A 95449-nucleotide genomic window follows, 5' to 3' on the forward strand; every position below is an offset into this window, starting at 1 on the left:
TAAGTACGACTTGTTTGATCATCTAATCAGGACGGCCGCACAGTATACCTCGGACATAAAATGGAGGGACTATGAGAAGGCTATCAATAGTCTTAACGTTTATTAGTACAGACATCACCACACAGAAAAAACATTTCACAAAAGACCTTCCTCTGAACCTCACATTCTAGAGAAGAGAGATAGCAATAAGAGGGCTCTTTTCGTCAAAAAACGACACGGCAGGTGTGAAAAAAGAGGTTTTTCACTATCAAAACAGTGGTTTTACATGGTCAGAAAGGTAGTTTTACACGGTCATCTCGGTTGTTTTACCTTGTCAAAGTCCTTTTCTGAGCAAAAATTCTCTAGAGAATTTTTGCTCAGAAAAGGACTTTTGTTATTCGCCCCTTGGCTTTGTCTGTTACCCAAAAGCAAATAATCTCATAACAGTCTTATTACCAGAGAATTACAAAAGCACGCCGATTTTTCGCGAAATTGAGAGCAAAGTGACCACTCGTGCAGAAAATCGCCAAAATAAGGGCTGTTTTTTGTCAGTTTTTCAAACAAGCACAAACGTTATAGCATAGCCAACTCTTCTGCTACAATTGTTTTTTTGACGATTCAGCCATCGGCTGGCAAAATGATGTGGCGATAATAGTCAGAATATAGAGAAGCAATACTATTCGTGCCGAAAACGTGATAATTGGCACTGAAACTCGTGCCAAAAATGTGAAGGAAAGCGGAAAACCCGTACCGAAAATGTGATGAACTACACTGAAACTCGTGCCGAAAATGTGATAAATATGATTAAAACTCGTGCCGGAAGCTTGAAAGTCTATTGCGAGAAATACCGTCCCAGACTGGCTCTGCGCACAAGTCTTTTACCCTACGAGCGCAACGAAGAGGCACACATCGTCAACATTCCGCTCTATATGCTCTTCGCTCTTTCTGCCGAGCTGGACGGCGAGTGACTTACGGCTCTTTATTGCCTTTTCAGTTGGAAGCCGACGGCTTCTTGCTTCATAGCCCGCTGCACGTCGACGGCATCGAAGGGCAGAGGACCACGACCAAGCTCGGGCACGTTGAAGCTCTTGAGGTTCATATCGTAGAACTGCGGGTCTTGTTGTGGCAGCACAAAAGGTTTGTGGGCATGACCCAGACGGTCGACATAGCAGAAATAGGGCTTGCCATAGAGACCGTCGTCACGCTTGCTGGCAAAGACAAACCACCGGCTGTTGCTCGACCAGGAGTGATAGGTGTCGCTCTTGGCGCTGTTGACCACCGCCAGCGTGTCGATGTGCCCCGTGCGCAAGTCCATCATCTGCAGGTCAGCCTCAGGATGCCAGATGGGGAAGGTACCATAGTAGGCCACAGTATACAGCAAATAGCGGCCATCGGGCGAGACGCGCGGATGGCAGACCGAAAGCTTTTGCGAACCATCATTGTGTGAGGCGTTGACGAGCGTGTCGACATGGTTTCCGATACGTCCCGTCTTCTCGTCAAACCCTATCCTCACCAGACTGTATTGCAGGCGATGGAGATTCTTGGAAGCGAGCCCGCTGCTGTTGGCCACACAATAGTAGATAGAGCGGCCGTCGGGCGAGAACGTCGGGAACGTCTCGAGCTTCGTGGTGTCGGCAAGCAGCGGTGAGAGGAAGATCCGGTGAGTCTTCAGGTCAGCCACATACACGTCGCTCTGCTTATCGTAGACCTCCAGGCGCTTATTGGCCTGTGCATGGAAGGCAGGAATGATGACGTTGGTAGAAAAAAACAACGTAGCGGCCCGAAGGTGAGAAACCATAATAAACACTGCTCGACACCATCGAGTCGGACGGTGTAGCGGCTTTAATGTCGAGCTTGCTCAGCCGTCCGTGGTCGTTGAGAATGGCTCCCCCACCCTTTCCACGCACATAGACCATGCTCAGCTGCGGGTCGCGGTTGCTGAACTCATGGCAGTTCATGCACCGGTTCTCAACGAGTTGATGGTCGACAAGCTGGTTGGTCTCGAAGTTGGTGAGGTTGCGCTGCTGTATCTGCAGGTGGTTCCACACCTCGTAGTCCGGCTCTATCAGCCGGTAGGTCAGACAAGGATCGATAGTGTCGTTGGCGATGATCCAGTGAAACGTACGGTAGCCGAACCATTCGCCGTGGTGTTTGGCATAGACCTTCACCTTGACTTGATGCCCCGCATGGGCGCGCAGGAAGTCGTGCCAGTCGTCGAGATCAAACAGCACCTTATTGCCGTCACGTGTCACAGTCGTGTTGCCGTCGAGCGTCACCGCCACTTCCTCCGCACTGTCGCGCAGCAGGAAGTTGAGCGGGGCAATGTTCTTGGGGATCGTCACCTCGGTGTAATCAGGATAGACAGGTGCCGGACGGTTGAGCTCCGTGGCGTTTTCCACACGGTCGGCACAGGCTAAGAACAGCAACAGGCTGCTCAGGAAAGAGAATATCTTTAGGACTTTCATGGCTTATTGTTGTGATGCGTATCAAACCAATACCAATAGGTATCGGCAAAGGCGGCACTGCCGCGCTGCTGGTTATAGGCTTGGAAGCGTTGCAGTTCGTCGGGCAACGTGATATAGCGTCGCCATTCGTCGGGCTTGGCGTTTGTTCCGGCAAGCCAGACCATCAAAGCCTGCTGATAGAGGCGGCACGTCGTCCGGGGTGCGTGAGCCTGAACGACATACATGTCGTAGTCGCGCTTGAAGGTGCTGATCTCCTTCAACAGCAAGTCGCTGCAAAGCAGATAGTCGAGAGCGACCAGGTTCTTGGGATTGCTTCTGAGCAGTTCGGTCATGATGACGTAAGCGTTGTCGCTGGTGCGCAGCGTGTCGCAGCTGTTGGTCATCCTGGCTTTTTCACGATAGAAAGCAGCGTTGGCACGTGCCTGCGCAGCCCAGCGGCGGTAGGCCACAGTATGGTCGAGCAAGCCGAGAAACTTGTTGGCGGCGGCATGGTTGCCGGTGACCAGGTTGATTTCGGCCAGACGGCGGATCATCCTCACGTTGCGGTTGTCGGGTGAAAAGGCGAGAGCCTGCATGGCAGCGCGCTCGGCAAAGGTCATGTCGCCCAAAGCCCAATAGAGGTCATTCATGCGGTTGATGATGAGCAACGGCGTCGCGGCCCCGATCTTCTCAAAGGTTCCCAAATAGTTGTTGGGGAAGCGCAGCAGCACATCGGGCAACGCGCCCTGCTGTGCCTTGACGAGATTGTAGAAGAAGAGCTGTCCCTCAGTGGGATTTTTCTCACGCTCCACCATGTCGGTGACACGTCGCCAGTTGCCGAAATAGTATTCGTCGTCGGCCGCCCAGTCCTTTTCCAATGTCCATTCGGGAGCGGCCAGTTTGCCCAGTCCGGGCGCGGAGAGGATGTCGCCGACGTTCATCATGTAGCAACTCTTTGTCAGCGGCATGAGCAACAACGGCAAGGCCGCGGCCACAACAGACAGGCTCGCCCGCTGACGGTGGCGGACGACACTATATATAATAAGGAGCAGCAGGAAGAGGAAACCACCATTGCCAAACAGCCAGAAGGTGAGAGTGGAAGCAAACAGCAGCACGACGGCCGTGAGCATCCTGCCGCCTCGGACAGACGGCAACTGAGGCAGCAGCAACATCACCAGCCAAGCCAACGCACAGCCACCGTCGGCGGCGATGACAGAGGCCAGCCGGTAGCTGTGCTGCAAGGAGAAAAGGGCGAAGAGCGTCATCAGTACGATGGCAATGGCAAAGGTTCCGTGTCGCAATCCGATCCGTTGCAGACTGCGTCGCGTGAGGTCGCCCAGGACGAGCAAAGACGCTGTGAGAATGGCCGCTCCGGCGTAGCGATAGTAATAGAACTGTGTCAGGAAGTCGCCAACGAGACTGGCCAGCCATGCAGGGCGGCGGAGATAGTCGGCACAATAAGTCCAAGAGAGCAGAAACAACTGGTTTTGCTCCTGATAGAAGAAGTGATAGGCGTAGGTCGTCTGAAAAAAGACATAGCAGGCAATGGCCCAAAGAAAAACACAGAGGTAAGGTAAAAGGTGCATGATCGAAAGGTGAGGCAAGGCGAGATTCATGGTTGGTTAAGTAAATGATACCGGGTATTCTTGACGAGCGGCGTGCTGAGGTATCCGCGTACGGTATAGTATTCCGGTTGGCCGTTCTGGTTGTGAGTGAGCATGAGATAGATGTCGTCGGGTGCCCCGTTGTCGTGTTTGATGATGGTGTCGACGACGAGTCCTACCTGCTGCGCTTTCTGTTGCTCATCGGTCTGTCCGGTTTTCACGTTGAAGGCGACATTGAAGAATCCCCCACCCTCCCATGTGCTCTCTACGGTGATAGCGTCGGTAGAGAGCGTGGCGGCCTTTTGTTTGCTCACCGGCTGCGTCACCAGCACGGAAGTGGCAGAGAACATTTGACGGGTGATGACATCGTAATAGACCAGCGCGCGGTACAGCGAGTCAGCCTTAGAAGCCCAATTGAGTTTCACCGGTGTGGCTATTCTCACAGTGTCACCGCCGTCAATAAGCAGATAGTCAATGGCTCCCTTGTCCGACGTGTGCATCATGCAGAAGTCGGCACGAAGATAGGAATAGCGGCTGTCGCCCGACTCATAGGAGTCGTTTTTGCACGATAGCAGGAGCAGGACTCCCGCTATCAGCAATAGGACCGCTGCCGGTTTTGGGATTCTCATTGACATGCTGATGGTCTTAGAACTTAAACGTGAGTTTGCTCATCAGCGACTTCAGCCGGCTGGACTCGGCGTCGCGTGCGTTGTAGTAGTTCTTCACGGGGTTGGCATACTGGTTGAGCAGGCACTCGCGGAGGAACTTCTCATCCTTGTTCTCGATATCGATCTTTGCCAACTGGCCGTTGATATACTGCTCGAAGATCGAGCGCTGCTTGGGCGAGTACATGTCGTCGTGCTCCTTGTTGCCCTGAAGCATGTCGAGAGCGACGTAGTTGCCGGGGTACAGACGGTAGTTGTAGTGGATCTGTGTGTCGATATACTTGGCGATGCTGTCGAAGAGTTGGTTCTTGGGCGTGCTGGCGTTTAGTTTGCGCAACCAGTCGTTGATGCAGGGAGCGCAGTGGTACTGGATATGACCCTTGAAGCCTTTGATGCCCACGCTCATGCTTTCGATGTCGTCGCCCGGTGTCTTTTTCCAGAATGGGACGTCACGCTTGAGTTGGAACTCGCGTGCCTTGAGATAGTCGCAGGGGTCGTACTCATAAGAGATTGTCAGTGGCACGATGTGCAGAGCAGCCAAGCGATCGATGATGCTACCTTCGCCGCCCATGACCATCATCTTCAGAATGGCAGCCTGAGTGTTGTCGGTAGAGTCCTTGGAACGGCCCTCGCGCTGGGCAATCCACACGTTTTCGTTCTTCTCGCTGATGACAAAGTGCATGTATTCCGACATGCGCTTGCTGGCCTTGTACATCTCCACAGCATGCAGGGCACGCTCCACGGTAAACGACTTGTTGATGCGCACGAGGTCCTTCACCCATGGAATGGTGAGCAGGTTGTCGCCAATGGCGATCTCGCACGTCGTGCTGAAACCAACGTCGAGCAGCAATTTGTCGAGCAGGGCTGAGTCGAGGACGATATCGCGGTGGTTGCTCACAAAGGTGTAGCGGTGGTTGATGTTTACGCTCGAAGCGTCCATGCTGCAACCGAAACTGGCCTTGTGGATGAGGTCTTGCAGTACCGGATAGCAAAAAGCTTTCTGAAACTCCAGGTTGGTCTTGCAGCTTTTCATCTTCTTGCCCAGGTCTTCCAGCGATACGCCGGGGAAGAGACTGGTGATGACTTGCTGAAACTGTGGGTCGGCCAACAGCCGGTCGTATACTGCGGGAAGCTCCTCAGGGGTGAAGGGGCGGATGGGATCAAATTCTGATGGAATGTTCATATTGCTTATTTTTTAGAGGTGTCTATGGATGCAGATTCATTGATATCATTCAGGTATCACTCTTTCATCTCTGCGATAATGAGCTCGATGCCCATCTCTTCGATGCGGCTTCTGTCAGAAGGGCGGATATTTGAGTCGGTGATGATCGTGTCGACAGTGTCCATGTCGCAGATCTTGGCAAAGCCGCGACGGCCGAACTTCGTGGAGTCAGCCAGCACGATGACGTGCTGGGCGGCCTTGATCATCTTCTGATTGAGATGGGCCTCACGCATGTCGGTCGTGGAAATGCCGAAGTCGAAGTCAATGCCGTCAACGCCAATGAAGAGTTTGCTGAACGAGCAGTCTTCGAGGATTTTCTCACTGTATTGCCCTACGACCGAGAGGCTGCTGTGGCGCAGCATGCCGCCGAGCTGAATGATGTCGACATTCTCGTTTTTGGCCAGCGAGATAGAAGCCTGCAGTGACGCCGAGACGACGGTGAGCCGATGGTTGGTCGTGATGCAGTTGGCAAACGCGTGGATGGTCGTTCCCGAAGCAATGATGATGGAGTCGTTGTCCTCAATGAGCTTGGCGGCCTGCATGCCAATGCGGTGCTTCTCTTCGGGACAGATATGCTCTTTTTCATTCACCGAGCGGTTGTTGGCAAAAGGATTGATGGCTATGGCCTTGCCATGGCTGCGATAGAGCTTACCTTCCTTTTCCAGTTCGGTGAGATCCTTGCGTATCGTGACCGACGAGACACCGAGTTTGTCGGCCAAATCAGACACGAGCACAACATTCTGCTTGAAGAACTGATCCATGATAGCCTCGTGCCGCTCTTCCTTGGTCATATTGCTTGTCACCATAACGTTACTTTCGACGATTGTTTTACAAATATACGACTTTTTCCTATTCCACGTTTTCCTGTAAAGAGGTTTAACTATAAATTAACACAAAACGACATGGAAGCAACTACATAGCATATCCTTTCTCCTAACTATACGTTGACATGCTAATATCAGTTCTCCAATAAATGAAAAGCGAAAACGACAATCATCTACTCACATACCACGATGAAGCAGATGACTGATCGGAATAGCAGGCCTCGCGCCTTGCTGCTAAGTCCCTTCTACGCACGGACGTAGAACCTTTAACCTAGCACGCGTCCGGCCAGCACATCGCTTGCCAAGACATGCTTAATGTTGCCTTGTGAATCAGAATAGACAACAGACTCGCCCCGTGAAGCCTTGTCACGAAGCATTTCCTGCTCGGCGATAGCCAGACCCTCGTCCAACTTCTTAATAAAAGCTTCAGCTTCCTGATTTGACATAATCACTAATTATTTTAAATTTGTTACTATCATCTTCCGGCTTCATTACTATCTGCTATAATATACTGATGCTTCACAATAATTGATCCTATCTGTTTCCTCCTTTATAAGAAAAGCTTGTCGTTGCAAAAATAGTCAATATTTCCTAAACCTACAAACTTCTCAATACATTTTTCCAGTCTAATTTGCACAGCCAAAACTCAACCAACAAGCAAGTAACTTAGAAATCATTACCCAAACGTTACATACAGAATGTAATCAAATCGTTGCATGTATTACACCCATATTGATACCGTTGTCATAACGATGAAACAAGTAATATCTACCTTTGTCGCAGAAAAAGAACTTAATGTTATAAAGTTATGTTTAGCAAGAATTCTATTTGGAAAAGCTTATGCATAGTTGCTTTAGCGGCAACTTTCAGTGCATGTAACAGCAGTGACGCCCCTCTCTCACCAGAGTTCACAACCATCTCATCTTCCGTCCAAGCCGACAGTATTTCCTCAACAAGTTCCTCTCTTCTTTTTACAAATGGGAGCCCAGACATCAATGGAAAGGAGATTGGAAATGGCAGTAAGGAAATGACCTTCCGTGGCACCCAAACTATTAATAGTGGTGTGTACGAGCTTAAAGGCATTATACGTATTGCCAAAGGGGCTAAAGTAAAGATCGAGGCAGGGGCTACTATTAAATGCGACACCGAGAGCCCATCCGGCCTTATCGTTGAGAATGGTGGAACACTAGTAGCAGAAGGAAACGCACAGGCTCCAATCGTATTCACATCTTCTAAAGAAACAAAAGATCGTCAACCAGGAGATTGGATAGGCCTCATTATATGTGGAAATGCAAGGAACAACCTTAAGTCGGCAGCCACAGATAAAGTCAATTTATCATATGGGGGTGACGACGATCTGTCTGGCACGGGATTGCTTAGATATATTAGAATCGAATATGCTGGTCGAAAACTTTACGACGATCTGACACCAAGCGGACTGCTATTCGCCTCAACGGGAAAGGGCTTACAAGTTGACCATGTAGAAGTCTCAAATTCAGGAGGCGATTCTTTTAATTGGATAGGAGGTGATACAGATTGCAAATACATCGTATCAGACCAATGTGAGCAGAATGACTTCAACGTTAGCAACGGTTATAGAGGCAACGTACAATTTGGAATATCAATCAGAGATTTGTCGACTTGCAAAGCTAATGGAAACGGTATTGAAAGTATGAATGCCGAAAGCGGGTTGCTTACAGACCCGACAACACAAGCAACATTCTCTAATATGACATTTATCAATACATCGAATGAGACTGTAAATCTTAGCAAACAATCATTTCATTCAGCAATCTATGTAAGTAGAAGCGCATGTGTCAACTGTTACAATTCGATCTTCATTGGATGGCCTGTCGGAGTAACTATAGATAACTATCAAAGCCTATCTAGAATGTTAGCAAAGGAAGGAAAGATGAATATCAGTAACAACACCTTCGTTAACGTTAACACGTTGGGGTCAGATGCACAAGGTGTCATAGAAGATGTCAGAGTGGATAAGTTCACAAATGAGAATTCTCTCAAGACTAAAGGGCAGAGAAGTTTCACGAGCTGCTGGCTCAGAGACAAAGGGGAAAACAAGCAATATCTAAGTGAAGAAGAACTTAAGTTTCAAGTCCGCATAGAACCTACACTTCAAAGTCCAACAAACGAAGCAGCATCCTTTGAAGAACTCGACAATTGGTTTACAAGAGTTACCTATATCGGTGCTTTAAACACCAATGCACAATGGATAAATTTCTGGACGCATTTTAGTTACTAAGCACAAAAAAACAGGAAACTAGTGTAAATGTAGCAACGAATACTAATAAGCCACAAAAGGGGATATGCTGCGGCATATCCCCTTCCTTTCATTAAAAAACCATACAAAACAACCGTAATGATTCTAACTATTATACACTTTTCGCTATGAATAAAAAAGTTGCTTAACAATCAAACATTAGAAGAAGAATTGAATACGACCAGTAATGTAATTAAGACTCTTCATGTTGCGTAAATGAGAGTTGTCGTAATCCAACTTGAAACGCAAGAATGGCTTATAGTAGTAATTCAGACCTACAGTAAACTGATTAGTCATTCTGCCAACCATCAACGTTTCACCCTTATTCGTTGTGAAAGAGTGTACACCAAGACCTGCCTCGGGATCTTCAAGATCAACATGAGCAAATCTTGCAACAAGCTCTAACGAACCGGGCTTGGGCAAAGCCATACGAGCCCACGAAGAAGAGTATTCATAAGGCTTTCCCAAGAGCAGGAATGCTACTTGACCATAAGCACCCCACGATTTGAAGTCACCTAAAGTAGTTTTGTCTGTGCGCTTAGTATTACTATAGATATACTCTCCTTGAAGGGCCATCCTGTCAACGGCCGCAATCAACTCTGTACCCACACGGAAATTATGCTTTGCATGATCCACATCAGCAGTATTTAGCTTTGTGCTGATGATAGGCGTTCCCGTAGTGATACCATAAGAATCAGTCCGGTCATTGGTCGTATACTTGCCGCCTTCTACCGTAGAATATGTCCCCGCAGTAGGCACGCGGTAAGAACCTGCCACACCCACATGGAAGATCTTGCCTGGCTCATGAATTGGTGCATAAGCTACACGAGCAGTGATTGAATAGCCATCACTTGCCTGATCAGCTGTTCTTTGCTTTGCGAAATTAGCATCTGCAAAAGCACCGGCACCAACCCAAAGTCCCTTATTCCATCCAATATACTCGATACCAAGTCTACGTCCTGGAGCGAAAGCCTGCTGAACAATACCAGCATCTATAAACTTGATATTGCCAGAAGACTCCATATAATCAATTCCTAAAGGCTCGGCATAATGGCCAATGCGAGCATAAGAGTTCTTCTGAAAATTGTACTGCAAGTATACATCCTTAAATGATACAGACTTTTTGGCATAACCGATATCGATCTTTGCGCTCCACTTTTCCCAGCTACCACTCACGCCAATACGTAAGTCACTGATACTTGCACCACTCGGCATGTGCTCTTGATCGTTTTGAACTACGGCCGTTCCATCAATATATCCACGACCACTCACTTTCAAAGAAAGCTTTTCACTCTGAGCAAAGGTAGTTGAAGCCATCATGGCTACCATTGTCAACAGTAATCCCCTCTTCATAGCAATCTAAATTTAAAGAATTAGGTTAAAAGATTAGAGAAGAAGGGCTGCCACACTGGAAAGACAGCCCTCTTAATTTTTCTTTATTCTTTATTAATAAGTGACAACAGCTGGATCAGAAACATTGGTAGTTGCATTGACTTTCACACCAAGCTTCTTGCAAGTCCAGTCAACCTTACCCTCTGGTACATCGCGCGTATACTCGATGATACAGTTAGGATCCTGCTCCCAATATTTCTTCGCAGTCATATTCTTCATATCCTTGTTAGGTTTGGTATCATCAGGATTAAGCATAAGTTTCAAACCAACAGAGGTATTCATCATCTCCATATCACCACGACTATTACCAGCAGCAAAGAGAGGACGAGTCTTTACGAATGTATAGACACACTCTGCCTTACCATTGTCCTGAGGAGAAGGGAAGGTAATTTGGTCGGTGATCTTACCATCGCTGCTGACAGGAGACTTCACACCAATTACATGATCCTCTTGGAATCCTAATTCCTGCACACAGAAACGCTGATAAAGAAGTTCTGGGGAAGCAGAGATCACCCATGTCTCAAATCCAAAGTTACGAAGGTTTGCTAACAAAGCCTTCATCTGAGGGTAGAACTTGTTCTGATACTTCTCATGGAAGCAATCATCACCAATACGCTGAGCCTCCTCCGGCGTCAGCCCCGAAAGGAACTTCACACGATCACGCTCACGGCTAATGGCATCCTCGTTGATCATCTTCTTCACCAAGGCATACTTCTCCTGAGAGACCTTGTCGGTCTTTCCCTTATAGTTCTTCTCTGCATAATCGTAGAGAGACTCCTCTGCCAAGTAGTAAGGAACCTGACCAAGAAGCGTACCGTCGCAGTCAAAGACTGCTACCTTACGAATGTTCATCGGGATCGTAGAGATCATGAAGTTCTCAAGCTTTGCATTCGTGGCATCGCTCCATCCCTGAATCTTCTGATACTTGTAGGTCTGAGCCATTGTGGCCAAAACACCTACGAAAAGCAGCATACACAATGCTGACGCAATTCGCTTAACAGAATTAATCATAATAAAGATGTTTAAAGTTAATAATGTGTTGTTTAGTTATGAATATCAAATACCCAAAAATATCAATATGCCAACATCAGAATGATGTAATCCAGACTCCCAGTAAGCCTGCTAAAGCACCACCTGCCAATGGACCGAGGATTGGAACCCAACTATAGCTCCAACCACTGTCTCTTTTACCCTTTATAGGTAACAAGGCATGCGCAATACGCGGTCCGAGATCACGTGCAGGATTCATTGCATAACCAGTAACGCCACCAAGAGACATACCTATAGAAACAATAACCATAGTAATTGGCCACGCACTGTTTCCACCCAAACCGACTACACCTGTGTAAGAGCTAATGCAAACGATAAGCAACAAAAGGATGAATGCACAGATAAACTCCTGCAAGAAGTTCAATGGCTTGTTCTCTATCGCAGGCATTGTACAGAAGATAGTCAGTTTTCCTTCAGGATCATCTGTAGCATCAAAATGATCCTTATACATTAACCATACAAGAACGGCTCCCAAAAAGGCACCAAGCATTTGGGCTATAATATATGGTATTACATTCGACCATGGGAACATACCAGCACAAGCTAAGCCTACACTAACGGCGGGGTTGAGATGCGCACCCGAATTATGTGCAATAAACACACCTGCCATCACAGCAAGTCCCCATCCCAAGGTAATGACGACCCAACCACCGCCTTTACCTTTACTCTTGTTCAAACCCATACAGGCACATACTCCATCTCCTAGGAGAATCATTACTAATGTTCCAAGAAACTCCAGGATACAATTGTGAAACAAGACAGCATCCATAACTCTGATATAATATTTATTCTTAGATAATATAATCTTATTTCTTAGTTAAGGTCCGACTGACTGCATCCTCCCAGCCTGCCTTAGCCGCCTTAATAGTATCATTCTCCGGCTCTGGTTCAAAAGTTCGCTCTACGCGCCACTGACTCTTAACTTCATCAATGTCTTTCCAATAGCCCACAGCTAAACCTGCTAGATAGGCTGCACCCAGAGCCGTCGTCTCTGTGATCTTCGGACGCACGACGTTAATGCCCAGCAAGTTGGCCTGGAACTGCATCAGCAGGTTGTTGCGTGAGGCACCGCCATCGACCTTCAACTCTGTCAACGGAGCATTCATGTCCTTGGCCATTGCCTGTGCGATGTCATAAGTTTGGAAGGCAATGCCATCAAGGGCTGCACGGGCAATATGAGCGCGCGTCGTTCCACGGGTAATACCGCAGATAAGGCCACGGGCGTATGGATCCCAGTAAGGAGCGGCAAGGCCTGTAAGGGCAGGCACAAAGTAGACACCGCCACTGTCGGGCACGGTAGATGCCAATTCCTCAATCTCACTGCTGCTCTTGATAAAGCCGAGGCCGTCGCGTATCCACTGCACCACGCTTCCGCCAACGTAGATAGAGCCCTCAAGGGCGTAGTTGACCTTATCACCAATCTTCCACGCTACCGTGGTAAGCAGATTGTTCTTGGAAAGCACAGGCTTCTCGCCGACATTCAGCATGACAAAACAACCAGTGCCGTAAGTGTTCTTGATGGAACCAGGCTCGGTACACATCTGACCGAAAAGAGCGGCTTGCTGGTCACCGGCAACGCCGGCGATAGGCACCTCGTGGGCAAAGATGGTGGTCTTGGTATGTGCCATGACCTCTGAACTGCTCTTTACCTCAGGCATCATAGAACGTGGAATGTCGAGGAGTTTCAACAGATCGTCGTCCCACTGAAGGGTGTTGATGTTGAAGAGCATGGTACGGGATGCATTAGTGACATCGGTCACATGAGCCGTGCCGCGGGTCAGACGCCAGATGAGCCAAGAGTCTACATTACCAAAGCGCAGCTTTCCCATCTCCGCACGCTTGCGTGCTCCCGGTACGTTGTCAAGGATCCACTTGATCTTGGTACCGCTGAAGTAAGCATCAATGATCAGTCCGGTCTTCTGACGGATTTTGTCGACAAGCCCTTGAGCTTTCAACTTGTCGCAGTACTCTGCCGTACGGCGGTCCTGCCAGACAATCGCATTGTAGATGGGCTCCTCGGTATCAATATCCCACACGATGGTGGTCTCGCGCTGATTGGTGATACCAATGGCGGCAATGTCCAAACCATTGATGTCTATAGCTGAGATAGCTTCTGCTATAACGGATGCCTCTGATGACCAAATCTCGTTAGGGTTATGCTCCACCCATCCCGGTTTGGGGAAGTACTGTGTAAACTCTTTCTGTGCCACGCTACATATTTGACCATCGTGGTCAAATACTATAGCACGAGAACTAGTAGTTCCTTGGTCAAGTGCAAGAATATACTTCTTCATGATTAATTATAAGATTTATAGTTTTTAGTTTCAATCAAATCATTTATTTTCACTTCGCTTGTAACACGAATGTAATTCATATTTCAAAAATAAGATAAATAATTAGAATAAGCAAATATCTTTCATATATTTAACAAAAATATTTCGTTTCGAAGCATTAAACTTACGTTTTAAACTTCTAACTGCTTTTTAACAGAACAAAAAATCTTGCTAACTATAAAAAGCTCTTGCTATCTCCAATATGTAACCTTTAATATGAATTTACCGCTTTTGTCGCTTCCACATCAAGTGCCTCGGCAAGGATGGAGATTGGATTCATGACGGGATAGCCTGTCGACATCTCTATCTGCCACTTGCAAGTCTCGCAATCTGTAGAGACATAATCGGGATTGACCTCTTTGATCTGCTGGAAGAGTGGGGCACCAATCTTTTGTGAGCGCTCGTAATTCTCTTTCTTGAAGCCGTAAGTACCGGCGATGCCGCAACAGTGACTGTCAAGCATCATGAAGTCAAGACCGGGAATCATCTTCAGCAGCTGGGTGCTGTAGAGCGTCCAGCCCATCCGCTCCATGTGGCAGGCGGTGTGATAAGCCACCTTCTTATGATAGTCTTTGCGGAAAACCAGCTTGATCTTACCCTCATCAATCTTCTGACAGAGGAAGCGGGTAGCGAGCATCAGACTGTCGCGAACGCCCTGGTTGTCGACCTTAAGCAGGTCGGGATACTCGTCACGCATGGTGAAGGTGCAAGTGGAACTCGTGGTCAGCACGGCTTCATTGCCTTCTGACAGCGAGCGGCGCATGGCTTGCATATTGTTTTCACCCTGTCGCTTGGCCTGACCGGAAAGCCCGTTGGCTATCAGTGCCACGCCACAGCACTTCTCTTTCTCCAAGAGATGAACACCATAACCGCAGGCATTCATGATCTTGACAAAGTCCTGACCCAGCTTAGGATAGTTGTAGTTGACATAGCAACCATGGAAATAACCGACGAAATGCTTATAATTCTGCTGCTCAGCCTCAGCATGACGATGGAACCAAGTCTCGAATTTTGTACCACTGTAAGCCGGGAACTGACGATGATGATCGATCTTCATCACCTTGTCCAACACTGTCTTTGCGGGAGAAAGGCCAAGGAAGAAGTTGGTAAGAGGTGCCACCAGTGTAGCCATCGAGCCGACGAAATCGGTATTTGCCAACATGCGGTCACGCAGACTGGGGCTATGCTGACTGTACTGGATGCGGGCTTCTTGGATGATGTCGCCGACTTTGACACCATGCGGACAAGCTACTTCACAACGCTTACAGTTGAGGCAGAGCTTCAAGGTCTCGTTGAAGAAGTCGGGATCCTTCATTCGGTAGCGCATCAGATCCGGACCGGCATGCTTAGGTCCGGGGTAATTGGGCTCCACGGCAGAGACGGGACAGTAGACCGTACAGATGCTGCACTTCAGACATTGTTCGAAGTCGTGGGCACTGAGATTATGGAGTTGAATCTTTTCAGACATAATAGATAGCGTTTAAAGAGAATGTGTTGCAATTACAAAACAGCCAAAGCTGTCAGCAAGTCAACGCCCGTGGCATCAGCCAGATGCTGTGGGTCATTGCCACTGAGAACAGAACCAATAGCATAGAGGTTGTCTATCGTCGTGCCATCTTTGCTGACTCGGAACTGGTTATCGGCTTTCACACCGAAGCTCTCGTAGGGTTGCTTGTCAAAGAGCTTGTCTGTTGTCCAGTCTACACGACTGGCAGCTCCGTTCAATTCTACGTCCAAGCCAAAGACAGACTCGCGTACGCTGTAGTAATCCGAGGAAAGACCACCACCAAGGAAAGATCCTGTTGCCAGCACAAAATCATTGGCTTCCAGACGGGTGTCGGCAAGATGCTCGGTACAAACATACTTCAGACGGTTGTTCTCAAAGCCTCCTCCCTTGACCGTGTCGTTGGGAAGCAGTGTGCCACCTAACTGCTGGAAGCGGCGTCGCAACAGACTCTGAATACGTGTGCCGGGCACCGAGGGAGGGATCGTAGCCACAAAGCGTAGCGGTGTCTTCACGCTTTCTTTCAACAACTTCACCGCACGGTTGTTGGCAATGCCAAGGATAGCAGGCAAGAGCAACAGTTCGCAATAGCGGGGAGTGATAGAGTTCAGCCGGTCAGCGACCTCTTTCACATGGTTGTCATCATCGAGATATTTGGCAATGTTCGTTGCTCTCATCTCCGAAGGACTGCGGCGTGCGTTCTCCAACAGCGGTGTCGTGAACGAACGGACTGTCACCTCGGCACCCATATCACGCAAAGCGTCGGCAAGATAAGGGACTGCAAAATCAAGGAATCCCACGATATTGACCAGCCCTATCTTCTTTCCTTTGAGTTCCTCCGCACTGTCGACGGAAAACATGTCTTCCATTGTCAACCAGGTGGGAACCAACTTTCCTATCGGTGAGAGGCGGAAATGGTTGTGATGAGCATCGCCCTGCGTGCGCACACCGGCGTCGGCAAGCAACTGACAGGCTTGGGCAGCCAACTGCTCTACATCGCCAAGACGATGATAAGGATGGCTTTCGGGAAGCGCGGCGATAGCAGCCACGGGATCACTGACCGGTTGTCCCTGCTGGTAACCCAATAAGTCGAACGAGCCGGAATGGAAGTGGAGATTGCTTTCTCCAGCCGTGACGACTGCCACTCGCTTGCCTTTCTGAGCCTGAGCGATGGCACAAGTCATGCCACTCAGACCGCCACCTATTATAATAGTATCGAATTTCATAATCTACAAGAATTAGGTGTTAGTTCATTCCAAACAGTTCTTGATAAATCTTCAGCGTCAGCTGATTCTCTTTCAAAGCATCGCCCCAGGCAATCGGTCTGTCACCTTTCCAGCGTTCCTGAACGAAGGTGCTCAGATCCTCAAGTGCTTTCTTGGCTTCGCTATGACCGAGCTGGCACAGCACACTCGACGCACGGCAAGCACAAAGCTCACCTTGGCAGGTGCCCATGCCTATGCGGGTACGACGACGAAGATTGGTCAGTCCATGAACATGAAGCTTGTCAATGGCGAACTTCACCTCGCCGACACTCACCTCTTCGCACTCACAGACAAGCGCGTGGTCCTCTATCTCGCTGTAAGGAATATCCTTCGTGAAGGTGCCATGACGCCCGATCTCTGCCATCCGGCTTGTGGAGGCTGTGAGATTTCGGAAGTCGCTTTGCAACTCATTCTTAATTTCTCGCGCACTTTCCTCAGAACCTGGCAACGGCGTGGTGGCGGTCTTACAAGGTTTGTCTACACCTAATTTCTTGCAGGCCAAATTGGTAGCTTGCTCAGCCATCAGGCGATAGGTCATCATCTTTCCGCCCGTGACGGTGATGAAACCCTTGAGTCCATCGCGCTGCTCGTGGTCGAGAACGATGATGCCACGGCTGATGCTGCGGCCAGAAGGATCGTCATCAGAGGCTACCAGCGGTCTCACGCCTGCGTAAGCGCGGAGGATGCGTGAGGTGGAAAGACTGGGAGCCAACTGCATGCCTTCCCTGATGAGCAGATCCACTTCCTCCGGTGTTGCCCTCATGTCATCGATCTGATCAAAAGGAACCCGGTCGCTGGTCGTGCCAATCACGCAGACGGCATCGTCCGGAACCAATATATCGCCATTGGCTGGCTTGCGGCAACGATTGATCACCATGTGGTTGACACGATGCCCGAAAATCAGCAGCGTACCCTTAGCCGGGAACATGTTGATCTTGATATCAGCGAGCTGAGCCACCAAATGTCCCCAGATACCTGCTGCATTGATGACTAATTTGCAATGAATATCGGTTTTCTCTCCCGTATGGTTATTGCGCAGATGCACGCCTTTCATCACTCCGTTCTCTATGATGAAGCCTACAACCTCTTCGTAGGTCATCACTTCCGCACCATGCCGCTTGGCATCCAAGATGTTGGCAGTGGTCAGACGGAAGGGATCGACAGAGGCGTCGGGCACACGAACTGCACCTTTCAATGCTGGGTTCACGGCAGGTTCCAACCGACGCGCTTCTTCCGGAGAAAGCACATCCGCGCGGATTCCGGCCTTCTGGCAAGCTTCTACAAACTTCTGCTGATACGCCAAGTCATCCTCAGGTAAGGTGATAAAGAGACCGTCGGTCTCTTCCACGCAGTGCCGGGCAATGCGACGGAGAATCTGATTCTCCTGTATACACTCCTTGGCAGACTCCTGATCAGTGACAGCATAACGGGCTCCGCTATGCAGAAGACCATGGTTGCGTCCCGTAGCTCCATTGGTGAAATCGCGTTTCTCCACCAACAGCACCTTCAAACCACGCATGGCACAATCCCTTGCAGTACCTGCTCCTGTGATTCCTCCGCCTATGATGACGACATCATATAGATTGTTTTCGCTCATGTCAAAAGACCTTTTAGGTTGATATTCGATGGTTTTGATACTCAGACTTTCGTTTTGTTACATTTACGAAATCATTATATCTTCAAACCGAAACAAAATTAGGATAAAATCTCGAAAGTTGTTTCTTTTGTTAATACTAATTAACATAAAAGTGCTTTTTATGTATTTTACCCTATCCCGACGTTTCATTTCTCAACCAAAAACGAAACAGAGAAAGTATAAAAACGCTGCAAGCGCATTTTCGTCAAGCAGTATTTACTGACATGAAAAAAGGCGGAGCAATATGCCCCGCCTTTTTGAGATAGCCTGATTTGAATAAGTTGATTGCTTGTTCTCACAAAGCTAAAAGTCTCTTTTCAGAAAGTTATTTGTCTGTCTTCTCTGTAGTCTTACCCGTTACTTTAGCGTCTGACTGGCAGCAGTTACTCTTTGCTTGCTGGCAATGCTCACCATCTTTCTGCTGCACATGACTGTCACAGTGCTGCTGATCAGCGTCGCAATGTTGCTGATTGCCAGCACACTGTTGCTGTGCACTGTTGTCTCCATGATGACGGCCTCGCATACCGTGTTGCGGACGCATTTGTTGGTAAGTCTTATACTGGTCTTCCGAAAGGATGTCTTTCAGCTCCTTTTCATAAGCCGCACGCTGTTCGAAACGCTGTTTCATCTGAGCTTTCTGCTCATCAGTGAGTTCTGGACGCTGTCCGCTTTCTTTGTTCTGACCAGCACTTTGGTTCATCTGAGGGCGCGGACCACCTTTTCCTGGTCTCAGGACACTTTCGTACTTTTTGTTCAACGCTTCCACCTTCTTCTGCTGGTCGGCATTCAATCCAAGCTTCTGCGTCATCATGGTTGTCACTGTGGCCGCATCCATCTTACGGGACTGACGGCCGTTTGCATTCTGAGCCATGGCCATTGTCATAGACAACAGTGCCACAAGCATCAACATCATCTTTTTCATATTCATGCGTTTTTTGTTTCAAAGCACATAAAAAGATTCGCAAGCGCCCTCCATCGGAGATATACTGTCTACAGACGCCTTGTGCGCGCCAGACAGTCTCACTCTCTCGACTGAGCAGAATACAGATTTTTTATTGCTTCTTATTGCCTTTGACGCACGCAGCCTTCAAGTGTTTAATAGCTAAAGCGTGAAAATAAGCAAACGAAGATTAACTATTGTCGGCTAATGACACTCACAACCACATCAGTCGCCCATCATATCCACGATAGCACCCAAGTCTTCGGGGTTGATATTTCCTTTGACCAACACACCCACACAATTGCTTTCGCTATATACACAAGTAATGATTTCGCTAATCAACTCATCGTCTTTCTTGATCATCACCAGCAGGTCGCTGTCACCCTGCTTGGTGCGCGCATACTCTTCATAGCCCTCTTTACTCAAGGCAGCCACTTGTTGTGCAAACTTCTTGCGTGTGCGCTTCTTGCAATTGCCCAAACGGAGGACACGTGCAGACTTCACCTCTTTCAACACGGCCGCCACATTGTCATCCTTCACCTTGTCACCAGCCAATGCCATCAACACGCCGGGCACGCTAGTGTACTCTGCTTTCTTCTCACTGCGAAAGGCATCAAAGACCTTCTGAGCCTGTTGGGCACATGCAAACTGCGTGGCAAATGCCACCAGCAGCATCAATAACATCTTCTTCATCATCATCTGATTTCTACCTTCTAAAACTTGTATTCCATTTATAAGTAAACGATCTCCCCCCTACTTTATTGTCATTCAAACGGATGAAGAACTACTCTGCTTCATAATAGCCGACAGTTCTGCCATGCACAACATCACAGTATTCCCAGCTGATGCAGGAATACGGCAAGGATGCACACGGGCGAGACGAAGCGGATGATAAAGAGCCAGACAGCATAGAAGCGGCCCCGCACCGTGCCCCAATTGGTAAACTCGTCACGCACAATGCGCTTCGGCACCACCCAGCCAATGAGGATACAGGTGAAGAAAGAACCTAAAGGCAAAAGAATATTGGAGGTCAGATAATCGCAGCACTCCAAGAAGGTCTTTCCGAAAAGACTGATGTCTGCCGCACCACAAGACAGAGAGCAGAGCACTCCGATGGTCACACACACCAACGTCTCCATGATGGCTCCCTTCTTGCGCGAGATATGCAACTCCTCATAAAACATTGCTGTGCCGATCTCGTGCATGGAAATGGTCGAAGTCAGTGCCGCCAAGGCCAGAAGCGCATAGAACAGCACGCTGATGATATAACCGAGCGCGGGGCTGAACGCTTGCTGAAAGACATTGGGCAAGGTGATGAAGATGAGTGAGGGACCGCTGTCGGGACGCACACCCACCGAGAAAGCTGCAGGGAAGATCATCAGTCCGGCCAACACAGCGATGAATGTGTCGATACCGGCAATCTGCAAGGCAGACTGTGACAGATTGGTTTGCCGGCTGAAATAAGAGGCGTAGGTACACAGACAAGCTGTACCGAGCGACAACGAGAAAAAGCTCTGTCCCAAGGCATCAAGGAGGACATTGCTGTCGATCTTACTGAAGTCGGGCTTGAACAAGAAAGCGATACCCTTACCGGCACCGGGCAACAGACAGGAGGCCACCACAATGATAAGCAACAATATAAATAAGGTGGGCATGAGCATATTACTAAACTTCTCAATACCCTTCCTCACGCCGCGGATGACAACCAAATGGGTCAGCACGATGAAAGCGACGGTCCACAGCAATGGCTTCACGGGGTCGGAAGAGAAGTTTTTGAAATAGGCTGCCACATAAGCGGGGTCGCCATGGATGCCACCCAGCAAGGAGACCACAAGATATTGCAGACACCATCCTGCCACCACGGCATAGAAACCTAAGATGATCATAGACGTGACGGCTCCCATATAACCGATCAGCGACCACCATCGCCCTCCCAACTGGTAATAAGCACGGGCTGCGTTGGAGGCTCCATGCCGCCCAACGATAAACTCAGCGACCATTCCGGGGATGCCGAGAATAAGTATACTCACCAGATAGACAAGCAAGAAGGCGGCACCGCCGTCTTGTCCTGTCAGATAAGGGAAGCGCCAGATGTTGCCAAGTCCCACGGCTGATCCAGCCGTAGCAAGAATGACGCCTATCTTAGTTCCAAAGCTACCACGTTCAGACATAAGCAATGAAGAATGATGAATGATCAATTATAAGTGATGAATTGCAAAGGAGGACGGTACACAGCACCGTCGTACAGAACCAAGCTAACCACAAAGGGTGCTCATTCCCTCTCTCCTCACTCTTGAAGCATGCTACGCACCTCTCCTTGGGAAAGAGGACAGGGGGGAGGCCATCGGGGAGCAGGGGCATTGCCATAGGGGAACAGGAGCAAGGCCATCGGAGAGCAAGCCCTTCTATATCACATTGAACTGATGCAGGAAAATGCCCAAGATAGCCAGCGGACAGACGAAACGCACCAAGAAAAGGAAGACACCGAAGAAGCGACCCCGCAACGTGCCCCAGTTGGTAAACTCATCCTTGACAACCGTCTTAGGAATAAACCATCCCAGGAAGATGCAGGTCAGGAAGCCACCGACCGGCAGGAAGATCTGTCCCGTGACGAAGTCAAACACATCAAACAGTGTCTTGTCGCCCACATACAGCCAGTTGACAGCCCCCAATGACAAAGAACAGAAAGCACCGATGATGGTAGTGGCGACTGTCACAATCGTTGCTCCCGTCTTGCGCGACAGGTGCAGCTCTTCACTGAAAAACGACGTGCTCACTTCGTGCAAAGAGATCAGAGAGGTCAACGCTGCCAGACTGAGCAGAGAATAGAACATCAGTGACACGATCCAACCGATGACGGGCATACCCGAGAAAGCCTCATTGAAGACATTGGGCAAGGTGATGAACACCAGCGAAGGACCACTGCCTGGGTTTACGCCCACCGAGAACGCAGCAGGAAAGATCACCAGTCCGGCAAGGATAGCCACGAAGGTATCGACCAATGCCACCTGAATGGCAGAGTTGGCGAGATTGGTCTGTCGGGTGTAATAGGAGGCATAGGTACAGATACAGCCCATGGCGATGCTCAGCGAATAGAAGCTTTGTCCCAGCGCATTGAGGAAAGTCTGATGCGTCACCTTAGAGAAGTCGGGCTTCAGCAGGAAGCTGATGCCTTTCTCTGCGCCGGGGAGCAGACAAGCGGCCACCACGATGACAAGCAGCAAAACGAAGAGTGTGGGCATCAACAGCTTCGAAGCTTTCTCTATTCCTCCGCGGATGCCGTGGATAATCACGAAGTGGGTGACCCACAGGATGACGACCGTCCAGAAGATCGGCCGCACCGGGCTTGTGGCAAACGTGTCGAAATAGGTTTTCACCGCCGTGGGATCGCCATGCAGTTCACCCATGACCGACGCATAGATATATTGCAGGCACCATCCCGAGACGACGGCATAGTAGCCCGTGATCAGGAATCCCGTGAGCACACCCAGCAGTCCCACATACTTCCACGCCTTTCCTCCGGACATCTTGGAATAGGCGCGAAAGGTGTTTGACGCACCGTGGCGGCCAATGATAAATTCCGATATCATACACGGAATACCCAACAGCAACACACATCCTATATATATAAGGATAAAGGCAGCACCACCGTTCTGCCCTGTCATATAGGGGAAACGCCACACATTTCCCAAGCCTACGGCACCACCGGCCGTGGCCAATATCATGCCTAACTTACTTCCGAAGCTTGCTCTTTCTTCTGCCATAACATACAATTCATTTCTATTTGAATGCAAAATTATAAAATAATATTGTAATTTTGCAGAAAAAAGCAATAAAAGATAACAGATATGTACAACATCCTAAAGTCGTACCCCTTGTCAGTGCTCAGTGTTGTGGTAATATGGGTGCTCTGTTTGATTCCTATTCCAGAGACGCCCTTGAGCGACATCCGCATGATCGACAAATGGACACACTTCGTTCTTTACGGTGGTCTGTGCGTCGTCGAATGGGCAGAATACGGCCGTCAGCATGCCCGTCCGCTCAACAGACGAGCATGGATCTACACGCTTTTGCTACCCGTGATCATGGGCGGCTTGATAGAAATCGTTCAAGCCACATGCACAGGCGGCAACCGTAGCGGCGACATCATGGACTGGGCTGCCGACAACATCGGCGTGGTACTTGGCCAGCTTATCGGTATTCCTCTGGCACTAACTCTTTCCAAGTGGAGAAGGGGTGGGCAAGCATGTGAGAATTGTAGAAGTGAGGATCCCCAGTGACCTCCGGTCCGATGAAGTCGGGCTTCACAAAGTTTTCCGTCTCACTGCCGAGTTCCACCTCTGCCATGACCAGTCCGTCGTTGTCGCCATGAAACTCATCCACCTCGAAGGTATGGCTTCCGCTCTTGACCAGATAGCGGTGCTTGTCGATAACGCCGCCCTGACAGAGCTGCATCAGATGGGCCGCCTCGTCGAGCGTAATCTCTTTTTCAAACTCATAGCGTGTCATCCCACCGTCACGGCTCTTGCCCTTGATGGTGAGGTATGCTTTGTCGTCACGCACACGGACACGCACCGTGGCCCCCTCAGCAGGGATATATCCTTGCTGGATATGGGAAGAAGAAAAGGCGGCACGCTTGTACGCATCGCCTTTCTTCACGAGGAATTTTCGTTCTATCTCCAGTCCACTCATCGCACAAAATGATTTTATTGGGTTTACATCCTTCCGCAGGCCGCGCCCCACAGCTTACTGCACGATGAAGAAGGACCAGATGATGTAGATGACAGCGAGCACAATCAGCGCGCCAAAGATGATCTTCACGATCTTGTCGCCCTGGTCTTTCTGCTTGGCCTCGTGATTCACTCTTTTCACTTGCGGTGCCACATTGTTCACAGCCTCAGCCGGAATGTGACTGTTGTTTTTCTTCTTGTTACTCATAATTTTTAATTTTTTAGGTAAGGTAAGTATTGATATGAGCATGCTGCCCCACCCTTTTTACAGGTGAGCCTGCTCCTCTTCGGGGAACTCCATCAGGTAGGCTTTGATGAATCCGTCGATTTTTCCGTCCATCACACCGTCTACGTCAGAGGTCTGATAGCCTGTACGGTGATCCTTCACACGGCGGTCATCAAAGACATAACTTCTGATCTGACTTCCCCACTCTATCTTTTTCTTTCCTGCTTCGATCTTTGCCTGAGCCTCCATGCGCTTCTTCATGGCCCGGTCATAGAGCTGACTTTTCAACAGCAACATGGCCTTGGCACGGTTCTTTGGCTGGTCGCGCGTCTCTGTGTTTTCGATGAGGATCTCCTCTTTCTCGCCCGTGTCGGGGTCTTCATACTGGTAGCGCAGGCGCACACCCGACTCCACCTTGTTGACATTCTGACCGCCGGCGCCACTGGAGCGGAACGTATCCCAGCTCACACGTGCCGGATCTACATACACCTCGATGGTGTCGTCAACGAGAGGCGTGACAAAGACGCTGGCAAAACTCGTCATGCGCTTACCCTGAGCGTTGTAGGGCGAGACACGCACCAGGCGGTGTACGCCATTCTCGCTCTTGAGGAAGCCATAGGCATACTCGCCGCCCTCGATGGTCATCGTCACGCTCTTGATGCCGACCTCCTCGCCTTCCTGCATATTGGTGATCGTCACCTTATAGCCGTGAGCATCGCACCACCGCATATACATACGCATGAGCATCGAGGCCCAGTCCTGACTCTCGGTACCGCCGGCACCGGAGTTGATCTTCATCACAGCGTCCATCGAGTCCTCTTCCTGACGTAGCATGTTACGCAACTCCAGATCTTCGATAGACTTGATAACCTTGGCATAGTCGTCATCGACTTCCTGTTCGGTCACCATCTCCTCCTTGTAGAAGTCGAAGGCAAGCTGCAGCTCATCGGCCTGCTGCTTGACGGTCTTATAGCCGTCGAGCCATTTCTGTATGCCCTTTACTTTTTTCATCTGTGCCTCGGCACGTTTCGGGTCATCCCAAAAATCGGGAGCCTGCGTGCGAAGCTGCTCTTCTTCAAACTCTACTTTCTTTTGGTCGATATTGAGATAATGATGGAGTTTCTCTGTGCGGTCCATCACATCTTTCAATTGATCTGCTGTGATCATTGTACTTAATTTACAATCAAAAGCCTCACCCCCAGCCCCTCTGCCAAAGAGAGGGGAGTAAAATGCTGCAAGGGAAGACGTTATTTCCTATATATATGACTTATTGTTGATAACTGAATGCAAACTTACATCTAACATTCATACATTTTGTCGATGACTGCCGCATAGTTTTTGTAGATGACAGGGCGGCGCATCTTCAGCGTATTGGTCAATTCTCCCGATTCCATCGAGAAATGGTGAGGCAGGAGCGTGAAGCGCTTGATCTTCTCATAGTTGGCCAAGCCTTGTTGCAAGGTCTCTATGCGCTCCATCATCATGTCGTGGATTTCCTTATTTTCGCAGAGGTCTTCGCGACGTTCATACTTGATGTTGTGCGCACGCGCATAGTCCTCCAACATGCGGAACTCCGGCACGATCAGCGCGGAAACGAACTTTCGCTGGTCGGCGATGACTGCTACCTGGTCGATGAACTTATCCACGAGCAGCAGAGACTCGACCATCTGCGGTGCGATATACTTACCATTGCTGGTCTTGAAGAGATCCTTGATGCGCTCCTTGAGGAAGAGCTCTCCGTCTTTGAGATAGCCGGCGTCACCGGTATGGAAGAAGCCCTGCTCATCGAAAGCCTGCTTGTTGAGCTCGTCGCGATGGTAGTATCCCTTGGTGATTGTCGGGCCTTTGAGCAGAATCTCACTGTTCTCGCCGATTTTCACCTCTATGCCCTGTATGGGCCGGCCCACAGAGCCAATGGTGATCTTCTCACCGATATGGTCGCAAGAAACAGTGGCCAAGCTTTCCGTCAAACCGTAGCCCACGATCATATTGATGCCGATGGAATGGATGAAATTCTCCACTTCGGGCGACACGTACGCGCCTGCCGTTGGGAAGATATTGGGATGTTCCAGTCCCATCACCTTGCGCACGAGGCTGAGCACCGACTTGTCGAGCACCTTATATTCCAAAGCCAGATGCAAGGGCGGACGCTTGCCGTTGCAGATATAGTCCACATTATATTTCTTACCGACGCTCAGGGCATGATAGAAAAGTTTCTTCTGCCATGCGCTCGAGCGGTCCATCTTGTCCTTGACTGCCTGATAGACCTTTTCCCAAAAGCGCGGCACACTCGACATAGACGTAGGATGGGTCTCGCGCATGCTTTCCTGAATCTCCTTGGGATAGGTGTTGACGATGAGCTGTGCACCCTCGGTCAAGGCCAGATAAGCCCATCCGCGCTCAAAGATATGGGTGAAGGGCAGGAAATCGATGACGCGATCGTTCTCCGTGACCGGCACACAGGCGTCGTTGGCTTTCAAGGCTGCCGCATACTGCCCGTAGCTGAGCATCACACCTTTGCTGTCGCCCGTGGTGCCACTGGTGTAGAGAATATTGCAGAGATCATCGTCGTTGGCCTGCTTGTAGAGTGCTTCCACTTCGGTCTGGCGGGGCAGATCCTCGCCGAGCTTCAGGAAGTCTTCGAAGTAAAGGGCGTTGGGGTCATGCGAACTGATACGGACACTGTCGTCGTAGATGATGATACGCTCCAGCGAAGGACACAGGGCAAACACGCGGTGTGCCTTGTTGTATTGCTCCTGCTCACCGACGAAGAGAAAACGCACCTGAGCATCGTTGATGATAAACTGTATCTGCTGTTCCGAGCTGGTGGCATAGATAGGGATAGAGCATGCCCGGATGCCGTACGCGCCAAAGTCGGTGTAGAGATACTGCACACAGTTTTGCGAGAACACAGCAATATTTTCCTGGGGCTTGATGCTCAAGTTCAGCATGGCATTGCTCACTTGCTTGACACGCAAAGAGAACTGTTTCCAGGAAACAGTCTTCCATTTCAAGCTTCCAAACGTACGGAACGTCAGGGCACCCCGCGACCCGTACTTCTTTGCCTGCTCATGTATCAGCACAGACAGATGACTTCTATTCTGCATAGTACTACGTATTTTTTGTTGTTGCAAAGATAAAGAATTCCTATTAAAAAGTGAAATGTTTAGGCAGTTTTTATTAATTTTGCCTACATAACCATTTCTATTTCCGCAACATGAGACACCAAGACTATATCAACGACGCCGTGGAGCTGCTCTCCCGCCTCATCGCCACGCCGTCGGTCAGCCGCAACGAGAAAGAGGCCGCAGACGTGATGCAACATCAGATGAGCACCTACGGGCTCGCCACGCACCGCGAGGCCAACAACGTCTGGGCGATATGCCCGGACTATGACAGTGCCAAGCCTACGATTCTGCTCAACGCACATACCGATACGGTGAAACCGGCCATTTCGTGGGTTCGCGACCCTTTCAAGCCTACACACGAGGGCGATCTTCTCTACGGCTTAGGAAGCAATGACTGTGGCGGCGGTTTGGTCACGCTATTGCAGGTGTTCAGATATATGACGCTGCGCACGCAGCCTTACAACCTCGTCTACTTGGCTTCCGCCGAGGAAGAGGTGTCGGGAAAAGACGGTATCAGCCGTGTCTTGCCGCTGCTGCCCCATATCGACGTGGCCATCGTGGGTGAGCCGACGGGCATGCAACCCGCCATCGCGGAGAAAGGACTGATGGTGCTCGATGTCGTCAGCCACGGCAAGAGTGGTCATGCGGCACGCAACGAGGGCATCAACGCGATCTATGAGGCACTCGACGACATGCGATGGATTCGGGATTTTCGGTTCGAGAAGGTGAGCCCTTTCCTCGGTCCCACAAAGATGACGCTCACGGTGGTCCATGCGGGCACGCAGCACAACGTCATCCCCGACGAATGCCGGATGCTCGTCGACGTGCGCACCAACGAATACTACACCAATGAGGAGGTTTACGACATCGTGCGCTCGCATGTCAAGAGTGATGTCCACGCACATTCGTTCCGCTTGCATTCTTCGCACATCGACCCGGAACATCCGCTCGTCAAGCGTTGTGTGTCACTTGGCCTGCAGCCTTTCGGCTCGCCGACACTCAGTGATCAGGCACTGATGCCCTTCCCCTCGCTGAAACTCGGCCCCGGCGAGTCGTCGCGCTCCCACAGTGCCGATGAATTCATCAAGATCAGCGAAGTCGACCATGCCTTCACGACCTACCTGCAAGTGTTGGAAGGACTGAAGGAGAGGATACCGAGGTGGGAGGGTAAATAAAGCGTGCGCGGTCAATCATCTCCGCATCGTTTCACAACAATCAACACATAGAGAAGTCTATGAGTTACACACAACTGATGTACCACATCGTCATCGGTACAAGAAGTCACAGACCTGTTATTGACCAAAACTACGAACGGGAGCTATACAGTTATATACTTTCGTTCACAAAAAACAAGAACGGCCACCTATATAGAGTAGGTGGCATGCCTAATCACGTCCATCTCTTAGTGGGTCTACCTTCCACTTTGACAGTTGCAGATTTCGTTCGCATGCTGAAGATCTCTACGAATAACTTCATGAAGGAACATCAACCTGAGTTCCCGATGTTCGAAGGATGGCGCAGCGAATACTTTGCTGCCACATGTTCACTTCGTGAGAAAGATAAGATCATCGAATATATCAAGAACCAGAAAACGCATCATGCGAAGGTCTGCTTCAAGGATGAGCTAAAGCAGCTACTGGAAGAGTACGGCATCTCGTACAACGAAGATTACCTATAACTTCCACGCGAGACATTTTCAAGGTCATGGCCCTGCGACTCATCTCTACACCGAGTCGCTCACTCGTAAGGATTTCCGCTACGCTCCAGTCCTTACTCGTTCGACGACTCGGTTCTTTTCATCGTGTGACCTTTTCAAGATCATTATACACACAACAACCAAGTATGTTGCTACCAAGTTCCTTGCGGGAGTACTAAAAGAGCACTGGGCAACTATCAAACCAAAAGCAAAGTGCTTTGATGTGACTCATGTCCCTGAAAGGGACACACTCTTAATGACCCCAAGTCGTCGAGCAAGTAAGGGCCGAAGCGAAGCGGAGGTCCTTACTTGCTCGACGACTTGGGGTAGAGTCGGTGGCAATGCAATGACCTCGGAGAGGTCTCACGTGGACGTATTACAAAGCCTTGATAACAAGTTACTTCACCCGTCCACGTGAGTCCTCTTCGAGGACATCTTCCCGCACACGAACTACCCCAGGTCGCTCACTTTTGTGATGCTTCGCCATCACAAAAGCTCGACGACCTGGGGTCAATCATAGTGTGTCCCTTTCAGGGACATTATACGCTGAGAGCTTAATCACCCACTCTTATGAATACACCGAGTCGCTCACTCGTAAGGATTTCCACTACGCTCCAGTCTTTACTCGTTCGACGACTCGGTGCTTTTCATCGTGTGACCTTTTCAAGATCATTATACACACAACAACCAAGTATGTTGCTACCAAATTACTTGCGGGACTACTAAAAGAGCACTGGGCAACTATCAAACCAAAAGCAAAGTGCTTTGATGTGACTCATGTCCCTGAAAGGGACACACTCTTAATGACCCCAAGTCGCCGAGCAAGTAAGGGCCGAAGCGAAGCGGAGGTCCTTACTTGCTCGACGACTTGGGGTAGAGTCGGTGGCAATGCAATGACCTCGGAGAGGTCTCACGTGGACGTATTACAAAGCCTTGATAACAAGTTACTTCACCCGTCCACGTGAGTCCTCTTCGAGGACATCTTCCCGCACACGAACTACCCCAGGTCGCTCACTTTTGTGATGCTTCGCCATCACAAAAGCTCGACGACCTGGGGTCAATCATAGTGTGTCCCTTTCAGGGACATTATACGCTGAGGGTTTAATCACCCTCTCTTATGAATACACCGAGTCGCTCACTCGTAAGGATTTCCGCTACGCTCCAGTCCTTGCTCGTTCGACGACTCGGTTCTTTTCATCGTGTGACCTTTTCAAGATCATTATACACACAACAACCAAGTATGTTGCTACCAAGTTCCTTGCGGGACTACTAAAAGAGCACTGGGCAACTATCAAACCAAAAGCAAAGTGCTTTGATGTGACTCATGTCCCTGAAAGGGACACACTCTTAATGACCCCAAGTCGTCGAGCAAGTAAGGGCCGAAGCGAAGCGGAGGTCCTTACTTGCAAGCGACTTGGGGTAGAGTCGGTGGCGAAGCAATGACCTCGGAGAGGTCTCACGTGGACGTATTACAAAGCCTTGATAACAAATCACTTCACGCGTCCACGTGAGTCCTCTTCGAGGACATCTTCCCGCACACGAACTACCCCAGGTCGCCCGCTTTTGTGATGCTTCGCCATCACAAAAGCTCGACGACCTGGGGTCAATCATAGTGTGTCCCTTTCAGGGACATTATACGCTGAGAGCTTAATCACCCACTCTTATGAAGTAACAACCATTTTTTCCGACAAAAACACGTCCGCAAGAAGTTGCAATCTAGAGAAGCGGAAAACGGAGGAAGAAGGATAAAACTACTATTTCATCGATTTTTCTCGGTCAAAAGCCTAAGATGATGCTAAGAAAACGGTACTTTGATGGAAAATTCTCTAGAGAATTTTCCATCAAAGTACCGTTTTCACACGGTCAAAGTACCTTTTTGATCACTAAAAACGGGCGTTTTGGCGAAGTAAACAGCTAATTTTGACAAGTAAAAAAGTGGATTATCGAAGTAAAATCACATAAATCGCTAATATACAAGCAATTATGAAAAAATCTCCATTTTGGGCTTCTTTTCGGCCAACACCCATGTTGCTTCTGAAAATCGTCGAAAAATTGGCCGAAAAATGTCAGTTTACACGACAAAATAAAACAAGGGGGACAAGAATACAAAAATAGGCAGATGCAGTAACGAACGCTCCTTAAAGGATGCTCCATTACCACATCTGCCTATTCTGCGACAATATGTGTTTACTATGTTACTCTGTCTTATGACAAGGCGTCGCTCTGTATGCCTACTATGCAATCTGTCTTATAACGAGCCGAGACATTGACTTTTTACTCTGTCATCTTCCGAGCCATGCCTCGGGATTGAGCTTTGTTCTCTCCTTGCGCAGTTGGAACTGCAGGATATGATCAGGGCCGACAGTGCCGAGGATCTGCCGTGTGCGTACCTTCTGTCCACGGCTGACGCTCACCGATCTGAGGTTGCAGTAGACCGAGATATAGGCACCGTGGCGCACCATCACCACCATACTGCCACCATAACCGATGACAGCGCTGACCTCACCATCGTAAACACAACGTGCCTGCGCGCCGGGGCCGCCCATGATATTGATGCCCTTGTTGTCGAGCGTCACGCCTTTCAATCCGTCAACATTGTACTGTCCGAAGTGGCTCACGATGCGATAGTTGCCCGTGATCGGCATTGGCAGTCGTCCGCGGTTGGCTTCGAAGCCATTGTTCATCATGCGGTCGACGGTAGAGAATTGCTGCGCCTCCTGGTTCTGCTGTTGCACGTGCTTGATCTCCTGCTGAGCGCGTTGTGCATCGACCCGCTGTTTCAGCTCAGCAGCCCGTCGCATAGACTCCGCCTCACGGGCAGCCTGCTCCGCAGCCGCCTTCCGAGCCTCAGCCTCACGCTCCGCTGCCTCGCGTGCTGCCAACTCCCGTGCCGCAGCCTGCTGAGCCGCACGCTCACTGGCCAACGCCTTTGCGGCGGCTTCCTGACGGGCCTTGGCCGCGGCCGCCTCACGGGCACGCTGGGCAGCAGCCTCTGCCAAGGCAGCCTGACGGGCTTGTTCCTTGAGCTGAGCCTCACGCTGGCGTGCCTCAGCAATACGGCGAGCGTTCTCGCGGGCAGCGGCCTCCGCGGCCGCCTTCTTCTGTGCTAGAAGAGCAGCACGCTGTTTGGCGGCGGCCTCCGCGGCGGCTTTGCGTTTCGCCTCGGCGGCAGCACGGGCGCGCACCTTCTGCACTTCTATCTCCACGAGCTGGTCGATCTTGGCATTGAGTGCGGCGTCTTTCTTATGCTGTTCAGCGATGATGGTCTGTATCGTCTTTTGCTGTTGCTGCAAGCTCGCCACCACCTGCTGCTGCTCAGCCTTGTTGCCTTCGAGTTTATGCTTCTCCTGCTGTCCCTTATATAATAAGGTGTTTTTCTGTCCTTTGACGTGCTGTAGCTGACGATGCTTGTCATTGACCTGTCCCTGCTTGGCTCTGACAGCCTCGCCTTGCGCCCTCTGGTACTGAGCATACTCACGTACGAAGCGCAGGCGTCGGTACATCTGATAGAAGTTCTTCGCTGAGAAAATAAACATCAGCCGGTCCTGCACCGAGCGGTGGCGCGCCATATAGCGCATCGATTTGATGTATTTCTGCTGCCGGTCGCGCAATTGCTGCTGCAAGGTCTTCAGCTGCGAGTTGAGGATGCCAATGTTTCCCTCGATATGATGGATGTCTTTTTGTATACCTTCGATATTGTGCTGTCGCTGATCGATTTCGCCATTGATAACCATCAGGTGCTGCAGCCGCTCAGCGACATCAGCCTTGTTTTTCTTCAAAGCGGCTTCCTGCTCCCTTATCTTCTTCTGTATGGCCGCCCGCTGGTTTTGCAGTCCACGGATAGAAGCATTGGTGTAGACCTTGGCATTGCTGGATTTTGTCGCAGACCGAGCGTTTTTTCGTCCATTTCTCCGGCTGTTGCTGCTCTTTGCCTTTGTGTGTGTAGAAGCAGTTGTCGCCGTCTTCCGACGCGACATCTGCTCTGTGCGGCTGTTTTTCCGCTCCGTTGCAGTCTTGCGTCGGTTTTGCGCGTTCAGAGTGAGCACGAGGCTCACGGTAATCATTAAAGTGACTATTCGTCTCATTTACATGCTGAGTATTTTACCAAAAACATCCTTTACGTCCATCTGCTTATAGCGGTCCGACACCGTTGACTGTTCCTCCCAGTCGCTGTCGGTCTTGAACTTTCCCAACTCCAGTCTGACGGTGCACTTCTGCGTTTTCTTCGTTGCTGTCGTGGTGAAAGAGAAAGACTGCGTGGCAGGGAACATCTTATTGCCAAGTGCCTTGAAGTCGGAGTAGAGCCACACCAGCGAAGAATTGCCGTGTACCGCACTCTTATAGTTGACGTCAGTCTGCAAGATACGTGCACTGGCCGTGTCGGCTTTCCACGTAAAGGTCATGTTGCCGTTTTGCAGCGTGATGGGTCTGAGAGTGCCCATTTCATCGGTTTTCACCGTATATCTCGACAGATCGCCCTCACCCACCTTCTGTGTTCCCGGGAGGAAGAGCTGATTCCAGAACAGTGCCTGAAGGGAATAGAAGTTCAGACCATTGTCGCGGAGGAAGTCCAACTGGTTGTAGTCGCCCTTGAGATACTCTTTGTGCATCCGGTCGATGACCAGCACGTAGTTGGGCGTAAACTCCAGACGTCCCACCTCACTGCCCAAGAGCGGGATGAAGAGCTGCAAGCGGATCACCTTGTCGCGGCGCATGTGCAAGGACCCGGGCACGGTGATCTCCTTATCACCCATGGTTGCAGTGAACGTCATGGAGCTGACAATGTTCTGGGCATACACCTTTTGGTCGCTGACGCGCTGCACAAAAGCCAGACTCTGAAGATGGTCGGCTTTAGCAGTTTTGGGAGTTGCCTTGGAGGCAGAGGACAAGGTCACCGTGTCCTTGACGGCAGCCTTTTGTGCGCCACAAGACGTAAACGCCATCAGTCCGGCGAAGAGCGTGAGAAAGATATGAGTTTTCTTCATGATTTTATCTTCTGTTTTTTCGTTTACTGGTTTGTTTTCCTGCCATTCCACCGGCAATCTTTTGTCGCAGTACGGCGGCATTGCCGCTACCAGCCTTCACAGCCTGCATCCAATATTTCTGTGCTTGCTCACGCAGTCCGGCTGCCCAATAGATGTCTCCGGCATGCTCCAACAGGTCAGCGCGCATGTCAGAGTCAGAGAGATTGGCCAAAGCCTGGTCGATATAAAGTTTGGCTTCAGTATAGCGGTCTTCCTTATATAATATCCAGGCATAGGTGTCGAGATAGGTCGAATTTTTCGGTTCGGCCTTGATGGTCTTGGCACTCATCTCCTCGGCCTTTTTGAGATCTTTGCCATCAACACTCAAGAAGTAGGCATAGTTGTTGAGCGTCATCACCTGGTCGGGCTTCCACTGCAGGCAACTGTCAAACGCGGCGTAAGCTTTGTCGTTCTGTCCTTTGTTGTGATAGATCTCTCCCATGATGGCATAGAAGTCGCTTACGATGTCGGGATTGCTCTTGGAGTTGATCACGGAAGTACCGCGTTGGAAGGCATCCAAGGCACCGTCATCGTCCTTCTGATAGTAGCGCGCGAGCCCCGTGAAGTAATAAAACGCCATCTCATCGGGATTATAGAGCATACCCGGCTCGCTGAGCGCGGCAATCTCCTTCCAGTTTTGCTTTGACCAATTGTTTTGGATGAGCTGGAAACGGGCACTGCCGTTGTCGGGTGCAAGCTTCAGGAGGTAGACGAGCGCGCTGTCGAGCATCGCCGTCGGCATCTTCTTGACCGTGTAGTAAGCTACGCGCATCTCTGCCACGTCAGTGTCGCGGGGCATCGCCTCCTGCATGCGGTCGAGCAGTCTCACCACGCTGAGGGAGTCACCCTTGGCGTCGCACTCCTGCACGGCCTGCTTGAGAAACATGGCGCGCGTCTGTGCCGGTGTGTTCTTGCCCAAGAGTACTTCGGTCATCATCCGGCGGGCAAGAGAATCCTGACCCGTGGCACGGTAATAGTCATACATGGAACTCTGGGCATAGACATTGGTGGGATCGGCTTTCAACACCTGTGTGAGAAGTTTATAAGCCTCGCCGCCGCGTTTGTTCTGCATGAGCCAGTTGCCCAACATCACGGTGAAACTGGGATCATTGGGATGGCTGTCGGCAAGTCCTCTCAGTGTTTTATATGCCATCTTCTTATCTCCCATCATCTCGTAGACACTCATCTTGCCCAGCGTGAAAGAGTCGTTGGGTCCCTCGATCTGTTCGAGTCGTCCGATGGTATTGAGCATCATCGGATAGTTCTGCTGCTGTTTGTAGAGTTGGACGAGGATGTTCAGCACATCGCTGCGGTCGCGGTTGGCGGCAAAGAATCGCTCGTAGGACTGGATAGCCTGGGCGTAGTTGCCGGTGCCAATATAGAACTGGGCGAGCCGCTCTTGGTAGGTGTCGTTCTCCGGACTGAGCATTGTGGCCTTTTCGAGACATTTCATCGCCAGTGTGTCTTGCTTGAGTTGGGAGAGATACATGGCTTTGAAATACCACGCGTCAGCCGCGTTGGGATTGATGTCAAGACAATGGTTGAGCAAGTCAAAGGCTGCATCATAGTGTCCTGCCTCTTGCTGGCGGATCGCCTCCAGGAAGAAGAAGTCATACCGGCGGCTGTCGTTATAGCTCAACGGCGGCAGGGTGACAGTCGTCCTGACCGTTGCTTTCTTGGCTGCGGGCCGCTTGCGGTCCTTGGCGGCAAGCAAGCCCGGCACGAGCAACAGAATGAAAAGACTGAAAAGAAAGATGCGAAGTTGCTTCATGTTATCTTTGTTATTTTACACCGGTATGTCCATATCCTCCCTCGCCGCGCTCGGTTTCATCGAGCACTTCCACGCTTTCAAACGTAGCTTTGGCATATTGGGCGATGACCATCTGGGCAATACGCTCCCCGTCTTTCACCACGAAGTCCTCGTTGGAGAAATTGACGAGCAGCACCATGATCTCGCCGCGATAGTCAGCGTCTACGGTGCCAGGAGTGTTGAGCACGGTGATGCCATGCTTCAACGCCAGACCGCTGCGCGGACGAACCTGTGCCTCGTAGCCGTCAGGCAAGGCAATGTGAAGGCCCGTAGGCACTAAGCGACGCTCCAAAGGATGCAGCGTGATCGGCGCCTCGATGTTGGCGCGCAAGTCCAGACCGGCGCTCTGAGGGGTAGCGTAGGCTGGTAAGGGCTGATGACCCGTGTTGACTACTTTGATTTTAACCATATTAGATGCAAAATTAAGCAATTATCCCCACATTGCTTTATTTTTTTGATTAAAAAGACGAAAATCGTTGGATAGAAGACGAAGAAAGAGTAACTTTGCGAGAAAACACTCAGCAACAACGACATGAACTGGCAACAACTGATCTCTAACAAGCGTCTCGGGCAGGAACTGCGCCATCCGCTCAGACACGACGCGCGCTCGGAGTTTAAGCGCGACGGCGACCGCCTGATCTACTCCGCGCCTTTCCGAAGACTACAAAACAAGACGCAGGTGTTCCCGCTTCCGGGCAGTATCTTTGTGCACAACCGTCTCACCCACTCTCTGGAGGTGAGCTCGCTCGGAAAATCCTTAGGCGATGACGTGGCGCGACAACTCATTGAGAAGCATCCTGAACTCAGAGGTACGCTCTTTGAGGAAATCGGCACCATCGTGCAAACGGCCGGGCTGGCTCACGACATGGGCAATCCGCCCTTCGGACACTCAGGCGAGAAGGCTATACAGACTTACTTCTCCGAGGGTGAGGGAAGCTATTTGAAGGAGAAGGTAAGCCCCGGTTTCTGGGACGATCTGACACACTTCGAGGGCAACGCCAACGCTTTCCGACTGCTGACTCACCGCTTTGTGGGACGACGACCGGGAGGATACGCGATGACCTACTCCACGCTGGCCTCGATCGTGAAGTATCCTTTTGCCAGCAGCATGGCGGGAGAGCATGGCAAGTTTGGATTTTTCCAAAGCGAGGCAGAGGTGTTTCGCCGGATAGCCACTGAGCTCGGCATGATATGCAACAATGAAAACAGGTCGCAACTAAGCTACTGCCGCTACCCACTCGTCTACTTGATGGAGGCGGCCGACGACATCTGCTATGAGATCATGGACATTGAGGACTCGCACAAACTGAAGATTCTGACCTTTGCGGAAACCTCTGACCTGTTGCTCGGATTCTTTGACGAGGACGGGCGAAACCACATCCTGCAGCGGCTGAAAGACGAGGATGTGACAGATCGCAACGAGCAGATCGTGTATATGCGCGCCTGCGTGGTGGGACTGTTGGAGCACGAATGCGTGAGGACTTTTGTGGAGCATGAGGAGCAGATACTCAACGGCGAGTTCAAGGGCAGCCTCATCAGCAACATGAGCGAGCCGCTGCGACTGGCCTATCAACGTTGTGTCAAGACGTCCTATGCCAAGATCTATCAGAGCAAACCGGTGCTCGACGTGGAGCTGAGCGGTTACAAGATCATGGAAACGCTGATGCAGACGCTTGTCAACGCGGCTGTTCATCCCGAAAAATTCCACAGTCAGCAACTCATCAAGCGCTTCAGCAGCCAGTACGACATCCATAGCGATGACCTCGAAACGCGCCTGATGGCTGTCGTGGACTATATCAGCGGCATGACGGATGTCTACGCCCTCGACGTCTATCAAAAGATCAATGGCATCGCGCTGCCGATAGTCTGATATACTCATACAAAAAGAGGAGTCCGTCATGGGCTCCTCTTGATGATGCTTTTATACAGTTTCTTTCTTACTTGAGCAAAGGCAGAAACCATCAGGTTTTCTTTATTCCTCCCTTCAATCCTTCTTTGGCATCGGCATCTTCAGTGCTTCGGGGTGCTCCTTGACAAAGCTGTTGATGTGGCGGATGCGCTTTTCCTCGAAGATCTCATCCACGGCGATGAGGATGCCGCTCTCCTCGACATCGCCAAACTCATAGTTGACGGCAGTGCCAAAAAACTTCATCGTGGGGCTCAGGTTCATGTAGGCATTGACCAAGGGCGGGATGTTATAGCCCAGCTCACGCACTTGATGGTTGAGAATACGATAGTCGGCCCTGAAGTCATCTTCGCAGAAGATCTGGCGCAACTCATCCTCCGGTGTGTCGATTATCACCGGTTTCATCGGTACGACAAGTTTGTCGGCATCACCGAAATGCTTGTGCAGGAAGTAGAGAATCATGTCGCGGCCGCGACGCACAAACGACGGGTACATCGTCATCTTGCCCAGGAAGTATTTGCATCGCGGGTTGATGACCGTCAGCGCACCCAGTCCATCCCACAGATTATCCAAAGCGAAGATGCTCTTGGTGTTCTTCCTGACATTCTGATACTCCAAAGAGACAAACGAGCGGCCGAGTTCCACAGTATATGGAGCATAGTCACGCATGAACTCGTCAGAGAAGTGAAACATGTGGCTCATGGCCAGATTGGGCTGTCCTTCGGCGTTGATCTGCCAGTCCTCGCCAAAGAGATAGCGGTAGCCGCCGATGATCTCCTCGGCTTCGGGATTCCAGACGATCAGCTGCTTGCAGCCGTTTGGCATCGTGTCGAACTCATCGATATCGACCGACTTGCCCGTGCCGCCACCTGACGTGCGGAAGGCGATCTCACGCAGACGGCCTATCTCCTGCATCACGTGCGGTGCTTCCGTGGCACGGATGACATAAATTTCGTTGTGGCTCTTGTTGGTTGTACGCAGACAGCGCTCAGGAGTCAATTCACTTTTCAGCAGTTCCTTGCTGATGGGTTGGATAATCTCTTCTTCCATTTCTGCTAATATTGGTTGCGTTCACTCCCCGCGTAGGCTTGCGGGGCCTGCCTGTTCGTAAACCTTGTTCTCTACAAAAAGTGCCCATTCCTTCGGTGTTTTGCTCTTGTCGAACGTCTGCCATGGAATCGGCTTGCCGATGACGATACGGAACTTCTTATGGACGTTGCGGTACATCTCGTCGACAAGAAACAGCATCGCAATGTTCACCTTCAGCCCCAAACGCTTCTGCCAACGGGCGATACGATAGAAGCGGTTGGAATTGCGACCGCTGAAGTAGATGGGGACTACGTCGCGATGATACTCCACACTCTTGGAAATGAATGTCTTCTTCCACGGCAGGTCATGGATACGACCATTGATCATACGGGAGTTGAGACCCGCGGGGAACATGAGCATGTGGTTGTCGCTCTGGAAGCCGGCCTCCACCATAGCGGGGAAATTACGGCTTTGCTTACCCGTCTTGTTGATGCCGATACACACCGGACGAAGGCCGGGAAGGAACAGCAACAGGTCGTTGACGAGATAACGGAAACGTCCGTCGTAATGGTCACCGATGATCGCACCGAGACAAACACCGTCCTCGCCACCCAAAGGATGGTTGCTCACAAAGGTGTAGAGCTTGCCGTCGCTTTTGTCGGGCAGGTTTTCCTTGCCTTCAATCGTCACCTGCATGTCGAGGTACTTCACGCATTCCTTGAGCCACTCGGTACCAAACTGATGACGATGCTTCCACAAAAAGTCGTTGACTTCATCCTCATGAACGATACGACGAAGCCATGACACAAGGAAAGCCGGCACGTATTTTGCGCGCCGTCCCAGCTTGCTTTCGAGAACCTTCTTCACGTCTATTGTCTTCTGAAAAGACTCTTCAACGCTTTCTCCTTGGGAATTGTTTGTACTAACGTCCATGTTATTCCATAAGATACTAATCAAATGCAAAAATAACACTTCTTTTTCATATTTCTTCATTTTTGCCACTAAAATTATAAGAAAAGCACAAAAAAGGGTAAACAACAAAGTTCAGACAACTACATCTCTGAAAAGACATCATACGACAAAGCCTCTTACAGGAAAGAAGAGAATCGAAAAAATATAGCTATAAAATGGAGATAAGTGGGGATTTTTATGTAACTTTGAACCCAAATACGCTATATAAAGATGTGTAGCCACGATAAAAGCATGGCTCAAGGCAACGTAAAGATGGAAAAGACAGAAGAATATCACATTCCTGTGCTGCTGAAGCAGAGTGTCAACGGACTGAATATTCAGCCCGGAGGCATCTATGTCGATGTCACTTTCGGCGGTGGCGGACATTCGAGAGAGATTCTCTCACGGATGGACAGCACGGCTCATCTCTACAGCTTTGACCAGGACGCCGACGCCGAGCAAAACATCCTCACCACCGAAGGCGAGGGAAAGCGATTTGTCGACGACCCACGGTTTACCTTTGTACGCTCCAACTTCAGATACCTGAAAAACTGGATGCGCTACTATGGCGTGGAACATATCGACGGACTGCTTGGTGACCTCGGCGTGTCAAGTCACCATTTCGACGACGAGAGCCGTGGCTTCTCGTTCCGCTTTGACGCTCCGCTAGACATGCGTATGAACAAGCGGGCGGGAACCACAGCGGCCGACATTGTCAACACGGCCACAGAGTCGCAACTGGCTGACATCTTCTATCTCTATGGTGAACTGAGGTCGGCACGGCGCATCGCCGCCACGATCGTCAAGACCCGGACCGACAAGCCCATCCTCACCACAAGCGATTTCCTCAACACTGTGGAGCCGCTCTTTCGACGAGAAAGGGAGAAAAAAGACATGGCAAAAGTGTTCCAGGCTCTGCGCATTGAGGTGAATCACGAGATGAGCGCACTCAAAGAGATGCTTGCCGCGGCCACCGAGCTGCTCCGACCGGGCGGACGGCTGAGCGTCATCACCTACCACTCGCTCGAAGACCGCATCGTCAAGAACATGATGAAAACGGGAAATGCAGAGGGCAAGACCGTGCAGGACTTCTACGGAAGAATAGAAAGTCCCTTCGCTCTGGTCAACAATAAGGTTATCACGCCTGACAATGAGGAGCAGGCACGCAACCCGAGAAGCCGTAGCGCTAAACTGAGAATCGCTGAGAAAAAATGAAGAAACAAGAGCAAATAAGCAATAACATAACCGACAACAAGGATGGCACCAGATCCCTAAAGGACATTCTGGGGACTCCGGCGGACGACAAGGCGAATAATACAACTGCCACTACTGACGAGGAAAAGCCAAACGGCCAGACCACCGAAAACGCCGACAAAAACGAGAAAAAACAGGAAGAAAGCCTCCCCTCGCTGAAAGAGGTCATCGAAGAGCAGGCAACAGAGGACGAGGCACCGCAATCGCGCCTCTTCTCCCTGAAGAAGATCTTGGGTGGAGACATCCTCTACACCTCGTTCGTCAGAAAGCAGATATGGCTCTTCATGCTCATCGGCGCGTTTCTGATCGTGTATATCGGCAGCAGATACAGTTGTCAGCAAGACCTCATACAGATCGACAAGCTGCAGGTGAAACTAAAGGACGCCAAATACAAGGCTCTTTCCAGTACCAGCCAGCTCACGGAGATCAGCCGCGAAAGCAACGTCATCGAACTGTTGAAAAACAATAAGGATAGTGTGCTGAAGATTCCCAGTGCTCCTCCTTATAAAATAGAAGTACCCGAGGAGGGCAAATAACGACATGAGCAAATTCAACAACCAGAAAATCATGCCACGCTACAGTGTCATCTGTATGCTGATGACCATCATCTCCCTCGGCGTGCTTATCAAGGCAGGATATATCATGACTGCCAAACGGGACTACTGGATGAAGGTGGCAGACCGCGTAAAACGGGACAACGTAGTCATCCAGCCCGTCAGAGGAAACATCCTCAGCTGCGATGGACAACTGCTGGCCTCGTCGCTGCCGGAGTTCAAGATCTTCATGGACTTTCAGCAGCTTCACGATGCGGGCAACGACTCCTTATGGGACGCGAAGGAAAAGCTGATCTGCAAAGGTCTGCACGAGATCTTCCCGGAACAAAGTCCGGCTGAGTTCAAGGCCAACCTCGACAAGGGACGAAAAAAGATGAGCCGCCATTGGCCAGTGTGGCCCTATCGCATCAACTACAACACTTACTCAGAGGTGCTGAAGTTGCCGGTATTCAACCTCACGAAGTTCCAAAGCGGTTTCCACTGCGAGGAACTCAACGCACGCGAGAATCCTTTCGGCACGCTCGCTGAGCGCACGGTAGGTGATATGTATGCACTGAAAGACGGCGGACGTATGCCACGCTGTGGCCTGGAGCTGTCGTTCGACAAACTGCTCCGTGGTACCAATGGCGTCGGACACCGACGCAAGGTGCTCAACAAGTATCTCGACATCATCGACAAAGAGCCTGTCAACGGTTGCGACATCATCACGACCATCGACGTAGGCATTCAGGACTTGGCCGAAAGAGCCGTCATCGAAGAACTCAAACAGCCGGAAGTCAACGGCGACGTGGGCGTGGCGATCGTCATGGAGGTAAAGACGGGCGACATCAAAGCCATCGTCAACATCGACAAATGCTACGGGCCCAACGGACAGATTATCTATAAGGAGATCAAGAACCACGCCGTCAGCGACCTCATGGAGCCGGGATCGGTCTTCAAGCCCGTCAGTGTCATGACAGCTTTGCAGGACGGCATGTGCGACACAAGCAAGATCGTGGACACAGGCAACGGCGTCTGGCCAATGTATGGACGGGAGATGAAAGACCACAACTGGCGGCGCGGTGGATATGGTGTCATGAACATGGCCACCACACTGCGCGTGAGCTCTAACATCGGCGTGAGCCGAATCATCGACGAGTACTACCACAATGATCCGGAAAAATTCGTGCGCGGTGTCTATCGCTCCGGCATTGCCTCGGATCTGCACATCCCTATTGTGGGTGCCAGTCCGGCTAAGATTCGTATGCCAAAGAAGAACAAACGCGGCGAGTGGCTCAACTGGAGCAACACTGCCCTGCCGTGGATGAGCATAGGATATGAGTCGCAGGTGCCGCCGATCTCCACGCTGGCATTTTACAACGCCATCGCCAACAATGGGTGTATGATGCAACCGCGATTTGTCAAGGCATCCATTCAAAACGGCGAAGTCACTGAATATCCGCCGCAAGTGGTCAAAGGACATACACAAATTGCGTCACCCGCTGTCATCAAAAAGATGCAGGTGATGCTGGAACATGTGGTCAGCGAGGGACTCGGGAAAAAAGCCGGATCGACATCTTTTAAGGTTGCCGGTAAGACCGGTACCGCTCAGATCTCAAAAGGATCAGTAGGCTACAAGAGCGGAATGACACACTACTTGCTGTCGTTTGCCGGTTATTTCCCCGCCGACAACCCGAAATACAGCTGTATCGTCTGCATACAGAAAGGTGGACTGCCTGCTTCGGGTGGCGGCATGAGCGGTGTGGTCTTCCATCATATCGCCGAGGGCATCATGGCACAGAGCGAGGGACGCGATGTCAGACAGGCACGCGACTCGGCTTCTGTCTTCGTCCCGCAGGTGAAAAACGGCAATATTCTCTCTGCCGACTTCGTGCTCTCGCAGTTGGGAATCAAGACCAAACGCAACTATATCGCCAACATCGCCAACACCAGCGCACTGTGGGGACAGGCCAGGAGCGGCACCCACTACGTGGATCTTGTCCATCAGGGTGTGCCAAGTACCAAACATGTACCCAACGTCATGGGCATGGGAGCACGCGACGCTGTCTATCTCATGGAGCAACGGGGCGTGAAATGCCGCATCATCGGGCGTGGAAAGGTCGTCAAGCAAAGCCTCCCGCCAGGAAAATATATCCACCGGGGCGAGACGTGTACGCTGACCTTGGAGTAGAAAAGAGCAAGGTACAACACAGTCTTCGGCACGTTTAACTCTGATTTGACCGGCTACTTATCTCTGATTTGACCGGAAAAATATATAGACAAGAACAAAACTGATAGAAATAAAATATAAAAAACAATATAGAAAGAAATGAAACTACAAGAGCTTCTCAAGGGCATCAAGCCCACCTCTGTCATTGGGGGCGTGGATGCCGACATCACCGGCGTGGACATAGACTCGCGCCAAGTCAAGGATGGTCATCTGTTCGTTGCCATGAAAGGCACTCAGGTAGACGGCCACCGTTTCATCCCAAAGGCCATTGAGCAAGGTGCCAGTGCCGTGCTCTGCGAAGACCTGCCGGAAGAGAAAGCCGAAGGCGTCACCTACATTCAGGTGCCTTCTACCGAAGATGCTGTCGGTCATGTGGCTACGCTCTTCTATGGAGACCCGTCGAAGAAGCTCAAACTTGTCGGCGTGACCGGTACTAACGGAAAGACAACGATCGCCACCTTATTATATAATATGTTCCGCAAGATGGGATATAAGTGCGGTCTGCTCTCTACTGTCGTCAACTATATCGACGGCGAAGCCATTCCCGCTGACCACACCACACCGGATCCCATCGAACTGAACATGCTCTTGGGCAAGATGGTAGAGGCAGGATGCGAGTATGCGTTCATGGAGTGCTCCAGCCACGCCATCGCTCAGAAACGTATCGGCGGACTGAAATTCACAGGCGGTATCTTCACCAACCTCACTCGCGACCACCTCGATTATCACAAGACCTTTGAGAACTACCGCAATGCTAAAAAGGCTTTCTTCGACGGACTGCCCAAGTCTGCTTTCGCCATTACCAATGCCGATGACAAAAACGGCATGATCATGGTGCAGAACACAAAGGCTACGGTGAAGACCTACTCCATCCGACAGATGGCTGACTTCCGCGCCCGCATCATCGAGATGCACTTCGCTGGAATGTATCTCGATATTGACGGACACGAGGTCGGCGTGCAGTTCATTGGTAAATTCAACGTCAGCAATCTGTTGGCTGTATATGCCGCCGCACGCATGCTGGGCAAAGATCCAGAGGAGATTCTCGTGATCTTGAGCACGCTACACAGCGTCAGCGGACGTTTGGAGCCCATTCAGTCGCCCAAAGGCTTCACGGCCATCGTCGACTATGCCCACACGCCTGATGCTTTGCAAAACGTATTGGCTGCCATCCACGAGGTGCTCAACGGCAAAGGACACGTCATCACCGTATGCGGCGCAGGCGGCAACCGTGACCACGGCAAACGCCCGCTCATGGCCCAGGAAGCCGTCAAACAAAGCGACAAAGTGATTATCACCAGCGACAATCCACGTTTCGAGGATCCACAAGCTATCATCGACGACATGCTCGCCGGACTGAATGCTCAGCAGATGCAAAAGGTCATCAGCATCGTAGACCGTAAGGAGGCTATCAAAACGGCATGCATGATGGCACAGAAAGGCGACGTGATCCTCGTGGCAGGTAAGGGACACGAGAACTACCAGGAGATTAAAGGTGTGAAACATCACTTCGACGACCATGAGGTCTTGCGTGAGATCTTCGGTATCAACACCCCGTCGCAAGACGCTGCCGCTGGTGCCTGTGATAAATAACAAGGTTCTGAGGCTGTCAATAAAGAGCTAAGTATCAATAACAAAAGCCAAGGCTAAGAAACAACATAGGCTAAGGCTATCCATAACAAAAGCTAAGACATGCTATATTATCTCTTTCGTTTCCTGGAGCAGTACGGAATTTCCGGGGCACGCATCTGGGGTTACATCTCCTTCCGTGCGTTGCTGGCTCTGATTCTCTCGCTGATCATCTCGGCATGGTTTGGTGAGAAGTTCATCAAATACCTGAAGAGTAAGCAGATCACCGAGACGCAGCGTGATGCCAAGATCGATCCCTTTGGCGTAAACAAAATAGGAGTACCCTCCATGGGTGGCGTGATCATCATCGTCAGCATACTGATTCCAGCACTGCTGTTAGGCCGTCTGCGCAACATCTATCTGATCTTGATGCTTATCACCACTGTGTGGCTGGGCTTCCTCGGTGGCATGGACGACTACATCAAGATCTTCCATCGCAACAAGGAAGGACTGAAAGGCAAGTACAAGATTGTCGGACAGATAGGTATCGGACTGATCGTCGGACTCGTACTTTGGGCTTCACCCGATGTGAAGTCCAATGAAAACATCGTGCTTCAGCGCCAAGGACAGGAAGTGGTCGTCAAGCACCGTACCGAAGCACGCAAGACGCTGAAAACAACAATACCGTTTGTCAAAGGCCACAACCTCGACTACTCATCTGTGATGTCCTTCTGTGGCAAGTATAAAACAGCCGCTGGTTGGATTCTCTTCGTCGTTATGACAATCTTGGTCGTCACCGCTGTGAGCAACGGTGCCAACCTTAATGACGGTATGGACGGCATGTGCGCCGGCAACTCAGCCATCATAGGCGTGGCGTTAGGCATCTTGGCTTATGTAAGCTCGCATATCCAATTTGCCGCATACCTTAATATTATGTATATCCCAGGCTCGCAAGAGCTGGTGGTCTTCATGTGTGCTTTTGTCGGAGCTCTCATCGGTTTCCTTTGGTACAACGCCTACCCTGCCCAGGTATTCATGGGCGACACGGGCTCACTGACCATTGGTGGCATCATCGGCGTGTGCGCTGTCATCATCCACAAAGAACTGTTGCTGCCGATTCTCTGCGGCATCTTCTTCGTGGAAAGCCTCAGCGTCATCTGTCAGGTATGGTACTACAAACTCGGAAAACGACATGGTGTGAAGCAGCGTATCTTCAAACGTACACCTATCCACGACAACTTCCGTGTGACAGACGAGCAACTCGATCCCGACTGCAAATACTTGATCAAGAGTCCCCACTCACCCAAGCATGAGTCAAAGATCACCATCCGCTTCTGGATTATCACCATCATCTTAGCGGCTCTGACTATCATCACACTCAAGATAAGATAAGAAAGACTGCTCAAAGAAGGCAACACGAAGCTACTATATAAGCAACGCGAAACTAATATATAAGCGACTCTAAGCTATTATATAAGTGACTCTAAGCTACTATATATATAATAAGGTGTTGCCAGAAAGAGAGCAGTGCGACTGCCAAGAAGCAAAAAAACAGCTGCCAGCCATAGGCGGTTGTGCTATAAACAAAAAGATAAAAACCTCGAAAGAGTAAAAACGTAGTTCAGTAATGAAAAGAATCGTTATATTAGGAGCCGGCGAGAGCGGTGCAGGTGCTGCCGTGCTGGCAAAGAAAGAAGGTTTCGACGTTTTCGTATCTGACACTTCTTCCATCAAGGACAAGTACAAGAAACTGCTTGACGACCATCAGATAGAATGGGAAGAAGGCCATCACACTGAGGAGAAAATCCTGAATGCCGACGAAGTCATCAAAAGTCCGGGTATCCCGAAAGAGGCTCCTATGGTGCAGAAACTGATGGCTCAACACACACATATCATCAGTGAGATAGAGTTTGCCGGACGGTACACTGACGCCAAGATGATCTGTATCACGGGCAGCAATGGCAAGACGACAACCACCTCACTTATCTATCATATCTTCAAGAGTGCCGGATACGATGCGGGGCTGGCCGGAAATATCGGCAAGAGCCTTGCCTTGCAGGTAGCAGAGGAACCGCATGAGTACTATATCATCGAGCTGAGTTCTTTCCAGCTCGACAATATGTACGACTTCCGTGCCAACATCGCCATTCTGCTCAACATCACGCCCGATCACCTCGACCGCTACGACTTCAAGTTCCAAAACTATGTCGATGCCAAGATGCGCATCATCCAGAACCAGACAGCAGATGACCACTTCATTTACTGGAACGACGATCCTGTCATCAAGCAACAACTCGACAAATACGACATCAAAGCCGTGCAGTGTCCGTTCTCAGAGCTGAAGGAGAAGGGAAGCATCGCCTATATCGAGGAAGGACAATACAAACTTGAGTACCCCACTCCATTTAATATGGAGCAGGAAGAACTCTCTCTGACCGGCAAACACAACATCTATAACTCTCTCGCCGCCGGTTTGGCTTCCAACATCAGCGGCATCAGAAAAGATATCATCCGCAAGAGTCTGAGTGACTTCCCAGGTGTGGAGCACCGTCTGGAAAAGGTCTGCGACGTAGCTGGCGTGCACTATGTCAACGACTCAAAGGCCACCAATGTCGATGCTTGCTGGTATGCCTTGGAGAGCATGCGCACGCCTGTCATCCTCATCCTTGGCGGTAAGGACAAAGGCAACGACTACAACGCCATCAAAGAATTGGTTCAGAAAAAGTGCGTAGGACTTGTCTATCTCGGTGCCGACAACACCAAGCTCCACAACTTCTTCGACAAGTTGGGCATTCCTGTGCGCGATACGCACAACATGAAGGACTGTGTAAAGGCATGTTACGACATGGCCCGTCCCGGCGACACCGTTTTGCTTTCGCCCTGTTGCGCCAGTTTCGACCTCTTCCACAATATGGAGGACCGCGGCGAACAGTTCAAGCAACAAGTCAGAAGCCTGTAAAGCATATAGAGCCGACGGAGCGTTCCCTCGGCTCTTCAACAATGACAACAAGTGGACAACAAAAAAATTGGAAACATATTCAAGGGTGACAAAGTCATCTGGATGGTGTTTTTCTTCCTTTGTCTCATCAGCATCGTAGAGGTTTTCTCAGCCTCTTCCGAGCTGACCTACAAAGGAGGAAGCTATGTCGCGCCTATCATCAAACATATAGGCCTGCTTGGGCTCGGTGTGTTCTTAGCCCTCGTCACCCTTAACATCAAGTGCAAGTACTTCAAGATCGCCACGCCGTTCCTGCTGCTTCTTTCACTTGCGACGCTCATTTGGGTAGACTTTGCCGGTCACTCCACCAACGATGCCCAGCGATGGCTCTCAATCTTCGGTTTGCAGTTCCAACCCTCAGAGATAGCCAAGGGCACGCTGGTGCTCGCAACGGCTCAGGTGTTGAGTGCCATGCAGACCGAGCGTGGCGCTGATCGCCATGCCATGCCCTACATCTTGGTGGTTTGTGCCTTTATCATTCCATTCATCATGGTGGAGAATCTCTCCACCGCAGCCCTATTGTGTTCCGTCATCTTCTTCATGATGATCATTGGCCGTGTACCTGCCCCACAACTTGGTAAGCTCATCGGAAGTGTTGTACTAGCTATCGTTTTAGTATTTTCAATGGTCATGATCTTTGGACACGACAACGAAGACACCTCCCCAGAAGGGCAACTCACGGAACAAGTAGATGGTAAAAAGCCGGTAAAAACCAAAAACGGAGGCATGCTTCACCGATTTGACACATGGAAATCGCGTATCGACAAGTTCAGCGACCATGAAGAAATACCGCCAGAGAAAGTCGATCTCGACAAAGACGCTCAGACTGCCCACGCCAATATCGCCATAGCATCCAGCAACATCATCGGTAAGGGACCGGGCAACTCTGTAGAGCGCGACTTCCTTTCTCAGGCCTTCTCTGACTTCATCTATGCCATCATCATCGAAGAGTTGGGCATCGAGGGCGCGGCATTTGTGGCAATGCTCTATATCATCCTGCTCTTCCGAACGGGTCGTATTGCCAGCCGATGCGAGAACAACTTCCCGGCATTCCTTGCCATGGGACTCGCCCTGCTACTGGTCACGCAGGCACTGTTCAACATGTGCGTAGCCGTGGGACTGGTTCCTGTGACAGGACAGCCACTGCCGCTCATCAGCAAGGGCGGTACGTCCACGATCATCAACTGCATCTATATAGGTGCCATCCTTAGCGTCAGCCGTTCAGCAAAAAAAACGTCTGAGCCTCAGCCGATGAAGGTCGCAACCGACAACGCGGCAGCAGATGATAAGGAAACAAATGTATAATAAATAGTCATTTGGTATAGAAGAAACAAAATAAAGTAGAACAAAAATGATCAAAAGACATTTTTTTTGATTACTTTTGCGGAAAATAAGAAATAGGCGACATGGAGAAAGAATTAAGAGTCATCATCAGCGGCGGAGGCACAGGAGGCCATATCTTCCCTGCAGTCTCTATCGCCAATGCCATCAAAGCCAAATATCCCAGTGCCAAAATCCAATTCGTGGGTGCTCTGGGACGCATGGAGATGCAACGGGTTCCCGCGGCAGGCTACGACATCAAAGGCTTGCCCATCTGCGGTTTCGACCGTAAGCATCTTCTGAAAAACATCGCAGTGCTCTTCAAGATTTGGAAGAGCGAGCGGATGGCAAAGAAAATTGTCAAAGACTTCAAGCCGATGGTGGCTGTCGGAGTGGGTGGTTACGCCAGCGGACCGACGCTGAACGTATGCGCCAGCATGGGTATCCCATGTCTCATTCAGGAGCAGAACAGCTATGCCGGCGTCACTAACAAGCTGCTGGCAAAGAAGGCCAGCAAGATCTGCGTGGCTTACGAAGGCATGGAGCGCTTCTTCCCCGCCGACAAAATCATCATGACCGGAAACCCTGTCCGACAGAATGTCGTGGACGCAACCATTTCCAAAGAGGACGCAAGAGTCAAGTTTGGACTTGATCCCAACAAAAAGACGATACTGCTCGTGGGCGGCAGCTTAGGAGCGCGAACGATCAATGAGAGCATGCGACAGCATCTCGACAAGGTGAAAAGCGCCGATGTGCAGTTCATCTGGCAGACCGGCAAGTACTACAATGCCGAGATGACCCAAGCCGTAAAGGACTTTGGCGACATTCCCAACCTGAAAGTACTCGACTTCATCAGCGACATGGGAGCCGCCTATCAGGCTGCCGACCTGGTCATCAGCCGTGCCGGTGCCAGCTCTATCAGTGAGTTCTGCCTTATCGGCAAGGCTGTCATACTCGTTCCCAGCCCCAACGTAGCCGAAGATCATCAGACCAAGAATGCCATGGCACTCGTTGATAAAGACGCTGCCATCTATGTCAAGGACGCTGATGCTCCCGACATGTTGCTCGACAAAGCCTTGGAAATCGTGCACGACGACGCCAAGCTGGCCTCACTGACAGAAAATATCAAGAAACTCGGACTGAAAGACTCCGCCGACGTCATTGCCAACGAAGTCGTCAAACTCGCCTGGGGAAAACAATAAAAAGCCTCGGAAGAGACAGTGTCCCATCCAAAAGAGAACTGCCATCCTTCCAAGATATGCAAATAACTCTTTAAACATCATGGAACTCAAAGATATAAAAGCCGTATATTTCATTGGTGCCGGTGGCATCGGTATGAGTGCGCTGGCCCGCTACTTCATCCATAAAGGTCTCGTTGTGGCCGGTTATGACAAGACACCTTCTACGTTGACACAACAGCTCGAAAAGGAAGGCATGGTCATCCACTACAGAGAGAACGTAGATGAGATTCCCCACGCTTGCCGCGACAACAAGTCATGTTTGGTCGTCTATACCCCTGCCATTCCCGCCGAGCATCAGGAATTGCAATACTTCCGCAACAATGGATTCGAAGTGCAGAAACGCGCTCAAGTGCTCGGCATGCTGACACGTTCTCACAAAGGACTCTGTGTTGCAGGCACACACGGCAAGACGACAACGTCGACCATGTGCGCCCACATCATGCATCAGAGCCACGTCGACTGCAACGCCTTTCTGGGTGGCATCTCGAAGAACTACGGTACCAACTATATCCTCTCCAAGACCAGTGACTATGTCGTCATCGAGGCCGATGAGTTCGACCGTTCTTTCCACTGGCTGCGTCCATGGATGAGTGTCATCACCGCCACAGATCCCGACCACCTCGACATCTACGGTACCAAGGAAGCATATCTTGAGAGTTTCCGTCACTATACCGAGCTCATTCAGCCCGGCGGCGCACTCATCATCCACAAAAACCTGGAGATGAAACCCAACGTGCAGGAAGGCGTAAAGACCTATACCTATAGTCGCGACGAGGGAGACTTCCATGCAGAGAATGTCAAAATAGAGAACGGCACCATCACTTTCGACTTCATCTCACCCGTGGAGAACGTCTCGAATGTGAAGCTCGGGCAGCCTGTACCTATTAATATAGAGAATGGTGTAGCTGCCATGGCACTGGCCCAACTCAATGGTTGCACGGCCGAGGAGCTGCGCTACGGCATGAGCACATACCACGGCGTGGAGCGTCGTTTCGACTTTAAGATCAACAACGACCAGCACGTGCTGCTTTCCGACTATGCCCATCATCCCAAAGAGATCCTGCAAAGTGCCAAGAGCCTACGCGAGCTCTACCAGGGCCGCAAGCTGACCGCCATCTTCCAGCCGCATCTCTACACCCGCACCCGCGATTTCTACAAGGACTTCGCTGATGCGCTGAGCCATTTCGACGAGGTCATCCTCACCGAGATCTATCCTGCCCGCGAGGCGCCGATTCCCGGTGTCACGTCGCAATTGATCTACGACAACCTCAAGCCCGGTGTGGAGAAAAGCATGATCCAGAAAGCCGATGTCCTCAATCTGGTCAAGAGCCGCGACTTCGATGTGCTGATCATCTTAGGTGCCGGCGATCTCGACAACATGGTTCCTCAGATCACACGTATTCTGGAAGAGAAAAAGAAATAAGGCATCCGGTGCGGAAATCTCCGCCCGAGTGTCATCCTATACAGTTATCTGAACCATGCGGATGAACCGAGGAAAAATCATTGTGGGCACTATCGACTTCATGCTGGCGGCCTATCTTGTCATTGCCTTCTTCGTTTTTGACAAGCCCGACCAGGAGAAACAGATTTGCACGCAGGTGAATATCAACATTGCCGACGAGGCCACTAACGGCTTCATCACCGCGAAGGAGATCAAGAGCCGCATGAAAGACAGCGGGCTCTACCCTTTGAGCAAACCTCTGTATACCGTCGATACGCGCACCATCGAGGACATGCTGATGAGAAGTCCTTTTGTGCAGTCGGCACAATGCTATAAGACACAGGACGGCCATGTATGCATTACGCTCACACAACGTATGCCCACACTGCGCATCAAGTCTGTCAACGGCGACGATTATTATTTGGACGACAACAACAGCATCATGCCCAACTCGCACTACACGAGCGACCTGATCATCGCCACAGGCTATATCAGCAAGTGGTTTGCCCGCAACTATGTGGCATATGTGGGTGAGGCTCTGATGGCCAACGACTTTTGGAAAAACCAGATCGAGCAAATCAATATACTGCCTGACAAAGGCATTGAGCTCGTGCCGCGCGTGGGAGACCAGATCATCTACATCGGTCAGTTGCCCGAAACCAACAGACCCGACAAGCGCAAGCAACTGGTGACTGAATATATCAACCGCAAAATGGACCGGTTGGAGAAATTCTACAAATACGGGCTCTCGCAAGCCGGATGGAACAAATATTCCTACATCAACGTGGAGTTTGACAACCAAATCATTTGCAAAAAGAGACAATACGAAAAAACGGAAGAACTGAATTGATAATTACTATTTACGTATGGCAGATTTTATAGTAGCAATAGAGCTGGGATCCTCAAAAATCACCGGCATTGCGGGGAAGAAGAACCTCGACGGCAGCATTAAGGTCCTGGCTGTCGTAAAGGAAGACGCTACTTCATGCATTCGCAAAGGCGTGGTCAACAATATCGACAAGACAGTGCAAGCCTTGGGCAATGTGATCAAGAAACTCGAGAACATTCTCAAGACCAAGATAGCACGTGTCTATGTCGGTGTCAACGGACAGTCGATACGCAGTGAGAAAAACATCATTGTCAAACAACTGCCCGCAGACACCAAGGTAACGGTCGATATGGTCAACGGCCTGATGGATGCCAACCGCAGCATGCAATATCCCGACCAGGAGATCCTCGACGCTGTCACACAAGAATACAAGGTCGACAATCAGCTTCAAGTCGACCCGACAGGCTTTATCTGCTCCAGACTGGAAGGCAACTTCCTCAACATCCTCTGGCGCAAGTCCTTCTATCGCAATCTCAACCGCTGTTTTGAGAATGCCGGCATCGCCATCGCCGAGATGTATCTTTCGCCCCTTGCACTCGCCGATGCCGTGCTCACCGATGCTGAGCGCCGCGGTGGCTGTGTCCTCGTGGACTTAGGAGCCGAGACAACCACCATTTCAGTCTACTACCGCGACATTCTCCGACACTTGGCCGTCATTCCCCTTGGCAGCAACAACATCACCAAAGACCTCACATCCCTGCAGATGGAGGACAAGACAGCTGAAGAGATGAAACTCAAATATGCCTCTGCCTACACCGACTCCAACGAGATCGACATGGAAAAGACCTATCCTATCGACCACGACCGCAGCATCGACATGCCGAAGTTTGTGGAGATTGTCGAGGCTCGCCTGCAAGAGATCATTGAGAACGCATGGCATCAGGTGCCCGACGAATTTATGGGCAAACTCCTTGGCGGCATCGTCCTCACCGGTGGCGGATCCAATATGAAAAACATCGACAAGGCCTTCAAGATCCTCACCCACACTGATAAGGTGAGAATAGCAGGCTCTGTCACGACTACCATCATATCCAAGAGCCCGACCATCACTGCCAAGGACGGCACCATGTGCACTGTTCTCGGACTGCTGGCCAAAGGCAACATGAACTGCGCCGGAAGCGAGATCAGTGACACACTCTTCCAAAACGAGCAGCCTGCCAACGAACCGCCTGTGCAGCCTGTCACCCATACTACGACAGAAAACGGTAAGGGCATCATCAAGACCGAGGCTGAGAAAGCTGCCGAGGAGGCCGCCAAACGCAAACAGGAAGAAGAAGAGGAACGGCGCAGACAGCAGGAAGCCGAAGAGGAAGAGGAACAACGGCGCAAAAAACGCGAGAACTCCTGGTTCCACAAAGCAGTCAACGGACTGAAGACCTTTGGCCGCAAGATGATAGAGGAAGAGGAAGACGAGAAATAAAACAAGAAAAAGATCACTTTAAAGACGAAGCACTATGACTGATAACAACAATAATACGGAAGGTCAGAAGCCCTCCGCACTCACGGAAAGCGCCAAGCCTTCCATTCTTGATTTCGGTCAGCCCGACAAAGAGCAGAGCATCATCAAGGTCATCGGTGTCGGTGGTGGCGGTGGCAACGCCGTGAACCACATGTACCGCGAAGGCATCCATGATGTGTCGTTTGTGCTCTGCAACACCGACGCGCAGGCCTTGAACGACTCCCCCGTCCCCGAACACCTGCAGTTGGGTGCCGAAGGTCTTGGAGCCGGAAACCGTCCAGAGCGTGCCCGTCAGGCCGCTATGGAGAGCATCGACCAGATCAGAGCTATGCTCAACGACGGCACGAAGATGGCATTCATCACCGCCGGTATGGGTGGTGGAACAGGCACCGGTGCTGCTCCTGTCATCGCGCAGGTGAGCAAAGAGATGGGCATTCTCACCGTGGGCATCGTCACCATTCCCTTCCGCTTCGAAGGTCCCAAGAAGATCGATCAGGCTCTCGACGGTGTCGAAGAGATGGCCAAGCACGTCGACGCCCTGCTCGTGATCAACAACGAGCGCCTGCGCGAGATCTATCCCGAACTGACAGTTCTCGACGCCTTCGGCAAGGCCGACGACACGCTGAGCGTTGCCGCTAAGAGCATCGCCGAGATTATCACCATTCACGGACTCATCAACCTCGACTTCAACGACGTGAAGACTGTTCTCAAGGACGGTGGCGTCGCCATCATGAGTACCGGCTACGGCGAGGGCGACGGACGAGTGAAGAAGGCTATCGACGACGCGCTCAACTCACCGTTGCTCAACGATAACGATGTCTTCAACTCCAAGAAGATCCTGCTCTCCATCGCTTTCTCCAACGAGAAAAACGACAACCAGGGTCTGATGATGGAGGAGATGAACGATGTCAACGACTTCATGGCAAAGTTCGGCGACGACTTCGAGATCAAATGGGGACTGGCCACAGACCCCGAGCTCGGCAAGAAGGTCAAGGTCACCATCCTCGCTACCGGTTTCGGTGTGGAGGACGTGGAGCCCAAGGACCGCCGCGAGCGCCGCACACAAGAGGAAGCCAACCGCATCGCACAGGAAGAGGAAATCGCAGCCGAAAAGGCCGACCGCCGCAACCGCTACTATGGCAAGGACGGCAAGAACCCGATGATGAAGCACCGTCCTCACGTCTACATCTTCACACCCGACACGCTCGACAACGAGGATGTCATTCTCGCTGTGGAGAACACGCCTACCTACAAGCGTACACGACAGATGCTCGAAGACATCCGCAACACTGGTTCCGGCCATAAGGACGACAAGCCCAATACCGACGAACAGGCCGATACCGTGCCCGGCATCATCAGCTTTGCATAACACAGCGGCGGCCTATGCCGCCAACGACAAGGATTTTAAAACAACAAAGAGATATGGCAAATCTATTTGATCAGGTCAGCAGTGACATCCGCACAGCCATGAAGGCGCGCGACAAGGTGCGTCTGGAAGCACTGCGCAACATTAAGAAATACTTCATCGAGGCCAAGACAGCCCCCGGTGCCAACGACACCTTGGAGGACGCCACCGCTTTGAAGATTCTGCAAAAGCTCGCCAAGCAGGGCGAGGAAAGTGCCGACACCTATGCAAAAGCCAAGCGTCAGGATCTTGCCGACGCTGAGCTGGCGCAGGTCGCCGTCATCAAGGAATACCTTCCCAAGCCCCTTTCCGAGGAGGAAATCACTGCGCAGGTCAAGGCCATCATCGCCCAAACAGGTGCACAAGGCATGAAGGACATGGGCAAGGTGATGGGACAAGCCACCAAGCAGATGGCCGGAAAGGCCGACGGAAAGGTCATCTCCACCATCGTCCGCCAACTCTTAGCATAAGCTCCCGGTCTTCTGACCGCCTGACATAGCAGGCTTTAAACATAGAAGTCTCCCATGTGACACATGCCACATGGGAGACTTCTTTTTTTCACTGTCTGACACGACACAGACAAAGTTCTTGGAGAGCGACTTTCGTCAGAAGAGTTCCCTGAGCACCGGCAGCGATTTCATCTCCGGAAAGCCAGGGATATGCAGCCGATAGAAGGTCAGTATCGTGTCGACACACTCGTTGCGTTCATCACTGCTCATGCGGAAAAACCTCATGTTGTCGTAGTTCATCCTCATCAGCGTGCCTATCTTCGCCGCTTCCTCAGGTCTGAGGAAGTCCGGATGCAAGGGACGCACGGGGGTGAACGCACCGTTGCGCAAATCAAACCAGTCGCCTTCTGCCATCTCCTCCAAGTTGGGAAAGAAGCCGATAAACCGCGACAGACGCAACATAAACACGAGATGGAAGTTGGCAAAACGCCCCTCCACATTATCCAGCCACATCACGCTGCTCTCCACATAGTCATACAGCGGCTCATTGCATTGCTCGTCGCGCAGCGCGTATGACAGGAATTCGGCAACGAAGAGCCCTATGGCCAGTTTCTCTGCCTGGAAAGGAATCGAGAAGAACGGCTGCGCCAGACGTATGTCGCGGAAGTGTTGCAGACTGCGTGTAGGTCTGTCGTCATAGACAACCTCCAAGATAGTCAGCGGTTGGAACAGCTGTTGCTTGATCTTTCCCCGTCCGTTTTTCGAGACATGACAGATAAACGACGCCCTTCCCTTCTCTCTTGAAAAGACGTCGACAATGATCTGAGAATCACCATATCTCACAGATCTGAGCACGATAGCGCGCGTTTTTGTTTCCATACAACCGCAAAAATACGAAAAATCAAGCGTTTAGAAAAAATTAATGAGAGAAAATTTGGTGACTCGAAGAAAAAGCCGTAACTTTGCACCCACGAAAATAAGACGGTCCCTTCGTCTATCGGTTAGGACGAGAGATTTTCATTCTCTAAAGAGCAGTTCGACTCTGCTAGGGACTACTAACAGAAATAAAAAGTAGAAATTTAAAGATGGCAAATCACAAATCATCAGTAAAGAGAATTCGCCAGACCAAGGTGAAGACTTTGCATAACAAGTACTATGCAAAGACGATGCGTAACGCTGTTCGCAAGCTGCGCGCTACCACTGACAAGGACGAGGCTGCTAAGCAGTTCCCCGTGGTACAGAAGATGCTGGACAAGTTGGCTAAGACCAACATCATCCACGCTAACAAAGCTGCCAACTTGAAGTCTGGTTTGGCACAACATATCAACAAGCTCGGCTAATCCCCGCTACTGATATTGTTGATGTAAGATATTCAGCCGCTCCGAAAGAGCGGCTTTTTTTGTATCCCTACGTCACCGATTTACCTCCTTTCACCCGTCTTTTCACTTATTCGTCGTCTTCTTCACCATCGTAATAGCCGCCCGTGCGCTTTCCTTGCAGATAGGGCTCTGCCACCTGATAGCGGATGCGGTAGGCCGCGCCCGTGTAGCCTCGTGCAGGACCAATGACCACCACCCAGCCATCGATGTATCCGGCATCACCGACCACAAGTTCGTCGGGACCCGACACGCCCACAGGCAGATCGCCACGATACTGCCACATCAGTTGCTTGATCTTTCTTTCCGGGCACTTGAAAATCTCCCGGATACTCAGACGATGCCCGTCTTCCTTGCTGAACGACGCACAGTCCTCGTCCCGCCACGTCGCCGTGTCGCGGTCCACAACCTGCGACTGATAGGTCACGATCTCCTCGTCCTCATAGCTGCGAACGATTTCCACACACCGCGACATCCCACTGTCTTCCTTGAGAAAGGTATCGTAGCTTTGCTGCATCACGTTTTCGAAGTTCGCCTCATCCAGTTCTTGCGGTTCGTCCACGTCGAGGATGTCGCATATCCAAGCCTTCACGCTGTCCAGCGCATGGGCCTCGCCGTCGACGGGAAAGTCCACCTTCACCGCATACGACTGTCCGCCACTACGACGCACAAAGCTATAGCCCGTTGTAGTGAAGAAGTTCTCTGCCGCTGCCAAGGGCAATGCTGGCAGACACAAAACCATGAAGAGAAACAATCTGCGTAATTTCATTGCCTGCAAAATTACAAAAAAAATCTGTCACATCTCTTTGTTCCCGCACACAATCTCGCTTTTTTCGTCAAACAGGAACTATGTTCAATCCTACTCTTTTCGACATTCGTAACAAGTGACAAACATTTTGTTACCCCATCCAAACAGCCTTTCCCCTATTTTTCGTATCTTTGCCTCACCTATAACTAAACAATACCACGACATGACTACCTTTCTGAAAAGACATACCCGGGTACTTTGGTGCGCATTGACAGCCGCGCTATTGCTACCGTCATTGCCCTCCACGGCCCAGAACCCGGTGATCCGTGACCAATACTCCGCAGATCCTACCGCCCGCGTCTTCGGCGACCGCGTCTATCTCTATCCCTCCCACGACATCATCAGCCCCGTGGCACCTGAGCGGCGGTGGTTCGCCATGGCTGACTACCACGTCTTTTCCTCCAATGATCTCGCCGACTGGACCGACCACGGTGTCATCCTCGACCAGAAGCAAGTGCCTTGGGCCAACCACGAAGGCTACGCCATGTGGGCTCCCGACTGCGTGGAGCATCAGGGACGCTACTACCTGCTCTTCCCTTCCGGGCTGGCTTCGGAGCGCGGCTTCGGCATCGGCATCGCCACTGCCCCCAGCCCCATCGGTCCCTTCACGCCTGCCGCCAAACCCTTGGACGGCGTGAGAGGCATCGACCCGTGTATGCTTCAGACCAGCCGGGGAGAGAGCTATCTCTTCTGGGCCGGCAACGGCGGCATCACCGTAGCGCGCATGAACGACGACTATCAGTCGCTGGCAGAGACACCGAAGACCATCGCGGGACTGCCCGACGGCTTCAAGGAGGGACCCTTCGCCTTTGAGCGCAACGGACTGTTCTACCTTACCTTCCCCTGGGTGCGACAGAAAAACGGCACCGAGACGCTGGCCTACGCCATGAGCGAAAGCCCGGAAGGACCCTATACCTTCAAAGGACTGATCATGGACGAATGGCCCGACAAGTGCTGGACCAACCACCACTCCATCGTGCAGTACCGCGGACAATGGTATCTCTTCTATCACCACAACGACTATTCGCCGACGTTTGACAAGTGCCGGTCCGTGCGCGTCGACTCGCTGAGCTTCCGCCCCGACGGCACAATCGTGAAAGTACATCCTACGCTGCGCGGTGTCGGCATCACCGATGCCCGCCGCCACATCGAGGTCGACCGCTACAGCAGCATCTCGCCCACGGGCGCGCAAGCCGTTCTCTTGGACAGTCTGCAACCCTTCCGCGGCTGGGTGCTGCACCTTACCCGCCAAGGCTGGGCACGATACAATCGCGTAGCCTTCCGTCCCAACCTCTGCCGCCTGACGCTCCGCGCCCGTGCGCAAAGCCTTTCCTCCGTTGCCGTCACCATTGGCAACCAGCGTGTCGCCCGCCTCAGCATAGCCCCCTGCGACACCTTCGCCGAGCAGACGGTCACCATCGCACCTGTCGCTGCCGGCATCCACGACATCGGATTGCAACTCGAAAAGGGCAGCAACGCCGACATAGACTGGCTTTCTTTCGAAGGCGCACCCATACCACCGTATACCCAAGGCGGCATGCAGACCGGCCGCTACCGCAACTATTTCGCCGAGATGGGCTATTCCTCTGAGGACATCGACCGCCGTGTCAACGATGTATTCCAAGAGGTGTTCTTCGGCCCCAACCGTGTCTACTTCGAGGTGGGCGACTCTTTGGGCTATATCTCCGACTTGAAGAACCACGACGTGCGCACCGAGGGCATGTCCTACGGCATGATGATCGCCGTAGAGATGAACCGCAAGGACATCTTCGACCGACTGCTGCGTTGGGCTCAGCGCTACATGCTCATGCGCCAGGAGCCTTTGGCGGGCTACTACGCCTGGAGTTGCAAGACCGACGGCACGCACAACGCTGAGGGGCCGGCCAGCGACGGCGAACTGTATATGATCACTTCGCTCATCTTCGCCTCCAACCGCTGGGGCAACCATTCGGGTATCAACTACCTCGCAGAAGCCCAGCGGTTGTTGCGTCTCGCCAGGGAGGGCAACGGCCAGGACAGTGCCAACGCGCTCATCAACCCGCAGCACCGTCTCATCACCTTCACGCCGAGTGGCTTCGGTGCCCGCTTCACCGACCCCAGCTACCACCTTCCTGCCTTCTACGAGGTGTGGGCACGATGGGCTGACGACGGTCACGCCGATGACTACAAGGCTTATGCTGCAGCGTCACGCCGCTATCTCCACCGCTGCATCGACCCGCTCACGGCACTCTGCCCCGACCTCACGGACTACAACGGCAAGCCGCTCACGCCACCGGGCAACATAGCCATGAAGGGAAACCGGGATTTCCGCTATGACTCCTGGCGCATGCCGATGAACATCGCGCTGGACTATAGCTGGGCCTGCGCCGACACGGCATGGCAACGCCGCTACGCCAACACCGTACAGGACTTCTTCTTCAACAAGGGCATCGACGCCTACATCGACCAGTACCGCACCGACGGCATGCCGGCAGAAAAGCCTTACGAGGGCGGCGGCAAACCCGGACTGCGCCACTCCGTAGGTCTCGTCGCTACCCTTGCCGCCGCTTCGTTAGTCGCCGACCACGCCAAGGCCCGTGACTTTGCCGACCGTCTGTGGCACTCTGCCAACGTGCCCTTTGCCGACGGATACTTCGATGCCTACTACGACGGCCTGCTCCGCCTCTTCGCCTTTCTGCATCTCAGCGGCAAATACCGCGTCATCGCACCAGGGCAATAATCCTTTCACGTAGAGACAGAGAGACACTGAGCAACTGCACGAGCAAGCATGTTAACAATGAAATGTTATTGACAAAAACACCTCTCCCACAACTTTCAATCCAGAGAAAACAAAAACAGAGAAATAAGCAAAAAGCAGTGTGGAAAACACAAAAACGTGAGTTGAAGTGATCAAAGCGGTGAGTTGACAGCCTCATCTCGGTTGTTTTATAGGGTCAAACAACTGAGATGACAAGGTCAAACAACCGAGATGACCCGATGAAAAAGGTACTTTGACGAGAAATTCTCTAGAGAATTTTGCGTCAAAGTACCTTTTTGTGTTTATCAAAATTGTCACATTTTAATAACTGCTTATGTTTCAACACTTTACAAAAAGTCGCTGAGAATCGCGAAAATCGGGCCGAGGAGGGTGCCGGTTCAGAAAATCGCCTGTATTTGGGCGGAAAATTGTCAGTTTATTCAACAGATTTTATGAGTATCATCATCATGAGGACATAACCGCTAAATCCTAAACGCCGACTTTCAGGTTACAGATAAACAACGGCTGAATAATCGCCGATTGATTGAGCCCCCCAACCAATAAAACCCGCTTTGTGGCACTATGGCTTTGTGTGAGAGGCAAAAGCCTCCTTTTGCAGCTATTTTTCACAGCATAAGTTTTCGCTATGTCACGCTTTTTTAGTACCTTTGCAGATAAATACGAACTAAACAGAAATGGCAGAAATTCAACATCCAGAGGATAATTACTCCGCCTCCAACATCCAAGTGCTGGAGGGTTTGGAAGCCGTGCGCAAGCGTCCGGCTATGTATATTGGCGACATCAGTGAGAAAGGTTTGCACCATCTCATCAATGAGACCGTGGACAACTCCATCGACGAGGCTATGGCAGGTTTCTGCCACAACATCGAGGTGACCATCAACGCAGACGGTTCCTGCACCGTAGAGGACGACGGCCGAGGCATCCCTGTCGACGAGCATAAGAAACTGCACAAGAGCGCCTTGGAGGTCGTCATGACCGTGCTCCACGCCGGTGGTAAGTTCGACAAAGGCTCCTACAAGGTCAGCGGTGGTCTTCACGGCGTCGGCGTGAGCTGTGTCAACGCACTCTCCACACACATGAAGTCACAAGTCTTCCGCGATGGAAAAATCTACCAGCAGGAATACGAAAAGGGAAAGCCGCTCTATCCCGTGCGCGTCATCGGCGACACCGACAAGCGCGGCACACGCCAGCAGTTCTGGCCAGACCCCACCATCTTCACCACCACCACCTTCCAGTGGGACATCGTGGCACGCCGTATGCGTGAGCTGGCATACCTCAACGCTGGCATCAAGATCACGCTGACCGACCTGCGTCCCGACGACGACGGCAAGACACGTCAGGAAGTCTTCCACGCCAAGGACGGACTCAAGGAGATGGTGCGCTACATCGACCGTCACCGTACCCATCTCTTCGATGATGTCATCTATCTGAAGACCGAGAAGCAGGGCGTGCCCATCGAAGTGGCCATCATGTACAATACCGACTACTCCGAGAACCTCCACTCTTACGTCAACAACATCAACACCATCGAGGGCGGTACCCACGTCACGGGCTTCCGTCAGGCATTGACACGTGTGCTGAAGAACTATGCCGACAACGACCCGGCTATCTCCAAGCAGATCGAGAAAGCAAAGATAGAAGTGGCCGGTGAGGACTTCCGCGAGGGACTCACTGCCGTCATCTCCATCAAAGTTGCCGAACCGCAGTTTGAGGGTCAGACAAAGACCAAGCTTGGCAACAGCGAGGTCACCGGTGCTGTCAACCAAGCCGTCGGCGAGGCCCTGACCAACTATCTTGAGGAGCATCCGGCAGAAGCCAAGAGGATCTGCGAAAAGGTGATCCTCGCCGCCACAGCCCGTGTGGCTGCCCGCAAAGCACGCGAGAGTGTGCAGCGCAAAAGCGTGATGAGCGGTGGCGGACTGCCCGGCAAACTCGCCGACTGCTCCAACAAAGACCCGAAGAAGTGCGAGATCTTCCTCGTCGAGGGTGACTCCGCAGGTGGATCCGCCAAGCAGGGCCGCGACCGCTACACCCAAGCCATCCTGCCATTGCGCGGAAAGATCCTCAACGTCGAGAAAGTACAGTGGCACCGCGTCTTCGAGGCTGAGTCGGTGATGAACATCATCCAGAGCATCGGCGTACGCTTCGGTGTCGACGGCGAAGACGACCGCGAGGCCAATATCGACAAGCTCCGCTACGACAAGATCATCATCATGACCGATGCCGATGTCGATGGCTCACACATCGACACCCTGATCATGACACTCTTCTACCGCTTCATGCCGAAAGTCATCGAAGACGGACACCTCTATATCGCCACGCCACCACTCTATAAATGCACTTACAAAGGCAAGGTCAGCGAGTATTGCTACAACGACCAGCAGCGCCAGGCCTTCCTCGACAAATACGGCAATGGCGTAGAGGACGGAAAGAGCATCCACACACAGCGATACAAAGGTTTGGGTGAGATGAACCCCGACCAGCTTTGGGAAACCACAATGGATCCCAAGACACGCCTGCTCAAGCAAGTGACCATCGAGAACGCTGCCGAAGCCGACGAGATCTTCTCCATGCTCATGGGCGACGATGTGGAGCCCCGACGTGAGTTTATCGAGCAAAACGCTACCTACGCCAACATCGACGCGTAGTCGCGCCAGGTTCGCACCAGCGTCTTTGCGCAAAGACAAATCACACATCTATCTATAAGTTGGGCGGCCGTTACTGACCGCCCTTCTTTTTTCAACAGCAACCGGCAGATGCTCCGCCGGTGCCAATTCCCTCTCAAACCCTATCATCTATGCACCGACTCATCACCACCCTTGCCCTGGCCGCCCTGACGACTGCCGCTCACGCGCAGCAGCCGCCCATGCGCCTGTGGTACGACCAACCAGCCCGCCTCTTCGAGCAGTCACTGCCCATCGGCAACGGCAAGCTCGGAGCACTCGTCTACGGAGCGCCTGACTGCGACATCATCCACCTCAACGACATCACCTTCTGGACCGGGAAACCCGTAGACCTCAGCGTCGACAGCACGGCTCACCAGTGGATTCCGGCAATCCGCGAGGCGCTCTTCAACGAGGACTACCCCCTCGCCGACTCGCTCCAGCACCATGTCCAGGGTCACAACTCTCAATTCTACGAGCCGTTGGGCACCCTGCGCATCTATGATCTCAACGAGGGGCCGACGACGGACTACCGCCGAGAGCTCGACCTCGACAGCGCGCTGTGCCGCGACCGCTACACACGTGGCGGCGTCACCTACCGTCGAGAATACTTCGCCTCGCATCCCGACAAGGTCATTGCTGTGCGCATCAAGAGTTCCACACCAAAAGCCATCAACGTCAGACTCGCCATCGGCTCGCTCGTTCCCCACGGCACAAAGGCCGCCAACAAGCAGTTGACGATGACGGGCAACGCCGTCGGCGACCCCAACGAGAGCATCCATTTCTGCACCGTACTGCGCGCCGCCTCGCCCGACGGCACCATTGAGCACGACGACAGCACGCTCTTTGTCCGGCAGGCCAGCGAGCTGACGCTATATCTTGTCAACGAGACGAGCTTCAACGGCTACGACCGCCATCCCGTCAAGCAGGGCGCACCCTATCTCGCCAACGCCATGGACGACGCCTGGCATCTGGTCAACTACACCTACGACAGCCTGCGCACGCGCCATCTCGCTGACTACCAGCCGATCTATCAACGGTTGAGACTCAGCCTCAACGGCGCGCAGCCCAACACCGCCGAGCCCACCGACAGCATGATACGGACCTACGGACAAAGCAGTGCACGGGACAAATACCTCGAGACGCTCTATTTCCAGTACGGCCGCTACATGCTCATCTCCTGCTCACGCACCCCCGGAGCTCCCGCCGAACTGCAAGGACTGTGGAACGACAAACTCTGGGCACCCTGGCGAGGCAACTACACGATCAACATCAATCTGGAGGAGAACTACTGGCCCTGCGACGTCGCCGCCATGCCGGAGATGTTTGAACCGCTGGCCACCTTCTGCGAGAACCTCGCCAAGACCGGTCACCGCAACGCATGGAACTACTACGGCATACGCGAGGGATGGAGCTGCGGACACAACAGCGACATCTGGGCGATGACCAATCCCGTAGGCGAAAAAAACGAGAGTCCCACGTGGAGCAACTGGAACATGGGCGGCGCCTGGCTCATGCAGAACGTCTACGACCACTATCTCTACACCCTGGACGAGCACTATCTCCGCCAGACCGCCTATCCGCTCATGCGCGGCGCAAGCCGTTTCATGCTTCAATGGCTCATCACCAACCCGAAGAATCCCCAAGAACTCATCACCGCGCCGAGTACGTCGCCCGAAGCTTTCTACATCAACGCCAAAGGATATAAGGGCGCAACCATGTACGGCGGTACGGCCGACTTGGCCATCATCCGCGAACTGTTCACCAACACCTTGCAGGCTGCCCGCACGCTTGGCACCGACAAGAGCCTGCGCGACTCGCTGCAAAATGCCCTCGACCGACTCCATCCCTACGTTGTCGGACAGCGCGGCGACCTCAACGAGTGGTACTACGACTGGGACGACGAGGACTTCCATCACCGTCATCAGAGCCATCTCATCGGTCTCTATCCCGGACATCAGATCACGGTCAGCGGCACACCCCGACTTGCCGAGGCCGCCGCGGCGACACTGCGACAAAAAGGAGAACAGACCACGGGATGGAGCACAGGATGGCGCATCAACCTCTGGGCACGTCTCCACAACGGCACAATGGCCTATCACATCTATCAGAAACTTCTCGCTTATGTCGATCCCGAGCACACGCGGTCGCAGCACGGAGGCACATTTCCCAACCTCTTCGACGCCCACCCTCCCTTCCAGATCGACGGCAACTTCGGCGGCGTGGCCGGTGTTTGCGAGATGCTCATGCAAAGCCACGACGACACGATAGAGCTTTTGCCGGCACTGCCACAGCAGTGGGCCGACGGATCCATCAACGGACTGAAGGCGCGCGGCGGTTATACGGTCTCGATGGCATGGAAGAATGGACGCATCACACGATGCGAACTCACCGGCGTGCGCACCGGTAAGGTGACGCTCGTCTACAACGGTATGAAAAAGACGATCAAAGTGAAAAAGAACAAGAAAACGATTATAGAATGAGAGGCTGGCTGTTGACATTCGTTTTGTGGACAACGGTGCTGTGGGTCAATGCCCGGCAATTCAACACCCACTGGGTGGCTGCTCCCGACACCGACAGCCTGGCCCACGTATGGTTTCGCACCACGCTGCTCTCCAGCGCACGTCACCACGAGGCCCATCTCACCATTGCGACGACAGGTCTCGTCAAGGTGTATGTCAACGAAGCCAAGGTTGGCACCGCGCTCTTCTACCCGTCACGACCACAGGGCGACACGACGACCATTGCGCTGACGCTCGACGTGACACCCTATCTGCGTCCTGACAGCAACGTGGTGGCTGTGCTCTACAGCCCTGGTTTCCCTCACGCCACGCGGCGGCAGGTGTCGGCAGTCTTCTACGGCATCGACAGCAAGGGGCAACGCTTCGCCTACTTCAGCGACAATTCGTGGATTTGTCGTCATGCGGCCTCAGGACTCACAGCCGACGGACACGAGTGGGTCGACGGACGCTGGGCCGACACGCCCTGGACGGCAAGCGACTTCGACGCGGCACTGTGGCGCCATGCTGTGGAGACGACGGACGACGAAAACGCCACCGCACCCTTTGCACAACAGCAAACCGCACCCTGCAAGACCTACACTGCCTGCCTCCCTGCCGAGAAAATCGTCAGAAGCCGGGGATATAACTATTTCGACGCCAACGGCAACGAGGTGTCCTACGACTATGGCCGCGGATTCCGTGGCCTCGTCCGCCTCAACCTCCGCGAGGCACGATGGGGCGAGCAGATCGAGACCGCCGGACTGCGATACACCTGCAACGGACAGATGGACGAACAGGCCAGCCCTGTCTTTGCCATCGGATACCAGCGCAGAGTCACGGTGACGGGCGACCGATATTTCCGACGCGACCAGATCACGGAAGCAGAAGCCGTGGATGTCGCACCGATATTCATTGACAACACTTTCCAATAAGATATGAACACGAGTCTCAACAGTATTTCCATCAACGACGTCAAACTCATCCAAGGAGGCAGCTACATCGACGACGACCTGGTTCTCACAGAAAACATGAACAACCTGCCCGTCTTTCAGGAGCCCCGCCGCATGGATTTCATCCTGCTGGCGCTCTGCACACAAGGAGAGGGTGAGTACAGCGTTGACACCATCCACCATAAGGTGAGAGCCGGCGACATCATCATCATCAGCAACGGAGCCATTCTTGACTACTACAAGTTCAGTCCGGACCACAAAGAAGTGGTCATCATCATTTCCAGCCAATACTTCCACGAAGTCCTTGCCGGCGTGCACGACCTCTCGACGATGTATATCTTCTCGCGTATGCATCCTGTTTATCATCTCGACCCACAAAAGCAGCAGGACATCGTCGACTTCTTCTCGTTTATTAAGACAAAAGTCGGCGACACCAATCACCACTTCCGCCGAGAGACGGTGCAGAGCCTCCTCAAGGCTCTCATCTACGACGCAGGCAACACCATCTGGCAGTCGCAGCAACTCATGCAGACCCGTCGGGCACGCGCTGAGGACATCTTCGTGAAGTTCATCCAACTCGTCGAACAGAACTTCCGACAGGAGCGACGCGTGGGATGGTACGCCTTGCAGCTAAGCATCACACCGAAATATCTCTCCGAGATCATCAAGCAAGTCAGCCACCAGACACCCAATGAGTGGATCGATACCTACGTGACGCTTGAGCTCCGCAACTTGCTGAAAAACACGTCAAAGTCGATCAAGGAGATCACAGAGGACCTCCGCTTCGCCAACCAAAGCTTCCTTGGAAAATACTTCAAGGAGCATGTCGGCATGTCACCATCGGAATACAGGAAAAGCAGCAACTGAGGGAAACGATAGAAGAAGTCCCATCTGTAGACAAAAGCCGTCCAAAACTAACAAAGCTGAGCAAGCAGTGCGCTTGCTCAGCTTTGTCGTACAATATATCACGTTTCTATCGTTTGTTGAAGACAAAATCAAGACCGTATTTCACATATTTATCAAACTTACGATCAGAACTTATCAATGTTATCTTGTCAGTTATAGCTTGAGCTATGATAAGGCGGTCGTTAGGGTCTCTATGATCTTCCATTAAAGGAAGAGTTGAAAGTTTTTGTAAATGCTTCACAGATACAGGTACAATATCAATTCCCATATCCTGAAGCCACTCTGAAAAGTTATTGATATCAACATCCTTGCCATTACGTTTCAATGGCACCTTACCTATTTGATACAAATGAATAAGTTCATGGACGCATACCGTACTCGTCCTAAAGGCGTTTTCATAATCCATCAAAATAGCAACAACATCCCTGCTTAACTCGTCTGGCTCACGGTTAAGCATATATATAAGGATGTTGGTATCAAGGTAATATCTCATTTCAACACAGCTCTCATGTCTTTGATTTCGACATAGAGTTTATCCTTATCGTCTGAGAAAAACCATTCACCATATTTGCTGAGCTTCTTTGGCAGCAATGCCCTCAACTCTCTCTTGGATATTTTTCTTGTAGCCATAATATAGTAACATTCTATTTATCTGCAAATTTAAGTATTTGTTTTTAGAATCACAAACTTTCAGTGCTCTTTTTCTGAAGATATTCCCAAAAGCGATATTAGCTTAGAAGAAAATAAATAAGTTATAGAGAACAAGGGCACTAAGCTGCAGACCTGTCACATCGCGACTGCTGCTTTTCTTTTTCTGCCTTTAGATTTTGTCATTCGCTGAAAAGGTAGTAACTTTGCAGTGATACAGAATATCAACAACATAACATACATTTAACACTATGGCAAAGAAAGCTTTATTGATGATTCTCGATGGATGGGGAATCGGACAGCATGGCAAAGGTGACGTGATCTACAACACACCGACACCTTATCTCGATTATCTCAACGCTACATGCGCTCACTCTCAGCTCATGGCCTGCGGCGAGGACGTCGGTCTGCCAAAAGGACAGATGGGCAACTCCGAGGTAGGACACTTGAACATCGGTGCAGGACGTATCGTCTATCAGGACCTGGTGAAGATCAACAAGGCCTGCGAGACTGGCGACATCCTGAAGAACAAGGAGATCGTCAACGCTTATAGCTACGCTCAGAAGACCGGCAAGAAGCTCCACCTGATGGGACTGACTTCTACCGGTGGCGTGCACTCCAGCCTCAACCACCTCTTCAAGCTCATCGAGATCGGAAAAGAATATAACCTCAAAGATGTCTATGTACACTGCTTCATGGACGGTCGTGACACTGACCCGAAGAGCGGCAAGGGATTCATCGCCGACATCGAGAAGGTATGCAACGACAACGGCGCGCACATCGCCAGCATCGTAGGCCGCTTCTACGCTATGGACCGCGACAAGCGCTGGAACCGCGTCAAGGAGGCTTACGACCTGCTCGTCGAGGGCAAGGGTAAGCAGGCTACTGACTTGGTCAAGGCCATGCAGGAGAGCTACGACGAAGGCGTGACCGACGAGTTCATTAAGCCGATCAACAACTCCGCCGTCGACGGCACGATTCAGGAAGGCGACGTGATCATCTTCATCAACTTCCGCAACGACCGTGCACGCGAGCTCACTCAGGTGCTCACTCAGGAGGATATGCCGGCAGAGGGCATGCACACGATCAAGGATCTGCAGTACTACTGCATGACTCCGTACGATGCCAACTTCAAGGGCGTACACATTCTCTTCCCAAAAGAGAACGTTCAGGACACCCTCGGCGAATATCTCTCTAAGAAAGGTCTGCGCCAGCTCCACACAGCAGAGACTGAGAAGTACGCTCACGTGACGTTCTTCTTCAATGGCGGCCGCGAGGCTCCTTACGAGGGTGAGGACCGTATCCTCGTACACTCGCCTAAGGTGGCTACCTACGACCTGCAGCCGGAGATGAGCGCATACGAGGTGAAGGACAAACTCGTCGGCGCCATCAACACACAGCAGTACGACTTCATCGTGGTCAACTTCGCCAATGGCGATATGGTCGGCCACACGGGTGTCTACAATGCCATCGCCAAGGCCGTTTGGGCTGTTGACCACTGCGTACACGACGTCATCGAGGCTGCCAAGGCCAATGACTACGAGGCTATCATCATTGCTGACCACGGCAATGCTGACAACGCCATCAACCCCGACGGCACGCCTAACACCGCTCACTCGCTCAACCCCGTTCCGTTTATCTATGTGACGAACAACAACAGCGCCACAGTAAAGGACGGACGTCTGGCCGACGTGGCTCCTTCCATCCTGCATATCATGGGTCTGGAGCAGCCTGCTGACATGACCGGCGAGAACCTCATCAGCGACAATAAATAATCAACATACTTAATAGCCCCATCTCCGGCTCTTGACCGGAGGTGGGGCTTTTTTCATTATGAACGTACAAATAGAACCTTCCTGGAAACAATACTTGGGCACGGAGTTTGACAAGCCGTACTTTGCCAGTCTCACCCAGCAGGTGAAAGAGGAATACAAGACACAACAGTGTTTTCCGCCGGGCCATCTGATCTTCAACGCTTTCAATCTCTGTCCCTTCGACAAGGTGAAGGTGGTGATCATCGGGCAGGATCCTTATCACGAGCAGGGACAGGCCATGGGGCTGAGCTTCTCGGTGCCTGAGGGCATTGTCATGCCGCCTTCGCTTGTCAACATCTTCAAGGAGATACAAGCCGACCTCGGCAAGCCGATGCCGACAAGTGGCGATCTCACCCGTTGGGCACGTCAGGGTGTACTGCTCCTCAACGCCACGCTCACCGTCAGGGCACATCTGGCCAACAGCCATCAGCGTCTGGGATGGTCGTTCTTTACCGACGCGGCCATCAAAGCGCTCAGCGACCACCGACAGGGCATCGTGTACATGCTTTGGGGCGGATACGCGCGCAGCAAGCGCTATCTCATCAATGAGCAGCAGAACCTCGTGCTGGAGTCGGCTCACCCCTCACCGCTCTCCGCCAACCGAGGCGGATGGTTCGGCCTGCACCAGTTCTCACGCTGCAACGAATATCTCACAGCTCACGGCCAACAAGCCATCGATTGGTAGAAAGAACAAGCTATAGAGGGTCTGATTAATTATGGAACTGCATATCGTAGAAGTGGGAAACGTGCTCGTTTCCCCGGATATTTTCACTGAGAAGTTTTGTTGTGACCTACACGCCTGCAAAGGACAGTGCTGTGTGGAGGGCGACGCCGGCGCACCGGTAACCCTCGATGAGGTTGGGGAGATGGAAGACGCACTCGACGTGGTGTGGGGCGACCTCAGTGCTTCGGCACAGAGCGTCATCGACAAACAAGGTGTCGCCTACACCGACAACGACGGCGACCTGGTGACAAGCATCGTAGGCGGCAAGGACTGCGTGTTTACCTGCTATCGTGATCTCGACTTAGGCGACGGCAAGTCCGCCGTGCCCCATTGCTGTCTCTGCGCCTTTGACTGTGCTTATCGTGCGGGAAAGACGAAATGGCGCAAGCCCATCTCATGCGAGCTCTACCCTATCCGAGAGAAAAGTTTCAGCAACGGGCTCGTAGGCATCAACTACCATCGTTGGGATGTCTGCAAAGCCGCTGTGCGCAAAGGACAAGAGGAGAACATCCGGGTCTATGAGTTTCTCAAGGAGCCGCTCATCCGCCGATTCGGTAAGGAATGGTACGATGAGCTGTGTCTCGTGGCCAAGGAGCTGCTCGCCGTAGCAGAGCACAGTCCTTCCAAATAACTATTGATACATTCTAACTATCCTTTCTGGTATTGCATTTCCCTCCCTCGGGAGGGTTAGGGTGGGCTTTATTCTAACGTTAACAGCCTCTCCGCCGCATACTTCCCCATCATCTTATATCCTTCGGCATTGGGATGGAGATGATCGGGAAGATACAAGCCCGGACGCAGGGCGTGCTCGTCAGCAGGGTCACGCATGAGGTTGTCGAAGTCGAGAACGCCGTCGGCCTCATGTTGCAAGCGTATCCAGTTATTGACCAACTTACGGCCGAGCTCATGGCTGACAGAATAATAATGAGCACCTTTCATCGGCGTGATCGTACCCAGCCATACCTTCAACCCTGCCTTATGACATTTTTCTATCATCTGTTTATATGCCTCCACCAGCTCATGAGCAGTGACAATGCCGTCCTTACTGTTGCCTAAGTCGTTGATGCCCTCAAAGAGGATGACATCCGTCACGCCACGCTGCTCCAAAATATCACGGTCGAAACGCTGACGAGCAGGCTGTCCGAAGCCCACCGTGAGCACACGGTTGTTGCCAATGCCGAGGTTCAGTACACCATACTGCATGCGTTTCTTCCCTTCTTTCACCGCTTTCGCTCCTGCCACCTCGTTGAGTTGATAGCTCATCTCGTCGGGCCACCGGTTTTGATGATCGGTCGTGGAACCCTTTCCGTCGGTGATGCTGTTGCCGAGAATGGCGATAGTGCGCACGTCGCGTGTGTAGACATCAAGGGCTGCAATGTTGAACCATTTCTCATAGCGGAAGGCATGGGAGAAGTCTGTCGACGGTTTGCTCTCTCCTTTTAATATATAAGAGGTGGTGCGCGAGCCCATGTGTACGGTCGGCACCTTGGGCGCAGTCTGATAGTTGACGGTGATGGCAACGAGCTGCAAGGGCTTCAACGCAAAGCGTACGGCATCGGAAAACAAACTCTTGCCGGCCGGGACCGTCACACCACGGTGACCATTGAACGAGAGATACACGGCCTTGGCTGAGTCGACACGATGACCACCGAGAGCCGGAGCAATATACACCGAGCGCAGCACAACGGGCGTGGTGGAAAAGATATTGGAGAGCTGCAAACGAACGACATCTCCGCCTGCCGACACTTTCACGATTTGTCGCACCGAACGGTTGCTCATCTGATTGTTATAGGGCATGAAAGCCTTCACTGGCGTCTGCATGGCGGTCGCCCATGTGCCGGTCCAGTGGGGCGTGAGTTCTTTGACCACTCTCACTGCCTGATGGTTGATGCGTTCACTGTCCTCAGCAGCAGCGCTCAAGCCAAAGCCGAGAAACAAAAGAAAAAGGAATAAAGTCTTGCGTATCATGTTCTTGCCTCTTACCTATACTTCAAACTACAAGGTTACATCTCTTTTGTACTACAGAGTTACCTTAATTTTCGCACTACAAAGTTACAACTATTCTCGCACATAGCAAAAAGAAAAACGGGAGCCGACTCGCACGAGCCAGTTCCCGGAAAAAATAGAGAGAATTAAAATCAGCCCCTCACGGGCTGATAAATTCTTATGTTATTGCTTAGTTGTTGCCACCAGCCCACCATACGGGGTTGGTGTAGATATACATGCCTGCCTCATTACCTGAGCCAAAGACCTTGGCAACATTGGGGTTAGATGTGACATCGCTGTCGCCATAAGGCAAACGCAGTGGCCAGCGGTTAGAAGAACCGGATATATTGTTAGGATTCTGCATCTTCACCGGATAACTGCCATCTACATAGTCACAACGGCGTATATCGTTATAGGTCTCCAACTGCTCATCGCGTGTCTGAGCAATATACTTCTGTGTAAGAATCTCGTTGAGCGGATTGGCAGCATAGCGATCAGCTAAACCATTCAGATATGCGTCAACATCAGCAGCAGAGATTTCCGAGTCAGCTGCTGTACCCCAATCATCCATAGCAGCTCTCACAGCACTGTCAAAGTCTGACTTAGCATCCTGACCAAGACGAGCCTTGACCTCAGCAATGATAAAGTAGAGCTCTGACTTGCTGAAAAGATGGAGAGAGGAAGCACTGTTCTCAAGCCATGCAGGATAGGCCAGCGTGTTTGTAGACTGAGCCTGCTCAGCATTACCAGGAGTGCCGACACCGGCTTCTGTTTCAAAGCCATCAAAGTTGTAGATCGGTTCACGTGGGTCTTTGCGTGCCGTCAGCAAGTCTTCCACCGTCTTGGAAGATCCAATGTAGTAGCGGCTCCAATGATAAGCAGACCAAGAGTTGTCGGATGTCTTACCGTTGAAGACATCGAGATTGGCACCATCGAAACCGGCAGAAACTGCTGCCTCAGCCTCAGCGAGCACCTTGCTCAGATGTGCGGGGGTCTTGTCTGTGCCATAGGTATGCAGTAAGTAACGGGCTTTCAAAGCATGAACCAAACCTGCCCACTTGTCAAGATTACCATTGAAGATGACATCATGAGTCCCAACGGTCTTAGAACCTTGGGCGAGATTAGTCTGTGCACTGTCAAGCAGTGAGAAAATTTTGTCGTAGATATCCTTTTGACTTGTCAGCGCAGGAGTCGACTGGCCACCCAATGCCTCTGTGCAAGGAACATCACCGTGCATGTCGGTCAATATGCCCCAATTCAAGGCTTCCAATGCCTGAGCCATTCCAAGAAGATCGTCCGCGCCGTTGTTCACACCACCACGGCATTTCTCCTTGATGACTTTCAAGTTGTAGAGATTGGCATAGGTATTGTTCCACTCATTATTAAACGTGGTGCTACTAGCGACCTCGTTGACATTGCGCAACTCAGCGTTCTTCAGCTGGTTGTTACCCGTACCGAAGAGTTGTTCTGTATAGCTGGAGACATACCAAGCATAGTTACCGTCAAGGATGTTGTAAACGGTGTTTACCTCTGCGTCGGTAATCGAATAATTACCGTCGACAATGGATATGGAGCTGTGCTGCTCATCCGTGTTGATGTGGTCCATCTGGTCTTCTGAGCACGAGGCAAAGGCCAGGGCGACCAGAGCAGCTCCCATGATATATTTAGTCTTTATCATACGATATCAGTTTAAATCATGTAATGTTTAGAATGTGAGTTTAAAGCCTCCACCAAAGCTTGAAGTAGCAGGAATAGAGTAGCGCTCAAAATAGCCGCTCATGTTTCCGTTACCCTGTGAACTCTCGGGGTCGAGATCAGGCAACTTGGACCAAAGAAGGATGTTGCGGGCAAAGCCGTAGACAGAGATGTCAAGACCACCAAGCTTTGGCAAATGGTAAGACAGTGTCACATCACGAAGTTTCAGGTAGCTGGCATCATAGATACCTGCCTCTGTAACATCGTTGTAAGCCATCCAATAGTCTTGCTTGCTCACCTCTACCGTATTCTTCTGGCCGGTAGCCTCATCGATACCCTCTGCAACCATCGTACCCTCGTGATAAGGAAGTGACTCCTTGGTTGCACCGAAGTAGTTCATCGTCAGCAGCGTACCATTATAGAGTTTGCCGCCGTTCTGCCAGTCAAGAGTAGCAGCGAGAGACAGGCGCTTGTAGCTGACATTGAGGTTGAAGCCCATATTGAAGTTAGGAGAGCACTCACCGAGGTTGACGCTCGTGCCGGTTCCTTGTGGGAGACCGTTGGACAGAAGCAACTCACCATTCTCAGCACGCTTGAAGGCAACACCATAGATGTTAGGATAGGTGTAGCCAGCCTGAGCGCGAATCTGCGGCTCGACGAAGCCACCAAGGAAGATACTCTCCACACCGGGAGCAAGCTTCTTAACTTTGTTCTTCACCTTAGTGAAGTTCACTCCCAAGTCAACATTGAAGTCTTTGCTCTTTACTACATTAGCATTGACAGAGATCTCATGTGCCCAAGTTGTCATCTCACCGGCATTGGTACGCAGATACTGATAACCGGTAGAACCAGCTGTAGGCACGTCGAAGATCTGATCTTTGACATCCTGATAGCTCAGCGTATAGGCGAAGCGAATGCGGTTGTCGAAGAAGTTAAGGTCTGTACCAATCTCCCAGTTGTTAGTGTTCTGGGGCTTCAGATTGGGATCGAATTTCACGTAGTATGGCACATAAGCCTGTTGACCACCGATAGGATAGCTGATTGGCGTGTAGAGATACATACCACTGCCGTATGTAGGGACGTACATGTAGTTGTTATAGAACACACCGGCCTGACCCACCTGAGCCAAAGATGTACGCAACTTACCATAGGAAAGAATGTGATTGCCTTTCAGACCGGGAAGCTCTGTAAAGATCCAGCCTAAAGAAACTGAAGGATAGAAGAAACTGCGATTGCCACGAGGCATAGTGGAAACAATGTCGTTACGGCCTGTAGCTGTGAAGAACAACTGATCTTTCCATGCCAGACTCAACTGTCCAAACGTACCGATCGTGCGCTCTTGCTGTCCATACTCACTGTGAACATCGATGCTGGAAGCATTATCGATGGTCGGCTGGCCATACCAGGCAAGTCCAGAGCCATCGTAGTCCCAATAGCGACGATACTCGTGATTGAACTCATTACCAAGCAAAAAGCCAAAGTCCCACTCTTGCTGAGCACCCCACTTAGCAGTAAAGTTGACAGTGAAAAGGTTATTGAAGATATTGGTCTGAACACCAGTGTTCTCCACTTCACCTTTAGAATTGTAGGCAGAACCTACTTCTGCAATCGTTTTATTGTTTGTGGTGTAGACATCTTCACCGGCCTGCTCACGGAAAACGAGGTTATAGTTCTCACCCCAATTGATCTTCGGACGATACTCTACATAGGCATTGCCGAACACGCGGTTGGTATGCTGGAAGAACTCGTCATTGTCAGCAAACCAATAAGGATTATCAAAAGAAGTGCTACGGAAGCTGATCTGACTGGTCGGATCATTGGGGGCGTGGTTGGGCACTCCTTTGAGATCAAACTCAACAGGTGCGGAATAGACCACGTTTACAATACCATTGTTAGCACCCGGAGCAGATTTAATTCTCACGGCACTGTAGTTGGCAGAGAAACCTGTCTTCCACTGATCGTCAATCTTCCAGTCTACGGCACCGCGCGCACCGGTACGTGTCATGCCTGTAGAAGGAATGATACCCGTCTGATAAGTATCACTGATACTGAAAGAATAGTCAAGGCCATTCTTGTTCTGGCTGATGCCAAACGTAGAGTTCTGTGTGAAACCCGTGCGGAAGAAGTCACCCACATTGTCGTGTACTTCTGGAGTCACCCAACCGTCAAGACCCGCAGCCGCATATTTGGGGTTATAGAACTGTCCTTTGTGGGAAGACAGGTCGCCATTGGTGTATTTGTTATTGGTGTTACCGCCGTATGTTGCATCATTAGGCAGATCTGCAATCTTCGGACCCCAGCTCATGGATGTCGTCGGATCGTAAGCACCGACTTTATTACCTTGTGCATAGACATCCTGATGCTCGAACTTACGGCTCAAAGTAGAAGCACTTAAGTCTGTGGAGAATGTGATGACGGGTTTTGAAGTAGCTTTGCTGCCACGCTTCGTGGTGATGAGCACAACACCATTAGAGGCACGGAGACCATAAAGGGCAGAAGCAGCCTGACCCTTCAACACACTGATCGACTCAATGTCGTCCGGATTGATATCAATTGTACGGCTGGCATAGTCTGCACCCGTCACAGACTGCCCTGTAGAGAAGTCTGGCTGAGAGGAGATAGGCATACCATCCACAACATACAAAGGCGTGTTGTTGCCGTCGAATGAACGGGCACCACGAATGACAATTTGTGCAGAAGCACCAGGAGCACCGGAGGATGTACGGATATCCACACCCGTCAGCTTGCCCTGCATGGCACTTGCCAAAGAGGAAGTACCTGCCACGTTCAGGTCACTGGCCTTCAACTCCTGAGCATCATAGCCCAAGGACTTTTTCTGACGAGTGATACCCATCGCAGTCACCACGACTTCATCAAGCGTCTTGTCGTTGGAAGATAGCTGAATCTTGAGATTGTTTGCAGCCTTCACCGTCTTGTCTTTCATACCAAGATAAGAGACTCTCAGGTTGGAACCTGGCGCTACATTGAGTGTGAACTTACCGTCCACATCTGTTACAGTACCTGTCTTTGTGCCGGCAATCGTCACGGCTGCACCCACAATAGGCTCACCGTCCTCGGCCGAGACTACGGTACCACTAATCGTTGTTTGAGCTAATGCCCCGCCCAAGAAGAGGAAGAAGCAAGCTAAAAACATCATTAGTCTTTTTTCCATATACTCTCTCTTTTAGTTAATTAATTGTATGATATGTATCCAATATTCTCTCTAATACGACACCAAAGCTCAAAGGCAACAAAAAGTCAATCTAAAAGTTTGTTCGTATACAAAACGATTCTTGCAATAGTCTTCTTACGACATATTACATTCTCTCTATTACTTTTGCAAAATTAAGGGATAATGATGAAAGAAAGAAGAAATCACGTTAAAAATATGATTCTATTAACATAAATTAGTCAACAAAGTGATAGTTGTGTATAAAAATAAAGCTTTTATAGACTTTACACTTACATTTCATCGTATAAAAGTCTATAAAAGCTTCGACTTACAAGCTACAGTCATATACGTGGGCTTATTTTCCTAATATCACCTTATGATGGTTGACAATGTAAATACCTTTTGGCAAAGCAGCAGGATCTGTACCCATATTCTGACCGGAAAGGCTGTAAATACATGACGAAACGCCGTTGGATTGCGGCAGTGCACTGATTCCTGTCGTCACAGCTCTTGTGATATACACGTCATCAAGGAAGAATCGACCGGTAGCAATAAATGTCAGAGAGCAAGAGCCCTTGCCCACAATATGATAAGTATAGGTTTGCCACTGCCCTTTCTGCATGGTAGTCATGATCGTTGCACCCTTGGCTTCAGTAAACTGAGCATCGGACTGACTCAAGAATAATTGCAAGTCAGTACCTTCACTCTTCGTATTCCAACCTGCCAAACGAAAGGTTAGTGTCACTGTATCACCGGGAAGTGTAAAATAAGGAGTAGTAACGATAAACGTCTTATCAGCAGCGCTGCCACTACTGCCAAAGCGTGCACAATGATCACCTGCGTAAGCCTTACACTTAGGATTCCAGCCTTTCAAATCCGACAGAAAGCTACCATTAGCTATCGCCCCATTGAAACGTCCGTCATTGCCACCAGTACTTTTGCAATTGGAGAAGGTTTCCTTGAGTAAATACTCTCCTTCTTCTTGATTGGTGGCAAGAGAAAGATCAGGCGAATAAGTAAAGGAAGCTAACCCATCACCGTCGACATCAATATTTGTCACACTGCAATGCAGCAGCCTACTGCCGTCGTAATTGTCATGAAAGAGCTGTGTCGCCGGCGAGGAGCTATCAGAGAAAATGTTGCGGGAGCCATAAGGATAAGTGTCGTGAGCGACCGTTGAGTGCGTCGACAATCCGTCGGCAGGAACTAAAGCGAGGTGAAGGTGATCGCCGTAATAGTCATTATACAGTCCGAGTGTATTGACGGCATTGGCTTCCCATGCGTCTTTGTCATAGTCGACATGGGTGATGAGCACGCCACTTCCAGGAAGTTGCCGGTCAAAGCCAACAGGCTGGCGGTTTTCTAAAAGGAAGTATTCGTTTGCATATTGCGGATGCCGGATCAGATAAGCTTGTCCTCCATCGGCGAGCGGTTTCATATCCTTGACCTCCACGGAATTATTTCCCAACTCTACAGGGGAGAGCCAGCCGCATGTCATCTTCTCATAGGCTGTATATCCGGCCGGAAGATACCCGTCACCATTGTAGTTGCCATAGTCCATCAAGTCCCAGGCATCCATGGCAAAACTACCTTTGTCCTGAACGTCATAGACATCGGGGAAACCCATGCAATGGGAGAACTCGTGACAGAACGTGCCGATGCCGGCAATCTTTCCATCATATTTCAACTCATTGGAACAAGCATAGGTATTGATCTTCGTGCCGTTGATCTTCAATACTTTCCTGTCTTCTTCCAAAGTAAACATCAAAGGCCATATCAGACTGTCGTTGGAGGAGTCGTAGTCATTCTGCCCATATCCGGCAAAAAGAACAAAGACTTCCTCCGCCTCACCGTCACCATCCCAGTCATAACGCGAGAAATCAATACTGTCCTGCACGCCCTTGCATGCCTCAATCACCATATCACCGATGTTCTTCTCATCGTCATTTCCATAATACTCATAAGGCTGAGACATCATCACCGGCCCCGCCACGTCGAAGTCCAAGATGAACTTGCCTCCACTCTGTGCCTTGAAATAATCGCGGACAGAACCTTGGAAGCCATTGTCGTGATAGTCAGGAGCATTGGTGATCTTGCGATAGAGTGCCACCGGATCAGCCATGCTGAACCGCTTATTAGGAAACTCTGCAAGGATCACAAGACCGTGCTTGTTTCCAGAAAAAATAGGGGACGCAGCCGCAGTGCGACGGACAGAAGAAGCAAAGCGACGGGATGCTGACACATATCTCTTTGCCGCGCTCGCCACAATACTGTCTCTTGAAATCCTCTGATAACGTCCCGTCGCTTTATTCAGAACATAGCAAGTGCCGTCAACAGCACGCGCATATCGTATGCGCTCGTCGCCCAAGAATTCCACGTTTACAGACTTACCATCGTTTGTAAGCACTTCTTTCCAATGACCACGACGAGCTGGAACTGCCATCATCAGCATGAAATGGCAACAAGTAAGCAATAGGAAAAGGGAGCGTAAAGGATGTTTCATAACATGAAAGGATTAGTTTTTCTCTATATTTTCAAACAACGTCTGCCATAAGTCATCGACAAGGTTGTTAGAAAGGACTTCGCTTACTCTATATTCTCAAACAGTGTAGGCTGTAAGTCTCCCAGGAGATTAAAGGTTTTGCGGTGGTAGGGTGAGATGCCATGATCACGGATGGCCAACCGGTGCTCCCGTGTGGGATAGCCTTTGTTCTTCTTCCAGCCATAGACAGGATATTTCCGGTCGAGCTCATCCATATAGTCATCGCGAAAGGTCTTGGCCAAGATGCTGGCCGCAGCGATGGCCTCGTACTTCCCGTCGCCTTTGACAATACACTGATAAGGCAAAGGCTGACGACTGTCGCGCTTCGGAAAGACACGCTTTTGTCGTGGTTGGCACGCTTCGTCGGCAATAGGAACATAGGGATCAAAGCGGTTGCCGTCGATAATGAGCTTGTCTGGTCTGACCTTTAATTGGTCGAGGGCGCGGTGCATGGCCAGGAAACTGGCGTGTAGAATATTGATCTCATCGATTTCCTCCGGTGTGACAATACCGACAGCCCACGCCACAGCATCATGCTCAATGACCTTTCGAAGCTCGTAGCGTTTCTTGGCTGTGAGCTGTTTCGAGTCATTGAGCAGCGGATTGTCGTAGTCACGCGGCAGGATGACGGCGGCAGCATAGACACTACCCGCCAGGCATCCGCGGCCGGCCTCGTCACAGCCGGCCTCTATGCAATCAGTATAATAATGTGGTAACAATTGGAATGTAGATGGATGAGTGATAAATGATGAGCGATGAATGTTGAGTATTGAATGACGAATGACCCATGACAAATGCTCAGAACATCTTGCGCACGCGGTCAATGCCGGCAACAAGCGTGTCGATCTCCTCCTTGGTATTGTACAACGCAAAGGAAGCACGCACGGTTCCCAACACCCCCAGACGATCCATCAACGGCTGCGCACAATGGTGACCCGTACGCACAGCAATGCCCAGACGGTCAAGGAGAGTGCCCAAATCCATGTGGTGGATATTGCCTACATTGAAGCTGACGACAGCGTCGTGGAGTTGAGAGTTGAAAGTTGAGAGTTGAGAGTTGAAAGTTGAGAGTTGAGAGTTGGAAGACAAGTGTTGAGAGTTGGAAGACAAGAGTTGACTATTCTTGCCAACTGCATCAAAGCCATAGCCCTCTTTCCTACGGTTGTAATCATTCTCATCTCTCAACTCTTCAACTCTCAACTTTCCATAGATTTTCATCTCCGGTATCTCCTGAAGCCGCTGAATGGCGTAGCGGGTGAGTTCCTGCTCATGAGCCGCAATGTTGTCCATCCCTAACTTCGTCACGTAGTCAAGTGCCATGGCGAGTCCATGCGAGGCAATATAGTCGGGCGTACCGGCCTCAAACTTCAAAGGCGGACGCTCGAAGGTGGTATGCTCAAAGCTCACGTGCTCAATCATCTCACCACCCCCCTGATACGGCGGCAACTTCTCCAGCCAAGCCTCTTTGCCATAGAGCACGCCAATGCCTGTGGGACCATAGACCTTGTGTCCGCTGAAGACAAAGAAATCGCAGTCGATGTCCTGTACATCCACCTTGAAGTGGGGCGCACTCTGAGCACCGTCAATCATCACGGGCACACCATGCTCGTGGGCAATGCGCACGATGTCCTTCACAGGATTGACCGTACCAAGGACGTTGCTCACATGACAAACCGATACGATGCGTGTCTTCTCAGTGAAAAGGCTTCTATAAGCCTCCATGTCGAGGATGCCGTCATCGCTCATCGGTATGACCTTAAGCACAATGCCCTTCTTGCGTGCTTGCAATTGCCAGGGCACGATATTGGAGTGGTGCTCCATTGTGGAGACGATGACTTCATCGCCTTCCTGCATACACTCGTCAGCGAAAGTGCTGGCCACCAGGTTCAGTCCCTCGGTGGTGCCACGGGTGAAGACGATCTCTGTGGTGGACTTGGCATTGAGAAATCGTCGTACCGTTTCACGTGCCTGCTCATGCAACTCGGTAGCCTGCTGGCTCATCCAGTGCACGCCCCGGTGTACATTGGCATTGACATTGAGGTATTCTTCGCGCATAGCGTCCAAGACACAGAGTGGTTTCTGTGTCGTAGCCGCGTTGTCGAAATAGACCAACGGCTTGTCGTAGACTTTACGCGACAATATCGGGAAATCTTCCCGCACTTGATTGATATCGTACATAGCTAAATAGTTGAGAGTTGAGAGTTGAAAGTTGAGAGTTGAGAGTTGAGAGTTGAAAGTTGAGTGCTAAAGAGTTGAAAGTTGAGTGCTAAAGAGTTGAAAGTTAAAGATAAATGCAGCAAAGATAGAGCTACGCATACCCCTCTATCCTACGGTTCAAATAACTCTCAACTCTTCAACTTTCAACTCTCAACTCTTTTTGATTTTGCAATTCTCACAGTTGCCGAGCTCACCGCGGAAGCGCTTCTCCACGAGGTGATGGAGCCGGTCGCGCAAGGGTTCGAGCTTGATCTGGTCAATGACCTCACCAACGAAAGCGAACTCCAGAAGCAACTTAGCCTCATGCTCGTCGATACCGCGCTGCTGCATATAGAAAAGCGCAGCGTCGTTGAGCTGTCCCACCGTAGAGCCATGCGCACACTTCACGTCGTCGGCATAGATCTCCAGCATCGGCTGAGTGTACATCCGCGCCGTCTTTGTCATCACAAGATTCTGATTTGTTTCCTGCGATGTTGTCTTCTGACTGCCATGCCGAACGAGCACTCTACCGGCAAAGGCACCGACGGCCTGCCCGTCGAGCACATATTTATAGAGTTCATGCGAATCGCAGTGTCCCACCTGATGATCGATGAGCGTGTTGTTGTCGACATGCTCACTGTGGTCAGCAATGACGCAGCCGTTGCACCAGCACTCAGCGCCCTCGCCCTTGAAGACCAGGTCGAGTTTGTTGCGTGTCACGCCATTTCGTAGTGTGATGACATTATGATTAAAGCGGCTGTTGGCCTGCTGCTCGACATAGACGTTGGACACACGTGTATTCTTCTCGTGAGTCTGCTCCAGACAATAGAGGTCGAGACCGGCATTGTCGCCAACATAAGCCTCGATGACCTGCGTGCCAAGGAAGTGACGGTCGTCGGCGGAGTCGTCGCAGAAGAGGAACTTAGCCTCACTGCCTTCGTCCATGACAATGAGTACACGGCGGTTGACCATCAGATCCACGTCAGAGCGCAGGATGTTCACCACCTGAATGGCACGGTCCACTTTGACATTCTTCGGCACATAGACAAAGAGACCGTCCTGCGCCAGCATGGTGTTCAGCGCGGTCACCGCGTCCTCTTCAGTCTTGGCGATCTTACCATAGTACTTCTCCACGAGGTCGGGATGGTTGTGCGCCGCGTCGCAAAGACTCTCCACGACGACGCCCTCGGGCAATTGCGCCTTGGGCAGTGCCTTCTTATAGAACTGGTCGTTGACGACAAAATAGAGAGAAGTGCTGAGGTTGGGTACATCACAATGGAAGACATCGTAAGGGTTGACCGGGATGTCAATGCGGTTGATGTTCAGTCCATAGTCGGGTGCGAAGAGTTCCTGCATGTCGGTGTACTTATATCGCTCAACCTTGCGTGAGGGAAAGCCCTGCCGCTTGAAGTCCTCAAAAGCCTTGTCGCGCAGCGCGTTGAGCACAGGCGCGCTGTGCCCGGCAATCATCTGCCGCGTCTGGCTGTAGAGGTCGATATATTGTTGTTCTGCTTGAGTCATACGCCAACCTCCTTATTTACCATATTTAGCGTCAGCCTCTTCCTTGATCCAGTCGTAGCCGCGCTTCTCTATCTCCTTGGCGAGCTCTGGACCTTCGGTCTTGACGATACGACCATTGTACAGCACGTGCACAATGTTGGGCTTGATCATGTCGAGCAACCGCTCGTAGTGCGTGATGACGATAATGGACTTCTTCGGGGTGAAGAGCTTGTTCACACCATCAGCTACAATACGCATGGCGTCGACATCCAATCCTGAGTCAGTCTCGTCGAGGATACTCAACTGTGGGTCGAGCATTGCCATCTGAAAGATCTCGTTGCGTTTCTTCTCACCACCTGAGAAGCCCTCGTTGACGGAGCGGCGTGAGAGTTTGGCGTCGAGCTCCACGATCTCACGCTTCTCGCGCATAAGCTTCATGAAGTCGGCAGCCGTCAGCGGCTCCAAGCCCTGATACTTCCGTTTGGCGTTGACGGCGGCCTTCATGAAGTTGACCATCGACACGCCGGGGATCTCCACAGGGTACTGGAAACTGAGGAAGAGCCCCTCGCGGGCACGGTCTTCGGGCTTCATCTCCAACAGATTCTTACCATTGAAGATGGCCTCGCCCTCGGTGACGGTGTAAAGCGGATTTCCGGTAAGCACAGCAGACAGCGTAGACTTACCCGAACCGTTAGGTCCCATGATAGCGTGAATCTCGCCGTCGGCGACGGTGAGGTTGATACCTTTTAATATCTCTTTGCCTGCAATAGAGGCATGTAAGTTCTTTACTTCTAACATTGTTCTAATCTATTCTAAGTTTGTTTATCCTACGGTTCCCTCCAAAGAGACGGACAGCAGTTTCTGTGCCTCCACGGCAAACTCCATAGGCAGCTTGTTGAGCACCTCCTTGGCATAGCCGTTGACGATGAGCCCGACGGCATCCTCTGTGGGGATACCGCGCTGATTGCAATAGAAGAGCTGATCCTCGGAAATCTTAGAGGTCGTCGCCTCATGTTCCACAATGGCGGTGTCGTTGTGAATGTCCATATAGGGGAAGGTATGCGCACCGCAGTCAGAGCCCAGCAGCAGAGAGTCGCACGAACTGTAGTTACGGGCATTCTCGGCACCCGTTGCCACTCTCACAAGCCCACGATAGGAGTTTTGGCTGTGCCCGGCAGAGATACCCTTTGAGATGATCGTGCTCTTGGTATTCTTGCCGATATGGATCATCTTCGTACCCGTGTCGGCTTCCTGATAGTTGTTGGTCACGGCCACACTGTAGAACTCAGCCTGCGAGTTGTCGCCGCGCAGGACGCACGATGGATACTTCCACGTCACGGCCGACCCCGTCTCTACCTGTGTCCAGCTGAGCTTTGAGTTGACACCACGGCAGTCACCACGTTTGGTGACGAGGTTGAGGACACCACCTTTACCATGCTCATCGCCGGGATACCAGTTCTGCACAGTAGAGTACTTCACCTCAGCATTGTTCATCACCACGATCTCCACGACAGCAGCATGGAGCTGATTCTCGTCGCGCATCGGTGCCGTACAGCCTTCGAGATAGCTCACATAAGCATCGTCATCGGCAATGATCAGCGTACGCTCAAACTGTCCGGTGTTGCGGGCGTTGATGCGGAAGTAGCTGCTCAGCTCCATCGGGCAGCGCACGCCTTTGGGAATATAGACAAAGCTACCGTCAGAGAACACTGCCGAGTTGAGTGCCGACGTGAAGTTGTCGCGATAGGACACCACACTGCCGAGATACTGACGCACGAGGTCAGGATGCTGCTTGACGGCCTCACCGATACTGGAGAAGATGATACCCTTCTCAGCTAACTGTTTCTTGAAGGTTGTCTTCACCGACACCGAGTCCATGACAGCGTCGACAGCCGTACCGCTCAATGCGAGGCGCTCCTCCAAGGGGATGCCAAGTTTGTCGAAAGTCTTCTCCAGCTCGGGATCTATCTCCTTGTTTTTAGGCTTCTTGGCCAACGGATCGGCATAGTACGAGATAGCCTGAAAGTCGATGTGCGGCACATGCACGTGGCCCCATGTGGGCACGGGCAGCGTGAGCCAATAGCGGTAAGCCTTCAAACGAAAGTCGAGAAGCCAGTCAGGCTCGCCTTTCTTCTGCGAGATCAGACGTACCACATCCTCGTTGAGTCCTTTAGGGATGATGTCTGTATGGACATCGGTGGTGAAGCCGTACTCGTACTTCTGCTCCGCCACTTCCCTGACGAACTTGTTCTTTTCTTTATCGTTGATTTGTATTTCCATAAATGATAATATATAGAGATTGGAAATATGACACCATTGTCGTCAGCCTCAAAGCGACAAACAACGTGCCACATGGCTTGGGACAAGTCAAAGCGGTCACAAATGTGGTAATTTGTCAAGCTTCTGTCCTTGTCGGCAATATTGAAAAAGCAGGGGCGCAACAGATCTGACCTATTGCGCCCCCACCCTATATTCTGTTCGATACACCTTATTATATATATAGGTGCCGCGCACCTCTCGCCGCCGTTTAGAGCTTCTGCTCTACCTCCACCTCAGTGAAGGTCTCGAGCTGGTCACCCACCTGGATGTCGTTGTAGTTGACGAGCGAGATACCGCACTCCAGTCCGGCGGCAACCTCTTTGGCATCGTCCTTATAGCGTTTCAGGGCAGCAATAGGAGCTGTGTGTACGACAATGCCGTCGCGAACCACACGGGCCTTGTCCTTGTTGTGGACTTTGCCTTCGGTGACAAGACCACCGGCAATGGTTCCCACCTTGGAAATCTTGAAGACCTGCTTGACCTCTACCTGTCCGGTGACGATTTCCTTCTTCACCTTGTCGAGCATACCGACCATAGCAGACTTTACGTCGTCGATGGCATCGTAGATGACTGAGTAAGTGTTGATCTCCACACCGTCGTTGTCGGCGAGCTTACGGGCAGCAGCCGAAGGACGTACCTGGAAGCCTACGATGATGGCATCGGAAGCATCGGCCAGTGTGACATCGTTCTCCGAGATCTGGCCGACGGCCTTGTAGATGACCTTGACCTGTACCTTCTCGGTAGACAGCTTGATGAACGAGTCGCTCAGAGCCTCCACGGAACCGTCGGTATCACCCTTGACGATGATGTTCATCTCGTGGAACTCACCACGCGCGATACGGTGCGAGATGTCGCTCAGTGTCAGACGGGTCTGTGTACGCAGGCTCTGCTCACGCTGGAGTTGCTCACGCTTGTTGGCGATATCGCGCACCTCCTGCTCTGTGTCAAGCACATGGAACTGGTCGCCGGCCGTCGGTGCGCCATTCAGACCGAGTACGATAGCGGGCTCGGCAGGCTTCACGTCGTCGATGCGCTGGTTGCGCTCGTTGAACATAGCCTTGACACGGCCCCAGCTGGTACCGGCGATGACATAGTCACCCACATGGAGCGTACCATTGCTCACCAATACTGTGGACACATAGCCACGGCCCTTGTCGAGCGAGCTTTCGATGACCGTACCGGTAGCCTTGCGGTTGGGGTTGGCCTTGAGGTCGAGCATGTCTGCCTCCAAGAGCACCTTGTCCATCAGGTCATCAACACCGATACCCTTCTTGGCACTGATCTCCTGGCACTGATACTTACCGCCCCACTCCTCGACGAGGAGGTTCATCTGTGCCAAGTCCTCACGTATCTTGTCGGGATTGGCTCCCGGCTTATCAATCTTGTTAATGGCAAACACCATCGGCACACCGGCAGCCTGACAGTGGGCGATGGCCTCCTTGGTAGTAGGCATCACGCTGTCGTCGGCAGCAATGATGATGATGGCAATATCCGTCACCTGTGCACCACGTGCACGCATGGCGGTGAAGGCCTCATGACCCGGCGTGTCGAGGAACGTCACCTTGCGGCCGTTCTTCAGTGTGACACTATAAGCACCAATGTGCTGGGTGATGCCACCAGCCTCACCGGCGATGACGTTGGTATTGCGAATATGGTCGAGCAACGATGTCTTACCATGGTCGACATGACCCATGACGGTCACGATCGGCGCACGTGGCACGAGTTCGCTCTCGTCGTCCTGCTCCTCGCTGACAGCCTCCTGTACCTCAGCACTGACATACTCGGTCTTGAAACCGAACTCGTCAGCCACCAGGTTGATGGTCTCAGCATCGAGGCGCTGGTTGATAGAAGCCATCACGCCAATGCTCATCAGTGTGGAGATGACCTGGTTGACACCTACGTTCATCATCGTGGCAAGTTCAGAGACGGTAACAAACTCCGTCAGTTTCAGCGTCTTGCTTTCCTTCTTCTCGGCACGTGCCTCCTGGTTGAGTTTCTCCTGCACAGCCTCGCGCTTCTCCTTACGATACTTAGCGCCCTTCTTGGTCTGGCTCTGCTTACTCGTCAAGCGGGCAAGCGTCTCCTTGACCTGACGTGCTACATCCTCCTCTGTAACCTCAGCGGGCTTCTGTCCACCGCGCTTGCGGTTCTTCTTTTTCTTGCCCTGTCCATTGCCATTGCCTTGTTGGTTGGCAGCAGCGTTGATGTCGACACGGTCCTTGTTGATGCGCTGGCGCTTCTTGTGGTCGTTGTTGCCACCGTTGCCACCGTTCTGCTTGGCCTCGCGCTCACGACGGCGCTCTTCCTTGGATTTCTTCTTCGGACGTGTGCTCTGATTGATGGAGTCGAGGTCAATCTTTCCGAGTACGTTGACCTTTGGCGTGCTGAGGATCTTCTTCTCGCTGGAGAGTTGGAACACCTTGCTGCCCGGCTTGGGCTCAACGACCTCAGCCACCTTCACGGCAGCGATCTTTGGAGCGGCAGGCTTCTGAGCGGGTTTCTGCACGCTCTCCTGTGCTGCGGTCTTCACCGGCTCTTGCTTCTGCAGAGCGTTGGCGGCTTTCTCCACATGGTTCTCTGCCTTGGATTCCTGCTTTGCGGGCTCAGTCTTGGCCTGCTCGGGCTTTGGATTCTGCGACTGCGGCTTGGCAGCTACGTTGTCAGCAGGTTGCACACGTGCTGGTTGCTGCCCGGCTTTCTGCTGAGCAGGAGCAGGCTGAGGATGACTGACGGCAGCAGTCGTCGGCTCTGCTTTCTTGGGTTGGGAAGCATCAGACTTGATGACCACCGGTTTCTTGCCTACTGTGCTGAGGTCAATCTTGCCCAGCGGCTTGTAGGTCTGATGACCTGTGCCCTCCAGCACACTGCTGCCAGCGCGTGTATCTGATGGCTTAGCGGTCTGCGGACGCTTCTTGTCCTTCTTCTTACCAAAGAGCTTCTCGGCGTCGGTGCGCAAGGCTGCATCTTGCTTGAAAGCTTCGACGAGCGCAGCGTGCTGACGCTCATTGAGCTTGTAGCTAAGATCGGCTTTGACCTCGCCCAACTCGCTCTTCTTTTGCAGGAATTCAACTGCCGTTTGCATTCCTATGTTTAATTCTCGTAATGCTTGGTTTAATCTGATGCTCATATACCCTGATATGTTCTACTTTCGTTTAAATTAATAAATGTGTGATGTGTGCGCCGTGCGGAGCAGCCTGTTAGTTCTCAAACTCCTTGCGCAGCACCTCGAGCACATGGTCGACGGTCTCTTCCTCCAAATCGGCCTTCTCCACCAGCATCTCGCGGGGAGCATTGAGGACTGCCTTGGCGGTCTCGAGTCCTATGCCCTTGATGGCGTCTATAATCCACTGGTCGATTTCGTCGCTGAACTGATCGAGATAGACATCGTCCTCCTCCGGATTCTGCTCACCGTCCTTGACCACACGGTACACGTCGATGGTGTATTCGGTCAGCATGGAAGCCAACTTGATGTTCAGACCGCCACGGCCGATGGCCAGGCTGACCTGATCGGGCTGAAGATAGACGTCGGCCTTCTTGTTCTCTTCGTCGATGGTGATACTCGTCACGGTAGCAGGACTCAACGCACGCTGGATAAACAGCTTGGTGTTGGCCGTCCAGTTGATGACGTCGATGTTCTCATTGTTGAGCTCGTGCACAATGCCGTGGACACGGCTGCCACGCACACCGACGCAAGCGCCTACCGGATCGATACGGTCGTCATAGCTCTCGACAGCCACCTTGGCACGCTCACCGGGCATGCGCGCGATCTTCTTGATGGCAATCAGGCCGTCGGCGATCTCGGGAACCTCCTGCTCCAGCAGTCGCTGCAGGAAGGTGGGACTGGTACGGGAGAGTATGATCTTCGGATTGTTGTTCTCGTTGTCGACACGCTCGATGACGGCGCGCACGGTCTCGCCCTTGCGATACATGTCGCCGGGGATCTGCTCGCTCTTGGGCAGGATGAGCTCGTTGTTGTCGTCGTCGACGAGGAGCACTTCGCGCTTCCACACTTGATAGACCTCAGCGGCCATGACCTGGCCGACCTTGTCCTTGTATTTGTTGTAAAGCTGATCGTGCTCCAGTTCCAGCACCTTGCTGGCCAGTGTCTGACGCAGCGTGAGGATGGCACGGCGGCCGAACTTGGCGAAGTCGACTGACTCAGACACTTCCTCACCCACCTCGTAGTCGGGCTCTATCTTGCGTGCGTCGGTGAGACTGATCTCTTTGTTTTCGTCAGCCACCTCGCCGTCAGCGACAACCACACGGTTGCGGTAAATCTCAAAGTCACCTTTGTCGGGGTTGACGATGACATCAAAGTTTTCGTCGCTGCCGTAGATCTTTGCCAGCACGTTGCGGAAGCTTTCCTCCAGCACGCTCACGAGCGTGGTACGGTCGATGTTCTTGGTATCCTTAAACTCCCGGAAGGAGTCGATCATCGACACTTGCTCGTCGTCTTTCTTTCTTGCTACCATATATATTTTTCTTTATTGTTTCTCGTTGCCTAAGGCTGTGCCAAGACCTGTGTCCGGCTCAAGCCCTGTGCTTATTTGAAGTTGATGAGATACTTGGTGTATTTCACCTCATCCATGTTGAAGTTGTGGTCCACGTCCATCTTCACAGGACGTTTCTTGCCTTCAACTTTCACTTTTTCGTTGACAGTGACCACAAAGTTGCGTCCGTTGACACTCTTCAGGATGCCGCGCACCTTCTGTCCGTCAGCCTGCAGCACTTCCACGGGCTCGCCCACGAAGTTGTGGTACTGCTGTTCCACCTTGAAAGGCTGTCCGAGTCCTGCCGACCCCACTTCGAGTTCATAGTCCTCGTCATCGCGGCTGAGATGGTCCTCGATATACTGGCTCAGCTGTGCGCAGTCTTCGATCCACACGCCGTCGGCATGATCAATTTCAACTGTAATCTTGTCATCGGGCGTAACATTGACATCCACCAAGAAGTAGTCTTTGTCCTCCAGCCACTCATTCACTAATTGTTTTACGACGTTCTTGTCTATCATATCATGCAGTTAAAAAACATGCGTTTATAAAAAAATGAGGAGCTCTCGGGAGCCCCTCATTCCACTGAACACTGCAAAGTTACTATTTTTTTTTCATATTCCATTCACTCGACCATACTTTTTTGCTTTCCCACTGCTAAAATACTGTGTTTTCATGCGAAAAAGTATGAAGTGCAAGCTCTTGGCTATTTTTTCTGCTTTTCACCCACCGTGAGAATACCAGCATAGCGCTTTGGATCCTTGAGCAAGGCATAGGCTGCCTGCACTTGCTTGTCGTAGCGCAGCGTGTTGAGGATGGCACCGCGCTGATAGTAGTAAGCCGAGACGATGTCACTGGCAAGCAACTGTTTGATGCCTTCTTTGTTGAAGTCGAGATCCTTGGCAAGATTGTGTTTCAGCTTTTTCTTCAAAGCCTCGAATTCTGGCTTGGCGTCGTCGTAATATCCCTCAAACTTCGCCACTTTTTCAAGGTTGTCGAGGGTTTTCTCGCTCATGGCGTCGTATTTAAAACGACTGTTGAGCACGCGCTGCTTAAACTCGTTGTAGTCGGCATCGCTAAGGTCGAACGTAGCGGCAGACCCGATGGTGGGATGCTTGGCGATATAATCAATCTCGTAGCTGGAGACAAGCTCGTCGGAGTCTTTCACCGCAGCAAGGTAATAAGCGAGGTTTGACATAGAGTCGGCCTTTACTTCTATGTCCGGTATGATGCCGCCGCCGTCCATCACCTTACGTCCGTGGGCTGTGTAGAAGGTGCGCTTAAGCGAGTCGGCTACGACTTCGGTAGAACCGCCGTTGGCATGTTTATAGGTGATCTTCTGGATACAGCGGCCCGAAGGAATATAATATTTGTTGGTCGTCAGCTTCATCTTGCCGTTGTAAGGCAGATCCATCACGGTCTGAACAAGCCCTTTGCCGTAGGTCTTCGTACCCATGACCACGGCTCGATCCATATCCTGCAAGGCACCGCTGGTGATCTCTGAGGCAGACGCACTGCTGCCATTGACGAGCACCACCACGGGCATGATGGTATCGACTGGCTCCACTGTAGTGAAATAGTCATTGTTCATGCGTTTGACCTTTCCACGGTTGCTCACCACAAGCTTGCCTTTAGGCACGAAGCAGTTGACGATGTTCACAGCCTCAGGCTCCGATCCGCCGCCGTTGCCGCGCAAGTCGAAGACAAGTGCTTTCATGCCTTGCTTCTTCATGTCGATGATGGCGTTGCGCACAATCTTGCCGCAACCTTCGGTAAACTGGTTGAGATTGAGGTATCCGATGCCGTCCTTCTGCAAACCATAATAGGGAACAGCTGGCAACTGAATAGCACGGCGCGTGACCTTGAACTTCATTTCCTTGCCGGTGGAGGGGCGCAGAACTTTCAACAAGAACGTCGTCCCGGCATCGCCACGCAAATGGTCGCTGACATAGTTGTTGTCGCGCTTAGTCATGTCCTCGCCGTCGATGCTGAGGATAATGTCACCCTTCTTCAATCCCACTTCCGCCGCCGGCATGTTTTCGTAAGGCTCGTCGATGCAAACGCGCCCGAGTTTGAAGTTGTAGCGGATCAGCGATCCGATACCAGCATACTTGCCCGTGAGCATCATCTTCACGTCCTTGCTCTTGTCCTCGGGATAGTATTCGGTGTAGGGGTCGAGCGAGTGGAGCATGGAATTGATGCCGTAGCCCACCACCTCGTCAGCGTCGAGCGTGTCGACATACATCATATCGAGGTTGCGGTAGATGGTGTTGAACACTTCAAGGTTCTTCGCTACCTTGAAGTTGTGGTCAGCGTCTGCCTGTGCCCAGCTCATGGTGGTGAGCAGCAGACAGGCGAGTGTCAGAAACGTCTTTCTCATATCTTTTTTATGTCGTTTTTCGTATATATTTAATGTATCACGGGTGCAAAGATACGAAAAAGAGGCCATAAAATCATCTTTCTCAAAAAAAAGTTGCAAAAACATTTGGTGGTTTCAAGGAATGTCCGTACCTTTGCAATCGCAAATCAGAAATGACACGCACACTGCTTCAGTAGCTCAGTTGGTTAGAGCACCTGACTGTTAATCAGGGGGTCGTTGGTTCAAGCCCATCCTGGAGCGCGTTACAAATCAAGGAGTTAGAGTAAATCTAACTCCTTTTTCGTTTTAGCTGTGTACATGTGGTGTACATAGAGATTTTATTTCAGCCCTATCACAGACTGTCATACATCATTACGAAATCCCATCTTTAGGCCGTTTTAAGACCATCTCCAACTGTTAATTGGTGGTATGCTGACGTGTCACTGTGCGGACATAGCTCGCTGAAAGACCGTTCTCCGATCCGCTCTTAGTGCGCGAGAGGCGATCGACGGAATAGGATTGCGAAGTATTGAAGCGTAGACGTTCCGCATCGATGGGTGCTTGGAGACTGGGGACTGAGAACCATTGTGGCAAAGCGGCTGAGGATCCTCGTCCATAGAGCGTATAGAAGCTAAGGCTTTATCCCTCCATGTCACGCCCCGTTCGGTCGTATTGGACTGTGTATTCCAACTGTTTCTTTTTTCCAATCTGCATTGCTGCGGCGTCGCCTCCAACATGCGTTGGCTGACCTACAAGGAAATAAGGTCGCAGAATTGGTACCAAGCGGTCGCGCACAGAGTCCTTCAGCGTGATGTTCATGCCCACGTCGTCGGTGAACACACGGTTGCGCAGTGCTTTGATAGGCTGATCGTGATTCACCACCTCAGCTCTTTTCACATCCCTGGCGCGGATATTATCAGTGAGCTTATTGTATTGCCCTTTACTCAGGTCCATGCCCTCCACGGTGAATCGGCTGAGTTCTTTGCCATTATAGCTGATTCTTCCGTTCTTGGCAACCTCCACACCAGGGAGTTTTTTCAGTACGTCCTTCAAGGTGTTGTCTCTGTCGGTGGCATAATGAGTCAGATCATAGATGATGGTATCTTTTCGTTGTAATACAGGCGAGGCTAATACCCTCACCTCTTTCAGCCGAAATGACTTTTGTGCCATACGGATAATGTTCCCATCGTCTTTTTCCAAGTCGATGGTTTGCCTGCTATAGTCCATCAGAGAGCCTTGCAGCTTGTCGTTTCTTTCCCTTTCAACCTTCAGCGAGAAGTATCCGTTTTTGTCCGTCCTTACAAACGTCACGGTCTTTCCTTCCCGTTTCAGCATAACACTTGCTCCCTCCAGTCCGTCGCCCGAGAGGGAGTCCACCACTTGACCCGTAATAGTAGTTTGGGCCAACAAAGGTAGGTGCAGGAAAATTAAAAAGAAGAACCTAAAATCCGCAAGCAATCTCAATGACAATCTCAATTGCAGTAAAGAGCGTGAACACTATGCATCATGATAGTATGAGCGTGAATTTTGTCCGATTTGTGCACACCATCCCCTTACCCCACGATGCGACTTGAGGTAATACGCAGATTAAAACCATAAGGAACGGATTTTATCCGAA

At 51.4% G+C, this 95449-nt stretch carries 74 protein-coding genes and 1 tRNA gene; 29 read left to right on the forward strand and 46 right to left on the reverse strand.

Annotation, left to right across the window (positions count from 1 at the left end; translation table 11 throughout):
• Positions 1-779 precede the first annotated feature (779 nt).
• The gene (locus tag FYJ73_RS05290; RefSeq protein ID WP_154533669.1) at positions 780-947 is read left to right on the forward strand and encodes a hypothetical protein; all 168 of its coding nucleotides are present in this window, start codon (positions 780-782) and stop codon (positions 945-947) included.
• An 11-nt stretch (positions 948-958) separates the two neighbouring features.
• On the opposite strand, the gene FYJ73_RS15855 is transcribed toward FYJ73_RS05290, so the two are convergent.
• The 7 genes from FYJ73_RS15855 to FYJ73_RS05320 all read right to left on the reverse strand — a co-directional run bounded on the left by FYJ73_RS15855 (position 959) and on the right by FYJ73_RS05320 (position 7184).
• On the reverse strand, positions 959-1777 hold the full coding sequence (locus FYJ73_RS15855) for a TolB family protein (RefSeq protein ID WP_235899242.1): 819 nt from the start codon (positions 1775-1777) through the stop codon (positions 959-961).
• Positions 1698-2444, reverse strand: coding sequence for a hypothetical protein (locus tag FYJ73_RS15860; RefSeq protein ID WP_235899243.1), 747 nt, complete (start codon positions 2442-2444; stop codon positions 1698-1700). The genes FYJ73_RS15855 and FYJ73_RS15860 overlap by 80 nt, the downstream gene beginning before the upstream one ends.
• Positions 2441-4039 carry a DUF6057 family protein gene (locus FYJ73_RS05300; RefSeq protein ID WP_154533670.1) on the reverse strand — a complete coding sequence of 533 codons (1599 nt, stop codon included), beginning with the start codon at positions 4037-4039 and terminating at the stop codon, positions 2441-2443. Before FYJ73_RS05300 ends, FYJ73_RS15860 begins: the two co-directional genes overlap by 4 nt.
• Complete coding sequence (locus FYJ73_RS05305) at positions 4036-4656, reverse strand: NigD1/NigD2 family lipoprotein (protein WP_206081697.1); 621 nt, start codon at positions 4654-4656, stop codon at positions 4036-4038. Before FYJ73_RS05305 ends, FYJ73_RS05300 begins: the two co-directional genes overlap by 4 nt.
• A gap of 16 nt (positions 4657-4672) precedes the next feature.
• Positions 4673-5875: a 1-acyl-sn-glycerol-3-phosphate acyltransferase gene (locus FYJ73_RS05310; RefSeq protein WP_154533672.1), complete on the reverse strand. Its 1203-nt coding sequence runs from the start codon at positions 5873-5875 to the stop codon at positions 4673-4675.
• Positions 5876-5931: 56 nt separating this feature from the next.
• Positions 5932-6705 carry a DeoR/GlpR family DNA-binding transcription regulator gene (locus tag FYJ73_RS05315; RefSeq protein ID WP_154533738.1) on the reverse strand — a complete coding sequence of 258 codons (774 nt, stop codon included), beginning with the start codon at positions 6703-6705 and terminating at the stop codon, positions 5932-5934.
• Between the two features lie 299 nt (positions 6706-7004).
• Complete coding sequence (locus FYJ73_RS05320; RefSeq protein WP_154533673.1) at positions 7005-7184, reverse strand: ribosome recycling factor; 180 nt, start codon at positions 7182-7184, stop codon at positions 7005-7007.
• A 362-nt stretch (positions 7185-7546) separates the two neighbouring features.
• Between FYJ73_RS05320 and FYJ73_RS05325 the strand changes: the two genes are divergently transcribed.
• Positions 7547-8998: a hypothetical protein gene (locus FYJ73_RS05325; protein WP_154533674.1), complete on the forward strand. Its 1452-nt coding sequence runs from the start codon at positions 7547-7549 to the stop codon at positions 8996-8998.
• A gap of 177 nt (positions 8999-9175) precedes the next feature.
• Here the strand turns inward: FYJ73_RS05325 and FYJ73_RS05330 are convergent, their stop codons facing one another.
• The 11 genes from FYJ73_RS05330 to FYJ73_RS05380 all read right to left on the reverse strand — a co-directional run bounded on the left by FYJ73_RS05330 (position 9176) and on the right by FYJ73_RS05380 (position 22900).
• The gene (locus FYJ73_RS05330; RefSeq protein WP_154533675.1) at positions 9176-10369 is read right to left on the reverse strand and encodes an OprO/OprP family phosphate-selective porin; all 1194 of its coding nucleotides are present in this window, start codon (positions 10367-10369) and stop codon (positions 9176-9178) included.
• 93 nt (positions 10370-10462) lie between these two features.
• Positions 10463-11419 (reverse strand): HAD family hydrolase, encoded by a 957-nt coding sequence (locus FYJ73_RS05335; protein WP_154533676.1) that lies wholly within the window; start codon positions 11417-11419, stop codon positions 10463-10465.
• A 76-nt stretch (positions 11420-11495) separates the two neighbouring features.
• The gene (locus tag FYJ73_RS05340) at positions 11496-12227 is read right to left on the reverse strand and encodes an MIP/aquaporin family protein (RefSeq protein WP_154533677.1); all 732 of its coding nucleotides are present in this window, start codon (positions 12225-12227) and stop codon (positions 11496-11498) included.
• A 37-nt stretch (positions 12228-12264) separates the two neighbouring features.
• On the reverse strand, positions 12265-13752 hold the full coding sequence (gene glpK / locus FYJ73_RS05345; protein WP_154533678.1) for a glycerol kinase GlpK: 1488 nt from the start codon (positions 13750-13752) through the stop codon (positions 12265-12267).
• 250 nt (positions 13753-14002) lie between these two features.
• Positions 14003-15259, reverse strand: coding sequence for an anaerobic glycerol-3-phosphate dehydrogenase subunit GlpC (glpC, locus tag FYJ73_RS05350; protein WP_154533679.1), 1257 nt, complete (start codon positions 15257-15259; stop codon positions 14003-14005).
• A gap of 32 nt (positions 15260-15291) precedes the next feature.
• Entirely contained in the window at positions 15292-16521 is a 1230-nt protein-coding gene (gene glpB, locus FYJ73_RS05355) for a glycerol-3-phosphate dehydrogenase subunit GlpB (RefSeq protein ID WP_154533680.1), read from the reverse strand.
• Between the two features lie 19 nt (positions 16522-16540).
• The gene (gene glpA, locus FYJ73_RS05360; protein ID WP_154533681.1) at positions 16541-18157 is read right to left on the reverse strand and encodes an anaerobic glycerol-3-phosphate dehydrogenase subunit A; all 1617 of its coding nucleotides are present in this window, start codon (positions 18155-18157) and stop codon (positions 16541-16543) included.
• Positions 18158-18521: 364 nt separating this feature from the next.
• The gene (locus tag FYJ73_RS05365) at positions 18522-19118 is read right to left on the reverse strand and encodes a DUF4890 domain-containing protein (RefSeq protein WP_206081698.1); all 597 of its coding nucleotides are present in this window, start codon (positions 19116-19118) and stop codon (positions 18522-18524) included.
• Positions 19119-19361: 243 nt separating this feature from the next.
• Positions 19362-19829: a DUF4252 domain-containing protein gene (locus FYJ73_RS05370; protein ID WP_206081699.1), complete on the reverse strand. Its 468-nt coding sequence runs from the start codon at positions 19827-19829 to the stop codon at positions 19362-19364.
• A 134-nt stretch (positions 19830-19963) separates the two neighbouring features.
• Complete coding sequence (locus FYJ73_RS05375) at positions 19964-21307, reverse strand: sodium-dependent transporter (protein ID WP_154533684.1); 1344 nt, start codon at positions 21305-21307, stop codon at positions 19964-19966.
• A gap of 234 nt (positions 21308-21541) precedes the next feature.
• Positions 21542-22900, reverse strand: coding sequence for a sodium-dependent transporter (locus tag FYJ73_RS05380; protein WP_154533685.1), 1359 nt, complete (start codon positions 22898-22900; stop codon positions 21542-21544).
• Positions 22901-22984: 84 nt separating this feature from the next.
• Between FYJ73_RS05380 and FYJ73_RS05385 the strand changes: the two genes are divergently transcribed.
• On the forward strand, positions 22985-23416 hold the full coding sequence (locus FYJ73_RS05385; RefSeq protein ID WP_154533686.1) for a VanZ family protein: 432 nt from the start codon (positions 22985-22987) through the stop codon (positions 23414-23416).
• On the opposite strand, the gene FYJ73_RS05390 is transcribed toward FYJ73_RS05385, so the two are convergent.
• The 4 genes from FYJ73_RS05390 to FYJ73_RS05405 form a co-directional block, all read right to left on the reverse strand.
• Positions 23328-23828, reverse strand: a complete 501-nt coding sequence (locus tag FYJ73_RS05390; protein WP_154533687.1) for a CYTH domain-containing protein — start codon at positions 23826-23828, stop codon at positions 23328-23330. The two genes, FYJ73_RS05385 and FYJ73_RS05390, sit on opposite strands and share 89 nt — an antisense overlap.
• A gap of 54 nt (positions 23829-23882) precedes the next feature.
• Complete coding sequence (locus FYJ73_RS05395) at positions 23883-24074, reverse strand: hypothetical protein (protein WP_154533688.1); 192 nt, start codon at positions 24072-24074, stop codon at positions 23883-23885.
• Between the two features lie 57 nt (positions 24075-24131).
• Positions 24132-25259: a peptide chain release factor 2 gene (gene prfB, locus FYJ73_RS05400; protein ID WP_154533689.1), complete on the reverse strand. Its 1128-nt coding sequence runs from the start codon at positions 25257-25259 to the stop codon at positions 24132-24134.
• 131 nt (positions 25260-25390) lie between these two features.
• Entirely contained in the window at positions 25391-27199 is a 1809-nt protein-coding gene (locus FYJ73_RS05405; protein ID WP_154533690.1) for an AMP-dependent synthetase/ligase, read from the reverse strand.
• Between the two features lie 110 nt (positions 27200-27309).
• Here FYJ73_RS05405 and FYJ73_RS05410 point away from each other — a divergent pair, with 110 nt between their 5' ends.
• On the forward strand, positions 27310-28395 hold the full coding sequence (locus tag FYJ73_RS05410; protein ID WP_154533691.1) for a M20 family metallo-hydrolase: 1086 nt from the start codon (positions 27310-27312) through the stop codon (positions 28393-28395).
• A gap of 59 nt (positions 28396-28454) precedes the next feature.
• The gene (gene tnpA / locus FYJ73_RS05415) at positions 28455-28898 is read left to right on the forward strand and encodes an IS200/IS605 family transposase (RefSeq protein WP_154533692.1); all 444 of its coding nucleotides are present in this window, start codon (positions 28455-28457) and stop codon (positions 28896-28898) included.
• 2300 nt (positions 28899-31198) lie between these two features.
• Here tnpA and FYJ73_RS05420 read toward each other — a convergent pair.
• From FYJ73_RS05420 to dut, 4 genes are read right to left on the reverse strand one after another with little or no spacing between them, the layout of a single operon-like run.
• Positions 31199-33001: a murein hydrolase activator EnvC family protein gene (locus tag FYJ73_RS05420; RefSeq protein WP_154533693.1), complete on the reverse strand. Its 1803-nt coding sequence runs from the start codon at positions 32999-33001 to the stop codon at positions 31199-31201.
• Positions 33002-33901 (reverse strand): lipoprotein insertase outer membrane protein LolB1, encoded by a 900-nt coding sequence (gene lolB1, locus FYJ73_RS05425; protein WP_154533694.1) that lies wholly within the window; start codon positions 33899-33901, stop codon positions 33002-33004. It lies immediately after the preceding gene.
• A gap of 4 nt (positions 33902-33905) precedes the next feature.
• A complete protein-coding gene (locus FYJ73_RS05430) occupies positions 33906-35711 on the reverse strand; it encodes a tetratricopeptide repeat protein (protein ID WP_154533695.1) in 1806 nt (601 codons plus the stop codon).
• Between the two features lie 10 nt (positions 35712-35721).
• Positions 35722-36159, reverse strand: a complete 438-nt coding sequence (gene dut, locus FYJ73_RS05435) for a dUTP diphosphatase (protein WP_154533696.1) — start codon at positions 36157-36159, stop codon at positions 35722-35724.
• 123 nt (positions 36160-36282) lie between these two features.
• On the opposite strand from dut, the gene dgt reads away from it, so the two are divergent.
• Positions 36283-37620, forward strand: a complete 1338-nt coding sequence (gene dgt, locus FYJ73_RS05440; protein WP_154533697.1) for a dGTP triphosphohydrolase — start codon at positions 36283-36285, stop codon at positions 37618-37620.
• Positions 37621-37734: 114 nt separating this feature from the next.
• Here the strand turns inward: dgt and FYJ73_RS05445 are convergent, their stop codons facing one another.
• Together FYJ73_RS05445 and FYJ73_RS05450 are read right to left on the reverse strand one after the other, a co-directional pair.
• Positions 37735-38706, reverse strand: a complete 972-nt coding sequence (locus tag FYJ73_RS05445; protein WP_154533698.1) for a glycine N(alpha)-acyltransferase GlsB — start codon at positions 38704-38706, stop codon at positions 37735-37737.
• A 21-nt stretch (positions 38707-38727) separates the two neighbouring features.
• Positions 38728-39618 (reverse strand): lyso-glycine lipid O-acyltransferase GlsA, encoded by an 891-nt coding sequence (locus FYJ73_RS05450; RefSeq protein WP_154533699.1) that lies wholly within the window; start codon positions 39616-39618, stop codon positions 38728-38730.
• Positions 39619-39909: 291 nt separating this feature from the next.
• Between FYJ73_RS05450 and rsmH the strand changes: the two genes are divergently transcribed.
• From rsmH to FYJ73_RS05515, 13 genes are all read left to right on the forward strand, one after another.
• Positions 39910-40851: a 16S rRNA (cytosine(1402)-N(4))-methyltransferase RsmH gene (rsmH, locus tag FYJ73_RS05455; RefSeq protein WP_154533700.1), complete on the forward strand. Its 942-nt coding sequence runs from the start codon at positions 39910-39912 to the stop codon at positions 40849-40851.
• Positions 40848-41426 (forward strand): FtsL-like putative cell division protein, encoded by a 579-nt coding sequence (locus FYJ73_RS05460; protein WP_235899244.1) that lies wholly within the window; start codon positions 40848-40850, stop codon positions 41424-41426. The genes rsmH and FYJ73_RS05460 overlap by 4 nt, the downstream gene beginning before the upstream one ends.
• 4 nt (positions 41427-41430) lie before the next feature.
• Positions 41431-43614 (forward strand): penicillin-binding protein, encoded by a 2184-nt coding sequence (locus FYJ73_RS05465; RefSeq protein ID WP_154533701.1) that lies wholly within the window; start codon positions 41431-41433, stop codon positions 43612-43614.
• Between the two features lie 138 nt (positions 43615-43752).
• Positions 43753-45246 (forward strand): UDP-N-acetylmuramoyl-L-alanyl-D-glutamate--2,6-diaminopimelate ligase, encoded by a 1494-nt coding sequence (locus tag FYJ73_RS05470; RefSeq protein ID WP_154533702.1) that lies wholly within the window; start codon positions 43753-43755, stop codon positions 45244-45246.
• Between the two features lie 99 nt (positions 45247-45345).
• A complete protein-coding gene (gene mraY / locus FYJ73_RS05475) occupies positions 45346-46614 on the forward strand; it encodes a phospho-N-acetylmuramoyl-pentapeptide-transferase (protein ID WP_154533703.1) in 1269 nt (422 codons plus the stop codon).
• A gap of 235 nt (positions 46615-46849) precedes the next feature.
• Entirely contained in the window at positions 46850-48181 is a 1332-nt protein-coding gene (gene murD / locus FYJ73_RS05480) for a UDP-N-acetylmuramoyl-L-alanine--D-glutamate ligase (protein WP_154533704.1), read from the forward strand.
• Positions 48182-48232: 51 nt separating this feature from the next.
• Positions 48233-49525, forward strand: a complete 1293-nt coding sequence (locus FYJ73_RS05485; RefSeq protein ID WP_336509580.1) for an FtsW/RodA/SpoVE family cell cycle protein — start codon at positions 48233-48235, stop codon at positions 49523-49525.
• Between the two features lie 101 nt (positions 49526-49626).
• Positions 49627-50742 carry an undecaprenyldiphospho-muramoylpentapeptide beta-N-acetylglucosaminyltransferase gene (gene murG, locus FYJ73_RS05490; RefSeq protein WP_154533705.1) on the forward strand — a complete coding sequence of 372 codons (1116 nt, stop codon included), beginning with the start codon at positions 49627-49629 and terminating at the stop codon, positions 50740-50742.
• Positions 50743-50821: 79 nt separating this feature from the next.
• Positions 50822-52204 (forward strand): UDP-N-acetylmuramate--L-alanine ligase, encoded by a 1383-nt coding sequence (murC, locus tag FYJ73_RS05495; protein WP_154533706.1) that lies wholly within the window; start codon positions 50822-50824, stop codon positions 52202-52204.
• A gap of 55 nt (positions 52205-52259) precedes the next feature.
• Positions 52260-53072 carry a cell division protein FtsQ/DivIB gene (locus FYJ73_RS05500; RefSeq protein ID WP_154533707.1) on the forward strand — a complete coding sequence of 271 codons (813 nt, stop codon included), beginning with the start codon at positions 52260-52262 and terminating at the stop codon, positions 53070-53072.
• A gap of 16 nt (positions 53073-53088) precedes the next feature.
• Positions 53089-54531, forward strand: coding sequence for a cell division protein FtsA (gene ftsA, locus FYJ73_RS05505; RefSeq protein WP_154533708.1), 1443 nt, complete (start codon positions 53089-53091; stop codon positions 54529-54531).
• Between the two features lie 34 nt (positions 54532-54565).
• On the forward strand, positions 54566-55939 hold the full coding sequence (gene ftsZ, locus FYJ73_RS05510) for a cell division protein FtsZ (protein WP_154533709.1): 1374 nt from the start codon (positions 54566-54568) through the stop codon (positions 55937-55939).
• A 53-nt stretch (positions 55940-55992) separates the two neighbouring features.
• Positions 55993-56445, forward strand: a complete 453-nt coding sequence (locus FYJ73_RS05515; protein WP_154533710.1) for a GatB/YqeY domain-containing protein — start codon at positions 55993-55995, stop codon at positions 56443-56445.
• 135 nt (positions 56446-56580) lie between these two features.
• On the opposite strand, the gene recO is transcribed toward FYJ73_RS05515, so the two are convergent.
• The gene (recO, locus tag FYJ73_RS05520; protein WP_154533711.1) at positions 56581-57303 is read right to left on the reverse strand and encodes a DNA repair protein RecO; all 723 of its coding nucleotides are present in this window, start codon (positions 57301-57303) and stop codon (positions 56581-56583) included.
• Between the two features lie 206 nt (positions 57304-57509).
• Between recO and rpsT the strand changes: the two genes are divergently transcribed.
• Entirely contained in the window at positions 57510-57764 is a 255-nt protein-coding gene (rpsT, locus tag FYJ73_RS05525; RefSeq protein ID WP_154533712.1) for a 30S ribosomal protein S20, read from the forward strand.
• A gap of 106 nt (positions 57765-57870) precedes the next feature.
• Here rpsT and FYJ73_RS05530 read toward each other — a convergent pair whose 3' ends face one another.
• Positions 57871-58569: a hypothetical protein gene (locus tag FYJ73_RS05530; RefSeq protein ID WP_154533713.1), complete on the reverse strand. Its 699-nt coding sequence runs from the start codon at positions 58567-58569 to the stop codon at positions 57871-57873.
• 202 nt (positions 58570-58771) lie between these two features.
• Between FYJ73_RS05530 and FYJ73_RS05535 the strand changes: the two genes are divergently transcribed.
• The 5 genes from FYJ73_RS05535 to FYJ73_RS05555 all read left to right on the forward strand — a co-directional run bounded on the left by FYJ73_RS05535 (position 58772) and on the right by FYJ73_RS05555 (position 68347).
• The gene (locus FYJ73_RS05535; RefSeq protein WP_154533714.1) at positions 58772-61327 is read left to right on the forward strand and encodes a glycosyl hydrolase family 8; all 2556 of its coding nucleotides are present in this window, start codon (positions 58772-58774) and stop codon (positions 61325-61327) included.
• Positions 61328-62040: 713 nt separating this feature from the next.
• Positions 62041-64014: a DNA topoisomerase (ATP-hydrolyzing) subunit B gene (gene gyrB, locus FYJ73_RS05540; RefSeq protein ID WP_154533715.1), complete on the forward strand. Its 1974-nt coding sequence runs from the start codon at positions 62041-62043 to the stop codon at positions 64012-64014.
• 149 nt (positions 64015-64163) lie between these two features.
• A complete protein-coding gene (locus FYJ73_RS05545) occupies positions 64164-66512 on the forward strand; it encodes a glycoside hydrolase family 95 protein (RefSeq protein ID WP_154533716.1) in 2349 nt (782 codons plus the stop codon).
• Between the two features lie 11 nt (positions 66513-66523).
• A complete protein-coding gene (locus tag FYJ73_RS05550) occupies positions 66524-67462 on the forward strand; it encodes an alpha-L-rhamnosidase N-terminal domain-containing protein (protein WP_206081700.1) in 939 nt (312 codons plus the stop codon).
• A gap of 3 nt (positions 67463-67465) precedes the next feature.
• Entirely contained in the window at positions 67466-68347 is an 882-nt protein-coding gene (locus FYJ73_RS05555; RefSeq protein ID WP_154533718.1) for an AraC family transcriptional regulator, read from the forward strand.
• A 106-nt stretch (positions 68348-68453) separates the two neighbouring features.
• Here the strand turns inward: FYJ73_RS05555 and FYJ73_RS05560 are convergent, their stop codons facing one another.
• Together FYJ73_RS05560 and FYJ73_RS05565 are read right to left on the reverse strand one after the other, a co-directional pair.
• The gene (locus FYJ73_RS05560) at positions 68454-68879 is read right to left on the reverse strand and encodes a type II toxin-antitoxin system VapC family toxin (protein ID WP_154533719.1); all 426 of its coding nucleotides are present in this window, start codon (positions 68877-68879) and stop codon (positions 68454-68456) included.
• Positions 68876-69016, reverse strand: coding sequence for a hypothetical protein (locus FYJ73_RS05565; RefSeq protein ID WP_154533720.1), 141 nt, complete (start codon positions 69014-69016; stop codon positions 68876-68878). Before FYJ73_RS05565 ends, FYJ73_RS05560 begins: the two co-directional genes overlap by 4 nt.
• Positions 69017-69285: 269 nt before the next feature.
• Here FYJ73_RS05565 and gpmI point away from each other — a divergent pair, with 269 nt between their 5' ends.
• From gpmI to FYJ73_RS05580, 3 genes are read left to right on the forward strand one after another with little or no spacing between them, the layout of a single operon-like run.
• The gene (gene gpmI, locus FYJ73_RS05570; protein ID WP_154533721.1) at positions 69286-70809 is read left to right on the forward strand and encodes a 2,3-bisphosphoglycerate-independent phosphoglycerate mutase; all 1524 of its coding nucleotides are present in this window, start codon (positions 69286-69288) and stop codon (positions 70807-70809) included.
• A gap of 58 nt (positions 70810-70867) precedes the next feature.
• Positions 70868-71533, forward strand: coding sequence for a uracil-DNA glycosylase (gene ung, locus FYJ73_RS05575; protein ID WP_154533722.1), 666 nt, complete (start codon positions 70868-70870; stop codon positions 71531-71533).
• Positions 71534-71564: 31 nt separating this feature from the next.
• Positions 71565-72203 carry a DUF3109 family protein gene (locus tag FYJ73_RS05580; protein ID WP_154533723.1) on the forward strand — a complete coding sequence of 213 codons (639 nt, stop codon included), beginning with the start codon at positions 71565-71567 and terminating at the stop codon, positions 72201-72203.
• A 68-nt stretch (positions 72204-72271) separates the two neighbouring features.
• On the opposite strand, the gene FYJ73_RS05585 is transcribed toward FYJ73_RS05580, so the two are convergent.
• The 13 genes from FYJ73_RS05585 to FYJ73_RS05645 all read right to left on the reverse strand — a co-directional run bounded on the left by FYJ73_RS05585 (position 72272) and on the right by FYJ73_RS05645 (position 93852).
• Positions 72272-73540, reverse strand: coding sequence for an SGNH/GDSL hydrolase family protein (locus tag FYJ73_RS05585; RefSeq protein ID WP_154533724.1), 1269 nt, complete (start codon positions 73538-73540; stop codon positions 72272-72274).
• A gap of 208 nt (positions 73541-73748) precedes the next feature.
• The gene (locus FYJ73_RS05590) at positions 73749-75236 is read right to left on the reverse strand and encodes a SusD/RagB family nutrient-binding outer membrane lipoprotein (RefSeq protein ID WP_154533725.1); all 1488 of its coding nucleotides are present in this window, start codon (positions 75234-75236) and stop codon (positions 73749-73751) included.
• A 27-nt stretch (positions 75237-75263) separates the two neighbouring features.
• Positions 75264-78425, reverse strand: coding sequence for a SusC/RagA family TonB-linked outer membrane protein (locus FYJ73_RS05595; RefSeq protein WP_154533726.1), 3162 nt, complete (start codon positions 78423-78425; stop codon positions 75264-75266).
• 355 nt (positions 78426-78780) lie between these two features.
• Positions 78781-80871, reverse strand: a complete 2091-nt coding sequence (locus tag FYJ73_RS05600) for a M6 family metalloprotease domain-containing protein (protein WP_206081701.1) — start codon at positions 80869-80871, stop codon at positions 78781-78783.
• Between the two features lie 140 nt (positions 80872-81011).
• Positions 81012-81686, reverse strand: a complete 675-nt coding sequence (locus FYJ73_RS05605) for a ribonuclease HII (protein ID WP_154533728.1) — start codon at positions 81684-81686, stop codon at positions 81012-81014.
• 79 nt (positions 81687-81765) lie between these two features.
• On the reverse strand, positions 81766-83145 hold the full coding sequence (locus FYJ73_RS05610) for an aminotransferase class V-fold PLP-dependent enzyme (RefSeq protein WP_154533729.1): 1380 nt from the start codon (positions 83143-83145) through the stop codon (positions 81766-81768).
• 189 nt (positions 83146-83334) lie between these two features.
• Complete coding sequence (sufD, locus tag FYJ73_RS05615) at positions 83335-84684, reverse strand: Fe-S cluster assembly protein SufD (RefSeq protein ID WP_154533730.1); 1350 nt, start codon at positions 84682-84684, stop codon at positions 83335-83337.
• A 12-nt stretch (positions 84685-84696) separates the two neighbouring features.
• A complete protein-coding gene (gene sufC / locus FYJ73_RS05620) occupies positions 84697-85461 on the reverse strand; it encodes a Fe-S cluster assembly ATPase SufC (RefSeq protein ID WP_154533731.1) in 765 nt (254 codons plus the stop codon).
• A 24-nt stretch (positions 85462-85485) separates the two neighbouring features.
• A complete protein-coding gene (gene sufB / locus FYJ73_RS05625) occupies positions 85486-86943 on the reverse strand; it encodes a Fe-S cluster assembly protein SufB (RefSeq protein ID WP_154533732.1) in 1458 nt (485 codons plus the stop codon).
• Positions 86944-87190: 247 nt separating this feature from the next.
• Entirely contained in the window at positions 87191-90109 is a 2919-nt protein-coding gene (gene infB / locus FYJ73_RS05630; protein ID WP_154533733.1) for a translation initiation factor IF-2, read from the reverse strand.
• Positions 90110-90179: 70 nt separating this feature from the next.
• Positions 90180-91454, reverse strand: a complete 1275-nt coding sequence (gene nusA / locus FYJ73_RS05635) for a transcription termination factor NusA (RefSeq protein ID WP_154533734.1) — start codon at positions 91452-91454, stop codon at positions 90180-90182.
• Positions 91455-91525: 71 nt separating this feature from the next.
• A complete protein-coding gene (rimP, locus tag FYJ73_RS05640; RefSeq protein WP_154533735.1) occupies positions 91526-91993 on the reverse strand; it encodes a ribosome assembly cofactor RimP in 468 nt (155 codons plus the stop codon).
• Between the two features lie 185 nt (positions 91994-92178).
• The gene (locus tag FYJ73_RS05645; RefSeq protein ID WP_154533736.1) at positions 92179-93852 is read right to left on the reverse strand and encodes a S41 family peptidase; all 1674 of its coding nucleotides are present in this window, start codon (positions 93850-93852) and stop codon (positions 92179-92181) included.
• A gap of 166 nt (positions 93853-94018) precedes the next feature.
• Between FYJ73_RS05645 and FYJ73_RS05650 the strand changes: the two genes are divergently transcribed.
• Positions 94019-94092 (forward strand) — tRNA-Asn (locus FYJ73_RS05650).
• A 378-nt stretch (positions 94093-94470) separates the two neighbouring features.
• Here the strand turns inward: FYJ73_RS05650 and FYJ73_RS05655 are convergent.
• On the reverse strand, positions 94471-95238 hold the full coding sequence (locus FYJ73_RS05655; protein ID WP_206081702.1) for a carboxypeptidase-like regulatory domain-containing protein: 768 nt from the start codon (positions 95236-95238) through the stop codon (positions 94471-94473).
• Positions 95239-95449: the final 211 nt, after the last annotated feature.

It is taken from the genome of Hallella mizrahii (genome assembly GCF_009695775.1).
Lineage (GTDB): Bacteria > Bacteroidota > Bacteroidia > Bacteroidales > Bacteroidaceae > Prevotella > Prevotella mizrahii.

Coding starts and splice junctions, on each gene's coding strand:
- FYJ73_RS05290 (WP_154533669.1), top strand. CDS start 780: ATGATTAAAACTCGTGCCGGAAGCTTGAAAGTCTATTGCGAGAAATAC.
- FYJ73_RS15855 (WP_235899242.1), bottom strand. CDS start 1,777: ATGGTTTCTCACCTTCGGGCCGCTACGTTGTTTTTTTCTACCAACGTC.
- FYJ73_RS15860 (WP_235899243.1), bottom strand. CDS start 2,444: ATGAAAGTCCTAAAGATATTCTCTTTCCTGAGCAGCCTGTTGCTGTTC.
- FYJ73_RS05300 (WP_154533670.1), bottom strand. CDS start 4,039: ATGAATCTCGCCTTGCCTCACCTTTCGATCATGCACCTTTTACCTTAC.
- FYJ73_RS05305 (WP_206081697.1), bottom strand. CDS start 4,656: ATGAGAATCCCAAAACCGGCAGCGGTCCTATTGCTGATAGCGGGAGTC.
- FYJ73_RS05310 (WP_154533672.1), bottom strand. CDS start 5,875: ATGAACATTCCATCAGAATTTGATCCCATCCGCCCCTTCACCCCTGAG.
- FYJ73_RS05315 (WP_154533738.1), bottom strand. CDS start 6,705: ATGACCAAGGAAGAGCGGCACGAGGCTATCATGGATCAGTTCTTCAAG.
- FYJ73_RS05320 (WP_154533673.1), bottom strand. CDS start 7,184: ATGTCAAATCAGGAAGCTGAAGCTTTTATTAAGAAGTTGGACGAGGGT.
- FYJ73_RS05325 (WP_154533674.1), top strand. CDS start 7,547: ATGTTTAGCAAGAATTCTATTTGGAAAAGCTTATGCATAGTTGCTTTA.
- FYJ73_RS05330 (WP_154533675.1), bottom strand. CDS start 10,369: ATGAAGAGGGGATTACTGTTGACAATGGTAGCCATGATGGCTTCAACT.
- FYJ73_RS05335 (WP_154533676.1), bottom strand. CDS start 11,419: ATGATTAATTCTGTTAAGCGAATTGCGTCAGCATTGTGTATGCTGCTT.
- FYJ73_RS05340 (WP_154533677.1), bottom strand. CDS start 12,227: ATGGATGCTGTCTTGTTTCACAATTGTATCCTGGAGTTTCTTGGAACA.
- glpK (WP_154533678.1), bottom strand. CDS start 13,752: ATGAAGAAGTATATTCTTGCACTTGACCAAGGAACTACTAGTTCTCGT.
- glpC (WP_154533679.1), bottom strand. CDS start 15,259: ATGTCTGAAAAGATTCAACTCCATAATCTCAGTGCCCACGACTTCGAA.
- glpB (WP_154533680.1), bottom strand. CDS start 16,521: ATGAAATTCGATACTATTATAATAGGTGGCGGTCTGAGTGGCATGACT.
- glpA (WP_154533681.1), bottom strand. CDS start 18,157: ATGAGCGAAAACAATCTATATGATGTCGTCATCATAGGCGGAGGAATC.
- FYJ73_RS05365 (WP_206081698.1), bottom strand. CDS start 19,118: ATGAAAAAGATGATGTTGATGCTTGTGGCACTGTTGTCTATGACAATG.
- FYJ73_RS05370 (WP_206081699.1), bottom strand. CDS start 19,829: ATGAAGAAGATGTTATTGATGCTGCTGGTGGCATTTGCCACGCAGTTT.
- FYJ73_RS05375 (WP_154533684.1), bottom strand. CDS start 21,307: ATGTCTGAACGTGGTAGCTTTGGAACTAAGATAGGCGTCATTCTTGCT.
- FYJ73_RS05380 (WP_154533685.1), bottom strand. CDS start 22,900: ATGGCAGAAGAAAGAGCAAGCTTCGGAAGTAAGTTAGGCATGATATTG.
- FYJ73_RS05385 (WP_154533686.1), top strand. CDS start 22,985: ATGTACAACATCCTAAAGTCGTACCCCTTGTCAGTGCTCAGTGTTGTG.
- FYJ73_RS05390 (WP_154533687.1), bottom strand. CDS start 23,828: ATGAGTGGACTGGAGATAGAACGAAAATTCCTCGTGAAGAAAGGCGAT.
- FYJ73_RS05395 (WP_154533688.1), bottom strand. CDS start 24,074: ATGAGTAACAAGAAGAAAAACAACAGTCACATTCCGGCTGAGGCTGTG.
- prfB (WP_154533689.1), bottom strand. CDS start 25,259: ATGATCACAGCAGATCAATTGAAAGATGTGATGGACCGCACAGAGAAA.
- FYJ73_RS05405 (WP_154533690.1), bottom strand. CDS start 27,199: ATGCAGAATAGAAGTCATCTGTCTGTGCTGATACATGAGCAGGCAAAG.
- FYJ73_RS05410 (WP_154533691.1), top strand. CDS start 27,310: ATGAGACACCAAGACTATATCAACGACGCCGTGGAGCTGCTCTCCCGC.
- tnpA (WP_154533692.1), top strand. CDS start 28,455: ATGAGTTACACACAACTGATGTACCACATCGTCATCGGTACAAGAAGT.
- FYJ73_RS05420 (WP_154533693.1), bottom strand. CDS start 33,001: ATGAGACGAATAGTCACTTTAATGATTACCGTGAGCCTCGTGCTCACT.
- lolB1 (WP_154533694.1), bottom strand. CDS start 33,901: ATGAAGAAAACTCATATCTTTCTCACGCTCTTCGCCGGACTGATGGCG.
- FYJ73_RS05430 (WP_154533695.1), bottom strand. CDS start 35,711: ATGAAGCAACTTCGCATCTTTCTTTTCAGTCTTTTCATTCTGTTGCTC.
- dut (WP_154533696.1), bottom strand. CDS start 36,159: ATGGTTAAAATCAAAGTAGTCAACACGGGTCATCAGCCCTTACCAGCC.
- dgt (WP_154533697.1), top strand. CDS start 36,283: ATGAACTGGCAACAACTGATCTCTAACAAGCGTCTCGGGCAGGAACTG.
- FYJ73_RS05445 (WP_154533698.1), bottom strand. CDS start 38,706: ATGGAAGAAGAGATTATCCAACCCATCAGCAAGGAACTGCTGAAAAGT.
- FYJ73_RS05450 (WP_154533699.1), bottom strand. CDS start 39,618: ATGGACGTTAGTACAAACAATTCCCAAGGAGAAAGCGTTGAAGAGTCT.
- rsmH (WP_154533700.1), top strand. CDS start 39,910: ATGGAAAAGACAGAAGAATATCACATTCCTGTGCTGCTGAAGCAGAGT.
- FYJ73_RS05460 (WP_235899244.1), top strand. CDS start 40,848: ATGAAGAAACAAGAGCAAATAAGCAATAACATAACCGACAACAAGGAT.
- FYJ73_RS05465 (WP_154533701.1), top strand. CDS start 41,431: ATGAGCAAATTCAACAACCAGAAAATCATGCCACGCTACAGTGTCATC.
- FYJ73_RS05470 (WP_154533702.1), top strand. CDS start 43,753: ATGAAACTACAAGAGCTTCTCAAGGGCATCAAGCCCACCTCTGTCATT.
- mraY (WP_154533703.1), top strand. CDS start 45,346: ATGCTATATTATCTCTTTCGTTTCCTGGAGCAGTACGGAATTTCCGGG.
- murD (WP_154533704.1), top strand. CDS start 46,850: ATGAAAAGAATCGTTATATTAGGAGCCGGCGAGAGCGGTGCAGGTGCT.
- murG (WP_154533705.1), top strand. CDS start 49,627: ATGGAGAAAGAATTAAGAGTCATCATCAGCGGCGGAGGCACAGGAGGC.
- murC (WP_154533706.1), top strand. CDS start 50,822: ATGGAACTCAAAGATATAAAAGCCGTATATTTCATTGGTGCCGGTGGC.
- FYJ73_RS05500 (WP_154533707.1), top strand. CDS start 52,260: ATGCGGATGAACCGAGGAAAAATCATTGTGGGCACTATCGACTTCATG.
- ftsA (WP_154533708.1), top strand. CDS start 53,089: ATGGCAGATTTTATAGTAGCAATAGAGCTGGGATCCTCAAAAATCACC.
- ftsZ (WP_154533709.1), top strand. CDS start 54,566: ATGACTGATAACAACAATAATACGGAAGGTCAGAAGCCCTCCGCACTC.
- FYJ73_RS05515 (WP_154533710.1), top strand. CDS start 55,993: ATGGCAAATCTATTTGATCAGGTCAGCAGTGACATCCGCACAGCCATG.
- recO (WP_154533711.1), bottom strand. CDS start 57,303: ATGGAAACAAAAACGCGCGCTATCGTGCTCAGATCTGTGAGATATGGT.
- rpsT (WP_154533712.1), top strand. CDS start 57,510: ATGGCAAATCACAAATCATCAGTAAAGAGAATTCGCCAGACCAAGGTG.
- FYJ73_RS05530 (WP_154533713.1), bottom strand. CDS start 58,569: ATGAAATTACGCAGATTGTTTCTCTTCATGGTTTTGTGTCTGCCAGCA.
- FYJ73_RS05535 (WP_154533714.1), top strand. CDS start 58,772: ATGACTACCTTTCTGAAAAGACATACCCGGGTACTTTGGTGCGCATTG.
- gyrB (WP_154533715.1), top strand. CDS start 62,041: ATGGCAGAAATTCAACATCCAGAGGATAATTACTCCGCCTCCAACATC.
- FYJ73_RS05545 (WP_154533716.1), top strand. CDS start 64,164: ATGCACCGACTCATCACCACCCTTGCCCTGGCCGCCCTGACGACTGCC.
- FYJ73_RS05555 (WP_154533718.1), top strand. CDS start 67,466: ATGAACACGAGTCTCAACAGTATTTCCATCAACGACGTCAAACTCATC.
- FYJ73_RS05560 (WP_154533719.1), bottom strand. CDS start 68,879: ATGAGATATTACCTTGATACCAACATCCTTATATATATGCTTAACCGT.
- FYJ73_RS05565 (WP_154533720.1), bottom strand. CDS start 69,016: ATGGCTACAAGAAAAATATCCAAGAGAGAGTTGAGGGCATTGCTGCCA.
- gpmI (WP_154533721.1), top strand. CDS start 69,286: ATGGCAAAGAAAGCTTTATTGATGATTCTCGATGGATGGGGAATCGGA.
- ung (WP_154533722.1), top strand. CDS start 70,868: ATGAACGTACAAATAGAACCTTCCTGGAAACAATACTTGGGCACGGAG.
- FYJ73_RS05580 (WP_154533723.1), top strand. CDS start 71,565: ATGGAACTGCATATCGTAGAAGTGGGAAACGTGCTCGTTTCCCCGGAT.
- FYJ73_RS05585 (WP_154533724.1), bottom strand. CDS start 73,540: ATGATACGCAAGACTTTATTCCTTTTTCTTTTGTTTCTCGGCTTTGGC.
- FYJ73_RS05590 (WP_154533725.1), bottom strand. CDS start 75,236: ATGATAAAGACTAAATATATCATGGGAGCTGCTCTGGTCGCCCTGGCC.
- FYJ73_RS05595 (WP_154533726.1), bottom strand. CDS start 78,425: ATGGAAAAAAGACTAATGATGTTTTTAGCTTGCTTCTTCCTCTTCTTG.
- FYJ73_RS05600 (WP_206081701.1), bottom strand. CDS start 80,871: ATGATGGCAGTTCCAGCTCGTCGTGGTCATTGGAAAGAAGTGCTTACA.
- FYJ73_RS05610 (WP_154533729.1), bottom strand. CDS start 83,145: ATGTACGATATCAATCAAGTGCGGGAAGATTTCCCGATATTGTCGCGT.
- sufD (WP_154533730.1), bottom strand. CDS start 84,684: ATGACTCAAGCAGAACAACAATATATCGACCTCTACAGCCAGACGCGG.
- sufC (WP_154533731.1), bottom strand. CDS start 85,461: ATGTTAGAAGTAAAGAACTTACATGCCTCTATTGCAGGCAAAGAGATA.
- sufB (WP_154533732.1), bottom strand. CDS start 86,943: ATGGAAATACAAATCAACGATAAAGAAAAGAACAAGTTCGTCAGGGAA.
- infB (WP_154533733.1), bottom strand. CDS start 90,109: ATGAGCATCAGATTAAACCAAGCATTACGAGAATTAAACATAGGAATG.
- nusA (WP_154533734.1), bottom strand. CDS start 91,454: ATGGTAGCAAGAAAGAAAGACGACGAGCAAGTGTCGATGATCGACTCC.
- rimP (WP_154533735.1), bottom strand. CDS start 91,993: ATGATAGACAAGAACGTCGTAAAACAATTAGTGAATGAGTGGCTGGAG.
- FYJ73_RS05645 (WP_154533736.1), bottom strand. CDS start 93,852: ATGAGAAAGACGTTTCTGACACTCGCCTGTCTGCTGCTCACCACCATG.